This window comes from Labilibaculum euxinicum (assembly GCF_963678175.1).
Classification (GTDB): domain Bacteria; phylum Bacteroidota; class Bacteroidia; order Bacteroidales; family Marinifilaceae; genus Labilibaculum; species Labilibaculum euxinus.
Genome location: NZ_OY782756.1, coordinates 2,018,499 through 2,133,841 on the forward strand (window position 1 = coordinate 2,018,499; position 115,343 = coordinate 2,133,841).

The window sequence follows — 115,343 nt, forward strand, 5'->3', positions numbered from 1 at the left end:
TTGAGGATCTTGTTGCAATGGGATGGAAAGCTCCGGAGATGTACAAAGTAAAAGCGAGAGATAACAAAACAGATATCTATGGAGTGATTTATCGTCCTTTTAATATGGATTCTACAAAAAGGTATCCGATAATAGATGGAACTTATTCTGGTCCGCAAACAATTCGTACTCCTAAATCATTTACTTCGGCCTTGTACAGTATGGATGTGTCATTGGCACAAATCGGTTTTGTGGTGATTACGGTTGATGGATTGGGCTCTGCTTATCGATCCAAAAAATTTCATGATTTCTCTTATAAAAACCTTGGCGATATAGGTGCTCCCGATCATATCAAAGCCATTAGGGAAATGGCGGTTAAATATCCTTATATCGATATCGAAAATGTTGGAATTTATGGTCATTCGGCCGGAGGATACGATGCGGCACATGCCCTGTTAACTCATCCTGATTTTTACAAGGTTGGCGTTTCTTCTGCAGGGAATCACGATCACAGAATTGCCAAAGCATGGTGGCCCGAATTGTACATGGGTTTTCCGGCAGGGAAACATTACGACGAGCAATCCAATTTGTCTTTAGCCAGTCAATTGCAGGGGAAATTAATGTTAGCGCATGGAAACATGGATAACAATGTAAATGCGGCTTCATCCATGCGAATGGCAGATGCTCTAATAAAAGCCAATAAAGATTTTGAATTACTACTGGTACCGGAATGTGATCACAGCAGTCTATACTACAATAAATATTTTATTCGGAAACGTTGGGATTATTTTGTGAAGAATTTGTGGCACAAAAATGTACCGAATTGTTACGAGATAAAAAATAAATAGTAATTATTTAGTTGACACCCATTATTTTAATGAAAAGTAGTGGGTGTTTTATTTGAAATAATAGGTGCTGAATAAGGCTGAACCCAATTTCAATTTGTTGACAATGTGACCGAGAATAGTTGCTTATTTTTTTAATGGTTTTTGCAGTTTGACGGGAAAATGGTGACTTAGCATAAATAAAAAAATACTGTTTTTAACACGAAATGTTAAAAAAAAATTACACATATTTGTTTACAATCTGCAATAAAAATCTTTTATAAATGGAAACAATCATCAAAGTAAATTCTATTTCGCAACTGCATGAGATGTTAAATATGGATGTTCCCAAGAATCCTCTAATTACAATAATCGATGTTTCCGATATAGAGGTAACACAAGAAATGGTTGACATAAAAGTTGTGACAGATTTATACTGTATTGCCTTAAAAGATGTGCATTGTGGTATGGAATATGGAAGAAACAGTTACGATTTTGAAAATGGAGCTTTGATGTTTACTGCACCACTGCAAGCATTTACGGCTACCAAACCAGTTGGAAAAAATGAAAATAAAGGCTGGATGCTTTTTTTTCATCCCAGTTTTCTCAGCAAATCGCATTTGAGTCAGAAAATGAATCAATACTATTTTTTTGAATATCATACTGATGAGGCCTTACATCTATCCACATCAGAAAGAAATACATTAAATGATATTATTTCTAATATCCAAAAAGAGTATACAGAAAATATTGATTGTCATAGCCAAAAGGTGATTATTTCAAATTTAGAATTGTTACTAAATTACTCTCTTCGTTTTTACGAACGTCAATTTAAAACCCGTAATATTGTACACCAAGGTATTGTAGTAAAGTTTGAAAAAATAGTAAATAATTGGATAGGTAAAAATTTACTTGCTGAAAAGGGAATTCCAACAGTGCAGGACATTGCAGAAAAAATAAACCTATCCCCTAATTATCTAAGTGATGTGCTTCGAAAAGAAGCAGGGATTTCTGCCAAAGATTACATCAACAATTTGATGATTAGGAAAGCAAAGGCAATGTTATTAAGTAGCACTAATTCAGTAAGTGAAATAGCCTATTTACTTGGGTTTAATTATCCCCATTATTTTACCCGCTTTTTTAAATCAAAAACAGGTGCAACACCAACAGAATATAGAAGGGTTAACTAGTTGCTATCTGTTTAATCCTTAGTAAGTCCATTTTATTGGGGATTATTAAGAAAGAAAATGGTTTTTAATTTGAGAAGAGAATGGTTTCCCAAAAAGTTAATAAATTGAAATAAGCGGCAACTGCAATATTTTGTGGCTAACTGTCTTGCAATAAATTTGTAAGGACAAGCTAATAACATCTTCAGCTTCTTTTGCCCCAATACGTTTGCCTAAGAGGGCAGAATCTTTTGATTACCCCTGTATTTTTATTGCAACTGAGCTTTCTTACTGAAAAGAAGGTAGTGTAAACTGCGTCCCCTCTATTATAATATAGGCTTGAATAATTCTTTTGCGTGATGTAGTTTAAAAAAGATTTCTTCTTTAATATTATATTCACCTGCAGATTGTCTGGCGGTATCCATTGTATCTACTTAGTTGTTTTGAGGTTTTGATTATAAGCTCATTGTTGAGTTCAAAAATTTGATGTAAATCTGATTGTTCTTAAAAAAAACAAGGCTCATCAGTAAAAAGTGTTAGAGGATCGATATTATGTGTTATTGTTATTGCCGTTTTTTCTACAGATTTACCCTGTTTCATATTTCGTAGTAATCGATCAAATTCGACTAAATATTTATTCGTACCAAAAAGTAAAACCTGCTTAAATGGAACAAATTGAATTTATAAAACTTTGATGTGTAAAAGGGAGATTTGTAAAACTAATTGGTGTTGTGTTTCATAGAATGCATAAAAGAGATTGCATCAGATCTGGAATTTACAAATAATACCATTGGTGCAATTTGTGAAGAAACAATAGCAAATTACAGAGGTTTGGCTTTAAAAGAGATTGAATCTCATTTCCCATTTTCGATAGGAACTTGTATTGAATTTGAAACCAATTCAAATTGTTCAACATCCCTAAATCATACACAGAAGCGTAGAACTTCACAAAGCTCTTATAGAGTATTTGTTTGTTATTTTTCTGGATGAGACAACCAAGAAAACAGAACCAAAAAACCTAAATAAAACTTAAAAAATATTACACATGAGAAAATTTTACCTATTGTACATCATTTTGCTTTGTAACTTAAGTCTGTTAGCACAATCCCCGGAGGTGTCTCAACAGGCCTTAACCTTTGGTTCAAAGCAGATGCCGGTTTTACTTCCAGTAGTTTTAGCAATGCCGAATGGTTGTCAATCTCCAGGCAACCTGGCATTTGATCAGAATCTTATGGTGTTGATTTAGAGTTTGTTGTGTGATTTGTCGGTGCTGTTAATATAATGCTTTTCCTCGACAAAAGTTACATGTTAAAAAGTTGACATTCCTGAGTTTATATTGATTTAAACAAAAACTGGGTTCTTTGGATTGAAGAGAAAACAGGAAAAGTTGAAAACAATACTATTTAATAAATTTTTTATAATTCCACATGATTTACAAATTTACTACACTACTTGGAGGTTTGATGTTTGCGGCGATGAGCTCATTATGCATTGATACTCCACCCGAAATGAATGGGAACGACATTTCTCCAAAGTATTATACCGAAACAAATACTCCGGTAACTGTATTCCCAAACTTTACCATTACCGATGCAGAAGGTGATGATATTAAAGGATTAACTATATCCTTTAGTTCTACCGGGCATCACAGCGATCAGGATAATCTTTTGTTTACCAATCAGAACGGAATAACCGGAAGTTTTGATAAAGGTACAGGAGTACTTACGCTTTCCGGAGATGCTTTGCCTGCCAACTATCAAACTGCAGTGCGCAGCATTACTTATTCAAATGATGCAGCACCTGGTGCCGTAAGTTACGATCAGCGCGAGTTAACTATATCATTTGCTAATTCATACTATTTAGCATCTACTGGTCATTTTTATGAGTTTGTTGGTGCCACGGACGCTTTTAACACAGCTTCGGCCAATGCCAGTGCAAAAACATATTATGGGTTACAAGGGTATTTGGCTACTATAACATCAGCCGACGAAAATACATTTATTAAAGATAAAATACCTTCAAATATAGAATGGTCATGGATTGGTGGTTCTGATAATGAACTTGAAAATACGTGGAAATGGATAACCGGGCCCGAAACCGATACAATCTTTTATGACCAGGCGACTAAAGAAAGTTTTGGATATACAAATTGGTATACAGCAAATAGTGAACCTAATAATGTAAATGATGAGGACTATCTGGCGATAAACAGGAATGGAGCCTGGGGAGACGGAGATCAAACGAACGGCTTTAGTTATATCGTTGAGTATGGTGGTATGAGCGGAGACCCAACCTTCAATATGACAACAACTACCACTTTGGATCTGGTTAAACCTCAGCCACCAGTAATAGATGGTAAAAATGATTCGCCAACATACAATACCGCCGAGTATAGCCCGGTAGTTGCATTTCCTAATTTTACGATTACCGATGCTGAAGGTAGCGATATTAAAGGCTTAACAATCCATTTTAGCTCCGGTTATCGGAGTAATCAGGATACCCTGCTTTTTACAAACACAGGTAAAATATTGGGCTATTTTGATGATACACAAGGAGCATTAGTATTATTAGGCGATGCTTCTCCTTCGGAATACCAGGCAGCCATGCGAAGTATTACCTATGTAAACAATGCACTTTTATTTAGTTTAATAGATGGCAGCCAGCGTCAGTTGACCATTTCTCTGGCCAATGCCGATTATTTTTCGCAAGACGGAAGTTTGGATAACGGACACTTTTATGAGTATGTAAATATATCCGCTACGTGGACTCAGGCCGAGGCTGCTGCCAGCGCTAAAACATATTACGGATTGAAAGGTTACCTCGCTACTGTTACCTCTGAAAATGAGAAAGACTTTATTCTGAGCATATCAGATGGAACTGAGCAAGCTTTGTGGTTAGGAGGTTCAGATGAAGCAATACCGGATACATGGAAATGGGTAACTGGCCCGGAGGATGGTACAATTTTCTATCAAAACGGAGCAGTAGTTAGTGGCAAGTATGAAAACTGGTCTACTGGTCAGCCGGATGACGCAGGGAGTGTAGAGACGAGTTTGCAATTTTTCACTTCAAACGGCACATGGAATGACAGGCAAAATGACTATACGTCTGGATATATCGTCGAGTATGGCGGAATGGATGGCGACCCAACTATCAATATGACGACAACTACAACCCTTAATATTGATTTAGTCCGTCCGGAAGCCCCTGGAGGAATAGTTGACAATTTACGTGTATGGTTTAATGCCAACAGCGGAACTACTAATGGAGGAAGCTCTGTAACCAATGGAAATATTACGAGCTGGGAAGGCCAAAAACCATATGGTGTAAATACAACTATTGTAAATGATGTTGCAGGAGATCCTGAAGTGGTTTCCAACAGGGCAAATTTCAACGCTATTGTATCTTTTGATGGTAATGATGCGATAAAAACCTCCTCTACTGCCCTCTATACAACCTATTTCAATTCAACTACGGATAATAATACCACCTTTTTAGTAAAGAAAACTACGGCAGGAAGTGTTGAGGCCGGGTACGGTTCTGCAACTGGTACCAGGGACAGAGCCGGTTATTTTGAACGGGCTGGTGGTTATCAACGTACTGATTATGGCAAAGACGGAACAATAATATACGGTAATACAACTAGTATCAATAAGTATGTAATTGCGCGGCAAGATGTGCAGCCAGGTGAGCTGTCCCTTTATTTAGATGGTACTTTCGAGACACAGACAAGTACATTCAACTCACTGGCTGGGAGTAATGATGGTTATTTGGGATTCGGAGCAAATCCACAAGACTTTTCAGCCGCATCTACCACAGATATCGCTGAATATATTATTTATGCTGCTGATCTTTCTGATACTGAAGTAAAAGAGGTCGAATCTTATCTGGCGCTTAAATACGGTATTTCAAAAACCGATGATTATCTGGCTTCTGATGGAAGCACCATCTGGAGCGCTACCGATAATACAGGCTATGATAATGATATTTTCGGTATTGGCCGTGATGATGCCAGTGGGTTAAACCAAAAAGTATCAAAATCAGTCAATGATGGTTCAATTCTTACTGTTGCATTAGATGCTGATTTTACTTTGGCCAATAACGATGCAGGCCGAACCACACATGCCAATGACCTGCAGTTTCTGACAGTGGCAAACAACGGAGCCGTTTTGACGCCACAAGTAACAGAATTGGACGCAACTACAGGGTTCAATATCCGTTTGGCACGCGAATGGAAAGTTGATGCCACCAACTTCGCACAAAACATTAGTATGAAGTTTGAAGGTTACGATGAAGATTGGTCGATTATTGCAACTTCGGATGGAGATTTTTCATCTAACGTAACCACAGTTGGAACTTTAAATGCAGATGGTGAATTTACAACCACTGCTGCTCCGGCAGATGGAACGGTATTTACTTTAGCAAAATACCAGGAAGCACCGGGTGGTGTAACCAATGGTATTTCGCTTTGGATAAAGGCGAACAACCAGGTCTTTTCTGATTTGGGCACAACCGATGCTACAAATAACAATACAATAGAACAATGGAACGACCAGAGCCCTTATGGCAACCATTTTACCCAGGTAAATACGAAAAAGCCAACGTTTCTGGAAAATTCGTTGAATTTTAACCCACAGGTATATTTTAATGGCACCAAAGCCATGAATGGCGTGAGTATGACAGGACTTCCTTCAGGTTCTGATGCCCGGTTGATGCGTGTAGTGGCGACTCAAACGGCGGCTTTTACAGGAAATCATGTGCTTTTTGCCCATGGAACCGCAACAGATGGTCAAGCTCATGGAATAGCGGGTTCGTTATCTGATAATAGCCTTTTATATGGTTCATGGGGTGGCGGAAACAGTATACTCAGTAGTAATTCTTGGACGCTGAACAAACCACACATTATTGGTGGAGGTTTTGACGGATCATCGACAACATATCTACAGGCCGACGGGGCAACCTTAACGACAGACGCTGATGGTGCACCTCCAACCTGGAACACGGTGAACAGTCGTATGTGTATTGGAGCTGATATCGCAGATGAAACCGGAGAATTCTGGACAGGAAATATTGCGGAAGTTGTGGTCTACAGTGCCAATGTCTCTGCCAGCGACCAGCAAAAGATAGATTCTTACCTGGCACTTAAATACGGTGTTACGTTGGATCAGACAGATGCAACGGATTATCTGGCTTCAGACGGAACAGCTATTTGGAAAGCAGCAAACAACACAGGCTATACTACCGATATTTTCGGAATTGGGCAAGATAACGCATCTGGCCTGAACCAAAAGGTATCACGGTCAGTAAATAATACAAACGGACCAATACTGGCCACCATACAGAATTTTACTGCTTCAAATACAGACGTAAGCAGAACGGAACTTGGCAATGGCAATTTTATGCTGATGGGGCATAATAATGGAGCAGAAAACTCATTTACCTCAAGTTTCGACGGAGGCACCAATAACCGTTCAGACCGTGTCTGGAAAGTGGATGAGACCGGTACGGTGGGTAATGTATATTTTGCTATACCAAAAACAGCGATAATGTTCCCTTCTGGAATACCTGTTTTGGTAGCATCTAATGATTTAACATTCAACAGCTCTGACGATATCGTCAATTTAGCTGACGATGGAACTTATTATTGGGCTTCGATAAATCCTGATAATGGAGCATATTTAGCTTTTGCATCAACAACACCAGGTTTTACGGTAAGCGAAACAACCTTAACAATTGATGAAAATGCAGGAACAGGCACGTTCACAGTTGTTTTAGATGTTCAGCCATCCAACGATGTGGTTTTTGATGTTGCAAGCGATAAAACGGAAGAAGCCACGGTAGATAAGGCAACACTGACCTTTACATCGGCTAATTGGGACACGCCGCAGACGGTGACAGTTACTGGTGTGGATGACGATATCGATAGAGATGACACGGCAACAATCACTGTTATGGTGAAGGATGCTTCCAGCGATGACCCTTTCGATGCGCTGACTGATCAAACTGCAGGAATCACCCTGACCGATGATGATACAGCTGGTTTTACGGTAAGCAAAATAGCCTTAACAATTGATGAAAATGCAGGAACAGGCAGCTTTACTGTAGTTTTAAATTCAGAACCGACAAGTGACGTTGTTTTTGATGTTACGAGCGATAAAACGGATGAAGCTACGATAGATAAGTCAACACTGACCTTTACATCGGCTAATTGGGACACGTCGCAGACGGTAACAGTTACTGGTGTGGATGACGATATCGACAGAGATGACACGGCAACAATCACTGTTGCGGTGAAGGATGCTTCCAGCGATGACACTTTCGATGCGCTGACCGATCAAACCGTAGGAATCACCCTGACCGATGATGATGTGGCACCAACAGTTTCTACATCCGCGGTTTCTTCTATCACTTCAGGCTCAGTAACTATGGGAGGTGATATGTCAGATAAAGGTAGTGCTGATGTAACCGAAACCGGGGTTGTCTATTCTTCGATAAACGCATCTCCCGAGATAGGAGGAGCAGATGTAACGCAAGATTCAAATGGGGCAGCGACTGGAATTTTTAGTGAAACTATTGGTTCGCTTGCTCCCAATACCACTTACAACTTTCAGGCGTATGCAATTAATAGTGCAGGAACGAGCTATGGTGGGGTTCAAAGTTTTACAACCAAACAAACTCAAACCATTACGTTTAATTCTCTTTCAGATAAAGCGTATGGTAACAGTGACTTTGATCCTTCAGCTACGGCAAGTAGTGGTTTAACGGTCTCTTATAGTAGTTCTAATACATCTGTGGCCACTATTGTGGCCGGAAAGATTCATATTGTTGGAGTTGGTTCATGCACTATTTATGCTGACCAAGCCGGTGACGACACTTATGATGTGGCAGCCCAGGTTTCGCAAGGATTAAACATCACTCAAAAAGCAATAACAGTAACCGCTGATGCAGGTCAGACAAAAGTTTACGGAGGTGCAGATCCAACATTTACTTACACGACATCTTCAGCATTGGAAAGTGGCGATTCTTTCACCGGAGTACTATCAAGAACAAGTGGAGAATCTGTAGGTTCTTATGCCATTACAATCGGAACACTGAGTGCCGGATCGAACTACGATTTAACTTTTGTGAGTAAAGCTTTTAGCATCACTCAAAAAGCAATAACAGTAACAGTTGATGCCGGTCAGACAAAAGTTTACGGAGATGCAGATCCGACATTTACTTACACGACATCTTCAGCATTGGAAAGTGGCGATTCTTTCACCGGAGCACTTTCAAGAGCAACAGGAGAAGATGTAGGAAGTTATGCTATTACAATCGGAACACTGAGTGCCGGATCGAACTACGATTTAACTTTTGTGAGTAAAGCTTTTAGCATCACTCAAAAAGCAATAACAGTAACAGCTAATACGGGTCAGACAAAAGTTTACGGAGATGCAGATCCGACATTTACTTACACGGCATCTTCAGCATTGGAAAGCGGTGACTCATTTAGCGGGGTACTATCAAGAACAAGCGGAGAATCTGTAGGTTCCTACGCCATTTTACAGGGAACATTGAGTGCCGGATCGAACTACGATTTAACTTTTGTGAGTAAAGACTTTAGCATCACTCAAAAAGCAATAACGGTAACAGCAGATGCCGGTCAGACAAAAGTTTACGGAGATGCAGATCCGACATTTACTTACACGACATCTTCAGCATTGGAAAGCGGTGACTCATTTAGCGGGGTACTATCAAGAACAAGCGGAGAATCTGTAGGTTCCTACGCCATTTTACAGGGAACATTGAGTGCCGGATCGAACTACGATTTAACTTTTGTGAGTAAAGACTTTAGTATCACCCAAAAAGCAATAACGGTAACAGTTGATGCCGGTCAGACAAAAGTTTACGGAGGTGCAGATCCAACATTTACTTACACGACATCTTCAGCATTGGAAAGTGGCGATTCTTTCACCGGAGTACTATCAAGAACAAGTGGAGAATCTGTAGGTTCTTATGCCATTACAATCGGAACACTGAGTGCCGGATCGAACTACGATTTAACTTTTGTGAGTAAAGCTTTTAGCATCACTCAAAAAGCAATAACAGTAACAGCTAATACGGGTCAGACAAAAGTTTACGGAGATGCAGATCCGACATTTACTTACACTACGTCAGCAACATTGGAAAGTGGCGATTCTTTCACCGGAGCACTTTCAAGAGCAACAGGAGAAGATGTAGGAAGTTATGCTATTACAATCGGAACACTGAGTGCCGGATCGAACTACGATTTAACTTTCGTGAGTAAAGCTTTTAGCATCACTCAAAAAGAAATAACGGTAACAGTTGATGCCGGTCAGACAAAAGTTTACGGAGGTGCAGATCCGACATTTACTTACACGACATCTTCAGCATTGGAAAGTGGCGATTCTTTCACCGGAGCACTTTCAAGAGCAACAGGAGAAGATGTAGGAAGTTATGCTATTACAATCGGAACACTGAGTGCCGGATCGAACTACGATTTAACTTTTGTGAGTAAAGCTTTTAGCATCACTCAAAAAGCAATAACAGTAACAGCTAATACGGGTCAGACAAAAGTTTACGGAGATGCAGATCCGACATTTACTTACACGGCATCTTCAGCATTGGAAAGCGGTGACTCATTTAGCGGGGTACTATCAAGAACAAGCGGAGAATCTGTAGGTTCCTACGCCATTTTACAGGGAACATTGAGTGCCGGATCGAACTACGATTTAACTTTCGTGAGTAAAGACTTTGCAGTTACACAGAAACAAATAACCATAACAGCAGATGCCGGTCAGACAAAAGTTTACGGAGATGCAGATCCAACATTTACTTACACGGCATCTTCAGCATTGGAAAGCGGTGACTCATTTAGTGGAGTACTATCAAGAACAAGCGGAGAATCTGTAGGTTCCTACGCCATTTTACAGGGAACATTGAGTGCCGGATCGAACTACGATTTAACTTTCGTGAGTAAAGACTTTAGCATCACTCAAAAAGCAATAACGGTAACAGTTGATGCCGGGCAAACGAAAGTTTATGGACAAGCAGATCCGGCATTCACTTACACCACGTCAGCAACATTGGAAAGTGGCGATTCTTTCACCGGAGCACTTTCAAGAGCAACAGGAGAAGATGTAGGAAGTTATGCTATTACAATCGGAACACTGAGTGCCGGATCGAACTACGATTTAACTTTCGTGAGTAAAGCTTTTAGCATCACTCAAAAAGAAATAACGGTAACAGTTGATGCCGGTCAGACAAAAGTTTACGGAGGTGCAGATCCAACATTTACTTACACTACGTCAGCAACATTGGAAAGTGGCGATTCTTTCACCGGAGCACTTTCAAGAGCAACAGGAGAAGATGTAGGAAGTTATGCTATTACAATCGGAACACTGAGTGCCGGATCGAACTACGATTTAACTTTTGTGAGTAAAGCTTTTAGCATCACTCAAAAAGCAATAACGGTAACAGTTGATGCCGGTCAGACAAAAGTTTACGGAGGTGCAGATCCGACATTTACTTACACGACATCTTCAGCATTGGAAAGCGGTGACTCATTTAGTGGAGTACTATCAAGAACAAGCGGAGAATCTGTAGGTTCCTACGCCATTTTACAGGGAACACTGAGTGCCGGATCGAACTACGATTTAACTTTCGTGAGTAAAGACTTTGCAGTTACACAGAAACAAATAACCATAACAGCAGATGCCGGTCAGACAAAAGTTTACGGAGATGCAGATCCAACATTTACTTACACGGCATCTTCAGCATTGGAAAGCGGTGACTCATTTAGTGGAGTACTATCAAGAACAAGCGGAGAATCTGTAGGTTCCTACGCCATTTTACAGGGAACATTGAGTGCCGGATCGAACTACGATTTAACTTTCGTGAGTAAAGACTTTAGCATCACTCAAAAAGCAATAACGGTAACAGTTGATGCCGGGCAAACGAAAGTTTATGGACAAGCAGATCCGGCATTCACTTACACCACGTCAGCAACATTGGAAAGTGGCGATTCTTTCACCGGAGCACTTTCAAGAGCAACAGGAGAAGATGTAGGAAGTTATGCTATTACAATCGGAACACTGAGTGCCGGATCGAACTACGATTTAACTTTCGTGAGTAAAGCTTTTAGCATCACTCAAAAAGAAATAACGGTAACAGTTGATGCCGGTCAGACAAAAGTTTACGGAGGTGCAGATCCGACATTTACTTACACGACATCTTCAGCATTGGAAAGCGGTGACTCATTTAGTGGAGTACTATCAAGAACAAGCGGAGAATCTGTAGGTTCCTACGCCATTTTACAGGGAACACTGAGTGCCGGATCGAACTACGATTTAACTTTCGTGAGTAAAGACTTTAGTATCACGCAAAAATCCTTGACCGTTACAGCCGAAAACAAAACCAAAGAGTACGATGGAGCCGTATTTACTGGTTTTACTGTTACTTACTCTGGATTTATAACAGGCGAAGATGAAACTGATTTATCAGGAACACTTGTTTATAGTGGATCTGCTACAACTGCTACCAATGTTAGAACAGGGTATGTCATCACTCCAGGTGGATTGACTTCATCCAATTATGCCATTACATTTGCTGATGGTTCATTGGACATTACTCTAAAAGTTTTGACCATTACAGCCGAGGACAAAAGCAAAGAGTACGATGGAGCAGTATACAGCGGATTTACTGTTACTTATGCTGGATTTAGAATAGGTGAGGATGAAACTGATTTATCAGGAACACTGACATTCACGGGTACTGCAAGCACAGCGATCAATGTTGGAACAGGGTATGTCATCACTCCGGGTGGATTGACTTCATTCAATTATCACATTATATTTGTAGATGGTTCATTGGATATAACCCCAAAAGCAATAACTGTAACCGCTGATGCAGGTCAGACTAAAGTTTACGGAGATGCAGATCCAACATTTACTTACACGGCATCTTCAGCATTGGAAAGCGGTGACTCATTTAGTGGAGTACTATCAAGAACAAGCGGAGAATCTGTAGGTTCCTACGCCATTTTACAGGGAACACTGAGTGCCGGATCGAACTATGATTTAACTTTTGTGAGTAAAGACTTTAGTATCACCCAAAAAGCAATAACGGTAACCGCTGATGCAGGTCAGACAAAAGTTTACGGAGATGCAGATCCAACATTTACTTACACGACATCTTCAGCATTGGAAAGCGGTGACTCATTTAGCGGAGTACTATCAAGAACAAGTGGAGAATCTGTAGGTTCTTATGCCATTACAATCGGAACACTGAGTGCCGGATCAAACTACGATTTAACTTTCGTGAGTAAAGACTTTGCAGTTACACAGAAACAAATAACTGTAACCGCTGATGCCGGTCAGACAAAAGTTTACGGAGATGCAGATCCGACTTTCACTTACACTACGTCAGCAACATTGGAAAGCGGTGACTCATTTAGCGGGGTACTATCAAGAACAAGCGGAGAATCTGTAGGTTCTTATGCTATTTTGCAGGGAACACTGAGTGCCGGATCGAACTACGATTTAACTTTTGTGAGTAAAGACTTTAGCATCACTCAAAAATCCTTGACCATTACAGCCGAAGACAAAAGTAAAGAGTACGATGGAGCCGTATTTACTGGTTTTACTGTTACTTACGCTGGATTTATAAGTGGAGAAGATGAAACTGATTTATCAGGCACACTGGCATTCACGGGTACTGCAAGCACAGCGATCAATGTTGGAACAGGATATGTCATCACTCCAGGTGGATTGACTTCATCCAATTATGCCATTACATTTGCTGATGGTTCATTGGATATTACCATTGCATCCCAAATCATAATTTTCAATCCTTTGGGAACAAAAGTTTACGGTGATGCACCATTTACAATTTCTGCAACAGGAGGTATTTCTGGCAACCCAGTTGTGTTTATTAGTTCAGATCAAAATGTTGCTGTATGTTCGGGAGTTAATGGCGAAATTGTAAACATTATTGGAGTAGGTACATGTATGATTAACGCGAATCAGGCAGGTAACAGTAATTTCAATCCTGCAATTCAGGTTAGTCAAATATTAACAGTTAATAAATATATTGCCGGAGATACTGACGGAGATGGTGTTATCACTGATCCGGAACTTGCTGGAGACACCGATGGAGATGGTGTGATTACTGATCCGGAAATAGCCGGAGACACTGACGGAGATGGTGTAATTACTGATCCGGAAATAGCCGGAGACACCGATGGAGATGGTATTATCACTGATCCGGAGATAGCAGGAGATACCGATGGAGATGGTGTGATTACTGATCCGGAGATAGCAGGAGATACCGATGGAGATGGTGTAATTACTGATCCGGAAATAGCCGGAGACACTGACGGAGATGGTGTGATTACTGATCCGGAAATAGCCGGAGACACTGACGGCAATGGAACAATTGATGATTCTGAACTTGCCGGAGACACCGATGGAGATGGTGTAATTACTGATCCGGAGATAGCAGGAGATACCGATGGAGATGGTGTTATCACTGATCCGGAAATAGCCGGAGACATTGACGGAGATGGTGTTATCTCTGATCCGGAATTAGCCGGAGACACTGATGGAGACGGTGTGATTACTGATCCGGAAATAGCCGGAGACACCGATGGAGATGGTATTATCACTGATCCGGAGATAGCCGGAGATACCGATGGAGATGGTGTGATTACTGATCCGGAGATAGCCGGAGATACCGATGGAGATGGTGTAATTACTGATCCGGAAATAGCCGGAGACACTGATGGAGACGGTGTGATTACTGATCCGGAAATAGCTGGAGATACCAACGGTGATGGCGTAATTGATGATTCCGAATCAACTGAAATCACTTTAGATCTAGTAAATGATGTTGATAATCCATTGAGTCTTTGTGATGATACTGAGGTTGAACTCGCATATACTGGTTTAATTGGAAATCCAAGTCAATATAGAATCACATTCGAAGAATCAGCGAGTACTGCAGGATTTCATGATATAGATTATACTGATATTTTATCGGATTCAAGAGTGTTTCGATTTTCAGTGCCTGTTGGGGTTTCAGATGGTTTGTATGAAGGGAATCTGCAATTGAGAAATAACTTTGGGGTAGAGTCTGTGATGTATAAATTTCAGTTTATCGTAAATGTATCAGCAGAATATATTATTTCGAAGTATGATGATGTGGTACTGTGCGACAACAGCAGTGAACGATTTGCAGCTTATCAATGGTATAAAGATGGAGTTGCGATTCCGGGTGCTGTTAATCAATTCTATAATGATCCTGATGGTCTGGTTGGTTCGTATTCTTTGGATTTAATAACTATTGACGGACAGCATTTGACAACTTGCTCAAAGGAATTCAATATTCCATTAAATAAATCAATTAGTGTTTATCCTAATCCGATAAGTAGTAATGGTAAATGTACTGTTCGTATGAATGGTTTTGAAGAAGACGAATTACTGGGAAGTCAATTGTCAATATTCAATTCGTTTGGAGCCAAAGTATTTTATACTGAAGATGTGATAAAAGAAAATGTATTACTGCTTCAATTGAAAAATGGAGTTTATGTTGGAAATGTCACTACTGAGACGGGATCTAAGTATTCATTTAAAATTCTTATTCAAAAATAGCAGGTGTATTTTATAATGAGAAAAAAATTACAATCAACAGTATTCGTGAAAACTCAAGAAATCAATCAATGAAAAAATATAAAATACAGGTTCTAATTGGATTTTCCCTCTTTGTTTTTGGATCAGTTAAAGCCCAGAAAGCAGATCAGTTTTTATCACTTGATATGAGTAGTGGACTGCATAGCATGCAGTATTCTCTTCAAAATGGGAAAGCAAAAAGACAGTTTGGATATGGCTTCCATCTGTCTTACAGCTATTTTTTAAATTCACATTGGGGAGTGCAGACAGGTATTGGAATGCAGAAGTGTCGAACTAAGGCAATCTTAAATTATCAGTCGAGTACCAGTGAAATTGATTCTGATGGCGATTCGTATGAGTTTCGTAACAGGTTTGATAATTGGCAGGAAAAACAAGATGTCTTTTTTGTTGACATTCCGTTATCCTTACAGTATCAAAAGATGTTAGGGAAAAAATTTGGGATTTTAGCTGGGTTAGGGGCTCAAATATCTATTCCTGCACAGGCCACTTATGAAACAACAGGAGGTGAAATGGTAACCACTGCCTATTACAGTCAGTGGAATGTAGAGTTATACGATTTACCGCAACATGGTTTAGGTTCGATTACAACTAAATACAAAGGCGACATATCTTTAAATCCATCTTATTCTGCGATTGCAGAATTGGATGGGTTTTATCAAGTATCTGAGAAAATAGATGTGTATGCAGGATGTTATTGTAACTATGGTTTTAATAATTTAATAAGCCCTGAGAAAAAAATAGTTTATCAGCCAGACGGGGTTTATAATGGGATCTTAGCATCAGATCAGGTTTCTAAGGTTAATCTGTTGGCATTTGGACTTAAAGTTGGAGTCCGTTTCCGGATAAATAAGGTAAGGCGCAGAATTAGCAAGAAAACAGGATCAATGAACGAGGTACAAACAGCAGAATATTCTGGTTCGTTGCTCCCGGCAGGTTCGGTAAAAGAAGAATTAGGTATTGAATCAGCAAAAACAGGATCAATGAACGAGGTACAAACAACAGAACATTCCGGTTCGTTACTGCCCGCTGATTCGGTAAAAGAAGAATTAGATATTGAACCAGCAAAATCAGAAATTAAAACCTCAGTTAATAAAGAAGAAACACCAATTGAAAAGGCAAGACAAATATCAGACTCTATGAATCTGGAGTTTAGTTTTAATTCAATAGAACTTATAAAAGAGCAAGATAGTAATTTCCAGATCTTGAGTAATCTCTTGAAAGAAAATCAGGAAATACAGTTGCAAATAATTGGACACACATGTAATATCGCAGATTATGAAACAAATATGATAGTTGGTTTAAAAAGAGCAGAATATGTAAAGTCTAAATTAATTGAGTTGGGTGTTCCTCCTTTTCAAATGGAAATAGAAAGCAGGGGTTTAAATGAGCCCCTTTTTGAAAATACATCCGAAGAAAACAGAGTGAAAAATAGAAGGGTGGAAATAAAGGTTATCTCTAAATAATGAGGTTTTGTTGGATGAGCAGGAGAGAGAGAGGGATTATGCCTCTCTTTTTTGTTTTCGTTATGAGTACCGTTAAGAATCCCAAATGGTTTCTTCTTATCCCTTTTTCAATATCTTAAAATAGGTTCAAAAAAAGAGAGTCTCAAATGAATGAAACTCTCTTTCTAGATTAGAATAATACAATTAACATCTTATGGAGTTATTGATTTTAGTGTAATTTCTCCGAAGAACTCTTGTTCTTTTTTTCAATAGTGCTTCATCATTTGCGATCAATCATTTTTCCCAATCAAGATCATTGCATAAATGCCGCTAATTAATCCTTATGGTAGTTTATTTCAAGTAGATCCCATCTTTTTTCTAATTTTGATAATGAACCTAAAAACTTAGAGTAATCCTTTTCTTCTTTGATTGTCCAGCCAACTTCGGCATATGCAGCCAGTCTTGGAAATATCTGTAAATTCATTTTCTGAACTGTTGGAATCCATTCACTCCACATCTGACATCCCAGTCCTGGAATTTTGGAATCATATTTTGGATCCAGACCTTCGGGGATTGGATCGAATGAATAGGCTTTAGTCAAGGGAATTGTTTCATACTCTTTTGCAACTGGATGATTCAAATGAACATGTTCGAATAATTTCTTCACCACTTTAAAAATTATCTGGTTTTAGAATGACTTTTATTAAAACCTTTGGTTGGAACATTTATTAAAAAAATCAGGAAGGAAGTCACTTCCCTGGGTTCAGGCTGTTATTTTTAATACAGGTTGTAAATAGAAGATGGTTTGTGTGGTTTAGTCCAATTTCCGATCTTTGCTGGGTGAAATGTCAAAAATACTTTTAAAGCTTTTTGAAAAGCTGGAAAGGCTGTTGAATCCAACACTGTTTAGTATTTCGGTAATGTTACCTTTCTTGTTTTTGATCATTTGAACCACTTTTTTAAGCCTGTGGTTTTTTAGGATGTCTTTGGTTGATTGGTAATGGCTTTTAGTTTGCGGTATAAATGCGTGGAACTAAGGTTCATTTTTGAGCTGATCATTTCAACGGATAAATCAGGATTACTAATAAAATAACTAACAATATTTGATAAGATTAGAAGATAATGATGAGATTTAGATTGAAAATAGTTTTTGTATTTGTTCTCTGTGTGGGATTTTTGTCGTGTGCACAGACACACAAGAGAGAGTATGTGAAAGGAAGAAATTCTTTTAATAAGGGTTGGGAGTTTGTTAAAGATGTGAACGTACCGGTTGATGAATTGATGAATCGCAATGACCAGAATGTTTCATGGGAAAAAGTTTCTTTGCCTCATACTGCAAATATAGAACCTCTGGTGATTAACGGCGATCAGTGGCAGGGAACCTGTTTTTACCGCAAATATTTCTCAGTTTCCAAGAATTTATCCGGTAAGCATTTGGGATTGTATTTTGAAGGGGCTATGCAGGTTGCAGAGGTATTTCTGAATGGTAAGCTGCTTTATACCAATTTGGGAGGTTACCTTCCTTTTTATGTGGATATTACAAAAAGTGTTGAGTTTGGAGTTGATAATTGTCTTCTTGTAAAACTGAATAATGAAGACAATCCTGTTGTTCCACCAGGGAAATCATTAAAAGTTCTTGACTTCAATACCTATAGTGGAATTTATCGCAACGTTTGGTTGGATGTAAAAGATCCTTTACACATATCGAACGAAATGGAGGTGAATCACATTGCTGCAGGAGGTGTATTTGTAACTTATAGTAATGTTAGTGAAGAGTCGGCTAAGGTTCATGCTCAGGTGGATATGAAAAACGATTTAGCCACTGAAAAAGAAGTGGAAATTCAATTGGAATTAATTGATGAGACTAAAGCAGTAGTTGGGAGCTCTTCTCAAAAACAAGCACTAAAAGCCAATTCTACAGCAAAAGTAAACACGGATATAGAAGTTAAGCAACCAAAACTTTGGTCGCCTGGTTCTCCGTCTCTTTATACTCTCAGAATTAAAGTATTGTTGAAGGGGGAGGAGTTGGAGATCAGAGATGCAAAAATAGGAATCAGAACATTTAGCATCACTGCACAAGAGGGGTTTACAATAAATGGAAATCCTTTGTATTTGAGAGGAACCAATCGTCATCAGGAATATCCATATGTGGGATATGCTATTTCAGACAATGCCAATTACAGAGATGCCTGGAAAATTAAGATGGCAGGTTTCAATTTTGTCCGCTTGTCGCATTATCCGCAAAGTCAGGCTTTTTTAAATGCCTGCGACGAATTAGGTATATTGGTTATGGATGCCATACCTGGCTGGCAGTTTTTTGGGGATGAGGAGTTTCAGAAAAATGCAATTCAAGATATACGCAAAATGGTTCGGGTTGATCGGAATCATCCTTCCGTTATAATGTGGGAATCTTCCTTGAATGAATCGGCAATGAGTCAGGATTTTATGGAGAAATCACACGAAGCAGTTCATGAAGAATTTCCGGGAACTGATGTTTATACTTGCGGTTGGAAAGATTTTGCTTACGACGTTTTTAATCCTGCACGTCAACACGCTAAGCCTCCATATTACTGGAATAAGTATGAAAAGGACAAACCGTTTTTTATTGCGGAGTATGGTGATTGGGAATACTATGCTCAAAATGCCGGTTTCAATCAAAAAGCCTTTCAGGATTTGTCTGATGAGGAGCGTAACTCCAGACAGTTAAGAGGTTTTGGTCAAAAACGATTGGTGCAGCAAGCCTTGAATTATCAGGAGGCTCATAACAGTAATCTTCAGGGAAAAGCGATAGGTGATGCCAACTGGCTGATGTTCGATTACAACCGTGGCTATGCGCCGGATCTGGAATCTTCTGGAATCATGGACATTTTCCGTCTGCCTAAATTCGCCTATTATTTTTACAAAAGTCAGACAAATATCGGAGAATCAAAATTGAAACAATTTGCCGAACCAATAGTGGCTATTGCCAATTATTACAATGATCCATCCTTTTTAAATGTGAAGGTTTACAGCAATTGCGAGGAGGTAGAGCTGTTGGTAAATGGCAAAAGTGCAGGAAAACAAAAGCCTGATCAGGATAAAAACAGTACTCATTTAGCGCATCCGCCGTTTTCATTTCAGTTAACCTCATTTACACCAGGCGAACTGGTGGCAAAAGGATATGTGAATGGCAAAGTGGTATCCCAAGCAGTTCAGAAAACTCCGGGTGAAGCTGTGGCTTTGAAATTATGGATTGATGAGAGTAGTAAAAAATTAGCAAGCGGGTGCAACGATCTTGTGTTTGCATATGCTGCGGTTGTCGATAAAGAAGGGAACATACTTCCTTTGGCGGAAAACAGTATCCAATTTATGATTTATGGAGGAGCAGAGATTATTGGAGCAAATCCTGTTGATGCCGAGGCCGGAATAGCAACTGTTTTACTGAAGGCAGGAGACGTATCGGGTAATATTAAAGTAACTGCTGTGTCGGATGGTTTACAGGAGGGTTCTATAGAAGTACATGTAGAATAGTAATGTATTAAATATCGCAGAAGGGACAGCATGCAAACCTTCTGCGGTGTTTCTGATAATAGATAGGTGATTCGCATCAATTCGAAAATTTGCGCATAAAAAAAAGAGAGAGGGAGTTTCTTGTTTGTATATAAAAGGTTGATTTGTTGTTTTTTTATAGAGGTGTGGTTGTTTGTGTTCTCTTGAGAGTTCACTTTGAGATCATCTCAAGAGAAATTGTATTATTTGGTGTCTTTTGTATATTTATCGAAAAAAAATTATCATAAAATAAATTGGATTGTTATAAATATCGATCTGCACATAAGTGACATTATAATGTTTTAGATATCCAATGTATTGATAATGTTTTATTCGAAGAGAATACCTTGAAGCTCTGCCCCGGGGAGGATAGAGGAAAAGTTTGAAAAACGGATGGTTTTTCATACCACTTTGAAGAAGTGTAGTTTTGAGTTATGGATGATCATATTAAAAAAAGACATAACAAAACACTGCTTTTGTATCATGTGGTTTTTCCTGTAAAACACATGAATTCAGTTATTATAGATGAAGTTGGAGTTGGATTGAACGAAATCTGTATTGAATTGTCATAACGCCATGAAATACAATTTATAGAAGTTGGTTATGAAGAAAACCACGTTCATTTCTTAATACAAAGTGTGCCCAGTTTGTCTGTGAGTGAAATGTGTATGAAAGTAAAGAGTATCATGGCGAAAGAAATTTTCAGACGTTTTCCGGAAGTGAAGACCAAGCTTTAGGAAGGGAACTTTTGGACAAGTGGCTACTGTGCAAGCACAGTTGGTCAATACAGGAACAAAGATGTTATCAAAAAACATATTGAAAATCAAGGCAAAGAAGTAAAATATCAAAAAGAGTATGAAGCTCAGCTTATTCTTTTTGATTTCTAATACCTCGGGGCTCTCCCGGGGTAGTTTATTCGTAATTCCGAATGAGTGTTATGGTGTTGCGAATAAATTATAACCCCTTCATATACTACTCCATCCCCTCGAATTTAAATAATACCATTGAATTAAATACAAAAGTATCCTAAATGAGAAACATAAAGACCCTCTTGTAACTATAGCTAGGTGTATTTTTATTGAGTTGCCCAAGAGGCTTGTTGTTTTAAACTAAAATCTATCTTATTATGAAATTGAAATTTAGTGTACGCATGAGATGGTTGAATGGAGAATATAGAGTTCTTCTTGCCATTGTGCTGATGAATTTAATTGTGTTGCCCGTTTTTGGGCAAAAAATACCAATATCGGGCGTTGTAAAGTCGAGTTCGGATGGTGATGCTCTGCCGGGTGTAAATGTCATCATAAAGGGGACATATCAAGGGACTATTACTGATATCAATGGCGCCTATAGCTTAGAGGTTGAAGATGGAGAAACATTGGTTTTTTCGTTTATAGGTTTTGAAACGAAAGAGGTTTCTGTCAAAGGACAAAATGTGATTAATGTTTCATTAAAAGATGAATCTCAGCTTATAAATGATGTTGTTGTAATAGGTTATGGAACAACAACCCGTAAAAATATAACCGGTGCCATTTCGTCAATTAGTGCAGATGAAATTGTTAAAACCAATCCTACAACTTTAACTCAGGCTTTACAAGGGCAAGTGGCGGGAGTTATGGTGCAGGCTGTATCAGGGCGTCCAGGATCTGGAAATAGTGTTTCAATTCGAGGTATCACTTCTTTGGGAGGTTCTCAGCCCTTATATGTAATTGATGGTGTACGTATGTCAAAAGGTAGTGATCCAACAGTAGGATTAAATACGGACGATATCGCATCGGTTGATGTTTTGAAAGATGCTTCGGCCACCGCCATTTATGGTACTGATGGTACAGATGGGGTAATTATTATCACTACCAAACGTGGGCATGTTGGAGCTCCAACCATATCTTATGGTTATAAATATTCTTTATCCGAAGTGCCTAAAAAATACGATTTGATGAATTTAAAAGAGTATGCAACTTTTTTGAATGAACGAAGCCAAGATAATACTTGGTCTTTTGATGCCAGACCAGAGTTTGCCAATCCAGAATATTTAGGTGTGGGTACGGATTGGCAGGATGCTTTATTTAGAATGGCTCCTACTCATGACCATACGATTAGTGTAAATGGTGGAGATGAAGTGACACAATATGTGTTGTCTGGATCATATAATAATACGGAAGGTATTGCCTTGGGTTCAAGTTTTGAAAGGATGACTTTCAAGCTTAAATTGGATAACCAAACAACCAAATGGATGAAAATAGGTACAGATGTGTCATTTTCATATGTTAAAGAAAATAAAAGTGAGTCCTCTGGTGGTGTTATTCAGAAAGCTTTAGAGATGAGGCCTAATATCCCTGTACAAAATGCTGATGGGAGCTATGGTGGTTCAACTGAAGACTTGGGTTGGGTACCACCTCAGCCAAACCCATATGCATTAGCGCTTATTAATGACAACAAAGAAAAAAGTAGAGTGTTACGGAATAATTCGTATGCTGAAATTAACTTTATAAAAGGCTTAAAGCTGAGAAATGAATTTGGGGTGAGTTTCACTGATTGGACTGCTGATAAGTTTGAACCAACTTATGAGTTGGGAAATGCAATAAGGGATATAAATTCTTCATTTTATCAATATAGGCAGAGTCAATATTTGTCTGTAAGCAATTACCTTACATATAATCATATGTTTGCAGATCATTATAACTTGACAGCGATGGTTGGTCATGAGGCTCAGCTTTCTAAAGGCGAAGATGTATCTGCTGGGCGTAGTGATTTCCCTTCAAATACTGTAAAAACCATTGGTGCAGGAGATGCAACCACAGCTACCAATAATGGTCGTAAAACGCATAATTCAACAGAATCATACTTTGGACGGGTTGACCTAGGTTTATTTGATAAATATATTTTACAAGGAAATGTTCGTTACGACGGTTCATCAATTTATGCTAAGGAAAATCGATGGATCTTGTCTTATTCAGGATCTGTTGCATGGAACATTAAAAATGAAAACTTTCTGAAAAATGTACATGTGATTAATGCCTTAAAATTACGTGGCGGATATGGTTTAACGAACAGAGCCGGGGGGACTGATTATGCTTATGCATCCGTGCTTTCTGCATGGCCAACAGCTCTATCTGGCGTATCTCAAATTACCACAAAAATTGGAAGCCCTGATTTGACATGGGAGCAAACGAAGTCTTCCAATATAGGGCTTGATGTTACTTTGTTTGATTGGCGATTAAATATTGGATTAGATTTTTATCTTAAACAAACTGATGAACTGGCCTTACAAGTGTCATTGCCTTCATATGCTGATACAGGAATAGGTTATGTCCCAGGTACAATAGATGCGCCATATGGCAATTTGGGATCCATGGAAAACAAAGGTTTTGAGTTTAAAATCGGATCCACTAATATTAAAACCAATAACTTTACCTGGAAGACCAATTTTACCTTTTCTCTTAATAGAAATAAAGTTGTTAAGTTAAATTCAGAAGGTGCTTTTATTAAAGGTGATTTAAGCAGAACTGTTGCCGGAAGGGCAATAGGTGAATTTTATGGCTATGAAGTAGAAGGTGTTTATGCCAGCCCTGTTGACTTTTTAGGTGATGAGGCAAAAGGTATCCTTCCTCATGCAAGGCCGGCTAAAAACGGAGAAATATTACCTTATGGCAAGGCTGGAGGTAGTATTTGGTATGGCGACCTTATGTTTAAGGATCAAAACGGCGATGGCATCATTGATGAAAGTGACCAAACTTACCTTGGATCTCCAATTCCACTATTTCAGATTGGATTTAATAACTCAGTTACCTTTAAGAATTTTGATTTGAATATTTTCTTTAGTGGTAGCTATGGCAATAAAATATATAATAAAATCCGCATTAATACAGAAAATCCACGTGCTAATCTCTCCTACTTTAGTTCAATGAAAGATTATGCCAAACTTGCATTGGTAGACCCGGAAGGATCTGACAGTGATGTGAACAATGTATATGTTATGAATGCTGATACTAAGATTCATGGGGTTAGAAATGACGATACCAATGGAAACACAAGAACTTCAGACAGGTATATTGAAGATGGGTCATTCTTAAAATGTAAAAGTGTTACTTTAGGATATAGATTTTCAGAACACCTGCTTCGTAAAGCGAATATTTCTTCTTTAAGGGTTTATGCGTCTGTAACCAACTTATTTACAATCACTAACTATTCTGGTCTTGACCCGGAAATTGGATCATGGAATCCTAGGAATGCTGGAGTTGATAGCGGTTATTATCCTCAGCCAAGGATATTTACATTTGGTGTAAATTTATCTTTATCAAATAAATAATTAAATAAATTGCTATGAAATTAAAGTCAAAAATAATTTACTTAACTGTTGCTATTGCAGGTCTTTTAGCATCTTGTAGCGATACGTTTTTAGATCGTCCGCCACTATCTAACATCAGTTCAGGTAACTTTTATCAAACCTCTGAAGATTTAAGATTGGCAACAGCTGCTTTATATGCTGGTGCTCAATGGGGGAGTTTGAGTTATTTTTCGTTCCTTCAAATCGGTGAAGTGATGAGTGGAAACATGATACTTGGTTATAATGATGATGCAGTTCAGATAAATAACTTTGCAGTTACTGGGTTGAATAGTGCTGTTATTACTTACTGGAGATCAATGTATGCTGTAATTCAGCATTGTAATATTACGATTAATGCAATTACAGAGAAAGCTCCCAATACCATATCTGCAGAGGAAATAAACGGAGCAATTGCAGAAGCTAAATTTATACGCGGATATGCTTATTTAAATCTTGCTGTTTTGTGGGGGGATGTTCCTATAATTGAGGATCTTAATGATTTGATAAATGACCCTTTGAAGGAGAGGAATATTGCGGATGACGTATATCAGTTTGTAGTAAACGATCTTACTTATGCTGCAAAATATTTGCCGGTAAGCGATGAAAAGGGTAGGGTAACAACCTGGTCAGCACAAGGACTGCTTGCTAAAACTTATTTAACTTGGTCTGGGTTGAATTCTACATCTGGAGGGCAACGAAACGAAGCGCTTCTTGATAGTGCCAAACTGTACGCGGGAAATGTATGTCATGACAGTGGCTTAGAGTTAATGGATAGCTATGAAGACGTATTTAAGTATGAATTTACTGATGACGAAGAAATTTTATTTTCTCTTCAATGGTCTCCTGTAGATCAAGGATGGCTGAATGGAAATATGCTTCAATTATTTTCAAGTGCAGGTTTCTCTATTAACGGAGTTACACCTTGGTTCGGTATTCGACCTACTTATGATATGTATCTGCAGTATTCAGAGGCAGATTCTGTTAGGCGTAAAGCTACTTTTATGTATAAAGGGGATCATTATGCTGAGTTAAATCAAGAAAAGGGAGGTGTAGACTATACAGGTGATGCTGGTTTAAAGAAACATATCGTAGGTAATGAAAAAGATGTTAATGCGCCAACAATGGGTGTATTCTCTTCGGCTGAACATACCCCTTTATTAAGACTGTCAGATGTTTATCTCGTGTATGCAGAAGCTATTTTAGGTAATAACGGCTCAACAAGCGATGCAGAAGCACTGTTATACTTTAATAAAGTACATAAAAGAGCCGGCCTTGAAGCTGTAACTGAGATTAATGATGATGCAATGCTACGAGAAAGAAGGATTGAGTTGGCGGCAGAGAGTCAATATTGGATGGATTTAGTAAGACTTTCTTATTATAATCCTACTAAAGCTATTGGTCTTTTAAATGGAGGTGAAAGAGTGATATTTACACTTAATGATGCTGGGGTAGCAGAACCTCAAGATGCATATGGTATCATTACCCCGGCAAACATAAATACATTTAAACTACCAATCCCTTCAGATGAAATCACTGCAGATCCTAAGTTGTTGGATGAACCGGTACCTTATTTTTAATGAAAAATAAATAGAATAATTATGAAAAAAATAATGTTTAATCGTATTCATTTCGCGATGTTAGTCTGTTTTGTCATTTTAGGAATACAGCTTACGTCTTGTGAAAAAGAAGAGGATAATTCACCTGTTATTACAGGGATACGTAATTACGCTCCTGCCCCCAATGACACGATTCTTGATGTATTGGTTCCCGGACAGTATGTTGTATTGGAAGGTTCAAACCTTCAGAACGCATCGTTGATTACCTTTGATGGTATACCAGCCACGATTGATAATGGTATATTAGCCGGGAATTATGCGGTGGTAAAGGTTCCTGATGTAATTCCTTTTCCTTTGGTGGCAGAGGTAGATGTAAACAAAGTTAGATTTGTTAACACCAATGGAGAAACAAGTTTTGATTTTCCAATACTTGCAGGGCCTCCTGCCATTACTGGCGTTTCAAATGAATTACCAACACCAGGTACTGTTGTTGCCATTAGTGGGACTAATTTGTTTCAAATTGAATCTTTTAGTTTTGGAGGTACAAATATTGCGGATTTTCAAATATCCGAAGACGGAACATTTATTACATTTACTGCTCCGGAATTGACTCAAAGCGGGCCAGTAAAAGTTGTTACAAGATCAGGAGTTGATTCTACAATTTTTGCAGTGAATGATTTTGAAACTGGGATGTTATGTAATTTTGATGATATAAATACTTTCAGTTGGGGTGCAGAAATTAAAAATGATAGTCAAGAGTTCCCTGGTAATCAAGGTAATTTTGCAGTATTAAACAGTGATGTTCTTGCTCCGTGGTCCGGTGACTGGTGGTCCGGTGGTCGTAGTATTAATCTAAATAGTACGCAATTAGTGTCTGTTGAAGATTTGGTCTTACCTGTTGATAATTTTGCCCTTAAGTTTGAGCTTAATGTTCCCGGCGATTGGATTGGAACTCAATTGTATGTTATAAAAGATTATTCTTTTGAAGCCGACCCATCCTACCAGATGCTTTGGGAGCCTTGGTTAGTAGCTAATGGAGCCCAAACTTTCTCAGCAACAACTGCTGGTCAGTGGGTGACAGTAACTTTACCGCTAACAATGTTTAAAGTAAAAGATGACAATGACGTAGAAGGCAAAGGTGACTCTGCTGCCAGTTTAGTCGAATTACTAGGTGATACCGGGAGTGGTCAAATAATTATATACACTGCCAATAAAACTGAAGTGCCAACTGAAACTGGTTTCCGAGGTGCTTTTGATAATATTAGGATTATAAGAATTAAATAACTGTTTAACTGAAACAATAGTTAATCTTATATAGGCCTGTAGGTTTTTACTTCAGATAGTAATTCCTGCAGGCCTAATTTTTTGTATGGTAAAAAATATACAATGGATTGGTTTGTCAGAAAAAATATGAATGCCGATACGGTTAAATCAATTATCCGCAACTCCTTTTTTTAATAATTGCGATAAGGAATGTTTTGGTATCAATTTTAAAGTTCGCACATCAAAAAATGGAATTTTCGGGCTTTTTTTTCTATTTTATTTTTTCGGACAGTTATGCCTTAAAGCAGGAATAAATATGTAGTTAGTTTCAACAAACACTATTTGCTCTGAGGTTGTTGCTAAATAGCAAAATAATGGAAATAATACATTTATACCCCCTTTGTAAAACATGGAGCCCCTTGGGAGTTTGGAGAATACGATATATTTAAATTGTCGTTTATTTGAAACTTACAGGTGTGTAATGTTTTGGATGAAAGAATTTTAAAGTCGTTAGATTATAGTCGCTTATGATAGAAATTGTAAAATATGACAATGTAATGAGAAAGACTAGTACTAAAGTGATGTTGTTAATTGCATTTGCTTTCTTTTTAAACTTCTTCTCCGAAGCGTCGCAATTGTATGTGGACACAAATTATCATCCTTATGATGATAAAATATTGAGAAAAATAACAGCAGCATTAAATTAATAAAAGAGGTAGGCTCAATGTTGTCTGCAAGAGACATTTGGCATGGGATAGTTACGAGCCTGCCGAAGGACAGTTCGATTTTGAATGGTTCAATACCGTTATGGATTTAATTAAATGATGCAAGGATTTCTTTGGAACGAGTTGAAAGTATATTGAAGTAGTATTGATTATGTATTAATTAGAAACAAAAAGAGAATGAAGTTAAATGTTTATTTTAAAGGGTTAGTGATTTTTATTACGATCATGTCTTTTTTTTCATGTAAGAAAGAGGCAGGTGTAGAGCCAGTTTTAAATGTCTCTCAAACTGAGATTAACGTAGAACCCGATGGAGGTGAGGATTTATTTACTATTGAATGTAGTGATGAATGGACAATAAATAATAATGCATCTACCTGGGTACAAGTAAGCGTTACAGCAGGTGATAGTGGTACTACTTCGGTTGGCGTTACAATTGAAGCTAATAATACTGGTAATCATAGGAGTGGTATTTTGACTATAAACTCATCGAATGGTCAAGCAAGGAGAGTGACTGTTGATCAGGCTGCAAATCTATATCCTTCCTACAATACATCACCAATAGCTCCTGATGCAACAGGGATGAGCAGTACTGCTGTAGAATTGGCAGCAAAAATGACCTTGGGAATTAATATTGGTAATACCTTAGAGGCAACTCCCGGGGGCGAAAACGCTTGGGGCAATCCTAACATTACAAAAGAATATGTTGGAGCCATCAAGAATTTAGGGTTTAATGCCGTTCGTCTTCCATGTTCATGGGATCAGTATGCAGATCAAACGACTGCAAAAATAGATCAGGCATGGATGGACCGCGTTAAGGAAGTGGTACAGTACTGTGTTGATAATGATATGTATGTGCTTCTTAACATCCATTGGGATGGAGGTTGGTTAGAAAATAACTGTACTCCTGAGATGAAAGAATCGGTAAATGAGAAACAGAGAGCTTACTGGGAGCAAATAGCAACGGCAATGCGAGACTTTGATGAGCATTTGATGTTTGCCAGTGCCAATGAACCAGCCGTAGATGATGCTGCTAAGATGGAGGTGCTAAGTTCTTATCACCAGACCTTCGTCAATGCTGTTCGGTCTACTGGCGGAAGAAATAGCTATAGAGTGCTTGTAGTTCAAGGACCTAGCACAAATATCGAAAAAAGTAATGATTTAATGGATATGCCCACAGACGAGATAGAGGGACGTATGATGGCTGAGGTTCATTTTTATTCTCCTTCTCAATTCTGTATCTTGAAAGAAGACGTAGATTGGGGGAAAATGGCCTTCTACTGGGGAAATGGGTTTCATTCAACGATTGAGCCTGAACGTAATGCCACCTATGGAGAAGAAGATGCGGTAGATGCATCTATGGCTTTGGCAAAGGCGAAGTTTGTAGATAATGGAGTCCCGGTGATTTTGGGAGAGTATGGTACTTATAGACGTGATAATGAACAATATGTGCCTAAAGATTTAGAGCTCCACAATAACTCCGTGGATTATTGGATGACCTATGTGACAAAAAAGGCTCTTGAAAACGGTTTGATTCCATTTTATTGGGATATTGGTGGAGCCGTGGACAGACAGAACTATACTGTAAAGGACCAACGTACTATTGATGCTATTATAGAAGCGACTAAGTAATTCAACAAATAATTTGTAATCATCCCCCGGCACTTGTGCCGGGGGATGATTACAAATTATTTATGATAAATCAAGAGTGTAAAAAAATACACTTTGTACTGTTTAAGTTGTTTAGGGTTTTTACACTCTTGGAATGATTGAGGGGCTTTAAATCAATAAAACAACCATTATGAAGATTCTCTTTTTTAAAGAAAATAAAAGAATGTATATAAAAAAAATAGTTTTAAGTACAATTATAGCTATGTGTTTTCTTGGATGTAAATCCACTGAAAATCAATCAAACACAAATAAAACGGAAAGGGTTAAGGAAAACTTAGTGGAAAAATTCGCAGGTGTTTCACCGAAGCTTAGCTCTGACAATGCGAATCCTTTATTAGACTTTATGTTTACTGCCGATCCAACAGCGGTTGAGTATGAAGGAAGAATTTATGTCTATGCTACCAATGATCATCAACAGTATGAGAACGTAGGAAAGGACGGAAAAAACACATATCATCTTATTCGTTCACTGGTCATGATGTCTTCTGACGACATGGTCAACTGGACGTATCATGGTCTTATAAATACAGCGGAAATTTCGCCATGGACTCAGAATTCATGGGCGCCTTCAATAACATCTAGAGTAGAATCTGATGGAAAGACACATTTCTATTTGTACTACTCTAATAGTGGTATAGGAACGGCCATGCTTACCTCTACTTCTCCCGTTGGTCCCTGGAGTGACCCATTAGGGAAAAACATAGTTGATAGTTCTGTGCCTGGAGTCAATTGCGAGTCTCCATTTGATCCTGGAGTTGTTATAGATGACCAAGGTATGGGGTGGCTGGCTTTTGGAGGAGGAACACCTAAAACCGAATACATGCCAGGTAATTCTCGTATTGTTAGACTAGGAGAAGATATGATTAGTCTTGCTGGTGACATTGCTGAGATACCTGCGCCTTATTGTTTTGAGGCAAGCGAGCTTAACTTTATAAATAGAACCTGGGTTTATACTTTTAATACAAGCTGGAAACCGCGCACGGAATGGCCTTATAAGAATATTGATAAACCTAGCCAATGCAGTATGTCTTATATGACAAGTAAAACGCCTTTAGATTCGGATAGCTGGAAGTATCGCGATAGCTACTTTAAGAATCCTGGTGATTACCACGTGGGACCTTATACAAATAACCACACGCATCTGTTTCAATTTAAAAGGAAATACTATATAGCTTATCACTCCATGTATTTACAGGATTATTTAGGTACAAAAGGTGGTTTTCGCAACGTAAGTATTGATGAAATACAGGTGGATGAAGAAAACGTACGCATACACATGGGAGAAGCGACTTATAAGGGGCCTTCTCAACTTAATACATTAAATCCATTCGTTATCCAACAAGCAGAAACAACTGCTGCCACTTCTGGACAAGTTCAATTTGAAGCTTTTGGTAATCCAGGTAATATGGTTGTTAAAGGAAACGAGGATAAACAATGTCTCATGGTACGAGGCGCTGATTTTAGTCAACATATTCCTGCAGAATTTGAAGCTAGGGTAAAAGGAAAAGGTAAGATAGATGTCTATGTGAATGATTTAAAAGGAACAGCTGTTGTTTCTCTTATATGTGATAAAGACGAATGGATTACTCTGTCAAAGAATGTAGAAAGAAAAATAAAGAAGGGAGTGGGGAATATCTATTTTGTATTTAGTGGAAAAGATTTTGTGTTTGATGAATGGCAATTTAATGATTAATTCTCGGAGTTATTTTATTGAAGCCAATATATAATTAGATATTCAATCAAAAAAAGCTTTACGATTAAATATTAAGCTGTTGATTATTATTTTGAGTAAAAATGTCTAATTGAAAATGTTCGGTAGGATGAAATACTTTCAATTAGACATTTGGGAAATATATTGCTCATTAAATGAGTCGTAAAAGTTGTTTTTTGCAGAAAGAATAAAGCTAAATAAAATGAGAAAGGTTCTTTGTCGAAATGCTATTCTCTGTGTAATTAATAAGATATACAAAAAATAAAAATGAAAAGATTCATATTCATAGTGATAATTTTTTTTCTTATTACAAATACCAGTGCACAACAATTTCCTTATCAAAATCCTGATTTGAGTTCATATGAACGTGCAAAGGATTTAATATCACGCCTTACGTTGAAGGAAAAAGCAGCACTGATGTTTGATGAGTCGGAGGCAATTCCTCGTTTAGGAATAAAAAAATTCAATTGGTGGAGCGAAGGATTACATGGAATCAGGTATGCTCATAATGTATCTGTTTTTCCTCAGTCTATTGGGATGGCCGCATCCTTTGACGATCAACTCGTTTACCATGTTTTTGATGCTGTTTCTGATGAATTCCGGGCCAAATACCATGAGGCTCGAAGAGAAGGAAAAGAGAACAGTAAATTTCTAAGTTTGTCTGTTTGGACACCCAATATAAATATATTCCGTGATCCACGTTGGGGACGAGGACAGGAAACGTATGGAGAAGACCCATATTTGACCACCCGTATCGGAATTTCTGTGGTCAATGGACTTCAGGGACCTGTTGATTCAAAGTATAAAAAACTATTGGCATGTGCTAAACATTTTGCAGTGCATTCCGGTCCGGAATGGAGCAGGCATTCACTGAACCTTAACAATGTTAATCCACGTGATTTATGGGAAACTTATTTGCCTGCATTTAAAGCGCTGGTGCAACAGGCTGATGTACGGGAAGTAATGTGTGCCTATCAGCGTTTGGATGATGAACCTTGTTGTGGAAGTAATCGATTACTTCAACGAATTTTGCGTAATGACTGGGGATTCAAATATCTTGTTGTTTCCGATTGTGGTGCGATTACTGATTTTTATAGCAGCCATAAGGTTTCATCTGATGAAGAGCATGCAGCTGCCAAAGCAGCCTTATCAGGTACTGATGTAGAATGTGGTTGGGATTATATTTATAATAAATTACCTCAGGCAGTTGATAAAGGATTGCTTGATGAAAAGGATATCGATGAACGTCTGGAACGGGTTTTGGTTGGGCGTTTTGATTTAGGCGAAATGGACGAGGACTCCTTGGTGTCCTGGTCAAAAATTCCTACATCGGTAATTGATTCAAAAGAGCATAAAGAATTGGCTCTTAAAATGGCGCAGGAGTCAATGACACTGCTTCAAAATAAAAATAATATCCTGCCATTGTCTAAATCAGTAAAAAAGATTGCTGTAATAGGACCTAATGCTGATGATGAGGCGATGTTGTTAGGTGATTATAACGGATTCCCATCCAGTATCACTACAATTTTGAAAGGGGTTAAAACAAAACTTTCTGAAGATAAAATATTCTACGATAAAGGTTGCGATATAATTGAAGACATGATTACCCAAAGTCTTATCGAAAACTGCTCTTTTGATGGAAAAGCTGGAATGAAGGCGACCTATTGGAACAACAAAGAGTTTAAGGGAGAAATTGTTACAAGTGAGCAAATTGTGAGTCCCATACAATTAACGACTGCGGGTCAAAATCAATTTAGCAGTGGCGTAAATCTTAAAGGATTTTCCGGAAAATATGAAACGGTTTATCACGCTAGTCAATCGGAAGAAATAGTTTTCAGGTTAGAATTTGGAGGAAAGTGCGAAGTGATTGTAAACAATGAAACCTTATTTTCAAAAGAATTATGGCAATTGGCACCAATCAGGATTCCGTATAAAGTTAAAAACGGGAAAGATTATAAGATAGAAATTAAATATTCTGCCGTTAACGATGGAGTAGAAGCAAGCCTAAAATTAAATGTCGGCAGGGAGATTCCAGTTAATTATGATGCATTGGTTACTAAATTAAAAGGAATAGATGAGGTGATTTTTGTTGGTGGTATTTCACCAAGATTAGAAGGAGAAGAAATGCCGGTCGAATTTAACGGATTCAAAGGTGGCGACCGAACTAATATTGAACTTCCTCAATCGCAGCGCAAATGTTTGCAAGCATTGAAAAAAGCAGGTAAAAAGATAGTATTTGTAAACTGTTCCGGAGCTGCTATAGCATTAACTCCTGAAACTGAAAGCTGCGAAGCTATTCTTCAGGCCTGGTATGGCGGACAATCAGGAGGTCAGGCTGTGGCCGATGTTCTTTTTGGAGATTACAATCCTTCCGGGAAATTGCCTGTAACTTTCTATAAGAATTCAGATAAACTTGGGGATATTGAAGATTATTCCATGAAAGGAAGAACCTATCGGTTTATGGATGATGCTCTTTTTCCTTTTGGATATGGATTAAGTTATACTTCATTCAAAATAGGCAATGCCAAATTAAGTGAAACCGAAATTAAAATTGATGAATCAATCCATTTGACAGTGCCGGTTACAAATACAGGAAAGCGTATTGGTAATGAAGTTGTCCAGGTTTATATTCGAAAAGTAAACGACATCGAAGGACCGTTAAAAACATTACGTGGATACCAACGTGTAGAAATCCCGGCAGGAAAAACCCAACAAGTTACTATTGATTTGAATCCTTCTTCGTTTGAATTTTTCGATTGGAGCCAACGAAAAATGATGGTGAACCCTGGTGAATATGAGGTTTATTATGGCAATAGTTCCGATAGTAAGAATTTGAAAAAAATAAAATTAATTAGAACATTGTAATAATACTCTTTGCAGATTTCTGGGCTTAAGAATTGGATTGTGTTTTATTGAAAAGTAGATAATAGAATTTAAAAATTTTAAATATAAACCGTTTTAAAATAGTATTAATTTATGAAAATCGTTTTTTCTACCATAATTTCCTTATTGTGTAGTTTAATGGTGTTGGCTCAGGAAAAAAAAATGGTAGTAGTAAATACCAGCAAAGAGCCCGTTACACCAGGCAAATTTGAGTCAACATGGGAGTCGCTTCAGCGATACCAAACACCAGAATGGTTTCGCAATGCCAAGTTTGGCATTTGGGCACATTGGGGGCCACAATGTCAGCCCGAGCAAGGTGACTGGTACGGCAGGCTTATGTACGACGAAGGTAGTCCCCAGTACAAATGGCACTTGGAACATTATGGGCATCCTTCTAAGGTAGGCTTCAAAGACGTGATTCATGACTGGAAAGCTGAAAATTGGGATCCAGAAAAGTTGGTGGCCCTTTATAAAAGAGTTGGAGCACAATATTTTTTCGCCATGGCAAACCATCATGATAATCTGGATTTATGGGACAGTAAGTACCAAGAATGGAACTCTGTACGTGTAGGCCCAAAGAGAGACATCATGACCGGATGGGCAGAAGCAGCAAAAAAGTATAACTTGCCCTTTGGGATAAGTGTACATGCGTCCCATGCATGGACATGGTTTGAAACTTCCCAGCGCTCTGACAAGAAAGGACCATTGGCTGGTGTACCTTATGATGGAAACCTAACCAAAGAGGATGGTAAGGGCACTTGGTGGGAAGGGCTTGACCCCCAAAATCTTTATGCACAAAATCATCCCTTTAGCAAAGGAAGTGAAGATGATATTACGTCCTTATGGGGTGGGCAGTGGAATTGGAAAAATGGGGCATCCCTTCCAGATCAAGAATACTGTGATAGATTCTACAACCGTACCATGGATCTCATCAATAAGTATAATCCGGATTTAATTTATTTTGATGACACGGCTCTACCGCTTTGGCCAGTTAGTGATGCTGGTTTAAAGATTGCTGCGCATTATTACAATACTAATATGTCCATCCATGATGGAAAGCTAGAAGCTGTCTTATTTGGAAAGGTACTGACCGATGAACAGAAAAAATGTATGGTGTGGGATGTGGAAAGAGGCGCGCCAGATAAAGCACAAGCAGATGCTTGGCAAACCTGCACATGTATTGGCGATTGGCATTATAACAGGGCTGTTTATGATGAAAACCGATACAAATCGGCAAAAACAGTCATACAAACTTTGATTGACATCGTTAGTAAAAATGGTAATCTACTGTTGAATATTCCAGTTCGCGGAGACGGAACGATTGATGATAAGGAAGTAGCTATTTTAGAAGGCATTGCAGCCTGGATGGATATAAACAAAGAGAGTATTTTTGATACGTGTCCGTGGAGGGTGTTTGGCGAGGGGCCAGTGGCTGATGAAGCTAACCCTATGCAAGGTCCTGGTTTTAACGAAGGCAAAACACAATTGTCGGAAAAAGATATTCGCTTCAATCAAAAAGGGACTATTCTTTACGCCTCAGTTTTAGAGGTTCCTTTAGAAGATATTACCATAAAATCACTAGGTAAAAACAAAGTGAATTTCAAAATAAAAAAGATCGAAATGCTTGGCAGTAATGAAAAACTCAAGTGGAAACAAAAAGCAGGGGTCTTGGTAATTGAAAAACCTAAAGATGTACCAAATGATATGGCGGTAGTATTTAAGATTGAAAGAAAATTTTAACAACTAAGAAAATTCATGAAAAATACAATTATAATGAATACCAAGTTCTTAGGCGGAACAATGTTGGCGACTCTTTTATGGGTTGCCACAATATCATGCGGAAATGCAAATAATGATATAGAACCATTGCTGGATGTTTCTAAAGTATTGATTTCCTTATCAGCAGAAGGGGGAACAGAAAATATAACAATAACAAGTAATGACAACTGGAGTGTTGATGGTTTAACATCATGGTTGGAATTAAACCAAACCAGTGGCAATAGTGGTAACGTAGAAATCCAGTTGACAGCAGAACTAAATGACACAGGTTCAACACGCTCCGCCACATTGAGCATCTCCCTGAAAAATGGAGAGATTCAACAATTGGTTAAAGTATCACAGGTTTCTCAGAGTACGCCCGTAGCACAAGCGGATCCCAATTTTTACATCTTTCTTTGTTTTGGACAATCCAATATGCAAGGCATGGGGGCAATCGAAAGTCAGGATAAGACGGTAGATAGCCGTTTCAAGGTGTTTCAAACACTGGATTGTTCAAACTTGAATAGGGAAAAGTCAACGTGGTATACAGCTGTTCCGCCTACTTGCCAATGTAATTCAGGGCTTTCGCCTGCCGATTATTTTGGAAGAACTATGGTTGAAAATTTGCCAAATAACATCACTGTGGGTATTATAAATGTTGCTGTTGCAGGATGCGACATCAGGCTGTTTGATAAGGATAAATACCAGGACTACGATTCTACATCTACCGATGCCTGGTTTACCTCCATTATAGACGGTTATGATGGAAATCCATATCAGTATTTGGTCAGCCTGGCAAAACTGGCTCAAAAGGACGGTGTGATCAAAGGGATTCTTTTACATCAGGGTGAAACAAACTCGGGGCAGCAAGAATGGCCAACCTACGTACAGAAAATATATAATGATATGTTGACAGACCTATCTTTAGAAGCCAATTCTGTTCCTCTTTTAGCAGGTGAAATGTTCTCTGGCGATAATAATTGCTGTTCAAGTATGAACACCATTATAGGAACGTTACCGGAGACGATTCCAACAGCACACATCATTTCTTCGGATGGATGTACTGGACAGGATGCTGCCCATTTTGACTCAGCGGGTTACAGAATCTTAGGAAAGCGATATGCAGATGAAATGCTTTCTCTATTGGGCTATTAAAGAATAAAATGAGGATGGAGAACGAGGAGTGGTTGGTTTCACTCTTTTGATTGGTGGTTTCCAGTATGAACGATGAATAGTAGACTTAATAAAAAATGAAATGTCTGATAATCAAAGAATATTTATGAAATTATCCGATTCAACCAATGGCCAGACCTATGTCCTAGAGCAAAAAACAGTAGGTTTTAAAAAGTTAAAGCCAAGCTGGAAAACGGTATTAATAGTTTTTTTGCTTTTTATCAATGGCTTGTCAGTTCATGCCCAGCAACAGGAGGGTATTCATAGGAAACAGCTGTTTGATGACAACTGGAAATTCCTTTTAGGCGATACGGTTGCTGTCAGTTCAAAGGATTTCAACGATGAGAGTTGGCGTAAACTCGATTTGCCTCACGATTGGAGCATTGAAGGGAAAGTCAATCCCAAAAATCCGACAAAAGGAGGAGGAGGATATTTTCCGGCAGGAATTGGCTGGTATCGGAAAACCTTTCGGGCACCCGACGCATGGGAAGCTGAAAAAGCAGCTATTTATTTCGAAGGTGTTTACATGAATTCAGAAGTTTTTATCAACGGAAAATCGTTGGGCATTCATCCGTATGGCTACACATCGTTCAGCTACGACCTTACACCATATCTTAATTTCGGAAAGGAAAACGTTATTGCTGTGCGGGTAGATAATTCGCAGCAGGTAAACAGCAGGTGGTACAGTGGCTCTGGAATCTATCGCCATGTGTGGATGAGGGTGAGCAATCCGGTTCATGTGGCTCATTGGGGTATAAACATCACAACACCTGTTGTATCTACAAAAAAGGCAACCGTACAGATAAAGACATTAGTGAAAAATGAAACGACTTCAACACAAAGTATTGTTGCTAAAACTATTCTTTGGAATAAAAGTTCTAAAATAGCAGGAAAAGGTCAGGTGCAAATAGAGCTTCCTGCAAACAGCGAAAAGGAAATTACTCAAACAATAAACGTGTCAAATCCTTTACTTTGGACACCTGAAACCCCCAGTTTATATCAGGCTCAAATTCAGGTAATAAAAGATAAAAAGGTACTTGATGACACAAAAACCAGTTTTGGTATTCGTTCCATAAAATTTACTGCCGAAAAAGGGTTTCAGCTTAACGGCAAAACAGTTAAGATAAACGGAGGTTGTGTGCATCACGATAATGGTTGCTTGGGTTCTGTTGCTTTCGACCGTGCCGAGGAACGCAAAGTGGAGTTGCTCAAAGCTGGTGGATTCAATGCCGTTAGAACGTCGCATAATCCACCTTCCGAAGCATTTCTGGATGCCTGCGACAGATTAGGGTTACTGGTTATGGATGAGTCGTTCGATTGCTGGAAAGTTGGGAAAAACAATAACGATTATTCTAAATATTTCAACCAATGGTGGAAAAGTGATTTATCATCAATGGTATTGCGCGATCGCAACCATCCTTCCATTTTCATGTGGAGCATTGGTAATGAAATACCGGAACGTGGAAAACCTGAAGCTGTGAAAACAGCGATTATGCTTATTGAAGAGCTTAAAAAAATGGATAATACCCGTCCGGTAACTTCGGCTATTGTTGAAAGTGGCAAGGATTGGACAATAATGGACTCGCTAATGGCTGTACACGATGTGGCGGGTTATAATTATCATCTGTATAGTGCGCCGGACGATCATAAAAGAGTGCCTGAAAGAATGATTGTTCACACGGAATCCTATCCAAAAGATGCATTTGTTAATTGGAAATTGGTACAGGAGAACAATTACGTTATCGGTGATTTTGTATGGACGGCGATAGATTATCTTGGTGAAGCCGGTATTGGTAGAACGTATTATTCTGGCGAAACACCTGGTGAAAACTGGGATAACGATATGTTTCCCATTCATGCTGCCTATTGTGGTGATATTGATTTGATGGGATGGAGAAAACCCATTTCGCATTACCGAAGCATGTTGTACAATAATAACGAAAAATTATATATGGCCGTTCGCGAACCTGAACCAGAGCCATTGGAAATCAAAACAACATGGTGGTCGGTGTGGCCAACTTGGGAAAGCTGGACCTGGCCTGGTTTTGAAGGAAAAACTGTTCAGGTTGAGGTATATTCCAAATATCCTAAAGTAAGACTGTATCAGAACAACAAGCTGGTTGGTGAACAGGCAACAACGAAAGATCAAGAATACAAAGCCACATTTTCAGTTACTTATGCATTAGGAGAGCTAAAGGCGGTTGGAGTTGAGAATAATAAAGAGGTTGAAGCTACTACGCTGCAAACTGCCGGCAATGCTGCAAAAATAAAACTTACAGCCGACCGAAAAGAGATATTGGCCAATGGACAGGATTTATCATACATATCTGTAGAAATTACGGACAAGGATGGAATAATCCAACCGAATACCACAAATCGTTTGCATTTCAAAATTGATGGCCCCGGTGTAATTGCAGGAGTTGATAATGCCAACATCAAAGACACCGACTCTTATGTAGATAATACACGAAAAGTATGGAAAGGGAAGGCATTGGTGGTGATAAAAAGCAATCATCATGTAGGTGATATTATATTATCGGTAACATCAGATGGATTGGAGGAAAAAAGTATAATTATTAAATCAACACAAAAAAATTAAAGCATGGGAATATCATTGAAACAACCTCTCTTTTTTTTATTTTTTATTTTAAGTTCGTTTATTATAAATGCTCAGGAAGTAATTTCGCCTAATGGGAACATAAAGATTGTTTTAAATTTGCCCAAAAACAATGCTTCTCATGAATGTTTTTTTAAAACCTTATATAAAGTTGAAAACAGGTTTGTTGAAGTTTTGCCCGATTCTAAATTAGGTATTAATCGTACCGATGAGCAGTTTACAGATAACCTTCTTTTTATTGCAGCATCGAAACCTGTTTCAATACACGATAAGTATAAAATGGTTTGTGGTAAACGATGCCTATGCGAAAATTTTGGTACTGAAAAAACATTCAGTTTCCAAAATTCCAATCATCAACCCTTAAATATTGTTTTTAGGGTTTATAATGATGGTATTGCATTTAGATATGTTTTTCCTAATTATTCTGATTCTGCAAAAAGCATTATTGGTGAAGAAACAACCTATGTTTTGCCCGATAGTACAAGCCGATGGATGCAGCCTTATGAAAGGTCATACGAAAATTTTTATCCGTTGAGTAGAACGGGGGTTGATAAGCAAAGGAAGCAGGAGTGGGGTTATCCTGGATTATTTAAAGTTAATAATCAATCAATTTGGGGGCTGATTTCGGAAGCAGATATCAGCGAAAATAATTGTGCTGCTAAACTATGCAATCTGAAAAATACTAAGGAATATCAAGTTACATACCCTTCTCCTCGTGATAATTTCAAGCAAACAGGGGTGAAAACCATGTTACCTTGGAACTCACAATGGCATACGCTAATAATAGGTCAATTGTCTGATGTAGTAGAATCTACTTTAATTACAGACGTTAGCGAACCGAGCCAATTGAAAGACACAGATTGGATAAAGCCTGGTCCAGTTTCGTGGATATATTGGGCAAACAATCGAGGTTCAAAAGACTACAAAAAAGTAGTTGAATATGTTAACCTTGCTGAGGAAATGAATTGGCCTTATGTGCTGATAGATTGGGAGTGGGATGTAATGGGCAATGGTGGTAATATAATCGATGCTCTGAACTACGCAAAAAGCAAGGGAATAAAACCAATGATATGGTATAATTCAGGTACAATTTGGCTCGACCCAACGCCGAATGACAGGTTGCTGACTGCCGAAAAACGTGCTAAAGAGTTTGCGTGGCTCAATAAAATAGGTGTTTTTGGTATAAAAGTTGACTTCTTTGCCGGAGACCAGCAGGATATGATGAAATATTATATAGACATTTTGAAAGATGCAGCAAAATATCATTTGATGGTGAATTTTCATGGGGCAACAGTTCCCCGAGGCTGGGCTCGTACATATCCAAATTTGATGTCAACTGAAGCTGTATATGGTGCAGAATGGTATAACAATCAACCTGTATTGACTGATAAAGCTGCAGCCCATAATACCACGCTGCCATTTACACGTAATGTAATTGGTTCAATGGATTACACTCCGGTTACTTTTTCAAATTCACAGCATCCGCACATCACATCGTATGCTCACGAGTTGGCTTTGTCTGTTGTATTTGAATCAGGGCTACAGCACTTTGCAGATAGTCCATCAGCGTATGAATCTTTACCAGCAGAACCAAAAGAATTTCTGAAAACCGTACCTGTTGCGTGTGACAATACAAAACTTCTGGATGGTTATCCAGGTGAAAAAGTAATTATTGCCCGTAAGAAAGGAAATCAGTGGTATATCGGTGGGTTAAATGGAAAAGATGAATCCCAGACTTTAATAGTAAAGTTTGATTTTCTGGATAAGGGAAGCTATAATTTCCAGCTTATCAAAGACGGGAAGGATGATAAATCTTTTTCTTCAGAAATAATAAGAGTGAAGAGAGGGGATGCATTGAAAATTGAATGCCTTCCACGAGGAGGGTTTGTTGGTGTGATAAAGTAAAATAATCAAGGAATGTATTATTTGTGATTCAAGTAATATTAATACAAATAAATTAGGAAAAATGATAAAAAAAATTTTCAAAGGAATTGTGTTTTCCTCCCTTTTAATTAGTGCTTCGTTCACATATTCTCAAAGCAATGTAATCCATGTAAAATCCCCTAACGGGAAGATTGACATGGCTTTGGAAAGTGGAGCAAAGCTAACCTGGTCTGTAAAACATGAAAATACAGAAGTTATTGTGCCTTCTACTATATCGTTAACACTTGGTAGCGGAGAGGTTTTAGGCAACAATGCAAAAGTTATTAGCACTAAAAAATCAAAAGTCAACACTACGTTTACAACGCCTATCTATAAAAAGGAATCGGTGGTTGACGAGTATAATCAGGTTATAGTAAATTTTAAGGAGCATTATGGCTTGATTTTAAGAGCCTATGATGATGGTGTGGCCTACCGTTTTTTTACAAATAAGAAAGGCCAAATTATTGTTGAATCGGAAGAAGCTGGTTTTAACTTTAGTAAGGACCATAAAGCCTATGTTCCCTATGTACGTGATCTAAGAGAAAATGACATGTATTCATTCGCCTTTGAATGCGATTATGTTGAGACACCTCTTTCTGGATTTGTAAAAGATTCACTGGCTATTTCTCCGCTGCTTGTTGATCTGGGAAATGGGAAAAAAGCTGCTGTTATAGAGGCTGATTTGGAAGATTACCCTGGTATGTTTTTAACACGAAATAATCAAACGAAGCAAGGTTTGAAAGGAGCTTTTGCTCATTATCCGAAGGAAGAACGAATGGGGGGCTACAATAACATGGACTATATGGTAGCAAAAAGGGAACCTTATATCGCCAAGACAAACGGTACACGAAAATTCCCATGGAGAGCAATCATAATAAGTGAAAGCGATAAAGATCTGTTGAACAATGATATGGTGCAAAAGCTTGCAGCACCTTCTAGAATTAATGATATAAGCTGGATAAAACCAGGTAAAGTAGCATGGGATTGGTGGAATGATTGGAATATATCGAAAGTCGATTTTAAGGCAGGGATCAATACCGAAACCTATAAATATTATATCGATTTTGCTTCTAAAAACAATATTGAGTATGTGGTTCTGGATGAAGGTTGGAGTGAAGAAACCGATATGATGAAGATAGCACCAAGTATGGATGTTGAGGAACTCATTAACTACGGAAAACAAAAAAATGTAGGAATTATTCTTTGGGCTTCATGGTATGCTATCAATCAGGTTTTAGACGATGCTTTTATTAAATATTCAAAAATGGGAGTGAAAGGGTTTAAAATAGATTTCTTAGATCGTGATGACCAAAAAATGGTAAAGTCGGTTTATAACATTGCTAAAAAGGCCGCTTCTTATAAACTTCTTGTTGATTTCCATGGTATGTATAAACCCACTGGCGTTCAGCGAACATATCCGAACATTGTTAATTTTGAGGGGGTAAAAGGCTTGGAGAACGTTAAGTGGACAGCAAATGATGATACCCCATATTATGCCACTTGTATTCCCTTTATCAGAATGCTGGCGGGACCTATGGATTATACGCCAGGAGCCATGCGTAATGCAACAAAAGCAGATTTTCGTCCAAGCAACTCCATGCCGATGAGTAAGGGAACCAGATGTCACCAGTTGGGTATGTATGTTGTTTATGAAGCTCCATTACAAATGATGGCCGATAGTCCTACGGCCTACATGAAAGAACAGGAAAGCACGACTTTTATTACCAAGATCCCTACTACTTTTAATGAAACAGTTGCCCTTGATGGGAAAGTGGGAGAATATGTAGCCATTGCCAGAAGAAAGGGTGATATATGGTATGTAGGCGGTTTAACTAATTGGACATCAAGGGAGATGATAGTAGACCTATCGTTCCTTGATAAAGGAACCTACTCCGCCGAAATTTTTAGAGATGGCATTAATGCGGATAAAGATCCTACAGACTATAAAAGAGAAACAACTGATGTTACAAATACCGATAAGTTAACGGTAAATATGGCCAATGGTGGTGGTTTTGCTATTATAATTAGCCCAAAAAAATAAGTGTATTAAATATTAATTAAAATACGCTTGATCATATAAATTAAATCAAAATATGAGTTCTATACATCAGAAGACAATGTGAATTGGAAATTAGTTGATAAAGGAGAGTTTTCGAACATCAAAAACAACCCTTTGATGCAAATCAAAAATTTTACATTGGCAAATGAGTGTTATGTTAAGTTGTGCATTTTGAAAAATACCCATGGTGATAATGTTGCCGGGTATGCCTAAGTGGATGTGATTACGAAATAATAAATACAGTAGGAATCTTATAAATAGAAGAAGAGAATATTACATCATGATAAAAAGAAAAATTAGCGTTTTACTAGTACTATTTACGCTGTTGTCTCTGAATGGATGGGCGCAAGAGCCTGTTTACCTGGATACAAGTAAAACCATAGAAACTCGAGTAAAGGATGCATTGTCACGAATGACGTTAGAAGAAAAAGTAGAGTTATGTCATGCTCAGTCTAAATTCAGTTCAAAAGGAGTTCCTCGGCTAGGTATTCCAGATGTATGGTCTTCTGATGGCTCACATGGTGTGAGCGATGAAAAATTATGGGATGAATGGAGTAGTGCGCAATGGACAAACGACTCCTGCACCGCTTTTCCGGCATTAACATGTCTTGCGGCAACATTCAATCCCGACATATCATTGCTTTACGGAAAATCTATTGGAGAAGAAGCCCGATACCGTAACAAAACCATGTTGTTAGGGCCAGGAGTCAATATTTATCGTACGCCACTAAATGGTCGGAATTTTGAGTATATGGGCGAAGATCCTTTTTTGGCTTCACGTATGGTGGTGCCATATATTCAAGGTGTACAGTCTAATGGAGTTGCTGCTTGCGTAAAGCATTTTGCATTGAACAATCAGGAAATTTCCCGTGGTGAGATTAATGTAAATGTAAGTGCCCGAGCATTGTACGAGATTTATCTTCCAGCCTTTAAAGCTGCCGTTCAGGAAGGAAATGTGTGGTCAATCATGGGCGCATATAATAAAATATGGGGCGTACATAGCTGTCACAACGATTTATTATTGAATAAAATTCTGAAAAATGATTGGAAGTTTGATGGCGTGGTGGTTAGTGACTGGGGCGGTGTACACAGTACTGATGAGGCTGTGAATAACGGACTTGATATTGAAATGGGTACCTATACCAATGGATTGACAACACAAGGTCATTTCCCTTTTTCAAGCTATTATTTAGCTGATCCATTCTTGAAAGGAATTAAATCAGGGAAATACGAAATATCGAAACTTGATGATAAAGCGAGCCGAATTTTGCGAATGATTTTTCGTACCACTATGAGTCCTAATCGTCCGTTTGGACGTTTTGTGTCACCAGAACACAGCTCCGCAGCCAGAAAAATAGCAGATGAAGGGATTGTTCTTCTTAAAAATAACAAACAGTTTTTACCCATTCCTGAAGGCAAATACACAAAGATTGCTGTGATAGGCGAAAATGCTGCTCGTAGTCTGATTGTTGGAGGAGGTTCTACATCGCTGAAAGCTGCTTATGAAATTTCGCCATTGCAGGGATTAAAAAATAAATACGGTGAAAATCATATTGTTTACAGCATGGGATATGCTTCAGGGCCGTCGCTGTATGGGGCAGAAGAGCCTTCTAAATTAAATTTAGATTCATTGCGAACTGCAGCTGTTGAAGTTGCGAGTCATGCCGATTTGGTGCTTTTTGTTGGCGGATTGAATAAAAATTATTTTCAGGATTGTGAAAGTGGTGACCGTAAATCTCTTAGTTTGCCATTCGGACAAGATAAACTAATTGAAGATATACTAAAAGTCAATAAAAATGTAGGCGTAATTTTACTAAGCGGAAATGCTGTTTTGATGCCTTGGTTAGATAAAACACCTGCTGTTTTGCAAGGGTGGTATCTTGGTTCTGAGGCTGGAAATGCTTTGGCAGATATTATTTCCGGTGATGTAAACCCTTCAGGAAAACTCCCTATCTCATTTCCTAAAAAACTCGAAGATGTTGGGGCACATGCTTTTGACAAACTCTGTTATCCAGGCGATGGTGTCAACGTGTATTACAAAGAGGATATTTTGGTAGGATACCGTTGGTATGATACTAAAAACATTCCTGTTCTTTTCCCATTCGGGCATGGATTGAGTTATACAACATTTCAATACGGAAAACCTACAATTTCTTCAAAATCAATTACAACAGCCGATTCATTAGTTGTAACAATTCCAGTAAAAAACACAGGTAAAGTTGTGGGAAAAGAAGTAGTTCAATTGTATGTTAATGATGAAAAATCGAGTTTGCCTCGTCCGCTTAAAGAATTAAAAGGGTTTGATAAAATTTCTTTACAGCCGGGAGAGGAAAAGACGGTGAGTTTCACTTTAACAAAAGAGGATGTTTCTTATTATGATGACAAAAAAAATGCATGGATTGCAGAACCAGGTAATTTCAAAATTATGATTGGAGCTTCGGCTGCCGATATCAAAGGTACAGCAAGCTTTATTTTGAAATAAGGCATTATAATTGATTTTAAATAAATTTAATATGAAAAAAATAATTTTTCTTTTAGTTTGTATTTTGGGTTTCTTTCACGACTCAAACGCTCAGGGATATAAAAATCCTGTTATTTCTGGTTTTCATCCGGATCCGAGTGTTTGCAGAGTTGGTGATGATTATTATTTGGTAACCAGTAGTTTTGAATATTTTCCGGGAGTGCCGGTCTTTCATAGTAAAGACTTAATTAACTGGACGCAAATCGGACATTGTCTGACCCGTCCTTCCCAACTTAAATTAGAAAAATGCGCACCTTCTGCGGGTATTTATGCACCAACACTCCGTTATCACGAAGGTCGTTTTTATATGGTTACTACAAATGTATCTGGTGGAGGAAATTTTTATGTATATACAGATAATCCTGCAGGAGAATGGTCTGAACCTGTTTTTGTAGAACAGGGTGGTATTGATCCAACTTTATATTTTGAAGACGATAAATGCTATTTCGTGTCCAATGGCAAAGGCATCACCATTTCTGAAATAGATATTAAAACGGGAAAAAAACTTACCGAAGGCAGAATTGTATGGAATGGTACAGGAGGACGCTATCCAGAAGCACCGCATATTTATAAAAAGGATGGATGGTATTATTTACTCATTTCTGAAGGAGGTACCGAATATGGACATAAAGTGACAATTGCGCGCAGTAGATCTATTTATGGAGCTTATGAATCGAATCCTGCTAATCCAATTCTTACGCACATGAATGAAAATGCACAAAGCAACCCAATCCAAGGAACAGGACATGGAGATTTTGTTCAGGCTCATGACGGTTCGTGGTGGATAATATTCTTGGGCTTTCGTCCGCAAAGCTTACTGCACCACGTATTGGGGCGCGAAACCTTTTTAGCTCCGGTAAGATGGGATGCAAATGCTTGGCCTGTGATAAATGGCAACGGTACGGTAAACATAGATATGAATGTGCCTACTTTACCTTTAAAGCCTGAAAAGCAACATAATCTTTCAACCGATTTTGATGAAGCGAAGTTAGGTGTTGATTGGAACTACCTCCGAAACCCATTTATGAATAATTATTCGCTAACAGAAAAGAAAGGGGCATTGCGGTTGAAAGCAAGCCAGGTTTCTTTGGACGATAACGATTCCCCAACTTTTGTGGGACGCAGACAGGAACATATGGATTTTTCAGCTACTACTGTGTTATCATTAAACGATGCAAAGGAAGGCGATGAAGCGGGAATGACAATGTTCTACACGAGCCAGGCTCATTATGACCTCTTTCTAAAAAAATCAGAAAAAGGCAAATATAAATTGGTGGTGCGTTATCACATGGGAGAGTTGAACCACATTGCATACGAAAAAGAAATACCTAGTGATAAAATTTATTTGAAAGTAAAAGGAGACAAGGATTTTTACTCGTTTTATTATTCCCTTGATGGTAAGAAATTTAATTTTTTAGACAAGATAAATGTATGGTATTTGAGCTCTGAAACCAATGGTGGTTTCACGGGGGTATATATTGGATTATATGCCACATCCCAAAATAAAAAGACCAAAGCTTATGCTGATTTTGATACGTTTATATACAAACCTGGAGATTTAGATTAATGTAGGGGTAATGGTGTTTTTCCTATAGCTTAGAATTAAGAAAAACAATTATAAAGTATAAGGTATAATGAATAAAAAAAGAAACAAAATAGTGTTTAAAAAAAAGATTTTGGTTGCTCTAATCATTCTTTTTTGTAATTATTTACAGGCTCAAACCGCAATGGTCAACGTCCAATCGCGTAATCTAACAAGTTTAAGCGGCAAATGGAAAGTTATAATTGATCCAACCGGTATTGGAGATTGGAGACAGGTTTGGCAAGAAAAAAAGCCTCAAAAAAAAACCGATTTTGTTGAGTATTCATTTGAAGGTGGGCCAGAATTAGATGTGCCGGGAGATTTTAACACCCAAATGCCAGAACTCACTTATTTTGAGGGAACAGTTTGGTACAAAAAGCAGTTTAGTCATACAAAGAGAGAAGACAAAAGATTGTTCCTCTATTTTGGAGCTGTCAATTATTTAGCAGACGTGTATTTGAACGGTGAAAAAATTGGTAGTCACGAAGGTGGTTTTACACCCTTTCAGTTTGAGATAACCAATAAAGTTAAAGAGGGCAACAATACTTTAATTGTTAAGGTTAATAACCAGCGCAAAGAAAATGGTTTGCCAGGTGTAGGTTATGATTGGCTTAATTTTGGGGGAATAACCCGCGATGTTGGTTTAATTGAAACAAACAATTATTTTATTGAAGATTATTTTATCCAACTAAAAAAAGGAAGTTTAAACAACGTTTTAGGATGGGTTCAATTAAATGGAGCCAAAACAAACCAAAAAATCACCATTAAAATTCCAGAGTTAAATCTGAACTATAAAACAAAAACAGATGATAAGGGTTTTGCCAATATAGAATTCTCTTCAAAATTTACTCTTTGGTCTCCAGAAAACCCAAAACTTTATAAGGTAGCCATAGAAAGTGAAACGGATGCTGTTGATGATAATATTGGCTTTAGAAGTATTGAAGTTAAAGGGAGTGAAATTTTTCTGAACAAGAAGCCCATATTCTTGAAAGCTGTCAATATTCATGAAGAAAATCCTTTTAAGGGAAGTAGAGCCTTTTCAAAAGAAGATGCAGGAATTCTGCTTAATGCAGCGAAGGAATTGGGTTGTAACCTAGTTCGTTTGGCACACTACCCTCATAGTGAAAACATGATTAAGGAAGCTGAAAAAATGGGACTCATGGTTTGGGATGAGCTTCCTATATACCAACATATTAAATTTTCAGACAGTCTTGTTCCAAAGAAAATGGAAATGATGCTAAAGGAAATGGTGACTAGGGATAAAAATCGTGCAGCTGTGGCGATATGGAGCCTTTCCAATGAAACATATTCATCTACACCAAATAGAAATGATGCACTCATTTCATTAACACAAAAATGCAAAGCGATGGATTCAACGCGTTTAATTAGTCATGTAATTAATACGCAGGGTTATGGTGACAATACCTTTACGGTTCGTGATTCGCTTTATAAGTATTCAGATATTGTTGCGATTAATGAGTATATAGGTTGGTATATACCTTGGCAAGGAAAACCTTCAGACACTAAATGGGAAATCGATTTTCCAAATAAGCCTGTGTTTATATCCGAGTTTGGAGGTGAAGCTTTATATGGGAACAATGATTTGTCCTCCGATGAAGCTTCTAACTGGACCGAGGGGTACCAAGAACAAATATATAAAGATCAAGTTAAAATGTTCAAGACTATTCCCAATTTAGCGGGTGTATGTCCGTGGATTTTATTCGATTATAAATCCTTGAGTAGAATGAACCAGATTTACCAGAACGGTTACAACCGAAAAGGACTGATATCTGAAAACGGAGAGAAGAAAAAGGCTTGGTATATTATGAGCCGATATTACAAAGGAAAATGAAAAAAACACTGCTGTTATTTTTACTTCTATTGAGTTCGACAATTAGTTTTTGTCAAAATTTTTCAAAAGAATGGGTGTCAGATTCTCTTTTTCTTAAACCAGAATCGGCACTTTTTGACTCTTCAGAACGAATTGTTTATATCTCAAATATTAACGGTGAATACCTTGCAAAGGATAGAAATGGGTTTATTTCCAAAATCAAAACAAATGGTGAAATAGATTCCTTAAAATGGGTAGAAGGACTTGATAGTCCACAAGGTTTGGGTTTGTATAAAAACAAATTGTATGTAGCAGATATTAACAGGGTTGTTCAGATTAATACGAATACTGCTAAAATTGAAAAAGTATTTGTGGTTGAAGGTGCAAAATTCTTTAACGATATTGCATCTGATTCAAACGGAGATATTTACACCTCTGACTGTTTTGGGAATAAAATTTATAAAATAGCAAACGGAAAAATTAAGGTATGGCTCGATTCTAATTTTATTTCAAATCCGAATGGTTTGTTGTGCACAAAAGAGGATCTTTTAATGCTGAATATGAAAGACAAAACCGCTTATGCGATAAATAAATTGACTAAGAAGCATCGTTCAATTTTTAGCGGAATTGATAATCTGGATGGTATTGTTAGCGATGGTGCAAACGGATTTTTCGTGTCTGGAGCCTGGCAGGGTCAAATATTTCATATCGATTCAGATGGTAACAAAAAGCTAATAATTGATTTAGGAAAAGAAAAAATCATTACAGCCGATATTGAATATATTAGTAAAGAAGAATTGTTAATAATACCAACTTTGGATAAAACAATAATTGGATATAAATGGACGAAATAATTTTCAATTGGTATGTAATTGAAATATATTTTAAGAACTATAACCACTAGTGTCCCATTAAAATCGGGACGTTATTATTAATTAAACAAATTTGGCTCATTAAACCTAAAACGTTCTTTGTCATTTTGAAATTTAGTTCTCTCAAATAAGTCACGAAGGTGAGTTTTATCTGTTAAAGAAATACTCAGAATCTGCAAAACCTCATATGTACTTCTGTCAAGTTGCATGTCTTTTTGGACGATCGCCACCAAACAGTAAGTGCACATGGCAACGTAGATCTGAATCCGAACAGCATTTTCAGTAGTTCCCCAGAATTTCTTGATTTTCAGATGTTGCTTTAGCCATTTGAAGAAAAGCTCGACTTGCCAGCGGTTCTTGTAAAGTTCAGCAACTTGAAGTGCAGAAATGTGCATTGTATTGGTTAAGAATACAAGCTCACGCTTTTGTTCTTCATCCCAATATCTGACCAATCTAAGATGTTCTGGATAGTATTGCTTGGGATAAAATCCAGTCAATTCAATCGTTACATCTGAAAGCACATTCTTTGGCAATCTTCGTTTCCATTTGATTATCTTATATTGAAGGTTCTTCTTTGCTCTGACAACGAAGAAAGCTCCTATCTGATGAATCTTATACAACATTTTGAAGTGATTATATGCACGGTCAAATATGTAATATGAGCCTGATTCATAAGGAATTTTTTTCATTGCAGTAGAATCGTGCACAGAAGCTTCTGTAATGTGAAAGAAAGCGGGAATCTGTGTCTCTACATCATATAATGTATGCACTTTGATTCCACCTTTTTTCTTGCGAAACTTCGCCCACCAGAATACGGAAAGGCACAAGTCAATTGTCGTTGAATCAAATGCGTAGATATTGCCTTCAAGTTTGAAGATGTCAGAAACTCGTTTTAGTCTGGCTTCATTTACCAGATTGTAAGCATACTCTTCAAAAATGTGATAATCTCTGTCTTGATTGGCTCTGGCCAGAGATGATTTTGAGATATTCTTGCCCATACCCAAATGATAAGATTTGGAATGGTGAGCATCAAGAGCGACAATCAAATCTCTCAGACTTTCACGATTTGATAATTGCCCGAACATCAGAGCAAGCAATTGGTTCCAACAAGTGAAATGTTTCACGTATTTGTCACCTTCATACTTGCGAACGATGTAGTTGAACTTATTCCTATCAAGGAATGATGCTAACTGAGCGAAAACGTATTTATCCTTATGCATTTGCTAATCTCTTTAAGAATAGCAAAAGTGTAAATTGAAATCCGTTTAATCGAAAAAAGCCTGTAACAAACTAAATTTCAAATATTTCAAAGAACATTGTAAGACTTTAATGGGACAGTATTGAACTATAACAACAAATAATTAAATAAAATGGAAAGTGTTTTGAAATTAAAAAGAGTTGGAATATTAATGTTTTTGATGCTTATGGTTTTTGGGAGTTCATTTTCCCAAAGCAAGGTAATTGAACTTTGGAACGGAAAAGTTCCTGGTGCAATTCACAATGATAAGTTCAAACAGATTGTTGATACGACTGCAAGCTGGGTTGATAAGCATTCCATTATCAATCCCTACCTTGATGTATATCTGGCTCCTAAAGAAAAGTCAAATGGCACTGCAGTTGTTATTTGTCCTGGTGGAGCCTATGTGGGGATGGCTGTCAAACATGAAGGGTCACAGGTGGCAAAATGGCTAAATAGTTTAGGCGTGACAGCCTTTGTGCTAAAATACCGTTTGCCTGATGATAGTATTATGAAAAATAAGACCGTTGCCCCCTTGCAGGATGGACAAAGAGCAATTCGTATAGTTCGCAGTCATGCGAAAGAATGGGGCATCAATCCACAAAAAATTGGGATCATGGGATTCTCAGCAGGTGGACATCTGGCATCTACCCTTTCAACTCATTACAATGAGAAAGTGTATGAATCAGATGATTTGACCAGTGCCAGACCCGATTTTTCATTGTTGATTTATCCAGTTATTTCGATGGAGAAAGGCATTACCCATTGGGGATCTCGGGTAAATTTGCTTGGCGATAATCCTACGCCGGAACAGGTGAAGCATTTTTCAAACGAGTTGCAGGTAAATAGCGAAACTCCACCAGCTTTTATGGTTCATTCTTTGGATGATGGTGCCGTGCCTGTACAAAACAGTATAAACTATGCCTTGGCTTTGCAAAAGTTTAAAATTCCTTGCGAACTTCATCTTTACCAAACTGGAGGACAAGGTTACGGTATGGGTAATTCGACAAATACAGAATCAACTTGGACTGAAGCTTGTCGAAAATGGCTTGAAATGAAAGGTTTATTGTTGAGTAAATAATTAGCAAGAGAATCTTCGGGTAGGAAATAATGTATTTTATAAACAAATTGGTTGTTATGAAATTATCTGGAAAATTTACGGAAACGGGTTTGTTGATGTGACCACAGATTTTGATCCTGACAAGTTAGATTACCCATTGGCCGTCACGAATTATCGGTCGATAATATGTTTGTGCCTTATTTGCGTACTCAGGATTGTGGCAATCGGTCAAATGTGTGTTGGAATGATGGTAACTGCCGATAATTTGATGAATTTCAGCGCACTTCATTATACTCCGCTCAATTTGGGAAAAGCAAACCACCCCTACGAATTAACACGCAGGAAAAAAACAATCCTGACTGTTGATATGCAGCATTGCGGATTAGGTGGAGGAAGTTGTTGCCCCGGACCAATGGGAAAATATCAGCTGAAAACAGAAAAAGCAACTTTTAGTTTTTCTATCCGCCCATACCATGGGAACATGGGTAATATGGAAGATATTTCAAAAATAAACTCGGCAATTAAAAAAAAGTGAAAAATATGGATAAACAAAAATGGAATAGAATGAAGGTGCTCTCAATAGTATTCATCCTGTCGATGATGATTACAGGATTAAGGGCACAAACACAGGATGCCAATCGTTTTTTTTCTGATAAGGATTTAATATCTACTGGTATCTACTATTATCCTGAACATTGGAACGAAAACCAATGGGAAAGGGATATTAAGAAGATTTCTGATATGGGCTATGAATTTGTCCATTTGGCAGAGTTTGCGTGGTACAAGTTGGAACCAGAAGAGGGAACGTACAACTTTAAATGGCTTGATAAAGTGGTCAATTTGTGCAAAAAGAATAACTTAAAGGTAATTATGTGTACACCTTCAGCTACAAGTCCTACGTGGATGCGCGTTAATTACCCGGAAACCTTTATTGAAAATAGCGACTATATTCGTGCCGAGAACGGAACACGTGGTTTAAATTCTGTTACAAATGCAAAATACCGTGATTTGGTTGAAAAAGTTGTGACAAAATTGGGGGAACATTATGGTAAAAATAAGAGTGTTATTGGTTGGCAAATAGATAATGAGCCACCTGCTATTGCTGATTATAGTCCTTCGTCGCAAGCTGCCTTTCGGTTGTGGTTAAGAGATAAATACAAAACAGTTGATGCATTAAATCAAGCATGGGGAACCGCTTTTTGGAGTCAATGGTTTGATAGTTTTGAGCAAGTTATTATTCCTAATACCGATCTAGTTGGTTGGTGGGGAAATAACCCTCATGCTCTTTTGGATGTTAAGAGGTTTCTTTCAGATAGTCAAGCTGAGATGCTTGATTTTCAGGCAAAAACTTTGAGGAAGTACATTTCAGAGAGTCAGTATATTACTACAAATTATACCGCTGTTTCTGCAGGAGCCGATCCACGTCGAACTAAACATCTTGACTTTGCTTCATATACGGCCTATCCTAACGGGGGTAGCGACAATTTAGGAGAATTGGGTTATCGTTTGGGGAACGGTAAAGCGATCCTTTTTGCTGCTGAGTATTATAAGTCTGTTGGTGGAGTTTCCGGTGTTATGGAAATTCAACCTGGTCCGGTAAATTGGGGATGGTATAATCCTTTGCTTTTACCAGGTACAGTTCGTATGTGGTTGTATCATACATTTGCAGCAGGAGGTAAAATCGCCTGCTCATACAGGTTTCGTCAAATCAATTATAGTTCAGAGCAATATCATTCAGGTATTATAAAACCTGATGGAGTTACTCCATCTCAGGGAGGAGAAGAATACATGCAATTTATGAAGGATATAAAAATACTTCGTAAAGCATACAAAGCGAACCAAACAATGCCTGAAAACTTGGCGAAAAAGTCAACAGCTATTCTTTGGAATTTGGAAAACTACTGGGCCATTGATCGTCAGAAACTTACTTATCAGTGGAATACATGGGATTACCCTGTCAAGTTTCTGGAAATGGCAAAATCTTTAGGGGCACCTACGGATGTTATTTCTGAAGATACCGATTTCTCAAAATATAAGTTTTTAATTGCGCCTGCCTACGATTTAGTTGATTCGGCATTGGTGAAAAGATGGACAGACTACGTAGTCAATGGAGGCCACTTAGTTTTAACTTGCCGCACTGCCACTCGAAATCGCGACGGACATATTTGGGAAGGAGATTGGGCTGCGCCTTTATCAGATTTAATTGGGGCAAAGGTGGAAGCAACAGATATGTTATCTAACTATGCGAAAAAAGGAGATGTTTTAATGAATTCAACTCATTACAGTTGGGATAATTGGGGCGACTTGCTAAATCCTGATAAAAACACAGAAGTGCTAGCTGCGTATGACAACCATTTTTACAAAGGCAAGGCTGCTGTTGTGAAAAATAAAATAGGTAAAGGTACTGTGACTTACATTGGAGTTGTTACAGATGATTCTAAACTTGAAAAGGATATTCTGCGCAATACTTATGAAGGAATAGGAGCCGCTACCCAAAACTACCCTGAGGGTGTTTATGTGTATTGGCGCGAAGGTTTCAATATTGCAGTAAACTATTCTTCAGATGATTATATAATGGATATTCCGGAATCAGCTAAGATTCTAATTGGTGAAAAGAAATTGAAGCCTGCCGGTGTATTGGTATGGAGTGAGTAGTTGAGATTATAACACTTAATTGAATAACGATTTAACGATGAAACTTAGAATTCTTTTTATATTAATGATAGGAAACGTACTATTCCTTTCTGCTCAAAACAGTAAGCCTGCATATCTGGATGTAACCAGGCCATTAGAAGAACGTGTTGAAAGTGCTCTTTCATTGATGACAGTAGCTGAGAAAGTAGAACTTTGTCATGCTCAGTCAAAATTCAGTTCTAAAGGGGTAGCCAGATTGGGAATACCTGAAGTATGGACTTCCGATGGACCTCATGGAATTCGTGAGGAGGTTTTTTGGGATGAATGGAGTGGAGCCAACTGGACAAATGATTCGTGTACGGCGTTCCCTGCACTAACTTGTTTAGCAGCCTCTTTTAATCCTGAATTAGCTTTGCTTTATGGCAAGTCAATTGGGGAAGAAGCCCGCTATCGTAATAAAACCATGTTGTTAGGACCTGGAGTTAATATTTACCGAACACCACTGAATGGGCGAAACTTTGAATATATGGGCGAAGATCCTTACTTAGCATCGCGCATGGTGGTGCCTTATGTAAAAGGTGTACAGAAAAATGGTGTAGCAGCTTGTGTAAAGCATTTTGCTTTGAATAATCAGGAAGTTTGGCGTGGGCACATCAATGTTAATTTAAGTGACAGGGCTCTGTACGAGATTTATCTACCTGCTTTTAAGGTAGCAGTTCAGGAAGGAAAAGCCTGGTCAATTATGGGTTCTTACAATAAATTCAAAGGAGAGCACTGTTGCCATAACAATCTTTTGCTAAATAAAATACTTAAACACGATTGGAAATTTGATGGTGTTGTCATTAGCGACTGGGGTGGAGTTCATGATACAGAGCAAGCAGTAAACAACGGACTGGATATTGAAATGGGAACCTTTACTAATGGTTTGACTACGGCTGGTCATTTTCCATATTCTGAGTATTATTTGGCTAATCCTTTCCTTAAAGGAATCAAAGATGGAAAATATGATATGGCAGTGTTAAACGATAAAGCACGTCGTATTTTAAGATTGATATTCCGTACAACAATGAGTGCCAACCGTCCATTTGGGCGATTTGTGTCACCAGAACATAGCGAGGCTGCACGGAAAATTGCCCAAGAGGGAATTGTTCTTTTGAAGAACACAAATGATTTCTTTCCAATACCTGCAGGTAAGCTTAAAACGATTGCTGTTATAGGTGAAAATGCTTCAAAAAGTCTGGTTATTGGAGGAGGTTCTTCTTCATTGAAAGTGGCATATGAGGTATCTCCATTGCAAGGATTAAAAGAAAAATATGGCGATGCTCACATTATTTATAGCCTTGGTTATGCTTCAGGACCTTCTTTATACGGCAGGGAAGAATCTTCAAAGTTAGACACTGATTCGCTTTTTGCTGCAGCTGTAGAAGCAGCAAAAAAGGCTGATGTTGTACTTTATATTGGAGGCCTGAATAAAAATCATTTTCAGGATTGTGAAGGTGGTGATAGGAGAGCAATGAACCTTCCTTTCGGACAGGATAAATTGATTGATGCTTTATTAAAAGTGAATAAAAACACAGCAGTAATCCTTCTAAGCGGAAATGCAGTGGCTATGCCTTGGGTTGACAAAGTTCAGGCAATTATGCAAGGATGGTATCTTGGTTCAGAAGCCGGGAATGCACTGGCAGATGTTATTTCAGGAGATGTGAATCCATCAGGTAAATTGCCATTTTCTTTTCCCAAAATATTGAAAGATAATGCTGCTCAGTCGTTTGGGGAAATTTCATACCCTGGTGATAGCATTAATCAATATTACAAAGAAGGTATTTTAGTGGGCTACCGTTGGTTCGATACAAAAAAGATTGAACCTCTTTATCCGTTTGGCTATGGATTGAGTTACACCTCTTTTACTTATTCAAAACCTACAGTGGATAAAAAAGAGATAAATGCTGAAGGAACAGTTAAAGTGTCTTTTACAATAACCAATAGCGGCAGCACTGATGGTGCTGAAATAGCTCAACTTTATGTGGCTAAGCCTCAATCAGAAGTTGAACGAGCAGCAAAGGAACTAAAAGCTTTTGAAAAAGTATATTTAAAGGCAGGAGAGAGCCGTGTTGTAACAATGGATGTTTTAATAAATAATTTGGCCTATTATAGTGAAACAGATAACAATTGGGTAATAGAACCGGGAAGTTATACCCTTTTAGTTGGAAGTTCATCTCGAGATATAAAAGGAGAAGTGAATATTAAGGTTCATTGATCCTCAAGCCCCTGATAGTTTCACTTGGTTATAGGTATATTTTAATATGCCTAAAATCAAGTGAAACTATGAATTTCTACCTACACCTGATATATGATCAGGAGAAAGCTTCAGGTTTTAATACAGTTGAGCTTCCAATTACTTAATTTAAAGGTCAGGTAAATAACAGGCTTGTTATATATTGGAAGCAGATTGCAATCTATTTTGAAGATTACGATGAGTATTTGCTTTTTGTCGGAGCAAATGAGCCCAGTGTAAAAGATGCCACAGAAATGGCAGTTTTTTTTTCCTATTATCAAACATACATCAATGGTGTTTCAAACCGGGAGTTATACCAAATTAACATCAAAAACATGCCTTATAAAATGTTTCTTTTCAGCTATATCTTCGTTAAAAAAGATGCATCGTAACATGGCTGTGCTTTACTTTTTTGCCTCGATACAGCTAAAAATTAATTCATTTTAATTAAAGTCTATTTTGAAATAAAATTGGTATAAGTTCTATAAATCCCAGCGTTGTTGCTTGAGATTCATCTGATATATGTCCGCTGATCAGCCTTCTCTTTTTCAACTTCCCCGTATTATTTCTTGCACCAATAATTGAACGACTCGCTTTTTAAGCCATGTTGGTTTGCAGATGACTTGCGCGTTAGCCCAGATTTCCTCCACTGCTCCCTAAAGTAAGCATCTCTTCTTTCCTGTTCATCTTTTTTGCAGCAAAATTAGATCACTTAATCCTATATGTATAGACGTAGACTGTAGGCGTGGATACCTTTATCCTAATTTTTTTGTTCGAATAGAAAAGTTTCCTGTTTCGAAAAGTTAGTTCATTACAATACCTTTTATAACACATAAAGCACCCTTTATTCATCTTTTTTTATTGACCTTAGCATTCATTAAATAATACATTTAAAACCTTTAATAATAAATGAAGAATAAAAGAAGATATTTAGGTTTATTATGTGCCGGCCTGTTTTTAACCGCATGTTCTGTTCCTCAATACCAGTTGTCAGAAGATGGTATTATCTTAAATTTGAATCAGGAAAATAAGTTAAATCCAAGTAAAGTGTATTTGCAAGTGCTTGGTGATGAATTGATTCATGTGTCTGCAACGCCTGATAAAGACTTTCCAAAGGATTCAAGTTTAATTATTGTGCCCGGTCTTCAAACTGTACCTTTTCAAGTCGACGATCAAGGAGATTCAATAATGTTGAGTACTGCAAAACTTAATGTTATGGTTTCGAAATCAGATGGAGGCATTAAGTTTAAGGACAAAGATAACCACTTAATTCTGGCCGAGAAATCAGGTGGAGGTAGAACATTTTCACCTATCAAAGTTGAAGAGACAAATGGTTATTCTGTTCGACAACTGTTTGATTCTCCTGTTGATGAGAGCTTTTACGGATTGGGACAACATCAGTCGGATGAATTTAATTATAAAGGGAAAAGTGAGGAGCTTTTTCAATATAATACAAAGGTTTCTGTGCCTTTTGTTGTTTCTAATAAAAATTACGGCATTTTATGGGATAGCTATTCGATAAGTCGTTTTGGTGATAGTCGCGATTATAAGCAACTTAACAGGGTTTTTAAGTTGTATAATAAAAGTGGACAGCCTGGTAGCCTCACTGGTGTTTATCAACCGGAAGGTAAAGACTTCAAGCAACTAGTGCGTAATGAAGATTCTCTTGCTTTTGAGAATATAAAAACAATAAAGAATCTACCTGAAAATTTTCCTTTAAAAGGTGCAAACGTGACTTACGAAGGAGAAATTGAAACTTCTCAAGAGGGTACTTATCGTTTTATTTTATACTATGCTGGGTATGTAAAAGTTTATGTTGATAATCAGTTAGTTGTTCCTGAGCGTTGGCGTACAGCTTGGAACCCCAATAGTTATAAGTTTACAGTTAAGTTAGAAGCTGGTAAGAAGGTGCCTTTAAGAGTGGAATGGAAACCTGATGGAGGAAGATCTTATTGTGGATTACGTGTACAAACGCCTCAACCAGAAGAAGAACAAAATAGTCAGGTTTGGTGGAGTGAGATGAATAAAAAGCTCGATTACTATTTTGTATATGGTGATTCGATGGACGAAATTATAAAAGGGTATAGAACGCTTACAGGAAAGTCTCAAATTATGCCCAAATGGGCCATGGGCTATTGGCAAAGTCGTGAACGTTATAAAACTCAGGATGAAATATTAGGTGTTCTTAAAGAATTTAGGACTCGAAAAATACCAATTGATAATATTATTCTGGATTGGAATTACTGGCGCGAAAAAGAATGGGGAAGTCACGAATTTGATGAGAAACGTTTCCCGGATCCGAAAGCAATGGTTGATTCCATACATGCTATGAATGGCAAGATAATGATATCTGTTTGGCCGAAATTCTATGTAACTACTGAGCATTTTAAGGAATTTGACAAAAAGGGGTGGATGTATCAGCAGGCTGTAAAAGACAGTGTTCGGGACTGGGTTGGACCCGGTTATGTGGGGTCGTTCTACGATGCCTATTCTGCAGGGGCCCGTAAGTTGTTCTGGAAGCAAATGTATGACAATCTATATCCGTTAGGTATTGATGCCTGGTGGATGGATGCCAGTGAGCCCAATGTGCTTGATTGTACCGATATGGAATATCGTAAGGCTTTATGTGGACCGACTGCTTTAGGGTCTTCTACCGAATATTTCAATACCTATGCCCTGATGAACGCTGAAGCAATTTATGATGGACAGCGCAGTGTTGCTCCAAATAAGCGTGTGTTTTTGTTAACACGTTCAGGTTTTGCCGGGTTACAGCGTTATTCAACGGCAACATGGAGTGGAGATATAGGAACACGCTGGGAGGATATGAAAGCTCAGATCTCTGCCGGGTTGAATTTCTCCATAAGTGGTGTTCCATATTGGACTATGGATATTGGTGGTTTTTGTGTCGAAGACCGTTATGTTGCAGGTCAAATGGAATACAACAAGAGTGGTAAAGAAAATGCAGATTACAAAGAATGGCGCGAACTGAACGCCCGTTGGTATCAATTTGGTGTATTTGCGCCTCTATACAGATCGCATGGTCAGTTCCCGTTTCGAGAGGTGTGGAACATTGCACCCCAAGGACATCCTGCATACAAATCGATTACATATTACACTAATTTGCGATATAGGTTAATGCCATATATATATACATTGGCAGGTATGACTTATTTTAACGATTATACCATTATGCGCCCTTTGGTGATGGATTTTTCATCTGATAAAAATGTTGAAAATATTGGTGATCAGTTTATGTTTGGTCCTTCCTTTATGGTGTGCCCGGTATACACATATGAGGCGCGTAATCGTGAAGTCTATTTTCCCGAAGGAACAAATTGGTACGATTTCTATACCGGTAAATATATTCAAGGTGGTCAGAAGATAAAAGTAGATGCACCATATGAGCAAATTCCATTGTATATCCGCGAGGGATCTATTATTCCGGTTGGACCTGAAATTCAATATACAGGAGAGAAATCAGCCGAATCAATTACAGTGTATGTTTATCGGGGTCAGAATGGTCAGTTTTCCCTTTATGAGGATGAAGGTGTAAATTATAATTATGAGAAAGATGCTTATTCAAATATTCCATTCATTTATAATGATGCTGATGGAACATTAACAATAGGAGAGAGAATAGGTGAATTTGATGGTATGTTGAAGCAACGTACATTTGTGATTGTTCCGGTTAGTAAAGACAAAACCAAAGGATTTAAATTCGATGCCAAAGGTGAAAAAGTAAGTTATGATGGGCATAAGCAAACAATCAAACTGTAATTGTATTACTAGATTAAAAGTTTAATAATTTTTTCAGGTATCGTATGAGCCATTAAGTATACTCATACGATACCTGTTAATAATATAAGATTTGATTTTAGGGTAAAGAAAGTTTAAGGTATAAGAATTTTAGACTCTTCTCAAAACAAAATATCTAACACTTGAATAAACAAATAGAAGAATGAGATTTAGTCGTTTGTATATTTTTTCGCTTGCATTTTTATTGGTTTTGCCGGTATTTGCAAAAAAGAATAAGGAAACTAATTTGAAAGAAAGAGTTATCAGTGTTGATTTCAACTTTGAAAAAGGAGCTTTGAATACAATGTTCAAAGAATGCATTGGAGCCGGGCGTGCAAATGAAGGGTTACGTGCAGATTGGCAACAACAGTTAGCATACACAAAAAAAATGTGCGACTTTAAGTATATTCGTATGCATGGTCTTTTGAGCGATGATATGGTTGTTTACTTCGAAGACAGCAAAGGAAATCCCCAGTACAGTTATATGTATATTGATGCATTGTATGATTATTTATTATCAATAGGGATGAAGCTTTTTGTAGAATTGGGATTTATGCCTCAAGCATTGGCCAACGGTCAGTAAACTGTTTTTGGGTGGAAAGGAAATATTACTCCTCCCAAAGATTATCAAAGGTGGATTGGGATTGATGATCATTCAGGGTATTAAGAAAGCTTCTTTTTATGCCTATAATTACATGAATAAGCTCGGTGATGCAGAGTTGGTTAATAATGATACTAGATCCTGGGCATCAAAAGATGATGGCGGTGACATTCAATTACTTCTTTGGGATTTCACAAACACACATCCCGGTGATTCTATACATAACCAGAAATATTATATACAGGATTTACCGGCAAAGTCAAAAGGTAAGGTAAAAGTAAACCTGACCAATGTTCCGTCAGGACAGTATACACTGGAGATTTATAAAGTGGGTTATCGAGTGAATGATGCTTATACCTGTTATATAGATATGGGAAGACCCAATCAACTTAACAAACAGCAGGTGGAAGAACTAAAAAGGCAAAATGATGGTTCTCCTGTTTTCACTGAATTGGTTGACATCGATTCGAACGGAGAATTTACCAGGGAGCTAGATATTCGTGAAAATGATGTTTTCATGCTCAACTTGGTAAAGAAATAGAGAATTGCTAAAACTTAGATGTTTCATTTATTGATGAGATATATTTTGAGTATAAATTATGAAGCAAATAAAAAGAAGTTGTAGAGAAGCAACTTCTTTTTATCGTTAATTGGCAATAAATTTAACCATGCTTGATATTAAAATCAGCACGTTTAAAATTGAATCTTAATTATGAGAAGAACATTATCATTAATTATTTGCATAATGATTGTGGTGAGTGTTTGTGCCCAGAAATCATATCCGTTTCAAAATACTAAGCTGGATGATGAAAAACGGATAGATAATATCATTTCATTACTAACTGTAGATGAAATGATTAATTGTTTAAGTGCCGGATTTTCTGTACCAAGATTGGGAATCCGGAATAGTGGCAATAGTGAAGGGCTACATGGATTATCGCAAGGTGGTCCGGGTTTTAATTATGGCCCCAAAATCCTAACAACTCAATTCCATCAAGCAATAGGTTTAGCTCAGATGTGGGATGAACAATTGCTTAAAGAGGTAGCTGCTCAACAGGATTGTGAAGCTCGTTATGTTTATTAAAGTCCTAAGTATTACCGAGCAGGCCTTGTTGTGTGTGGGCCAAATGGCATTATTTTCTATTCAGCCTGGTAATGTGGAAGTAATGGCAGGTGCATCTTCTGCTGACATTCGTTTGACAACAACGTTAAGGCTGAAATGATCAAATGGTATTTAGAGAGCAGTTAGATCAAATATTTGACAGAAGTAATATTTAATGCATTATAAAATAATTATTTAAAGATGAATATAAGAATATCACTTAGCATTTTTGCAGTACTCTTTATTCAATCCATATGTTATGCTCAGGTATCCTTGCCTAAGGTATTTGGCAACCATATGGTTTTACAAAGAGGAATTCAAATCCCGGTTTGGGGAAACGCATCTTCGGGAGCGGAAATAGTTGCAGAACTTGGAACTGAAAGTATAACAACAAAAGCAGATCAGGATGGAAACTGGAAGGTTCGTTTCCCTGTATTTAAAGCAGGTGGTCCTTATGTGCTTAAAATATACGAATCAGGAAAGTTAGAAGAATCAATTGAATTTAAAGATGTTCTTATTGGGGACGTCTGGATTGCATCAGGTCAATCCAACATGGAATGGCAGGTGCAGCAAGCGCAGGATGCCAAAAATGAAATAGCAAAAGCTAATTTTCCTCAGATGCGCTATATTTTTGTTGGGCACGATACAAAGCTAACTCCTCAAAAGGATATTTTATCGGGCACATGGAAGGCATGTGATACCACCAGTGTGAAAGAGTTTTCTGCTGTTGCTTACTATTTTGCGCGTAAAATACACCACGACCAGAATGTTCCCATAGGTATTGTACAAAGTACATGGGGCGGAACACCTGTTGAATCGTGGACAAGCCGTGAAATGTTGCTTTCATCACCAATTACCAAACCCAGTGTACTTGGCAATGATACACTTACTCCTCAACACTTTCTGCAAGACAGCCTGAATATGATCCGTTTTTGGGACATTGTATATCATCCAAAGAACAATACGGATAAAATAGTTTCTGCACAAGTTTATGATGATTCCGGCTGGAACGAAGTTGAAATGCCTAAGTTGATAAAAGATTTTGGTGTTGGTGCTTATGAAGGAATGGCATGGTTTCGTAAAAAGGTTGTGTTGCCCGAATCTTTTATCGGAAAAGATTTAACCCTGAATTTAGGACACCCTGAAATGAATTATTCGCTGTATTTCAATGGCGAAGAAATTTGTAAGACAGTTTGGAATGCTAATCTAACGCATTATTATACCATTCCGGGCAACTTTGTGAAGAGTAGAGAAAATACTATCTCAATAAGAATCGCAATGCTATGGAGTGGCGGAGGATTGAATCCTCCGGCAGAAGATATTTACATTACAAATGGAGATTTAAAAATTTCTTTAGCCGGAAAGTGGTTCTATAAACTCGATCTTGAACCAACAATTCCAACCATTCACAACTATCAATACTATCCTGATATGCTGTTTAATGCTATGATTAACCCGCTTATACCATACGGAATTAAGGGATTCATTTGGTATCAGGGTGAAGCCAATGATTCGGTTGCTTATAATTACAGAAAGATGTTTCCCATGATGATAAAAGACTGGCGGAAACGCTGGGAGATGGGCAATCTTCCGTTCCTATATGCACAGTTGGCAAACTACAAAAAAGAGCAATCTCTTCCTTCCGAAAGCGAATGGGCTGAGTTAAGAGAAGCTCAAACATTAGCGCTTTCAGAACCCAGTTCCGGAATGGCTTGCATCATTGATATTGGAGATGCGAATACGATTCATCCATTGAATAAGCAGGAAGTAGGACGCCGGTTGGCATTAATAGCCAATAACCAGGTATATAAAGAGGATTGCGTTGCATCAGGTCCAATGTATAAAAGTTCTAAAAGAAAAGGGAAGCGTATCCGTATCAGTTTTACAAATACAGCTTCAGGACTTTCAACAAAGGATGGAAAAGAAGTAATTGGATTTGTGATTGCCGGTAACGACAAAAAATTTTATTGGGCAAAAGCTGTTATTGAAGGAAACAAGGTTGTGGTTTATTCAGATAAGGTTGCTGAGCCTGTGGCAGTACGATATGCCTGGGCTGATAATCCTGTATGTAACCTCATAAATTCAGGAGGCTTGCCAGCTGTTCCTTTCAGAACAGACAACTGGAAAGGAATTACTCAAAAGTAAGCAAGTTATAAAGATTGCAAAAATAACAGAGCTTACATACAAACAAAGTATTCAACTATAATGATTAAGAAACTGATTTTTCCTACCATTTTAGCCGTGTGCATATCCTGCCAGATTAAAAATGTACAGATATTGAAAAATAGAGTTTTTGAAACGAGCCATGTGAAGACTTTTCTCACACAAAGATGACTAAGTTGGCGAGTTCCCCCGCAACGCTGCGGGGCAGGCTATGTGGCAAATTGAAGAAAAAATAAACATATGAAACTGTCAGGGCCAGCGCAAATTATTGGACACATAACCTGTTCCGTCAAAACGGGAACCTGTTCCGCTTTAGCGGAAGGAGTATAGCCTTCCGTAAGGCTGCTGAACAGGTACTCCGAACTTGATTCGGGGATTGTGAATTGCGTTGGTTATCAATGTTCTACTAATTTTTAAGCAGATGAAAAAATATATAATCATATTCGTTTGGGTTGCATTGGTAATTTGTTGTTCAACCAAAACCCTTAAAGCCCAATATCAAATTCCTGAGAAATTAGGTTGGTGGTACGAAGCTCGCTTTGGGATGTTTATTCACTTTGGAAGTTACTCTTACCTGGGGCATGGAGAATGGGCTTTCAGTATTGAAAACTGGAAGAAAGCTGATTACCAGGAAAAGGTTTCTTCTCATTTTAACCCGGAAGAATTTGATGCTAATGAAATTGTCCGTTTGGCCAAAGATGCAGGAATGAGATACATCGTTATCACAGCTAAACATCATGAAGGGTTCAGCATGTGGGATACTAAAGTGAAGAGTTTTAAAGATGTTACAGGCAAAAAGATGTACAGTTTGCGCCGCTTTACAACTTTCGGAAAAAGAGATGTGCTAATGGAACTGAAAAAGGCCTGCGAAGCAAATGATATTAAGTTTTGTCTCTATTATTCAATCCTTGATTGGGGGCACTCTTCACAGAAAATCAATCATATAGATGGCAGTACCTTTTCTTCTATGAAATCTGATTCAGCACGTACTGCCTATATCCGTGATATGAAAGCCCAGCTCAAAGAGCTAATCAAAAGATACCATCCTGCTGTACTATGGTTTGATGGCGACTGGACCCGTAGAGCAGATAAGCCTACACCGGAAAAGTGGTGGACAAAAGAAGATGGTATAGATTTGTATAATTACCTAGTAAAACTGGCTCCGGATATGATCATAAATGAGCGTGTAGCGCGAAGTTTTGGATTGGGAGATTTTGAATGCCCGGAACAGGAAGTGCCGGAAACGCCAAGCAACCGCCAGTGGGAGACCTGTCAAACAATGAACAAGAGCTGGGGGTATAATGAGAACGATCATGATTATAAATCAGTTAAGATCTTAATTCAGGAATTGGTAAAAGTAGTTTCCCGCGATGGGAACTATCTGCTTAATATTGGCCCTAAGGGGGATGGAACAGTGCCTGTTCAAACAACAGATACCTTACAAAAAATAGGCGACTGGATGAAAATTTACGGAGAAAGTATTTATGGCACCACACGTAGCCCTTTCAAAACCGAACCGGACTGGGGCTTTTATATCAAGAAGGAAGGTAAACTGTATATTCATGTTTTTAGTTGGCCTAAGACTGGTGAGTTAACGATTCCCACATTGAAAAATGATATTAAAAAAATATATTTGATGGCTGATTCGGAAAATGAACTTAATTATACAGTTAACAACGGAGAGATTAAGATTTCCTTACCTGAAGATGCTCCAAACGAAATTAATTCGGTGGTAGTTATTGACGTTGAGGGACTACCGGAGGCATCTGAATGATTGGGTATGATCTTTGGGACAAATGATTAATATTAAAAACACTAAAAGTAATAAGATGATGAAACATTTTTTTTGTGAGATGAGAAAATATAGGTGGGTTTATGTTCTTGCTGTCATGGCAATAATGAATGCATGTACTGGTAAAGTTACCCGGGTGGTTTGTGTGGGTGATAGCATTACAGAAGGTTTTGGTTTGGCAGTTCAAAGCAAAACAGGATATCCGGTGGTGCTTGACAGTATTCTTGGAACCAATTACAGGGTATTGAATTCGGGCAGAAGTGCTACAACACTCCAGCAAAAAGGGGATTTTCCTTATTGGATTTGTAAAGAGTTTTCTAATGTGTTTGCTTTTGACCCTGATATAATCGTTATCAAGTTGGGAACCAATGATACTAAACCATATAACTGGCAAGCAGATCGGTATGAAAAAGATTACCAGGCTTTAATAGATACTTTTAAAACCATACCAGCAAAGCCACAAATTTATTTATGCTTGCCGGTTCCTGTGTTTAAAACAAAGTGGGGGATCAACGATTCTACTGTTGTTAATGGTGTGATTCCTATTGTTAAAAAAATAGCAAAAGCCAATAATCTGCCAATAATAGATTTGTATCATCAAATGCAGGATCAGGGTGCTAATTTCCCTGATAGTATTCATCCAAATGAGCAGGCAGCTGAAGTTATGGCGGGAATCATAGCTAGAGAAATTGGTAAGTGAATACTATTTACCTACTTTTTTAACTTCGTATATTTTTGATTGATCTCTTTTTTGCTATATCCAACAAAAGAGAAGGAATGTTAGTAGTTCCCTATGTAGTGCTTTTAAGAAAACACAATCTTTTTCAAGTGGTGTTTTCTTAAAAGCACTATGTATGATTGGGTTGCGTTGTTGATACTAGTGTTATGTAAGGAATTTCAGGCAAGCCTGGGCAAAAATAATTAGGGTTGGCTCTCAAAGGGCATGCTTGACATGACACTAGATTAAATTTAGTTGAGAATTGAAAATTAACGTAGTATAATCGCTGTCGGAAACCAAAACTACTTTCCTGATTTAAAGGTCAGCGAAGCAAATAAGTCGGGTTAACTCCATCGTAAAATCACTTACAGGATTGTCAGATCTTGTTTTTTGGATGCAGGTAAAGTAAATGTTACACTGGCGATTATTGTTTGTTATTAGGAATGAAACATGGGGATACTTTTTCCAATTAATGATGCTGCCATAATATATCAATCAAATATCCTGGCTGTGAAATATTTTATATAAATTTAGATTGTTGAGAGTTTAAAAGATAAATTATGAGGATGAGGAGAATAGCAAAACTGTTGAGTATAATATTGGTATGTACAGTTTCATTAAACGTAGTTGGTCAACCTTCATATATTTTTCATCATTTGAATACAAATGACGGGCTTTCCAACAGTAATGTCAGAACAATCTTAAGAGATAGTTACGGATTTTTATGGATCGGAACCGGATATGGGTTAAATCGTTATGATGGTTATGGGTTTAAAGTATATTTAAAAAATAAAGACATAAGTAAGTCATTATCAGACAATGAAATTTTGGACTTGCAAGAAGATGGACTTGGTAATATCTGGATCAAAACGAAGTTTGGTTATATGGTTTATAACAGGAACAAAGATTGTTTCATTACCGATATAAGTGATTTTCTTAAAGATTTTGGCATTGAGGTCGATCGGAACTATTTGGTGCATGTTGATAAAAATGAAGACTTATGGGTGTTAAGTGATCAAAAAGTTTTCTTTTATGATACTCATACAAAGAAACTAAAAGCTTTTGCAATGAAAGTTCGGGTGGATGAAGTAATTACTTCAGATTTTAGCGATGACGGGGAGAGTTTGTATGGTAATTTTAATAAAGGAGTTATTTGGCAGATAAATAAACGTACAGGCAATCAGGAGGTAGTGAAAGTTAATAACGTTTTTGGATCTGGAGATAGTGATTATTTTAATAAGATATTTGTTGATGATCACCGGGGTATTTGGCTTTTTTCTCGAAAAAATGGTCAATTGCTATATCGAAAAAGTGGACAATCTGATTGGAATATTTTGAAATTGCCTTCATCAGTGGAGACAAGAAGTAATGGTGTATTAAAATTAATGAATGATGACAATGGACGTATCTGGATAGGTACTGATCATAAAGGTGTATTTATATATGATCAAGTCAATAATCAGTTGACCAATTTGCTTTCTGATGATAAAACAAGCTCTTCTATTGCATCCAATAATGTTGCATGTTTATATAAAGATAAAAGCGGCATTATTTGGTTAGGACATAATAAAAAAGGTATCTCCTTTTATCATGATAGTTTTCGTAAGTTTTACAATGTTGAATATGCCGAATGTGAGGATGTTAGTGTGGTTTTGGAAGATGGAAAGGGAAATGTTTGGTTAGGTACCGATGGAAAGGGTTTGTATGTGTCCCGAAATGTATCTGAAAATACTATTGAAAAATTACCAATTGAGAATAGTTCGATCATCTCATTATTGGAAGATAAGAGTGGTCGAATTTGGGTCGGAACCTATTTGAATGGCTTGTATTGTATCGAAGGTGCTAAAATTAAGCATTATACCAAGGCTAATAGTAAGTTGGTTTCTGATGATATTTGGTGTTTAAAAGAAGATAGGTATGGGTCTATATGGATTGCTTCTCTTAACGGTGGAATCCAATGTTTGAAATTAGATAATGATAGTTTTGATTCCCTATTCTTGGTTTCGGAAGAGATTAAATATCCATTAGATATGTTCTATGATGGAGGTGATAAGTTTTATGTTGGTACCGTAAATGGACTTTATATTATAGACATTACTGATGGAGATCAAGAGTTGCACCAACAAAATAAAAGAGGAACGCAGCAACTAAAAGAAATCGTTATTAATAATGTTTATATCGATCGGTTAGGTAATATTTGGTTAGGCAATTCTCAAGGATTGACCATATGGGATATGAAAAACGATTCTTTGCATTACCTTAATAAAGAAAGCGGGTTGTGCGATAATATCATTAGAGGTATTGTCGAGGATGATCAAAATAAAATATGGGTAACTACAAGTAATGGTCTATCAGTTCTTTCTACAGAGCGGGATTTGTACGGTGAATTAAAAATTTCGAACAAGAACTATTCTACAAAGGATGGAATTAGTACGAACTATTTTAATAATCATGCAATTTGTAAGTTATCTAATGGTGATATTTTATTGGGAGAAACACAAGGTTACACCATTATTAATCCCAATAAACTGGCAGAAACTTATTTACCCAATACCAAAGTTTTTTTAACAGGGTTAAGTGTAGGTAATAATAATATAATGGTAGATTCATTATATAGTGGTCGTAAAATTTTAAACAAGTCTATTGAGCTAACAGATACTGTAACCTTTAGCTATAAGGATATGCTTCTTTCATTTCATTTTACTACCGGAGATCTGATAAATGCTGATAAAGTAAAATATGAGTATAAATTAGAAGGATTTAGTGATCAATGGATTGAAACACAGGAGAATAGAATTGTTTTTTCTTCGTTAAATCCAGGTGGGTATAAACTATTTATAAAAGCCTGTAATAGTAATGGAGTTTGGAGTAATCAAGTCACCACTTTGAATATTAATGTAACACCTCCTTTCTATTTGTCATGGATTGGGAAAACATTGTCTATCATTATTCTTTTAACTCTTATTTCATATATTTTTTATCGAACCCGTAAAAGGAACAATCTTAAGTTCGAATATAAACAGATGCTGATGAAGCAAGAACAAGAAAAGATATTAAATGATATGAAATTAAGGTTTTTTACAAATGTTAGCCATGATTTACGAACGCCTCTTACCCTTATCACTACTCCATTACAAACCATATTAAAGGAAGAATTAGACGCTGGTTTACGTAAAAAACTGCAAGTAATTTATAAAAATGCGGAACAATTATTCTCACTAATAAACTCCTTATTGGATTTTCGAAAGTTAGATGTGGGAGGAGAAGTGTTAAATTTGCAATTGGGAGACTTTGTTAATTTTGTTAAAGATGTTTGTCTTTCATTTAATTCGCATGCGGTTGATCGAAATATACAATTTTCTTTCTCTAATGAAATCGAAAATCTAACAATGCAGTTCGATCAGGTTAAAGTTCATAAAATGGTATTAAACCTGCTTTCTAATGCATTTAAATATACATCAAATGGAGGAAATATTAATGTACATGTTTGCACGGAAGATAGTGACGTTTGTGTTAGTGTTTCAGATTCAGGACAGGGTATTAACAATGAAGATAAGAAGCACATTTTTGAACGCTTTTATCAGGCATCACAGAAACAAGAGAAAACAGGAAGTGGAATAGGTTTGCATATTGTAAGTGAATATGTTCGTTTACATGATGGTATTATTACTATTTCTGATAACCAACCACAGGGTAGTGTTTTTACAATTAAACTTCCAATTCAGAAAATAGATTATGATAATGAATTAAACATACTTGAAGACATTAGCGATGAAGCTATAGATAAGATGGAAATTCAACAATCCCCAATCAAACCCGTATTATTATTTGTAGATGATAACAAAGACCTTTGTGAATTTATGGCTGAAAGTTTACAAGTTGAATACATTGTATTGATTGCTTATAACGGTGCTGAGGCCTTGGAGAAATTAGAGAACAATGATATTAAAATTGTGGTTAGTGATGTAATGATGCCTGTTATGAATGGTACTGAATTGTGTAATCGAATTAAAACAAATATTCAATGGTCGCATATTCCAGTGATTTTATTAACTGCCAGAACTACAGAAGAATGCAAGATTGAAGGATTTGAACTTGGCGCTGATGATTATATAACTAAACCATTCAATTTTGATATACTTAAATTACGGATAAGTAAGTGGCTTGAATGGACAGTGAAGAGTCATGTTTCATTTAGTCAAAAAGTTGATGTATCACCGAGTGAAATTACGATTACCTCACTTGATGAACAACTAATAGAGAAAGCTATTAAAGTAGTTGAAGAGCATATTAATGATACAGAATTTTCTGTGGAGGCTCTTGGTTCCGATATTGGATTAAGCAGAAGTCACTTATATAAAAAATTAATGTCAATAACCGGTAAAGGCCCGGCTGAATTTATTCGTACTATACGTCTAAAAAGAGGTCGTCAATTACTAGAGAAGAGTCAGCTTCAAATATCAGAAATTGCATATGAAGTAGGTTTTAATTCACCCAAAAGATTTGCTATTAACTTTAAAAGTGAGTTTGGAGTAACGCCTTCGGAGTATCAACGCAGCTACAAGGAAAAGGAATAATACATTAGCAGTTTGTTGGACTTTCACAACCGACAAAAAATTATTGAAGTGTTCAAATAACTACTAAATATTATTTTTGCTTTTAAATGTAATTGCTATGTTTAAAGGAAAGACTATCATAGGGGTCACTGAAAAGTTTAGGAGAGATAAAGATTGTTTAGCTTATTCATTAATGGTTATTACCTCACTTTGGCTCATTTAGGCTTCCTTTTAGGTTTGTTTTCCAAACGATGTTTTGAAACGTTTTTGTCAAATTTCTGGCAAAATTCATCTGCCAGGTAGAAAATTTCTATAATTTTAGCTTCTGTTAATTGTATGGATTTTATTTATAATTAATTGTTTGTCAGACTTTTAAATTGAAAAAATACATGCTTTTATTCAAATAATTTCTCGCTTATTTTACTTCTACTATTCTTAAAATCAAGACATTATAAATCGAACTCAGGTTATTAAGTATATTAATTCTTGTGATGCAACTTATTTAAGGAGAGGTAAGGATGTCGTTGTAGCAAATAATGGAGATTCTCCATTTTTCAGTTGAGTAGTTTTTCTTGCAAAAAATAAAATAGAAGTAGTTTGTCTCATTTTTACTGGTTTTTGAATGTTTTAAAACGATTTGTCAAAACTAGCAAACGAGTGATTTTTGAGCGGAGCAAAACAGTGAATAGCAGTGCATTAGTACCTGTTCGAGGTGTAGCAAAATCAAACTTTAAAATCTACACCGAATTCTACTCCTTTTTATTGCTGTTTAAGGTGTTTAATTGCTTTGGTACTAAATGAAGAAAGCCTTGTAAACGTTAAGTTTACAAGGCTTTTCCTTCTATTGCATTTCTGCATGGCGGAGAGAGAGGGATTCGAACCCCCGGTACGTTGCCGCACAATAGTTTTCAAGACTACCGCATTCGACCACTCTGCCATCTCTCCAATAATAATTGAGCGGGAAACGAGACTCAAACTCGCGACCCTCAGCTTGGAAGGCTGATGCTCTATCAACTGAGCTATTCCCGCATTGATGATTTCATAAGGATTGAGCTTTCTCAATCGAAATCAAAGTGGGGAGAGCAGGATTCGAACCTACGAAGACGAAGTCAGCGGAGTTACAGTCCGCCCCAGTTGGCCACTTTGGTATCTCCCCAAATAATAATTTCAAAAAAAATGAGCGGGAAACGAGACTCAAACTCGCGACCCTCAGCTTGGAAGGCTGATGCTCTATCAACTGAGCTATTCCCGCATGCAAGAAACACGTTTGTTTCTTGGTTAAAAAATTTAAAGTGGGGAGAGCAGGATTCGAACCTACGAAGACGAAGTCAGCGGAGTTACAGTCCGCCCCAGTTGGCCACTTTGGTATCTCCCCAAATGCAATGTATGTAAAGAACTTTGTTTCTTGATTGCGGATGCAAATATAGGAGCTTTACTACAAAATACAAGGGGTGCCTGTGTTTTTTTTTCAAAAAAAACGAAATATTTATGTAAGTGTTTGATTTCCTATGAAATATTTTTTCAATATAATTCGTCTGGAAATTTGAGACGCTGTTTTTTTATGAAACAGGGCTGCTTTTATTGCGATCTGAAAATTGAATGGAACTGATTTCGCTTCTGTCGATTTTTTGACGGAGATCAGATGGGGGGATTTCACAGTATCTATTTTTAGGCCGTTTAAAGAGTAAAGAATTGTGAACAGAGCTGATCGTTGATTTATACCTGTAAGTCTTTTCCTGCGCTTTCTATTGTTGTAAATAGTAATTTTTATCAGTTTGTATTTTATAAAAAGAGCAAAAAAAAACGGAGGCTATTGTTTAGCCTCCGTTTTTATATTTTGAGTTTGTTTTACTTTATCATCGACTTAGCTCTTGTAATGTATTTTTCAACATCACGGGCTTCTGCTGATTTAGAAAAGTCTTGTTCAATAGTTTCGTAAGCAGTTAGTGCTTTATTGTACTCACCTAACATTTCGTAAGCAAGTCCTGCTTTTTGCAAATAGATAGGTGTTGTGAAATCATTCGTATTAAAAGAACTGGCATCCATATAACTTGAAGCTGCTTTTTTAGTATCTCCTAATTCCATATAAGCATCACCAATAGCAGCTTTGGCAAGAGCGCTAAGCAAGAAATCATCAGAACTGAATTTTTCTAAATAATCAACTGCATTTTGGAATTCACCAATTCTTAAATAAGAAATACCAGCATAATATTCTGAAATATTTCCTGCCGGAGTTGAGCTAAACTCATCAATTATATCCAAAAATCCAGGATAATTTTCATCTCCGTTCAATGCAAGATTAAATGAATCCTTCTCGAAATATCTTTGAGCCTGAAATAACTGATTCTGAGCACGCTCATTAAGAGGAGCTTTGTAGTATTTTTGATAAGCAAAAACTCCTACAGCCAAAAGAATTATTACAAAAGCAATAGTGGACAGTTTTTTCTGATTTTTCTCAATATATTGTTCGGTTTTGCTTAACGCTTCTTCTAAATTTTCAAAATTATCCTCAGATACCTGATTGTTTTTATTTTTTGACATGCTCAAATATTATTAGTTTTATTTTTTCTAACGCAAATGTAATTTTTTTTACGAAATATCAGACATTTTTTCTGTAAAAAATGAAGATAGGAATTTAGAATATTATAGAATTAAATAAGTAAATCCAAATTGATTTAATTTAGTAATTTTGCAACAGTCATCTAATCTATTCATACATGCATCTGGAAAAATTATCCCTCTTAAATTATAAAAATATACTTGATTTGGAATTGAATTTTTCACCAAAAATCAATTGTTTTATTGGGAATAATGGAATGGGAAAAACCAATTTGCTGGATGCGGTGTATTATTTAAGTTTCTGTAAGTCATACTTTTCTGTGAGTGATCAGCAAAACATCAATCATAATGAACAGTTTATGGTGCTGGAAGGAACTTACAGACGCAAAGAATTAAATGAGCTTGTGTATTGTGGTGTAAAACGCGGACAGAAGAAGAATTTTAAAAGGAATAAAAAGGAATATAAGAAACTTTCCGAACACATTGGTTTATTGCCTATTGTAATGGTTTCTCCGGCAGATGCCAGTTTGATTACGGATGGGAGTGAGGAGCGACGCAGGTATATGGACAGTGTAATTTCACAATATGATCGTAAATACCTGGAAGATTTAATTCGTTACAATCGTGTTTTGCAGCAAAGAAATAAATTGCTGAAGGATTTTGCATCTGGAAGCAGATTCGATGAAGATACTCTAAGTATTTGGGACGAACAGATGATTTCGCTGGGAACTTCTATTTATGAAAAGAGAAAGGATTTTTTGAATAAGTTAATGCCTGTTTTTCAGGAGTACTATCAGATGATTTCTTTAGGGAATGAAACAGTAAATTTGGATTATAAATCACTTTTACATGATAACTCATTACGTGATCTGCTGATAAATGCCCGTTGGAAAGATCAGGTAACTCAGTATACCACAGTGGGAATTCATAAGGACGATTTGGAATTAACTCTGGGTGGATATCCTATTAAAAAGATGGGCTCTCAGGGGCAGCAAAAGACTTATTTGATTGCTTTAAAACTCGCGCAATTTGATTTTATCAAGCAAATTGCCGGATTTAATCCGATTCTTTTGCTCGATGATATTTTCGATAAACTGGATTCGCAACGAGTAGAGCAAATTGTAAAATTGGTTTCTGAAGATCGTTTTGGTCAGATTTTTATATCCGACACCAATCGTGATCATTTGAACGAAATACTTTTGGGAATGGAGCAGGAGTACCAACTGTTTGTTATTGATAAAGGAGCCATTGTAAGCTAAATAAAATGAGAAGAAGCCAAACACAAAAAATAGATGAATTAATTCGGCAGGTACTAAAGGAAAGCAATCTGGACGGGCGCTTGAAAGAGTATGAGTTGGTTAATTCGTGGGAGAAAGTGATTGGTAAAACGGTTGCCAATGCTACTACTGATATTTACATTCGTAATCGAAAGCTATTTGTAAAAGTGCGCTCATCGGTTATAAGGAATGAATTACTAATGATTCGTGAAGGCCTAATGCGAGCTTTAAACAGAGAAGTGCAGGCTAACATTATCGATGAGATTATTGTTCGGTAAAAGAAAAGACGCACTAAGATGATACTTAATGCGCCCTGTATTTTTAAAATTTACAGATTAAAATATCTCAGTTCCTGAGAAATGAAAAGCTCCTTCAATACAAGCATTTTCATCACTGTCCGATCCGTGAACGGCATTACGTGACATCGATTCTGCAAATTCTTTACGAATTGTTCCTTCTTCAGCTTCAGCAGGATTGGTTGCACCGATTAATTTTCTGAAATCAGCAACAGCGTTATCTTTTTCAAGAATTGCAGCTACAATAGTTCCCGAGCTCATAAAATCGGTAAGATCCTCATAAAATGGTCTCTCCTTATGAACCTCATAAAATTTCTTAGCTTGATCTTTAGTTATTTTGGTGTATTTCATGGCAGCAATTCGGAATCCTGCTTCATTAATTTTGGCCAGAATAGCTCCGATATGTCCGTTTGCAACAGCATCCGGTTTTATCATGGTAAAGGTTCTATCGCTTCTCATATATGTGTATAGTTAAATGTTTCGAATACAAAAATAATGATTCTGAGCACTTGTGCAACTGTTCATTTAACAAAACAGGTAATTGAGAATTAATTCTTCAAAGTATTCCTCACGCTCGGAAAATGATTCGTAAATCTATCCTGCTTCCATATCTAAAATCTAATGATCTATTGTATCTTTACCAGCTTATAATAATTATTACAAGAGAAATAGAATGAATAATTTGCAAAATAGAATTGATGCTGAGCTGATTAAGGAAGCGGAAATATTGCTTAATGAGTGCGCAAAAATTTCAATTATACCGCATTCGGGTCCCGATGGTGATGCTATTGGATCTTCGTTGGCCTTGCATCAGTATCTGATAAAGAAAGGAAAGCAGGCACAAATAATCAGCCCAAGTGCTTATCCCGTTTTCTTAAAATGGTTGCCTGGAAATTCTGATGTTTGGATTTATACCAATGGGAAGAAAAAGGCTGAGGAATATATTAATTCATCTGACCTTATTTTTATTGTAGACCATAATTCATTTAAGCGCTCAGGCGATTTGGAAGGAGTGCTGGAGAAGGCAACTGTAAAAAAAATCATGATTGATCATCATCCTGAGCCTGAACAAATTGTTGATTTGATGTTTTCGGATACTCAAATGTGTTCTACCTGCGAAATGATGTACGAATTTATTGAGGCTTTAGGCGATGAAGACTTGATTGATGAATCCATTTCAGAATGTATTTATACCGGAATTATTACCGATACAGGAGGTTTAAGTTACAATTCCTCTCAGCCAAGAACTTATCAGGTGGTGGGGAGTTTACTCGCAAAAGGAATTGATAAAAGTAAAATTCATTCAAATATCTACGATAATTTTTCTCCGGACAGGATGAAGTTATTAGGACATTGTTTGGATCAGGGATTAGAAGTTTTGTCCGAATTCAATACAGCCATTATTATATTAACAAAGGAAGATTTAGTTCGTTTTAACTATAGGGATGGCGATACAGAAGGATTTGTGAATTATCCTTTATCCATTCAGGGGATGCTTGTTTCTGTAATTTTTATTGAAAAAGATGATGTCGTTAAGATATCTTTCCGATCGAAAGGTGATGTTCCTATAAACAGGGTTGCCAGAGATTATTTTAATGGGGGCGGGCATATAAATGCTGCCGGCGGCAGAACCGAGAAGTCATTAAAGGAAGCAATTGATCAATTCAAACAGGTTTTGCCTGAATTCTATAAGAGCTTGTAAAGAAACCGATTTGATTTTTAGTTGTAAGAAGTCTTAAAATTTACAGCGCAGATTCATTATCTGCGCTGTTTTTTTTATTTTTCTCTGTGGATCAAAAAGATCGCAGGTCTTTTGTGTAAATCCGGCAGATTGTTTTTCCATGCCTGTACCGACATGGTTTTGATGTATTCCGATTCGAGTGTGATATCGGCGGCAATACAAAGTTTAGTGGCCGGACTGCAATTCTGAAGTAAATCTTCAAGCATTTTCATGTTTCGGAAAGGAGTTTCAATGAACATTTGTGTTTGACCTTCACTTAGCGAACGGTGATCCAAATGTTTAATTTTCTTACTTCTCTCGTTGCTCGGAATAGGTAAATATCCATTAAAGGCAAAGTTTTGTCCGTTAAAACCAGATGCCATTAAAGAAAGTAATATGGAGGAAGGTCCAACCAATGGAACTACCTGTATGTTTTTAGTATGGGCAATTTTCACTACATCGGCTCCAGGATCAGCAACACCAGGACATCCGGCTTCCGAAATAATCCCCATGTCGTGATCGGCAATAGCGTCCAAATAAGTTGAGATGTCTTTTGGAGAGGTGTGTTTGTTTAATTCATAAAAGGTGAGGTCGTCGATATTGATATCCTGATTCGCTTTTTTAAGATAACGACGTGTTGTCCGTATGTTTTCTACAATAAAGTGTTTAATATCCGGAATCAGTTGTTGAATGTTATTTGGTATTACCTGATCGATTTCTGTATCTCCCAAAGTAGTTGGGATTAAAAAAAGTTTGCCTTTCATAAATGATATATTTTCGGCAAATGTACGAAATAAGTCTGTTACTCTTTAAAGGGTCGCTTGTCAAATGTTGGTTTGTTATCTGTATTCATTCTGAATAGTTTTGAAGTTATCTTGATTTATTACATCTTTGCAGGTAATTGATAATATTTATAACAATATGACACAAATTGCAGGTAAAATAATATTAAATCGAAACTTCATTCTGGTTCTTGCTGTTGTTTTAGGATTGTTGATTGGCGATTGGGCCAGTCTGTTAAAAGAGTATACTTTCTACATTTTAGCAATCGTAATGACCTTTTCAACCACTGGAATTTCTACAAAAGCCATGTTTCCTTTAAAGCAGATGATACTCCCAATGCTGATGGGATCGTTTTTGAATTATGTGGTATTTGGGGCTGTAATCATTGCATTGTCGTATTGGTTGATGCCAACACCTGAACTTTTTCTGGGGTTTGTGGTGATTGCTTCTACACCGCCTGGTGTTGCTGTTATTCCTTTCTCACATATATTGGATGGTGATTTAAAGTATGCTATAGTCGGAACTTTGGGAGCTTTTATTTCGTCCTTGTTTTTTGCACCGCTAATTGTTGGTTTGTTTTCAGATATTGGTGGTGGGATTAACCCGCTCGATTTATTCATTACTATGGTTCAACTTGTTTTAGTTCCCCTGCTGATTTCAAGATTGCTGCTTTGGCAACCCATTAAACCAACAGTAGAAAAGGTGAGAGGTAAAATTGTTGATTGGGGATTTGCTCTGATTATTTTTACTGCTGTTGGCTTAAATAGACAAGTATTTTTTTCTAATTTTGATATACTCTTACTGGTGTCTCTGGTCCTTTTTCTTGGGATTTTTGGTTTGGGATGGATTTTTGAACTGTTTAGTCGTAAACTTGGAGTTAAAGCTCCGGTTGCGATGACTCAGAATCTTTTAGTTACGATTAAAAGTTCAGGTTTTGCAGTTGTTACAGCTTTAACATTATTTGGAGAAGAAGCAGCAATTCCTTCAGCAGTAATGGCCGTTTTTGTACTGGCATATTTACTCTATCTGTCTATTCGAAAAGAGTTAAGGGATTCAAGTAAGTAATCTTGATCAATCAGGTAAGGGAATTCGAATTAGAAATACAATATGGTGAAATTAACTTTTTTAGGAACAGGAACTTCTCAAGGGGTTCCCATTATTGCATGCAAATGTCCGGTTTGTTTGTCGAAAAATTACAAGGATAAACGATTACGTTCTTCTGTGTTGATAAATGTTGATGGTCAGAATTTGGTGATTGACAGCGGACCCGATTTTAGATATCAGATGCTGCGTGCAAAAGTTGAGAATATTTCTGCAATCATCTTCACACATGAACACAAAGATCATACCGCTGGTTTAGACGATATTCGTGCATTTAATTGGGTGAATAAAAAAGCCGTTTCCATTTACGCTGAAAAGCGGGTGCAGGAATCTTTAAAAAAAGAATTTTCTTACGTTTTTGCTGAATTTAAATACCCGGGAATTCCTCAAATGAACCTGATTGATGTGACTGGCGAAACTTTTCATATTAATGGCACAAGCATACAACCGATTCGGGTGAAACATTTGAAATTGCCTGTTTATGGTTTTCGAATTGGGGATTTGGCTTACATTACTGATGCGAACTATATTTCTCCGGAAGAAAAAAAGAAATTAAAAGGTTTAAAAGTTTTGGTTCTGAATGCTCTTCGAAAAGAAACTCACATTTCGCACTATACTCTTTCGGAGGCATTGGATATTGTGAAAGAATTGAAGCCCGAAAAGGCCTATTTTACTCATATAAGTCATCAGATGGGATTTCACGACGAGGTGGAAGCGGAATTGCCCGATAATGTTTTTTTGGCTTACGACGAGTTGGAGATAGAGGTAGGATAATTAGTTGAAAGAATTCTATTTCTCCGCTTTAGTCATGAAAATCATACTTATTCCGCCCAGAATAAAGAAGATTGTTCCAGCAAGTAGTAAGGCTGATGAAAGGTTGAAATGGTCGGTGTACCATCCCAAAAAAGGACCAATAATGGCAAAACAAATTCGAATGATAAAATTCCTGACAGAGAGCACCGTTGCTCTCATTTCCGATTCAGTAATTTGATTGATGTAATTTTTTAAAACAGGAGTTGCAATTCCACGCACAAAATAGAAAAAGAAAAGGATACCAACCCCAATCAATGAATTGAACCAGCCAGTTAGTATAAAGCCTCCCGAGATTCCAATAACGATAAAAATAGAAGTTCCTGTTTTCCCAAGATATTCCTCAACTTTATGTGCTGAAAGGGCTGTAATTCCTACGGTTAGGTTCAAAAGAGTCCAGATTACTCCAATGGTGCTTACTTCCATGTTTAAATCCCGAAGATAGGGTTGAATAAACCAGGCAAGTGTGAGTGTTGCACATCCAATAACAGATGAAAAAACAATATTCCAGCGTAATTTGTTATTGTCCCAAAGCGAGAATTTTACAATGCCAAGAATATGATTGAATCCAACTTTTAATTTTATTGAATTCTGATTTGGATCGACTAATAGGATGGAGGCAGGAATAGCAATGAATGCGATGAATGATTGAAAAATGAAGGGCGTTCTCAGGCTGATTAAAGCCAAACTGCCACCGGCAATACCAGCAAGAGCTTCCGCAAAATTCCCAACCGACATCACTCTGCTTTCCTGTTTTAGATATTCTTTTTCCTTATTCATTTTAAGCAGACTATCGTAAAGCATGGCAGAATCGGAACCGGATATAAAGCTGCTGCCAACACCCAATATTAATTCTGCAATTAAAAATCCATTAAATCCTGAGCTAAAAGAGTAGACTACAAAGCCCAAACAACCAAGGATAGAACCTAAAATCAGAGACTTTTTTCTGCCCCAAACATCAGCAATATATCCCGATGGAATTTCCAGAGCCACAACCGCTACTGAATAAATTCCCTTGAGAGTTAGCACATCCTGCATACTCAAACCATTCTCCTGATAAAAGAGAACAATAATGGGCATGGTGAGCATGAACCATTTGGCAATTTTAATCAAATACAGTTTTGGGATATTTCCGGAAATAGATCTTGTCATTACTTTAATTTGAGATGCAAAGATACTTGCACATTCGAAATAGAAAAGCCTTTGTTCTTAATTATTTGATCTTCATGATATTGTTTTTTAAGGAAAACGGAATGGCTTTGATGCTCATATAGAGCAGTATATCTATTAGTGAAGCCAGCGGAACTTGTATTTTTTTGCATTCAATCAGGCTGTTTGTAAAACTGAATTAAATGGTGATGATGACGAAAATATTTTGTGTAAATTAGAAGGTGAGTAGTTGGTTGTGTGAGCTGTAGTATAATAAGGAGAGATGATATCAAATCTAAAACACTTGAAACTATGGGAATGACATTAATCGAGAAGATCTTGGCAAATCACTCCAAAGAGAACTTTGTGAAGCCCGGCGATATTATTGATGTTGAGATTGACATTCGTGCAGCCCGGGATTTTGGAGGAGCAAATGTGGTTAAAAATATTCAGAAGCATAACTTGAAGATTGCCGATCCCCAAAAAACCTATTTTACTTTTGATTGTAATCCTACAGGGTCAGATCAGAAATATGCAGTAAATCAGCAAATATGTCGGTTGTTTGCGCGGGATAATGGCGTGAAAGTATTTGATATCAATACAGGTATTGGAACGCATACCTTAATTGAACAAGGTCTCGCTTATTCGGGAATTACTGCTGTAACTACAGATTCTCATGCCAATATTTTGGGAGCTGTAGGTGCATTCGGGCAAGGAATGGGCGATAAAGACATAGCCGCTGCAATTCATAAGGGAAAAGTTTGGTTCAAAGTTCCTAAATCAGTTAAAATAAATTTAAATGGAAAGCGGCCGGAGCGAATTTATGCCAAGGATATTGTCTTGGAATTGTTGAGCCGGTTTGGAGCAAATTCTTTGCTTGGATATTCTGTGGAGATTTACGGCGGGGAAGTAGATCACATGACTCTTGATGAAAGAATCACAATCTCATCAATGGCTACAGAAATGGGATGTATCATCATTTTGTTTACTCCCAATGATGCCATTATGGAATACAGTCAATTTCGAAATGGACGGAAGTTTGATGTAGTGAAAGCTGACCTTGATGCCGAATACGATCAGGTGTTTGAAATAGATTTGGAAGAGTTTGTTCCCCGGGTTTCCTTGCCGGGAGAACCTCACAACACTGTTCCGGTTAGCAAAGTCAGAGGAGTGAAAATAGACTCGGCCTTTATTGGAAGCTGTACCAATGGACGAATGGAAGATTTTCGGATTGTGGCGGATATCCTAAAAGGGAAAAAAGTAGCTCCTGGTGTCGTTTTTAAGATCGTTCCCGCTACCGATGAAATTTGGAATGAATGTTTAAAAGAAGGCTTGATTAATATTTTTAAAGAAGCCGGAGCCATGGTTTCCAATGCTGGTTGCGCAGGTTGTGCTGCCGGTCAGGTAGGACAGAATGGTGAAGGAGAGGTAACCATTAGCACCGGGAACAGAAATTTTCCGGGCAAGCAGGGAAAAGGAAAGGTGTATTTGGCATCACCAGCTACAGTAGTTGCTTCTGCAATTGCCGGTTGCATTGTTCCGCACGATGAAATACCAGAGCATCCCGTAACATTTGGTCCCCGAAAAGAAATAGAAGTGGGTACAATGCTTCATTCAAGTTCTGAGGTGTTGATTAGACCTAAGAGAATTGAAGGGCGTGCTTGGTACATTCCCATGGATAATATCGATACAGATATGATTTATCACAATCGATATCTTTCTATTACTGATATGGATGAAATGGGACAGTATACTTTCGATAATCTGGAAGGATACGAAGATTTTGCGCAAAAAGCCAAGTCGGGCGATATTGTGATTGCACACAAAAACTTTGGAAGTGGCAGTTCCCGGCAACAGGCAGTTGATTGTTTCAAAGCATTGGGAATACAAGGCATTCTTGCAGAATCTTACGGAGCAATTTACGAGAGGAATGCCATTAATGCAGCTTTTCCAATTATGACTTGCGGAGATATTTCAAAACTAAGCCTAGCTGATGGTGATACAATTCGTTTGGATTTAGAGACGGGCAAAATCACCAATACAACTAAAAATATCTCGGTGCAGGGAGAACGTTTCTCTGAAGTTCAACTGGAAATTTACCAAAATGGAGGACTGTTTTAGATAGTTAACCACGAAGTATTTTTAGTGCCATTTGTGGTTAAGGATACTTTTAAAGATTTAACCACAAAGGTAAACGAAGGATAACACGAAGTGAAAATTAGGAGACTCTTTGTGCTACTTTGTGCAGTACTTTGAGTTTACTTAGCGGTTAAGATTAGTTATTGGTTAAAAAATACGTTAGCACTATGCAAAACCTAACTTTCGTTGAAAAGATATTTCGGGCAAAATGTGGAAGTATTGTTTTCAAAACTCCCGATATTGTTCTGACTCATGACAATACGGCCAGTATCAAAAATACATTTGAAAAAATGGGTGGTGATCAAGTGAAAGATCCTGATCAACTTTTGGTTGTGCTGGATCACAATGCGCCACCAACTAATGCCAAGTTGGCTACCGATTATCAAAGGGTTCGGGAATTGGTTCAGAAACAGGGAATCAAAAAATTTTACGATGCAGGCTCGGGTATTTGTCATCAGATTATGTCATATCATGCCAAACCTGGAATGATAATCGTAGGCAGTGATAGTCATACATGCACTGCCGGTGCATTTAATGCCTTGGCTGCAGGTATAGACCGCACTGAAGCTGCCGGATTGTGGAAAAGGGGAGAAACATGGTTTCGTGTGCCCGAATCCATTAAAATCATTCTAAATGGAAAGTTGCCGGAAGGTGTTTTTGCCAAAGATCTTTCTTTGTGGATTATCGGAATGATAGGTTCGGCGGGAGCCAACTATATGTCTATTGAATATCATGGGGAGGGAGTGAAAAGTCTTTCTATTTCTGATCGCATGACATTGGCAAATCTGGCTTCCGAAATGGGAGCTAAGAATGCTGTTTTTCCTCCCGATAAAGTGTTGGAAGATTTTTATGAACAAAAGGTAAAAGGCATTTGGGGCGATGAAGGTGCCCAATATTTTAAAGAATACGAAATTAATTTAAGCGACTTAGTTCCACTGGTTGCTGCGCCGCATCATGTGGATAATGTAAAAACCATAGCCGAAGTAAAAGGTGTGAAGGTAAATCAGGGATTAATAGGAACCTGTACGAACGGGAGATTGGAAGATTTGCGGATTGCAGCCAGAATATTGGATGGCAAGCAAATTGTTCCTGGTTTTCAGTTGTTGGTGGCTCCCGCTTCCAAAAAAATATATTTGGATGCGATTAAAGAGGGAATTATCACCAAATTGATGAAAGCCGGAGCTACTATTTTGGGTTCTTCCTGCGGACCGTGTTTGGGAACCGGACAAGGAATTCCTGCCGATGGTTTTACTGTGATTTCAACAGCTAACCGGAATTTTTTGGGAAGAATGGGTAATAAAAATGCTCAGATATATCTTGCTTCTCCCGCTGCAGTAGCCTGTTCAGCTCTCACTGGTGAAATAACAGATCCAAGAATAAATATTTCCCGGCAAATCGAATTTCCATTTCAAAAACAGCAGAGTCGAACAATCCTAATTCAGGAAACAGATCAGCGAAAATCAAATGGTGTTTGGGATTACTCCGATGTTGATCATTTAAATACCGACCAAATGTTTGCAGGAAACTTAACCTACGAGGTTTTGAGTTCCGATCCGGATGGAATTCGGCCACATTTGTTCAAAGGATTCGATGATTCTTTTGCCGATGGAGTAGAGGAAGGTGACATTTTGATTGCGGGGGAAAATTTTGGTTGCGGCAGTTCAAGAGAGCATCCAGCAGTTGGGTTGGCTCATGCCGGAGTGCGTGCTGTAATCGTAAAATCGGTAAACCGGATATTTTATCGGTCGGCAATTAATCAGGGTTTATTGCTCATTGTGAACCGCGAAATTGTAGAATCGTACCGTAAAAATGATGTGCTTTTGCTTGATTTTCAGGAAGGAGTCGTTCAGATTGGTGACAAACACTTCGAAATACCCGTATTGCCTGACAAATTGCAGCAAATAATAAAATGCAAAGGCCTCGTAAACTGGATAAGAACTGTGATATAAGCTCTTACTGACGTGCAGGTGATTTTTACTGAAAAAAAACGCAAAAATACTTGTTTAGGAATGTAATAAATACCTATATTTGCATCGCCTTTTAAAGGAATGGTCCAGTAGCTCAGTTGGATTAGAGCAATAGCCTTCTAAGCTATAGGTCCCAGGTTCGAGCCCTGGCTGGATCACTCATTTTTTAAAGGCAAAAAAGAAAAAAAAGAAAACAAGGACGGTCCAGTAGCTCAGTTGGATTAGAGCAATAGCCTTCTAAGCTATAGGTCCCAGGTTCGAGCCCTGGCTGGATCACAAAGACGATACGAAAGTATCGTCTTTTTTGTTGCAAACCCCCGCCATATCTACTATCTTTAGGTGTTGTATCAAATTTCTGATACGCAAAAAAACGTTTCTTTTATCACATTTGCAGTACCCGTGTAGTACCGGGTGCAATACCCAAATATTCGCCAAGCTTGTTGATAAAAAAATGAAGAACGGTAAAAATGATAGGGCAGGACTAAAGACAAAGAGTATATTGGTAGAGTTTTAGTCTGGATTTGTGTACAAATACCATAGTTAGAACCTAATTTAAAATATTTTAACTTCTGATTGTTAGTATTCCGCAAGACTCTATTTGGGTGATATATCTTTATTTGTCTCCCTTATAAATACTCATCGATTATAGAATTAATCAAACTGCACTCTATCACTATTAAGCGAACAACTTATTTATAACTGCTTATGAAACTCTTTACATAAATTATTCGTTTGGAAAAATTAATAACACTGCAGCTCCGATCTCTTCATTATTTGTTGCTATAATTTCTCCGTTATGGGCATCCATAATAAGTTTCACTGTAGCCAAATCAAGACCATTTTGATCATCATGATACTGGGAGTTAGTAGCAAATAATTTAAATCTATTTTTTAGTGTCTGTGGGTTAAAGCCTTCACCTTGATCAATAAAAGAACAGGTTGTTTTTTTTATATCAGAATCTATGTTCACACGAACAAGCCCGCCATTGGGTGAATATTTGATTGCATTGTCAAGAATGCTTTCAAAGCAAAATTCAACTAGTTCTTGAGCACCATTTATGTGCGCATTATCAATCTTGCCATCAAAAACTACATTCGCCTTTTTTGCTTTAATTTGTTCCGAAAGATTAAGCTTGGTTGATTCAATTAAATCGCTTAATCTAATTTCACTTTTTTGAAGGGTCTGTTTTTTAGTGCGTAACTCGGTAATTTTCAAACTTACTTTAGCAAAGCGATGAAGCCGATTGGCAGAAATCTCAAGATAATGTAACATTTCTGTAACATTAGAATCGACCAATTCATTTTTCAATATGCCAATGAAACCAATTATGCCATTTAAAGGTGTGTTAATTTGATGGCTAATTATGGACAGAAAATCTGATTTTGCTTTATCCAACACCTCTAATTCCTGATTGACCTCTTCAAGTTCACTATTTGCTTTCTGGAGCTCTTTGGTGCGCTCTGTTACTTTTTCTTCAAGCCATTGGTTTACTTTTTTAAGTTGGTCTTTACTCCTTTTCAGATCGATATGAGTTTTCACTCTCACCAATACTTCTTTTGAATTAAAAGGTTTGATGATATAATCCTGTCCTCCAGCTTCAAAGCCATTAACCACATTTTCAGATTCGTTAAGTGCAGTCAGGAATACGACTGGAATTTCCTTCATGTTTTCGTTTTCACGCATGGCTTTACAGGTCTCGAAACCATTCATTACGGGCATATTTACATCTAAAAGGACCAGATTAAAATCTTGTATCTTATTTAAAAGATTTAAGGCTTGCTGACCGTCATAAGCAAATCCAACAGAATATCCCTCATCGCGCAGGATGCTGCCAATTATCTGAATATTTTTAGGATTATCGTCAACTGCGAGTATCTTAATTTTATTATTGCTAATTGTTTCCATATGCTTTTAGGTTATATTTTGTTCATTTTAAGTTGTTCTATTACTTTCGGGAATTTTACCAGAGTCTTCAACAATCTGTCGATCTCGAAATTATCTGCCAAACTGCAAACTTCGCTTGCATAATCTTTAAGATATTCAATCTTATTTTCTTCAGCTAGTTTAATTAATTCTTTACCGAATTCTTCAATTTGGTCAATCATTTGCGATTGGATAGCATTCTGATAAATAGGAACAAACTTATTTTCAAGAACTGCTATGAGTTCAGGTAGCTGATTTAATTGTTCCTGAGTCAGTGCAAAGTCAATTTGTTTGGAATCAGCTGCAGCTACTTCGTCTTTAACCTGATATGTGAGATACTTCTTCATCTTATCAAACAAGTCAGAAGCATCCAACGGTTTCATTAAAAACTCATTAAATATCTTTACATTTCTATTTCCAGTTATTATACTTTTTGCAGAAGCTGAGATTGCAATAACCGGAATGGATTTGGTACTTTTTGTTTGCTTCAGTATTTCTGTGGCCTTATAACCATTCATTACCGGCATACGTAAATCCATCAGAATTAAATCGGGCAGATTTTTTGTTGCTGACTGCACAGCTTCTTCGCCATTTTCGGCTTCAAAGACATCAAGCTGTGAATGTTCTAACATATCCTTAATCAGTTCACGATTTAATTCATTGTCATCAACAAGCAGAATTTTTGCTTTATTGAATTTTATTATTGTTAAATCTATCAAACTCTCCTCGGGTTCGATCTCAGTCTCAGAAACAGGTATGTTTGGAATAATAACCTTTATATTACTCCCTTTGCCTGCTTCACTTTCAAGATGAATAGTACCACCCATTTTTTCAATCAATTTTTTAGTGATGGGTAAGCCTAAACCAGTTCCACCATATTTTGCACTTTGTCCTTTTTGTTGGGTGAAAGGCTCAAAAATCAATTTCTGTTGATCAATCGGGATGCCTATTCCAGTATCCTCAACATGTAAAATCAGGTCATAACTATCTTTCAATTTTATATTTCGATGCGCATCAACTGTTAAGATAACATGTCCATTATCAGTAAATTTGAGAGCATTTCCTATAAGATTGAACAAAATTTGGCGCAATCGCACTTCATCAAGGAGAAGTAATTTGGGAATTGTACTTTCATATTCGATAAAGAGATCAATCTTTTTTTCATTCACCTTGGGGTCAAATAAATTTTTAATTTCCTTGGTTAGACTATAAAGATTGACTGGTACAGGTATGATGTCAATTTTACCCGCTTCAATTTTCGAAAGATCCAGAATGTCATTGATAATTTTCAATAGATTTTTCCCACTGCTGCGGATCGACTCTACCTGTGAACGTTGTTTTTTCTCTTTCACGGTTTTAGATAAAAGTTCCGAAAATCCAATCACGGCATTCATAGGTGTACGAATCTCGTGACTCATATTTGCCAGAAATTCACTCTTAGCCTGGTTGGCAGAGTTAGCAGCATCTCTTGCTTTGATTAGATCTTCTTCTGAAAGTTTTTTATCGGTAATATCAAATCGAACAGATACATACTGATATGGCTTCCCCTGCTTGTCAAGAAAAGGTACTATTGTTGAATCTACCCAATAAAAACTTCCGTTTTTTGCTTTATTTCTAACTTCCCCTCGCCAGACTTTACCCTTTGAAATTGTATGCCACAAGTCAATAAAAAAGTCACTTGAATGACAACCCGAATTTATAATTCGATGGGTATTCCCAATGAGTTCTTCCCGGCTGTATTTTGATTTTTTACAGAAAATATCATTTACATAATTTATAACGCCCTTATTGTCAGTAATAGAAACAAGGCTTGATTCATCAAGGGCAAATTTGTAATCTGTGATATCTTTAAGACTTTGTTGCAGTTTCTGCTGTGAAATAGTTAGTTCACGGGTTCTTTCAAAGACCATTTCTTCAAGATGCTCACGATGTTTGATGATTTCTTCCTCAGCATTTTTCATTTCTGTGATATCATGAAATCCTGTTATCAATACCTGTTCATTCTCGAGGGTCATTAATTTAAGTGATACTGAACCCCAGAATAATTCCTGATCTGCTTTCTTTAAAACAAGTTCATAATTATCCACAACTCCATCCTTCATTAGTATCTTGAATAATTTTTTTTGATCCTGGGAATTCGAATAAAAATCGGGTGATTTCTGTCCAATCGCATCCGATAAAGAAATTTTAAAGAGTTTACCAAGGCTTTCATTTGCCATTATTATAATCTCTTCAGAAACTTTAGTTATAACCATTGGAATAGGTGACGACTCGATGATTGAACGAAGTTGTTTTTCACTTTCTTTCAATTCCTTTTCGACCAGTTTACGTTCAGTAATATCTTTAAATACAACAACTGCCCCTATCAAATTTCCTGTGTCGTTTTTTATTGGCGTACATGTGTATTCAACAGGGAAACTAGTATCATCCGCCCGCCAAAACACTTCATTATCCACATGGCTGGCTACTCCTGTACGAAAAACATTATAGATCAGACAGTCTTCACGAGGGTATTGAGAGCCGTCCTGACGGGTATGATGGTGGTCAGCATGGCCTTCTTTACCAATAAGTTCTTCAATAGGTTTTCCTATCATGGCAGCCGCGGCCGGGTTTACAAAGGTCATTATACCTTCCAAATCTAATCCATAAATTCCTTCTCCAATAGAATTCAGAATTAATTGATTGTGCACATTTAATCTATTGATTTCTTCTTCAGCTATCTTGCGAGATGTGATGTCGGTATGCGAACCAGCCATACGATAAGGTTTGCCGGTTTCGTTACGCAAGGCTTTCCCCCGGGCAAGAATCCACCTGTAGCTGTCATCCTTATGTTTCATCCTAAACTCCATTTCGTATTCAGGAATCTCATTATTAAAGTATGCTTGAACGACAGCTAAAGCTGGTTTATGATCTTCAGGATGAAGTAAAGCTTCCCAAGTGCTGAAGCTGTTTTCCAATTCCTTATCATTATAACCAAGCATACTTTTCCACCGGGGTGAGAAATACACCTCATTGGAAATAATATCCCAATCCCATATGCCATCATTGGAGCCTTCAACTGCTATAGTATATTGTTCCTGGCTTAAAAGCAGTTGTTTTTCAGTCTTCTTTCGTTCCGAAATATCTTCAACAGTACCTTCAAAAAATACTTTCCCATTTATACCTTTAACGATTCGTGCATTTTCCCGAATTGGAATAACTCGCGCATCTTTAGTTGTCCAACTTTCCTCCAAACCTTTTACATAACCGTCTTTTTCAATCATTTCGACAAACTGCTTACGGCTAATCGTAGATTCTTTACTGTACCCTTCTGTTGCCAGATTTCTATTTTGTAATTCAGCCAATGATTCAAATTCCAACATCTGCAAGAGGGCTTTATTGGCATTTATGATATCCCCCTCAGGAGTTGACTGGTAAATCCCAAGTGGTGAATTTTCGAATATACTTCGGTATTGTTCACGACTTAAATTTAATTGCTCCTCAGCAAGTTTACGTTCTGTGATATCACTTATTGTGCCTATTAACCGGATAGGATTGTTATTGCTGTTAAATTCCAATTTACCCAAACCATGCACCCAACGTTCTTCCTTATTGCAGTTTCTGATTATTTTATATTCCTTATTAAAAGGTAACCTCTGAGCTATTGTCTCATTTTGAAAATAATTCAGCACCAATTCTCTGTAATCAGGATGAAGAATAGCACTCCATCCCTCAGTTGTGAGTGTGTAATTTTCATCGATCCCAAATATAGTATTGAGTATTTCGGAACTCTTCCACGTACCCGTTTTTATATTCAGCGAATAGGTTCCCAGATGTGCAATTTCTTGTGATTCTTTCAGTAAACGCTCACTTTCTTTTAGTTCAGAGGTTAATCTTTCTGCGATTTGTTGTGCCTTAAGCTTTGTGCTAAGCATTGATTTGGAGAGCAGCAATAGTAAAATACTAATAATTAAACCTCCAATAAATACCATCCATGAAGCTATATAATCAACAATAAAATTTTCTTTCTGTTGTATATATTCCAATGTCCATTGGTGACCATTAAAATTTATCGGAACTTTTAAGTTGAAACGTATCCTATCTGATTTCTTTTGCTCTTCAGTACTGCGAGACTCAAACAACAAGGATTGAGAAGTACAATTAACACCATCAAAAATATGCAGGTAAAATGTTTTTTTGTTATCGATATGCTTCCATTTATTCAGAATACCTGACATTAGGTCATTCATCCGATACGGGCTATATACCCAACCTTTAATTGCAGCTCTGCGTGCTTCAACAGTATTTAGTTTAACTCCTTTTTGATATACAGGCACATACATTAAATTACCTGCTTGTACGTCTTTTTTTGTTTCCTGAACCAAAAGGACTTTTCCCGAAAGGGCAGCTATATCTAAATCACGGGCACGTTCCATTGCTTCCCTTCTCACGGGCTCGGTTGTCATATCATAACCAAAGGCACGTAAGTTACGTTCTGAAAAAGGTTCAAGAAAAATAATTGCAGTAGATGTATCACCCGAGCTTTCCGGCCAGACCTTATAGTCAGGAAATCCCTCATTTCTGATTTGTAAAATATGATTTTCCAACTGATCCTTAGGTACAAGCAAGGAAAATCCTGTGCCTAATATTCCTGGCAAATTCAGGTCTACTTTTGACTGTTTTATGAAATTACCCCATGTCTCACGCTTTACGGTATCTGATACGCTAAAAAATGCAGCCCCGCTGCGAAGCAGTTGTGCATGAGCATGCAATCGTAAATCTATTTTACTGCTGATTTCCCTACATTCGAACCTAAATTCAGCTTCATCCTTTTTATCATTTAGAAACTTTACAAAAATTGAAGCAAATAGTGTGAAAATTAATGTTAATATAAATAACAAGTTTGCTTTCCAATCATTAACATTCTTCATTCTATTCGGTGTATTAATTTAAAACTATCTTCAATTCAATAAGCATTATTTAATATATAAAGGTCCATATCAGGAAGAATCTCTTAAATAATTATAATTAAACAGACTCCTGATATACTTTATAATTTAAAGCTGTTTTTATTGATCATTAATATACGTTTTATTAACAAAAAAGTTATTGTTCCAGGCTTAGCTTTTTTTCGGAGCCTGTTTTTAGTTCAAGAAAATAGCTGTAACAATTCGCAAAAAAAATCATTCCACCAGAGAAAATAAGCCTTATTGATAATGACACCAGACCGTAAGATCCTTATAACACGGCTAATAAACGGTTGGACAAATAAATGAGTAGTTTTCATTGCGAAACAAGGTTTGTGTGATCTTAAAACGAGGGTACTATAAATCATACCAGACTTTAATCTACTTAGTTAAGACGGATATAGGAGACGGCTAGGCGGATAAAAAAGCCAATCAATATTTTTAGTGGCTCAGGTCTCAATTACAAATATAAATTGCCAGATAATTACACATCCTCATTTTCCTCAGATTGCATCAGGTAGGCTTGTAAGGTGTTGAATATTTCCAATTGCTCTTCATTCGTTTTTTCAAACAAAACATACAGCATTTGTACCAGATAGCCCTTTGAGAAAATCTATTTACAGTGTCTTGTCTTTGTACTTCCCTGTTATTTTTAAAATAGAAGTCACAATCGTACAATGTGTGTTCGTTATCGTACGTTTTGTTTTAAAATTAAACTAGTCTTCTTGTGTTGATTGTGTGACTGATACGTTTTTCGGCATCATATGTGATAAGGCAAATCCGATATGTGTTAAAATAGAGTTTTATGCCATTTTGCCGGGGGCTTTAACTTAAGCCCAATGTAGTAGTTCAGAACAATTGTAAAAATCTATTTGTAACCATTCAGTTTTTATTGTAGTCTAATTAACCACGGAACAAACCAAGTAAATAAACTAATTATGAGAGAAAGAATATTGATAATCATATTAATGATATGCAGTATTTCCAGTTATGCACAAGCTGATATGGGAGTGGAAATTAAGAATGGATCGTTAACTGGTATTATTATAGATGTTAAGACCAAGTTGCCGTTACCATATGTAAATGTGGTGATAAGAGATGCCAATAATAAAATAATTACCGGAGGTATAACAGATGACAAAGGAACGTTCGTTATTAAGAAAATTACCGAAGGGAAAAACACAATTGAGATTCAATACATGGGCTACAAGTCATATGTTAGAAAGTTGGATTTCTCATCTAAAATATCAGCGCATAAATTGGGAACTGTTGAGCTTGAAGAGGATACTGAACTTCTTGGAGAAGTAACGGTAAGAGCAGAGTTGTCCAGCGTAACTCAGAAAGTGGATAGAAAAGTTATAAACGTTGGTAAAGATTTAACTGCTGCAGGAGCCACAGCTTCGGAGGTTTTAAACAATGTGCAATCGGTTAGTGTTGATAGTCAAACGGGAACAGTGAGCTTAAGAGGAAACGAGAATGTGAGAATATTGGTGGATGGAAAGCCTACTAATATTAGTGCAGCTCAATTGCTGCAGCAGATACCTTCTACCTCAATTAAAAGTATTGAGTTGATTACCAATCCTTCAGCAAAATACAACCCTGAAGGGATGAGTGGGATTATAAATATTGTATTGAATAAGAACGCAAATATTGGCTTTAACGGCAATGTAAATTTGGGGGTAACACGAGGAGTAAACACACGTGCTAATGGTTCTCTGGATTTAAATTACAAAACAGGAGCCGTTAATTTCTTTTTAAACTTTGGTGCAAATGGAGGGAAAAGAAATAATTATGGTGAAGTTTTAAGACATTCAGAAAATGGAGATGGTGAAATTATTTTAGCTGATGACATTCTTCAAAAATTTGAATTTAACAGCGAAAATAACTCTCAATTATTAAAAGTAGGAGCCGATATCTATTTGAATAAAAAGAATACACTTTCATTTTATACCACACAAAATTTTAGCGATGGTGTATTTGATGGAACAACAAAGATTTTTAGAGGAACAGATTTGGATTATCATAGTTTGATGAAATCTGAAACAGATAATTCTACAGGTACTTATAATCTTAACTACAAAATGGACTTTGAAAAAGAAGGACACAATCTGGAATTCGAAGCAACTTATAGTGAGAGCGACTCGCCCGAAGATGCTACTTATAAAGAATTGCTTAATCCGATTGATTTGACCTCGAATTACATGGATGGGATTGAAAATGATTACACCAATACGCTTCTTAACGTGGATTACACAAATCCATTGACGGAAAATACAAAGCTGGAATTAGGTGTGGAGTTGAGATTAAATGATACTGAGAATTCAAGAGTAACAAATCAACATGATTTTACTAATAATGAAATAGGCAATTCTGCATTTACATATGACAGAAGTATCTATTCGGGATATGTGAATTTAAATCACAAAATAGATAAGTTCACGATGCAAATGGGTGCGAGACTTGAGCAGTATGAAGTAGATGGAGAGTTTGCTAAAGGAGATGAAAGGGCTAAGTATACTGATAGTCGTTTTACTGTGTATCCTTCTGTATTTTTCACTTTCAATCCGAGTGAAAAAAACCAATTGCAGTTAAGTTATAGCCGCAGGGTTGACAGGCCATCTATCGGGCAAGTGAATCCGATTAGAGAGTGGAGTACACCTTTAATTAGTTCATTTGGAAATCCAGAATTAGATCCTCAGTTCACCAATTCGTTCGAATTCAATTATACTAAAGGATTAAAGAATGGCTCTGCCACAATTGGAGCTTTCTACCGCAGAGTAAATGGTAATATCTCGAGAGTATTAAACAAAGATCCTTTGGATATTGAAAAGGTGGAAATGTCTTATTACAATACGGACAGCAACAATCGTTATGGAATAGAATTGTCAGCAAATTATCAATTCTTTAAATGGTGGTCGATGAATGCAAGTTCCGATTTGTATGTTCAGAAAGAAACCGGTGTTTCGAATGGTGAGAATCTTGAGATTACCAACAGTTCCTTTAATGCCCGGGTGTCCAATAGCTTTACGGCTACTAAAAAATTGAAATTTCAGTTGTTCGCAATGTACCGCGGAGGTGGCAAAGATTTACAATTTAAAGTGGATCCAATGTGGATGATCAATACAGGAGCAAGTTATACGGTGCTGAAAGGAAAAGGAACGCTAACCTTTAGAGTAAACGATATTTTTGAAGGAATGAAGTTTAAGTTTGATTCAAAAGTACCTTACAACCAGGAAGGTGAATTTCATTGGGAGAGTAGGACAGCATATCTTGGCTTTTCGTACCGATTTGGCAACGGTAAAAACAAAGCCAAAAGAAGAAAGCAAAGAGATAGTCAGGAAACACAAGGTGGTGGTGGATTTATTTAAACCCTTAAATCAATAATACACATTTACTTAAGTTGAAAATCTCCCATTCTATTTTGGATAGGGAGATTTTTTTTGCTCCGATAAATTTAAATTATAGTAAGACTTCCTACCTTCGGGCAGTAGCACGAACAAAGAATATTCTATGAATTTACCATCAGTTAATTTAATCTACTTTTCTCCAACAGGAACAAGTAGAAAAGTAGTTAAAGCCATTGGGCAGGGATTGGAAGCAAAACAAATAAGCGAGTTTGACATTACACAAACCGATTTTGAGTTTAAGAATTTTGGTAATGAATTGACCATTATTGGTGTGCCTGTTTACAAAGGACGTTTGCCAGTTGATGTAATTTCACGATTGAAAAAATTTAAAGCTAAAAACACACCTGTGGTTTTAGTCGCGGTTTATGGAAACAGAGATTTCGATGATGCTCTGCTTGAGTTAAAAGATGTAAGTACAGAATTAGGTTTTTCACCTGTAGCCGCCACTGCTTTTATCGGAGAGCATTCTTATTCAACAGAAAGTAAACCCATAGCAGAAAATCGTCCTGATGAGGCAGATCTTCTAAAAGCAAAACAATTTGCGGGAGAGATTTTGGCGAAATTGGAGAAGAACGAAGGTGCAGAATTAGCTGTTTCTGGTAATTATCCGTACAAAGAATTGCCAAATGCACCGGTAATGTCACCAAGAACCATTGACGTGAAATGTACCTTGTGCGGTGTTTGTGCCGATGTTTGTCCGGTTGATGTTATTGAGGTAAACAAAACAGTAATTACAAATGCAGAGGCTTGTATTTGGTGTTGTGCATGTGTTAAAGCCTGCCCGGAGGATGCCCGGATTTTTGATACACCGCTTATCAATCAGATAACAAATAATCTCTTCGAAAACTGTTCGGAACGCAAAGAACCCGTGTTTTTTATCTAAAAAAACTCTGAAAAGAATAGATAAGGATAGCAGATTTGCTGTCCTTTTTTTATTTGTTTGTCCCTCTGGATTAGAATTTTTACCTCTAAAATTTTATTTCGATTACAAATCTGTAGTTGTCCCGGGTTGTTTTCCCTTTTAAGTTACGGATTGCAGAACGATTGCTGATTTTATTACTATATCAGAAGATGAAACAATATAGTTTGCGTAACAAATAGTATTGTCAGATGAATAAACTATACTATTTGCTGAAATCCTTATCATTTCAGATGAAAATCCAATACAATCAGATGACAGCTGATCTATTCATTTCATAATCTGAAGTAATCATTTATTCATCTGATGATGTGATTTAATAAAATGAATTCATAATATTTCAGCAGAGAAATCTAATTAGTAAGCGTTAGCAAATAATTATTAGGCTGGATGTATGAAAATGGAATAAGATCAGACTTTTTTTGTATTGTAAGTATTCATTTAACTCTGAGAGCTGTTGTTTTTCTTGTTGTTATAATACTCAGCATTGCGTTTGCAGTGGTGTTCACTTTGGTAAGCCTTTACGATCCCGGGCTTATCCCGAAAAACAAATTTACCATAGCGTCGGATTTCATCAACCACTTGTTTAAGCAGAGTGAAGGCCTTGTTTCGGATTAGCAGCATCTCGTCGGGAATGTACATTTTGCTGTCTTTTACGGCCAGTAAATTACTTATTCGTTCATATTCTTCGGTGGCCTTGTCGCACAGGCTTAAATCGAAGTTGATGGCCTGCAGTGCTTCAACATTGCTTTTTCCCAGTCGGGACAATAGAGCCAAATCGAAAATAATACTGGCCAGCGAATTGCCTTTTTTTATATCTCTGATTTTTTTCAGCAGATCTTTATCATTTCTAAAAGCAAACTGCATGTTGTCAATCAGGTGTTTGCGCAGTTTTAGCAGGGCGGGAGTTTCGGCTTTAAAGTTGGTCATTGCCTGTTTCTTTTCACCTGACAGTTCCACCCAGTTTAGCTGTGCACGGCTCAAAGCCTTGGTGCGGGTATGCAGTTTATCAATTAAACCGACCGGCATATTTACGGCAGAAAGTTTCGACAGATCTTCTGTTGCACGTGTGTGCAGGCGTTCGGCTTCATAGATGTAAATTTCGAATGGCATGTCGCAATGCTTTATGTTTTCATTTGCTATGGCATTGATTTCATCCAGTAGAATTTCTAAATCTGATTGATCTGACATGGTATAATAGAATATGAGGTTTTACATCTAAAAAAAAACAGCTTGAATTTAGCAATAATTTTGAGATTCCTCCAATGTTTATCTGAAAATTATGTTGCTTTAAATAACACAGTTGTTCCTGATCCGGCTGAGTTTAGAATTTTTAATTCTATTTTGCAGAAAATATGGATTGAGAATCTTTAATTCACTATCAGCCAATTGTAAATTTACAGCAATAGCCTATTCTTTATAAGCACAAAGTACTATGCAAATAATTATTTAAGCAAAAAAAAAGATCGTTTGTATAACGATCTTTTCTGCTATTGATGTTTTAATACGATTAAAAATCTTTGAGTATTCGGTTTCTGTGTAATTCTTTTATACTCTCATTATAATCAATTTGTGCAATTCTATTCAATTCCTTTAATATTTCATTATTCTCATCAAGAACCCAATCAATGTATTTTTCATCGTTATCAAACAAAACTCTGACTTTTTTTATCGAATTGGAATTGCTATTGATTATAGTTTCTAATTCTGAATTTACTATTGGGATATTTATTAATACTCTAACATCCTTCTGAGCGATTTTATAATTATGAATGTACTTGCTCTCGATCCAAGCATTATCTGCATAATAGTATAGTTTATGTCTTCTGATATCTTCAACCTTGTTATTGTCTAGTTTCAATAGAACATCAGATATATGCTGATAGGGAAGATCGGAGCCGATTTTATTTTTCAACTGTGAATTTGAAATTTCAAACTCAATTTGTAACGAACATACAGAATTACTATTGATTGCTGACCATGGTTCAGGATTTAAAAAATATTGATGATTCCATTTCTCCTTAGTGATGAGCATTGTACTATTTAAAGGATGAATATGATTCTGGTGGCCACCAATTCCATCAATTGAAATACTTATTTTTTTTGTTGTTAGAACATTATTATTTAGAGTTATTTCTTCGGAATATGAATTTTTACAAAATGAAAATAATAAAAACAGAGTTAGTACTCTTAACAATAAAGTTGAGTAGCAGGTCATAAATCTAGTTTATTTTAAATTAAGCCTACAAAAGTATAATTTATTTGGAATTATTCTAATAATTTAAAATACTGAAACAGCATCTGGTCAATATTAATCAGATACAATCGATTTCGAAGTTTTTTTTTTGTGAAAAAAATGCCAGTTCAACTTCTATACCTGTAGATTAGGAACAGGTTCAGTCAATTATTAGAGTCCACTGATAAATTTTTAGCCGTAAAAAAAGAATTTATTATATTTATTGTTCTGTAAGATGAAGAGTATCTGTTTACAATCAAACCTTGTTTATTTTACTTTAAACCTTAAAAATATGAACGCATGAAAAAATTAGTCGCAGAATTTATAGGAACCCTATGGTTGGTTCTGGGTGGATGTGGAAGTGCTGTTTTGGCGGCCGCATATCCCGAATTGGGAATTGGATTTGTTGGTGTGGCAATTGCTTTTGGATTAACTGTGCTTACCATGGTTTATGCAATTGGGCATATTTCAGGTTGTCACCTGAATCCGGCAGTATCTATTGGTCTTTGGGCTGGCGGACGTTTTGAACTGAAAGATCTGGGGCCTTATATTGTGGCTCAGGTATTGGGAGGAATTGCAGGTGCAGGAATCTTGTATTTGATTGCAAGTGGTAAAGCTGGTTTTGATATGGGAGGTTTTGCTGCGAACGGATATGGCGAGCACTCGCCCGGCGGATACGGCATGTTGGCAGCTTTGGTGAGCGAAGTGGTAATGACTTTTATGTTTTTACTGATTATTTTAGGAGCAACACACTCAAAAGCACCAGTTGGTTTTGCCGGATTGGCAATTGGTCTGGGGTTGACTCTGATTCATTTAATCAGCATACCGGTAACAAATACATCAGTGAATCCGGCGCGAAGTACAAGTCAGGCACTTTTTGTTGGCGATTGGGCTTTGGATCAATTGTGGTTGTTCTGGCTGGCGCCGATTGCAGGTGCAATTTTGGCCGGGTTGGTATACAAGTACATGTCTCCCGAGAAAGATTAATTTTATAAAATAATATTAAACAGCATGTTCCGGTTGTTTTTATCTTCCGGGAGCATGCTGTTTATTTGTGTTCTCTATATTTTCATGAATGATTTGATGAAACGAGCCATGAGAAGACTTTTCTCACAGACGAGGATGACTAGGTTGGCGAGTTCTCCCGAAACAAGTTCGGGACAGGCTATGTGGTAATAAAAAACAAATTTAGACACATGAAACGTCCATGACGAGGATGTTTTGACACACAGGGGGGTGATTATTCCAGCATGGTAATCCCGAAAGCTTTCGGGACTATCTGACAAAACCTTAAAATTATAAACAGATGAAAAAACTTCTATTCACAGTTTTACTCTTTGTTGTTGGAGGAGTTGGTTTTGCACAAACATTTCCTGAGCAATTAACGGATGCCGCCTTGCAGCTAACCCAGCAAAGAGTTATTTACGATCCCAGCTATTTTTCAATTCCTTATCCAAATGGAGATATTCCTTCGGATAGAGGCGTTTGCACTGATGTTGTGATTCGTGCTTACCGAAAATTGGGAATCGATTTGCAGAAAGAGGTTCATGAGGATATGAAAGCCAATTTTAGTTTGTATCCGGCTATTTGGGGGTTGAAACATACCGATACCAATATCGATCACCGAAGAGTACCCAACCTGATGAAATTTTTTGAGCGTAACGGACAGGAGAAACCATTAAGTCAAAGTTCCATTGATTATTCTCCCGGCGATATTGTTTGCTGGAATTTAGGCGGTGCAATTACACACATTGGTATCGTAATTAATAAAAAATCCAGAGATGGCAAACGCTTCCTAATAGTGCACAACATTGGCGCTGGTCAGATAATTGAGGATTGTTTATTTGAATTTCCCATTATTGGGCATTACACTTACTCCGATACAAACTAATTGCCTGTTGTTTTCCTTGTTTAGTCTTAGAAGTGGAGATTACAAGCTTCTTTTTTATTCTGTATACTCATTTTCCTGCATAGAATACTTCTGAAATCCTCTGATACCGGTTTTTTTGTATTTCAAATGTTAAAATAAGTGAACGTTCATTCATTTTGTGAATTATTTATTTTATATTTGTTCTCACTAGTGTCCCATTAAAATCGGGACGTTATTATTAATTAAACAAATTTGGCTCATTAAACCTAAAACGTTCTTTGTCATTTTGAAATTTAGTTCTCTCAAATAAGTCACGAAGGTGAGTTTTATCTGTTAAAGAAATACTCAGAATCTGCAAAACCTCATATGTACTTCTGTCAAGTTGCATGTCTTTTTGGACGATCGCCACCAAACAGTAAGTGCACATGGCAACGTAGATCTGAATCCGAACAGCATTTTCAGTAGTTCCCCAGAATTTCTTGATTTTCAGATGTTGCTTTAGCCATTTGAAGAAAAGCTCGACTTGCCAGCGGTTCTTGTAAAGTTCAGCAACTTGAAGTGCAGAAATGTGCATTGTATTGGTTAAGAATACAAGCTCACGCTTTTGTTCTTCATCCCAATATCTGACCAATCTAAGATGTTCTGGATAGTATTGCTTGGGATAAAATCCAGTCAATTCAATCGTTACATCTGAAAGCACATTCTTTGGCAATCTTCGTTTCCATTTGATTATCTTATATTGAAGGTTCTTCTTTGCTCTGACAACGAAGAAAGCTCCTATCTGATGAATCTTATACAACATTTTGAAGTGATTATATGCACGGTCAAATATGTAATATGAGCCTGATTCATAAGGAATTTTTTTCATTGCAGTAGAATCGTGCACAGAAGCTTCTGTAATGTGAAAGAAAGCGGGAATCTGTGTCTCTACATCATATAATGTATGCACTTTGATTCCACCTTTTTTCTTGCGAAACTTCGCCCACCAGAATACGGAAAGGCACAAGTCAATTGTCGTTGAATCAAATGCGTAGATATTGCCTTCAAGTTTGAAGATGTCAGAAACTCGTTTTAGTCTGGCTTCATTTACCAGATTGTAAGCATACTCTTCAAAAATGTGATAATCTCTGTCTTGATTGGCTCTGGCCAGAGATGATTTTGAGATATTCTTGCCCATACCCAAATGATAAGATTTGGAATGGTGAGCATCAAGAGCGACAATCAAATCTCTCAGACTTTCACGATTTGATAATTGCCCGAACATCAGAGCAAGCAATTGGTTCCAACAAGTGAAATGTTTCACGTATTTGTCACCTTCATACTTGCGAACGATGTAGTTGAACTTATTCCTATCAAGGAATGATGCTAACTGAGCGAAAACGTATTTATCCTTATGCATTTGCTAATCTCTTTAAGAATAGCAAAAGTGTAAATTGAAATCCGTTTAATCGAAAAAAGCCTGTAACAAACTAAATTTCAAATATTTCAAAGAACATTGTAAGACTTTAATGGGACAGTATTGATTTGTTCTATCAAAATCAAAAAAGACTATTAAATCAGAATTTCCAATATGGCAATCAGAGAAAAAAGTAAGGAGAAACGGAATGCTTTGTTAAAAGCTACCTTGAATTTGGTGAACAATAACGGCTTTCATGATGCTCCAATGTCTAAAATAGCCAAGATGGCCAATGTGTCACCGGCAACTATTTATATTTATTTCGAAAACAAACAGGATCTGATCAATCAGCTTTATCTGGAACTGAAAGTATCATATACTAAGCAGGCATTCAAAGATTATTCTGAAAATATGCCCGTAAAAAAAGCCTTTGAATTTATCTGGTACAATATTGCTGACTATAAGTTGAAACAGGTTGAGGAAGCATGGTTTTTATCGCAGTGCGATAACACAATGATGATTGATGAGGACAGCAGGCAGGAAGGTTTAAAACATTTACAGCCATTACTGGATTTATGGGAAAAGGGGCAGAAGGAAGGTATTATTAAAGATGTTTCGCCATACATTCTTTATGCTTATGCCATAAACCCATTGGCCTTTTTAATGAATATGCAAAAACGCGGCCTTTACCAGATAAATCAAGAAAGTTTGGAACAGGCATTTCAGTCGGCCTGGGATAGCATTCGAATATAATACAGTTATGGGAAAGACAGCAATTATATTGGGAGCAAGCGGATTAACAGGGAAGCTTCTGTTGAACCGGCTTTTGGAAGATGAAGCCTATACGAGAGTGAAGATTTTTACTCGCCGAGGTTTAGATTTAGTTCATCCCAAGTTAAAAGAGTTTATTGGAGATCTGCTTAGTTTAGAAGAATTTAAGAAGGATTTCACAGGCGATGAAGTATTTTGCTGCATTGGAACTACTGCCAAGAAAACGAAGGATAAAATCATTTACAGGAAGATTGATTTTGGTATTCCTGCATCAGCGGCAAGTTTGGCTAAGGCAAATGGAATTAAAAGTTTCCTTGTAATTTCAGCTTTGGGAGCAAATGCAGAGAGCAATATCTTCTACAACAAAACAAAAGGAGAAATGGAGCAGGCAGTTTTAAGTCTGGAGATTGCAAATACCTATATTTTAAGACCTTCTCTGATTAATGGGAAAAGAGATGAAGATCGATTGGGTGAAAAAATTGGATCGATTATCATGAAAGTGCTAAGTCCGTTTTTATTGGGGAAATGGAAAAAATACCGGGTGATTGAGGCAGAGACAATTGCAAATGCATTACATGCTTTGGCTCAGGCAAAACCAGATTATAAGATAATTGAATCAGACAAAATACAAGAGATTGGCGCTTATCTGTAGAGTTCATAGGTAAGGCTTTTTTTATCCTCGAAAGAGAATGAACATTCATTAATATAAAAAACAAAATAAGATGCAAACAATACAATTAAAAAGCAGACCGGTAGGCGTACCAAAATTATCCGATTTTAAATTTGTGACTGAAGAACAGCCACAAATTGCAGAAGGAGAGATACTTTTAAAAGCAACACATATTTCTGTTGATCCCTACTTAAGAGGAAGAATGATGGAAGGTAAATCGTATGTCGAGCCATTCGAGTTGAATAAAGCAATTAGCTCGGGTATGATTGCTGAAGTCGTTGAATCAAAATTGGCAGGTTTCAGCAAAGGTGATTTTGTATCGGGCATGCTGGAATGGAAAGAGGTTCAGATATCTAAAGGCGAAGGCTTGTTAAAGGTGGATGCAAAGAAGGCTCCATTGTCTTCTTACTTGGGCGTGTTGGGAATGACAGGTTTAACTGCTTATTTCGGATTGTTGGAAATTGGCAGGCCTAAAGCAGGAGAGACTGTTGTAGTTTCGGGAGCTGCAGGTGCTGTGGGGAGCATTGTGGGACAAATTGCAAAACTGAAAGGCTGTCGCGTGATAGGGATTGCCGGCAGCGACGAGAAAGTGGAACAACTGGTTTCGGAATCTGGTTTCGATGCTGCAATTAATTACAATACTGCCGGAAGTATGACTCAGGCAATCGCAGAAGCTTGTCCTAACGGAGTAGATGTTTATTTCGATAATGTAGGCGGAGAAATTTCAGATGGCGTGATGATGAATTTGAATCGTTTTGCACGAATTATTGTTTGCGGAGCAATTTCGATGTATAATGCGACCAGCGTACCAATGGGACCTAGAGTTCAGCCCATACTGATTAAGAATTCGGTACTGATGCAAGGATTTGTAGTATCCAATTATCTGGAGAAATGGGGCGAAGCAATTTCTCAATTGGCAAAATGGCTGCAGGAAGGAAAATTAAAATCTACTGAAACAATTGTTGAAGGATTTGAAAATACGCCGCAGGCTTTTCTTGATCTTTTCGAAGGAAAGAATAAGGGAAAAATGATTGTGAAAATATAATTTTAAGAAAAATAAACAGGTTTAAATTTAATAGATATGACGATAACAACAGGAGCTTTGAAAATATTATTTGTGCTGACTTCTCATTCTCAAATGGGAAATACAGGTCACAAAACCGGATTTTGGGTGGAAGAATTTGCCAATCCTTATTATACCTTAGTCGATCAGGGTGTTGATATAACAATTGCCACACCAAAGGGAGGCGTGGCACCAATCGATCCAACTTCTAGCTTGCCTCAAAATGCGACTGAGGATACCAAGCGTTTTAATCAGGATGAAGCAGTTCAGAAAAAGATTAATGAAACCATTGCTTTGGTAGATATCAATTTTGAAGATTACGATGCGGTATTCTATCCTGGCGGACATGGTCCTCTTTGGGATTTGGCGGAAGATGCAACTTCTGCAAAGTTAATTCAGGATTTTAATGCGACTAAGAAACCAATTGCCTTTGTTTGCCATGCACCGGCAGCCTTGCGGCATGTGAAAAATGCACAAGGTGAATTCCTGGTGAAAGGCAAAAAAGTGACTGGATTTACCAATGAAGAAGAGGAAGCTGTGCAGTTGACTAAGGTTGTTCCTTTTTTGGTAGAAGACATGTTGAAGGAAAATGGAGGTATTTACAGCAAAGGTGATAATTGGGCTGCTTATGCCGTTCAGGATGGTAATTTAATTACCGGTCAGAATCCGGCATCATCAGCACTTGTAGCTGAAATGCTGTTAAAGATGCTTGAAAAGAAGTAAACTGATTTTTTTATCGGTTTTAAATAAATCAAGAGCCATTGAGTGAATTCATTTCATTTGGTGGCTCTTTCTCTTCAAAATAGATTCTTCTGACTACCTTTGCACCATAAACAATAACATCAAACAATTTAAAACCATGGACCAGGACAATTTTGATTCCATCAAGAAAATTAAAAAAGAAAATAAGCAAGCCTACAATCCGTGGTCAAGAAAGGATGATGATGAATTAATCAATCTGTTTTTTGATGGTGTTCCTGTTGGTGAAATGGCTATTAAATTGAAACGCACCAAAGGAGCTATCCGAGCCCGAATCCGAAAAATGGAACTGATACATATTAAGAAAAAGGCTTCTCCTTCATCCGATTCTTCGAAGAAATAGAAGCAAAATAAAATAATAAATCCCCCTTGAGTTGTTGTACTCTCGGGGGATTTTGTTTTGTATACATTTGAGTTTACTTGTAGCCTAAATATTTATTTGGAGTGATATATTCCAAACATTTTTCCAAAACAGGATCGCCACCGTTTTTATATTCTTCAGCTTTATATGGAATAAACACATCAGGCATAATAATGCCATTTTTTTGATTACTGTATTCGTCTATTTCTACAGTAGAAATAACAAGTAACGAATTATTAAAGGGAGAAGTTGTAATCTCTCCATATTTAAGAGCATTATGAGCCAATGGTTCTCCTACTAATGTGGCAAATTTATTGTACTGCATGATATTGGCAAAGGTTGATGCCATCGAAGCGGTATATTCACTTACCAACACATAATAATTCATTTTTCCAGCATACTTTGATTTATCCAGAGGACAAGATTTTATAATATCCGCTTCGGGCATGTTGCAAACTTTTCCAATTGAGTCTTCAGAAAAGCCATAATCAAGTGTTGCTTTTGAGACCATAACTCGTGATCCATTTTGGTAGTCTATACTGTCTTTCTCGGTAAAAAGCGATATTAATTCATCAAAACGATCTCCATTTCCTCCTGGGTTATTTCTGACATCAATAATGATATTAGTATAGCCTTTGAATTGAACTTTCTTTATGAATTTTGCCAGCTGTTTAATCATGAACTTGTTGTTGTCGAAGTTCTTAATGCCAAAATAGCCGGTTTTGTAATCGTTATAGATTGTTTTCGGATAGTATTCTTCTTTAAAATGATACTTGCTCAAAGGAACTCCGGGTATCTTAATTTTGTGTTTTTGGCCTTTTCTCAGGTATTGAATTTTGTAGTTTGGTGCAAAACAAAAATGATTCTGAGCTTGAGTAAAAGGAGTATCGAGAAAACGATGATGATAGGTGTATTTCACTATCTCTTTTGCAGATCTATCATTGATAGAAATAATCTGATCTCCTTTTTGTAATTCGGGAGAGATTGATTCGTCTATTATAAGAGTATCATTAAAACAGAGCATTTTAAATGGCCAAACTCTAATGTGTTTGCCCTTGAGTTTGTACTCTGGATATCTCCTTAGTTGAGGCAATATTAGAAAATGAGAATCTCCATCAGTGATTTTATCAAAAGCTTTTCGATACTGGAAGATATATTCTGTCTCGGGAATAGAATCAGTCGGAAAAGTTTTGGAAACTATACCTATTAAGGAATCAAATTTAGCTTCAGATATTGAATTAAATGGGTTGGGATGGTATCTTTTTATCAACTCTTTTGTGTGTAGAAGACTATCTTTTGTGATGATCATCTTATCATTTTTTAAATAAGTTGAGTAATCAGTACTTTCGGTAATCTTGATAGATTGGCAACTAGCTATGCTTATTGCAACCAGTATGATAAAATATAATTTGTTCATTTATTCTGATTAGAATTTGTATGGATTTGTCTGATTTTGGGGATCAGGGATTCGAAAATGGCTCATCAAATGAAGAGCCATCTCTTGAAATTATAGATTTGAAATAACTTAGCTAAGTTATGTATTTTTATAGCTTACAAGTGAATCTTGATTTTAAAACCAGGATAGGGATTCTTGAAAAAATCGTTAAAATAGATTTGTGGAACAATACTTATATTTTCGGTTACTTTCTTTTCTATACCCAAGCGAAAAGAGTCTTTTTCAAATAAATCTCCATTTTGTTTAGCTAAATATCCTAAGTTTAACCCGTACCAGTCTCCTTTATTCGGATTTTTAGAGAAATTACGTTGATACCCCAAATCTACCCAATGATTAATGTTTTCTTTACCTGATGAGAAATCGTACATCCATTCGTAGCCTAGAGAAAAAGCCTGTTTGGCTAAGTTCTTGTTTCCTAGTTGTACTGTCATACGGGCATAGAAACTACCATTCCAGTTGCCTTTAATATTTTCAAGAGAAGTGCCTGCACTCAGAATAATTTGGTCGTTTGCTGTTGCCATAGTCGTATTTTGGTGAAGCAGTTCTGCTGAATAGTTTTTGTTTATTTTTACCCAAGCAACAAATGGAGAAGCTTTAAGGTACCAATCATTTTTCTTTTTTAATTGTTGGTCTGTATTTTTTAGAATTTGCGAGAAGTCATATTTTGTAAGTTCATCTAATTGCTTTATCGTGTTAAAGTAAATGGCAACTTTCGAGTTTAATTCTACCTTGTTATTGCCTTTTATTACCAAAGCAATAGCCGTATCTGTAGGAAAAGTAATACTTCTGGTTGATGCGATCTCTTCTATTGTGATTGTGTTTTGGATATCCTTATCATACTCCTTTATTGTAGAACATTTAATAAGAATTGATTTGTTAGGTTCTAGTTCTGTAATGTTTAAAACAGCCCAGCGTGTAAGGAAATCATTTAAAAGATTTTTTATTTCAAGATTCCCTGCCAAATCATGTTTGCCATCATAAGTGCTTCTGCCCTCAATAGTGGTTCCATTGGGCATTTGTATGCAAATGGTATCTGAATGAAATTTAGTTTCATTGCCAGCAATGGCTTTTACCGAAAAGAGAAAAAGAAGTCCGCTAAGTAGTATTATTTTATTTGTCATGTGTTTTCTTTTAATAAGTGAATGAACCGAGTTCATGATTATTTCATCGTGAGGTCTTTAAACAATGGCGCCGATGTTTCAGACTCACGTGAGCTATTTTTAAATGTGATTTTAAATCTCTTATTTGGATTATTAGTTGTGCTTTTAACTTTTGATTTGTTTATAGATAAAGTCAGTAAAGCAGCTTGATTAATATCAATCGACAGTCCTTGAGATTTATTTTTACTTTCAATATTTTCCAATTGTTGGGTATACCAGTTATTTGTTTCGTCTAAATTGTTAGTCAGGGTGTTAATGCTGTCGTTTAACGAATTGTTGGCCAATTTTTGCTCTCTTAATTGTTGTTTTAACGCTTCGTTTTCGGATGCAATTCTTTCCAATTTTGATGCTAAATTTGTTAGGGCTGTTTTCGCTTGTTCCGATTCAACGGTTTTGATTTGTGTTTTGTAAATGATCTTTGTCTCAACTTCTTTTTGTGGTACTTGATATTTTTGAGCTTTGGTCTGATTTAATTCAATTCTTAATTGATTTTGGCTCATTTGTAAACATTGGTTTACTCGGTAAGAATGGCCCCAAGCTCCTAATAAAAGTAAGATAATTGCAATAGAAGCAACTCGAAACCAGGTAATAATAAACACCTTGTTTTTTTTAGGTGTTTGCATAGAATTCCACACAGTTGTCTTATCGAAACCAACGATATTTTCTTCATTATCCCAAGATTCGAATGCATTCTTTATTTGTTTTTCAACGGATTGCTTCATATCTCACCTCTGTTTTTGTAATCATTTCCTTTAATAATTTCCTAGCCTTACTCAATTGTGATTTTGATGTTCCAACGGCAATGTTAAGCTTTTGTGCAATCTCTTCATGTTTATAGCCTTCAATTGCATACAGGCTGAAAACAGTTCGGTAACCATCAGGCAGGTTCAATACCATCTGTATTAAATCGTCTTCCAGTAATTTTTCATCACTTGTTAGTTCTGATTCTTCTATATCTTCAATCAATTCTAAAGTGTCCGAAAACCGGATGTTCTTTCTTATCTCCATGAGAGATTGATTGATCACGATCTTTTTCATCCAAGCTTTTAGTAGATGCTCTTCTTGAATGTCGGTCTTTCCAATGCTATTAAAAATGCTTAAAAAACTCTGGGAAAGTACGTCTTGACATAAGTCTCGATTGTTTAGATACCGATAGCAAATACGATACAAGTAATCTGCATACTGCTTGAATAGCTGTTCCTGAGCTTTTGGTTTTTTATTTTTAAGAGCTTTTATTAATTTTTTCACAAGTCGAGATCACAATTGTTTCCTACAAACTTAAGAATGCAGATTCATTTCAAAAGGTTGCCTGAGAAAAATAATTTTTAATTTGAGAAAGGATAGTTGCATTAAAACTATTTGAAGAAAACCTTTGTTACTAAGATCAAGTCTAACGAATCATATAAATTATGGGATGGTTTAGAATGTTAAAAATATAGATTGCTGCAACCTAGATTTGTTTTAGTATCAGTAAAGTAAAAACGAATAGTTAATGTTTAATTTCATTGATAATCAGCTATTTTGCGATAGTTGCTGTTAATCCAAACTATTAGACTATCTTTGCCGTTCAATTTTAAGTACATTTATGACATTTGACAAATTAGAGATTATAGATCCCATTCTTAAAGCGATTGGGGAAAAAGGTTATACACATCCCACTCCAATTCAGGAAAAATCAATACCCATTTTACTTCGCAAAAGAGATTTATTAGGTTGTGCACAAACAGGAACGGGTAAAACTGCAGCATTTGCAATTCCAATTTTACAGCATATTTACAATGATGCAACACCGGAAAAAGGTCGTCGCAAAATTAAGGCTTTGGTGGTAACTCCAACCCGCGAATTGGCTATTCAGATTAAGGACAGCTTTTCAGAGTATGGAAAGTATACCGGAATTTTGAATACAGTTATTTTTGGGGGAGTGAAACAAGGCGCACAAACACAGGCTTTAAACCGAGGTGTTGATGTGTTGGTTGCCACTCCGGGTCGATTGCTGGATTTAATACAGCAAGGGTATATTTCATTAAGAGACATTAAGTATTTTGTTTTGGATGAGGCAGATCAGATGCTCGACATGGGGTTTATTCATGACATTCGTCGAATTATTGATCTATTGCCTAAAAGAAGACAATCCTTGTTTTTTTCTGCAACCATGCCGGCAAGCATCGTAAGTTTGGCAGGTAAAATTTTAGGTAATCCTGATAGAGTAACAGTAAAGCCGGAACAGACTACCGCCGAAAAAGTTGGGCAATCGCTTTACTACGTGAGTAAAAAAGCAAAACCAAAATTGCTGATTTTTCTTTTGAAAACTGAAGAAACCGATTCTACCCTGGTGTTTTCGAGAACAAAACATGGTGCCGATAAGGTAGTTAAAGGCTTGCAAAAGGCAGGCATTCCTGCCGAAGCAATTCATGGGAATAAATCTCAAAATGCCCGACAGCTTGCTTTAAGTAATTTTAAAAATGGAAGTACAAAGGTACTTGTTGCAACAGATATTGCTGCCAGAGGTATCGATGTGTCGGAATTGTCTTTGGTTGTAAATTACGATTTACCAAATATTCCTGAAACCTACGTTCATCGCATCGGACGAACAGGTCGTGCAAGTGCGAGTGGCAATGCAATTTCATTTTGCGATACGGAGGAAAAACCTTACTTAAAGGACATTCAGAAGTTGATAAGGCAAGATATTCAGGTGGTTAAAGAGCATCCTTTTCTTCCGGGTGGAGTAGAGGATAATGCCGTAGAGGAAGTGAAGTCAGATAGAAGAAGGCAACAGCCCAGGTCATCTAAATCTTCAAAACCATCAAATTCATCCAGATCGTCCGGTTCAAGATCATCGAATTCTTCAAAGTCTTCAAAGTCTTCAGGTGCTTCCAGAACGCCAAATTCTTCGAAACCATCATATTCAGGAAATAAAGAATGGAGACGTGGCAATTCAGCCTCCAAGAAACGGGCTGAGTAAGAAACCGGAACAGAAGTTAATTCTAAAATATATGCAAAGCCGAAGAGGAAATCCTTTTCGGCTTTTTTAATTCGGTTATTGTTGAAAAACAGTATTGATTATGATCGTTTGTAAACTTTGATAAATCATTTCTTATCCTTAATATTATGCTGACTTAATTAATCCGCACAATTTACAAAATGAGAAAAAAATTCTACCTCCTTATTTCGCTGTCAATCTTGATATTTGCGACGTTTTCCTGTAAAGACAAAAAGAGTGTAAAACAAAAAGTTGATCCTGGTTTTGGACAATATATTTCGGCTTTTACTTCCGGAGTTGTTTCTGCAGGGTCGGTGATTCAAATAAGACTGGTAAATGATTACGATCAAAAGGTTGAATCTGGTCAGGAACTGGAAGAGGGAATTGTTAGCATTGCTCCTTCGGTAAAGGGAAAAGCATATTGGAAAGATCCTCGTTGTATTGAATTCCGACCAGAAACCGGAATGGAATCGGGAAAAGAATACAAAGTGAATGTGAAACTATCGAAATTGATGGAGGTTCCTGCGAAATATGCCGAGCTAAAATTCAATTTCCAAACCATAAAACAAAGTTTTGCCTTTACAGGAGAAGGTTTGCAATCTTACGATAAAACAGATATGCTTTATCAGAAATACAAAGGGTACATCACAACAGCTGATGTAATTGTTGATGATGAGATTGAATCAGTTTTGGTTGCCACAATTAATTCTCAGAAAAAAAATATTGAGTGGATGCATTCTGCTGATGGAAAACAGCATCATTTTGTTGTGGATAGCTTGAAAAGAGAAGAGGACAAAGGAGAATTGAATTTAGTGTGGAACGGGGCATCCATTGGAGTGGATGAAAAAGGGGAGAAAGAAATTGAGATTCCTGCATTAAATGTTTTTAAAGTGATGAGTGCAAAGGTGATTCAGCAACCAGAGCAATATGTGTCGGTTCGTTTTTCTGATCCACTGAAAAAGAATCAAAATCTGGATGGTTTAATTCGTATTGACGGAGTATCTTCTTTGAAATTTATTGTAGAAGGAAATGAAGTCAGGGCTTATCCCGGCTATCGGTTATCTGGAATCAAAACAGTAAGTTTTGAAGAAGGAATTCGAAATGCAATGGAATACGCTTTGATGAAAAGCACTAAGATGGAACTCACTTTTGAAGACATTAAACCAGCAGTCCGATTAATCGGAAAAGGAGTTATTTCTCCTTCATCGCAAGGATTGATTTTGCCATTCGAGGCTGTTAGTTTGAATGCTGTTGATGTGAGAGTTGTAGAAATATTCGAGAACAATGTACATCAGTTTTTGCAGGATAACCGAATGGGCGAATCGGGTAATATTCGAAGAGTAGCTCGTTTAATTTTGCAAAAACGAATCGATTTAGGAACCAATCGTGCTGTTGATCTGCGCAAATGGAATGCATACACCTTGGATATTTCGAATTACATTGATGTGAAACCGGGATCGATTTACCGAATTGAATTGCGCTTTAGAAAAGAGTATTCATTGTATGCCTGCGGAGCAGAACAGGAAAGCGGGGATCAGTTAAATAGTCTGGATGATATAGTTGCTGAGCAACAGTTAGAGGAAGAAATGCAGGATTGGGATCGGCCGGGATGGTATGAGTCTTACTATTATCCTGCCGGATACACATGGAGAGAAGAAGAGAACCCTTGTCATGTATCCTATTATAACGGAGAACGGTTTGTTAGCCGGAATTTATTTGCTTCCGATTTGGGGATTATTGCAAAAGGGGGAACGGATAAATCGATCACTTTTGCTGTTTCCAATCTGATTACAGCAGAGCCGGAAGCTAATGTTGAACTGGAAGTGTACAACTACCAAAAACAGCTGATGGCCCGAAGTAAAACCGATAAAGATGGTTTGGCTAAAGTGCAGTTGGACAGGCAGCCTTTCCTTTTGGTTGCAAAAAAAGGAACTCAGCGCGGGTATTTGCGTTTAGACGACGGATCCTCGCTTTCGCTTAGTAATTTTGATGTTGGCGGACAAGTAGTTCAAAAGGGGATAAAAGGATATTTATATGGAGAACGTGGCGTTTGGCATCCGGGAGATAATTTATACCTGACTTTTGTTTTAGAGGATTCTGATGATGTGTTACCTGATAATCATCCGGTTGTTTTTGAGTTAATAAATCCTCAGGGACAAACTGTTACTCACAAAATAAGTACAGGAGGAGCTAATGGGTTTTATTCTTTCACCTGCGCAACGGATGCTGATGCGCCGACAGGAACCTGGTCTGCCAGAATACAAGTAGGAGGTGCAACTTTTACCAAAACGGTTAAAATAGAAACGGTTAAACCAAACAGGTTAAAAATAAAGCTCGAATTTGAATCTGAAGTTTTAAAATCTGCGGCAGCGAATCAAAAAGCCAATCTGGAAGTGAAATGGCTGCATGGAGCCATTGCCCGCGATTTAAAATCAAATATCAGCCTGCGGTTGACTCCAGCTAAAACCTCATTCGATAAATATCCCCGCTATATTTTTGATGATCCGTCGAAAGAATTTTATGCCGACGAACAAGTCATTTTTGATGGAAAAGTAGATCAGAATGGAAAAGCTGTTGTGGATTTGGATTTAAAAGGAAACA

General features: G+C 37.1%; 69 protein-coding genes, 7 tRNA genes and 2 pseudogenes (2 of these 78 cut by a window edge). 56 read left to right on the forward strand and 22 right to left on the reverse strand.

From position 1 onward, the window contains the following. The 4 genes from ACY0M5_RS08320 to ACY0M5_RS08335 form a co-directional block, all read left to right on the forward strand. On the forward strand, nucleotides 1-827 hold the 3' portion of the coding sequence (locus tag ACY0M5_RS08320) for a S9 family peptidase (protein WP_461631436.1). It extends 1,444 nt beyond the left edge of the window; 827 of the gene's 2,271 nt are visible here — the last part of the coding sequence; its start codon lies beyond the left edge, outside the window; it ends in the stop codon at nucleotides 825-827. A 260-nt stretch (nucleotides 828-1,087) separates the two neighbouring features. Next, nucleotides 1,088-1,993 carry a helix-turn-helix domain-containing protein gene (locus ACY0M5_RS08325; RefSeq protein WP_124992016.1) on the forward strand — a complete coding sequence of 302 codons (906 nt, stop codon included), beginning with the start codon at nucleotides 1,088-1,090 and terminating at the stop codon, nucleotides 1,991-1,993. 1,403 nt (nucleotides 1,994-3,396) lie between these two features. Further along, the gene (locus tag ACY0M5_RS08330; RefSeq protein ID WP_461631437.1) at nucleotides 3,397-15,615 is read left to right on the forward strand and encodes an MBG domain-containing protein; all 12,219 of its coding nucleotides are present in this window, start codon (nucleotides 3,397-3,399) and stop codon (nucleotides 15,613-15,615) included. A 68-nt stretch (nucleotides 15,616-15,683) separates the two neighbouring features. Then, entirely contained in the window at nucleotides 15,684-17,117 is a 1,434-nt protein-coding gene (locus tag ACY0M5_RS08335) for an OmpA family protein (protein ID WP_461631438.1), read from the forward strand. Between the two features lie 313 nt (nucleotides 17,118-17,430). Here ACY0M5_RS08335 and ACY0M5_RS08340 read toward each other — a convergent pair whose 3' ends face one another. Both ACY0M5_RS08340 and ACY0M5_RS08345 read right to left on the reverse strand, forming a co-directional pair. Next, nucleotides 17,431-17,763, reverse strand: a complete 333-nt coding sequence (locus ACY0M5_RS08340) for a family 20 glycosylhydrolase (RefSeq protein ID WP_306598757.1) — start codon at nucleotides 17,761-17,763, stop codon at nucleotides 17,431-17,433. A 147-nt stretch (nucleotides 17,764-17,910) separates the two neighbouring features. After that, complete coding sequence (locus tag ACY0M5_RS08345) at nucleotides 17,911-18,042, reverse strand: AraC family transcriptional regulator (protein ID WP_231610765.1); 132 nt, start codon at nucleotides 18,040-18,042, stop codon at nucleotides 17,911-17,913. Nucleotides 18,043-18,218: 176 nt separating this feature from the next. Between ACY0M5_RS08345 and ACY0M5_RS08350 the strand changes: the two genes are divergently transcribed. The 19 genes and pseudogenes from ACY0M5_RS08350 to ACY0M5_RS08440 all read left to right on the forward strand — a co-directional run bounded on the left by ACY0M5_RS08350 (nucleotide 18,219) and on the right by ACY0M5_RS08440 (nucleotide 51,072). Beyond that, nucleotides 18,219-20,606, forward strand: a complete 2,388-nt coding sequence (locus tag ACY0M5_RS08350; RefSeq protein WP_461631439.1) for a glycoside hydrolase family 2 protein — start codon at nucleotides 18,219-18,221, stop codon at nucleotides 20,604-20,606. Nucleotides 20,607-21,205: 599 nt separating this feature from the next. After that, nucleotides 21,206-21,511 (forward strand): annotated as a pseudogene (gene tnpA / locus ACY0M5_RS08355) (IS200/IS605 family transposase). 239 nt (nucleotides 21,512-21,750) lie between these two features. Beyond that, nucleotides 21,751-24,930 (forward strand): SusC/RagA family TonB-linked outer membrane protein, encoded by a 3,180-nt coding sequence (locus tag ACY0M5_RS08360; protein ID WP_461631440.1) that lies wholly within the window; start codon nucleotides 21,751-21,753, stop codon nucleotides 24,928-24,930. Between the two features lie 14 nt (nucleotides 24,931-24,944). Continuing rightward, the gene (locus ACY0M5_RS08365) at nucleotides 24,945-26,525 is read left to right on the forward strand and encodes a RagB/SusD family nutrient uptake outer membrane protein (RefSeq protein ID WP_461631441.1); all 1,581 of its coding nucleotides are present in this window, start codon (nucleotides 24,945-24,947) and stop codon (nucleotides 26,523-26,525) included. 21 nt (nucleotides 26,526-26,546) lie between these two features. Further along, the gene (locus ACY0M5_RS08370; RefSeq protein WP_461631442.1) at nucleotides 26,547-27,788 is read left to right on the forward strand and encodes a glycan-binding surface protein; all 1,242 of its coding nucleotides are present in this window, start codon (nucleotides 26,547-26,549) and stop codon (nucleotides 27,786-27,788) included. Between the two features lie 536 nt (nucleotides 27,789-28,324). Next, nucleotides 28,325-28,474 (forward strand): hypothetical protein, encoded by a 150-nt coding sequence (locus ACY0M5_RS08375; protein ID WP_154675798.1) that lies wholly within the window; start codon nucleotides 28,325-28,327, stop codon nucleotides 28,472-28,474. Further along, on the forward strand, nucleotides 28,470-28,592 hold the full coding sequence (locus tag ACY0M5_RS08380; protein ID WP_461631695.1) for a beta-galactosidase: 123 nt from the start codon (nucleotides 28,470-28,472) through the stop codon (nucleotides 28,590-28,592). Before ACY0M5_RS08375 ends, ACY0M5_RS08380 begins: the two co-directional genes overlap by 5 nt. A gap of 125 nt (nucleotides 28,593-28,717) precedes the next feature. Next, entirely contained in the window at nucleotides 28,718-30,121 is a 1,404-nt protein-coding gene (locus tag ACY0M5_RS08385) for a cellulase family glycosylhydrolase (protein ID WP_461631443.1), read from the forward strand. A 169-nt stretch (nucleotides 30,122-30,290) separates the two neighbouring features. Next, nucleotides 30,291-31,853: a glycoside hydrolase family 43 protein gene (locus ACY0M5_RS08390; RefSeq protein ID WP_461631444.1), complete on the forward strand. Its 1,563-nt coding sequence runs from the start codon at nucleotides 30,291-30,293 to the stop codon at nucleotides 31,851-31,853. Nucleotides 31,854-32,138: 285 nt separating this feature from the next. Beyond that, entirely contained in the window at nucleotides 32,139-34,736 is a 2,598-nt protein-coding gene (xyl3A, locus tag ACY0M5_RS08395) for a xylan 1,4-beta-xylosidase (protein WP_461631445.1), read from the forward strand. A gap of 111 nt (nucleotides 34,737-34,847) precedes the next feature. Then, the gene (locus ACY0M5_RS08400) at nucleotides 34,848-36,494 is read left to right on the forward strand and encodes an alpha-L-fucosidase (protein ID WP_461631446.1); all 1,647 of its coding nucleotides are present in this window, start codon (nucleotides 34,848-34,850) and stop codon (nucleotides 36,492-36,494) included. 15 nt (nucleotides 36,495-36,509) lie between these two features. Beyond that, on the forward strand, nucleotides 36,510-37,667 hold the full coding sequence (locus tag ACY0M5_RS08405; protein WP_461631447.1) for a sialate O-acetylesterase: 1,158 nt from the start codon (nucleotides 36,510-36,512) through the stop codon (nucleotides 37,665-37,667). 100 nt (nucleotides 37,668-37,767) lie between these two features. Beyond that, nucleotides 37,768-40,284, forward strand: a complete 2,517-nt coding sequence (locus ACY0M5_RS08410) for a glycoside hydrolase family 2 TIM barrel-domain containing protein (protein WP_461631448.1) — start codon at nucleotides 37,768-37,770, stop codon at nucleotides 40,282-40,284. Nucleotides 40,285-40,287: 3 nt separating this feature from the next. Beyond that, entirely contained in the window at nucleotides 40,288-42,207 is a 1,920-nt protein-coding gene (locus ACY0M5_RS08415) for a glycoside hydrolase family 97 protein (RefSeq protein WP_461631449.1), read from the forward strand. Nucleotides 42,208-42,268: 61 nt separating this feature from the next. After that, the gene (locus tag ACY0M5_RS08420) at nucleotides 42,269-44,266 is read left to right on the forward strand and encodes a glycoside hydrolase family 97 protein (RefSeq protein ID WP_461631450.1); all 1,998 of its coding nucleotides are present in this window, start codon (nucleotides 42,269-42,271) and stop codon (nucleotides 44,264-44,266) included. Nucleotides 44,267-44,564: 298 nt separating this feature from the next. Further along, entirely contained in the window at nucleotides 44,565-46,766 is a 2,202-nt protein-coding gene (locus tag ACY0M5_RS08425) for a glycoside hydrolase family 3 C-terminal domain-containing protein (protein ID WP_461631451.1), read from the forward strand. A gap of 31 nt (nucleotides 46,767-46,797) precedes the next feature. Next, the gene (locus ACY0M5_RS08430; protein WP_461631452.1) at nucleotides 46,798-48,372 is read left to right on the forward strand and encodes a glycoside hydrolase family 43 protein; all 1,575 of its coding nucleotides are present in this window, start codon (nucleotides 46,798-46,800) and stop codon (nucleotides 48,370-48,372) included. 67 nt (nucleotides 48,373-48,439) lie between these two features. Beyond that, nucleotides 48,440-50,239, forward strand: a complete 1,800-nt coding sequence (locus ACY0M5_RS08435) for a glycoside hydrolase family 2 protein (protein WP_461631453.1) — start codon at nucleotides 48,440-48,442, stop codon at nucleotides 50,237-50,239. Continuing rightward, nucleotides 50,236-51,072, forward strand: a complete 837-nt coding sequence (locus ACY0M5_RS08440; RefSeq protein ID WP_461631454.1) for an SMP-30/gluconolactonase/LRE family protein — start codon at nucleotides 50,236-50,238, stop codon at nucleotides 51,070-51,072. The genes ACY0M5_RS08435 and ACY0M5_RS08440 overlap by 4 nt, the downstream gene beginning before the upstream one ends. A gap of 77 nt (nucleotides 51,073-51,149) precedes the next feature. Here the strand turns inward: ACY0M5_RS08440 and ACY0M5_RS08445 are convergent, their stop codons facing one another. Further along, entirely contained in the window at nucleotides 51,150-52,310 is a 1,161-nt protein-coding gene (locus ACY0M5_RS08445; RefSeq protein ID WP_461629731.1) for an IS4 family transposase, read from the reverse strand. A 150-nt stretch (nucleotides 52,311-52,460) separates the two neighbouring features. On the opposite strand from ACY0M5_RS08445, the gene ACY0M5_RS08450 reads away from it, so the two are divergent. From ACY0M5_RS08450 to ACY0M5_RS08470, 5 genes are all read left to right on the forward strand, one after another. Next, the gene (locus ACY0M5_RS08450) at nucleotides 52,461-53,408 is read left to right on the forward strand and encodes an alpha/beta hydrolase (RefSeq protein ID WP_461631455.1); all 948 of its coding nucleotides are present in this window, start codon (nucleotides 52,461-52,463) and stop codon (nucleotides 53,406-53,408) included. Between the two features lie 135 nt (nucleotides 53,409-53,543). Then, nucleotides 53,544-53,651 (forward strand): beta-galactosidase small subunit-related protein, encoded by a 108-nt coding sequence (locus ACY0M5_RS08455; RefSeq protein WP_160463423.1) that lies wholly within the window; start codon nucleotides 53,544-53,546, stop codon nucleotides 53,649-53,651. Next, nucleotides 53,632-53,922, forward strand: a complete 291-nt coding sequence (locus ACY0M5_RS08460; protein ID WP_461631456.1) for a beta-galactosidase small subunit-related protein — start codon at nucleotides 53,632-53,634, stop codon at nucleotides 53,920-53,922. Before ACY0M5_RS08455 ends, ACY0M5_RS08460 begins: the two co-directional genes overlap by 20 nt. Nucleotides 53,923-53,927: 5 nt before the next feature. Continuing rightward, nucleotides 53,928-56,042: a beta-galactosidase gene (locus ACY0M5_RS08465; RefSeq protein ID WP_461631457.1), complete on the forward strand. Its 2,115-nt coding sequence runs from the start codon at nucleotides 53,928-53,930 to the stop codon at nucleotides 56,040-56,042. Between the two features lie 37 nt (nucleotides 56,043-56,079). Further along, nucleotides 56,080-58,278, forward strand: a complete 2,199-nt coding sequence (locus tag ACY0M5_RS08470) for a glycoside hydrolase family 3 protein (protein WP_461631458.1) — start codon at nucleotides 56,080-56,082, stop codon at nucleotides 58,276-58,278. Between the two features lie 580 nt (nucleotides 58,279-58,858). Here the strand turns inward: ACY0M5_RS08470 and ACY0M5_RS08475 are convergent. Next, nucleotides 58,859-58,939 (reverse strand): annotated as a pseudogene (locus ACY0M5_RS08475) (hypothetical protein); the annotation flags it as partial. A 266-nt stretch (nucleotides 58,940-59,205) separates the two neighbouring features. On the opposite strand from ACY0M5_RS08475, the gene ACY0M5_RS08480 reads away from it, so the two are divergent. The 8 genes from ACY0M5_RS08480 to ACY0M5_RS08515 all read left to right on the forward strand — a co-directional run bounded on the left by ACY0M5_RS08480 (nucleotide 59,206) and on the right by ACY0M5_RS08515 (nucleotide 73,044). After that, nucleotides 59,206-62,073, forward strand: coding sequence for a TIM-barrel domain-containing protein (locus tag ACY0M5_RS08480; protein ID WP_461631459.1), 2,868 nt, complete (start codon nucleotides 59,206-59,208; stop codon nucleotides 62,071-62,073). A 181-nt stretch (nucleotides 62,074-62,254) separates the two neighbouring features. Further along, nucleotides 62,255-62,674 (forward strand): GH39 family glycosyl hydrolase, encoded by a 420-nt coding sequence (locus ACY0M5_RS08485; protein ID WP_461631460.1) that lies wholly within the window; start codon nucleotides 62,255-62,257, stop codon nucleotides 62,672-62,674. 7 nt (nucleotides 62,675-62,681) lie between these two features. Next, nucleotides 62,682-63,233: a hypothetical protein gene (locus ACY0M5_RS08490; protein ID WP_461631461.1), complete on the forward strand. Its 552-nt coding sequence runs from the start codon at nucleotides 62,682-62,684 to the stop codon at nucleotides 63,231-63,233. Nucleotides 63,234-63,404: 171 nt separating this feature from the next. After that, the gene (locus ACY0M5_RS08495) at nucleotides 63,405-63,776 is read left to right on the forward strand and encodes a hypothetical protein (RefSeq protein ID WP_461631462.1); all 372 of its coding nucleotides are present in this window, start codon (nucleotides 63,405-63,407) and stop codon (nucleotides 63,774-63,776) included. A gap of 219 nt (nucleotides 63,777-63,995) precedes the next feature. After that, nucleotides 63,996-65,939, forward strand: coding sequence for a sialate O-acetylesterase (locus ACY0M5_RS08500; protein WP_461631463.1), 1,944 nt, complete (start codon nucleotides 63,996-63,998; stop codon nucleotides 65,937-65,939). A 439-nt stretch (nucleotides 65,940-66,378) separates the two neighbouring features. Beyond that, a complete protein-coding gene (locus ACY0M5_RS08505; protein WP_461631464.1) occupies nucleotides 66,379-67,731 on the forward strand; it encodes an alpha-L-fucosidase in 1,353 nt (450 codons plus the stop codon). Between the two features lie 55 nt (nucleotides 67,732-67,786). After that, complete coding sequence (locus ACY0M5_RS08510) at nucleotides 67,787-68,449, forward strand: DUF459 domain-containing protein (protein ID WP_461631465.1); 663 nt, start codon at nucleotides 67,787-67,789, stop codon at nucleotides 68,447-68,449. 578 nt (nucleotides 68,450-69,027) lie between these two features. Continuing rightward, on the forward strand, nucleotides 69,028-73,044 hold the full coding sequence (locus ACY0M5_RS08515; protein ID WP_461631466.1) for a hybrid sensor histidine kinase/response regulator: 4,017 nt from the start codon (nucleotides 69,028-69,030) through the stop codon (nucleotides 73,042-73,044). An 836-nt stretch (nucleotides 73,045-73,880) separates the two neighbouring features. On the opposite strand, the gene ACY0M5_RS08520 is transcribed toward ACY0M5_RS08515, so the two are convergent. The 6 genes from ACY0M5_RS08520 to ACY0M5_RS08545 all read right to left on the reverse strand — a co-directional run bounded on the left by ACY0M5_RS08520 (nucleotide 73,881) and on the right by ACY0M5_RS08545 (nucleotide 75,564). Then, nucleotides 73,881-73,968: transfer RNA gene (locus tag ACY0M5_RS08520), tRNA-Ser, on the reverse strand. A gap of 11 nt (nucleotides 73,969-73,979) precedes the next feature. Beyond that, a tRNA-Gly gene (locus ACY0M5_RS08525) sits at nucleotides 73,980-74,052 on the reverse strand. Between the two features lie 45 nt (nucleotides 74,053-74,097). Then, nucleotides 74,098-74,179, reverse strand: a tRNA-Tyr gene (locus ACY0M5_RS08530). Between the two features lie 23 nt (nucleotides 74,180-74,202). After that, a tRNA-Gly gene (locus tag ACY0M5_RS08535) sits at nucleotides 74,203-74,275 on the reverse strand. Nucleotides 74,276-74,316: 41 nt separating this feature from the next. Then, nucleotides 74,317-74,398 (reverse strand) — tRNA-Tyr (locus ACY0M5_RS08540). 473 nt (nucleotides 74,399-74,871) lie between these two features. Further along, entirely contained in the window at nucleotides 74,872-75,564 is a 693-nt protein-coding gene (locus ACY0M5_RS08545) for a tetratricopeptide repeat protein (protein WP_124991766.1), read from the reverse strand. Between the two features lie 176 nt (nucleotides 75,565-75,740). Between ACY0M5_RS08545 and recF the strand changes: the two genes are divergently transcribed. Next, the gene (gene recF, locus ACY0M5_RS08550) at nucleotides 75,741-76,841 is read left to right on the forward strand and encodes a DNA replication/repair protein RecF (protein ID WP_461631467.1); all 1,101 of its coding nucleotides are present in this window, start codon (nucleotides 75,741-75,743) and stop codon (nucleotides 76,839-76,841) included. Between the two features lie 5 nt (nucleotides 76,842-76,846). Further along, the gene (locus tag ACY0M5_RS08555) at nucleotides 76,847-77,137 is read left to right on the forward strand and encodes a DciA family protein (protein ID WP_101259901.1); all 291 of its coding nucleotides are present in this window, start codon (nucleotides 76,847-76,849) and stop codon (nucleotides 77,135-77,137) included. Nucleotides 77,138-77,194: 57 nt separating this feature from the next. Here the strand turns inward: ACY0M5_RS08555 and ACY0M5_RS08560 are convergent, their stop codons facing one another. Next, on the reverse strand, nucleotides 77,195-77,614 hold the full coding sequence (locus ACY0M5_RS08560) for a nucleoside-diphosphate kinase (RefSeq protein WP_461631468.1): 420 nt from the start codon (nucleotides 77,612-77,614) through the stop codon (nucleotides 77,195-77,197). A gap of 214 nt (nucleotides 77,615-77,828) precedes the next feature. Here ACY0M5_RS08560 and ACY0M5_RS08565 point away from each other — a divergent pair, with 214 nt between their 5' ends. Then, the gene (locus tag ACY0M5_RS08565) at nucleotides 77,829-78,857 is read left to right on the forward strand and encodes a DHH family phosphoesterase (RefSeq protein WP_461631469.1); all 1,029 of its coding nucleotides are present in this window, start codon (nucleotides 77,829-77,831) and stop codon (nucleotides 78,855-78,857) included. A gap of 74 nt (nucleotides 78,858-78,931) precedes the next feature. Here the strand turns inward: ACY0M5_RS08565 and ACY0M5_RS08570 are convergent, their stop codons facing one another. Then, nucleotides 78,932-79,639 carry an SAM-dependent methyltransferase gene (locus ACY0M5_RS08570; RefSeq protein WP_461631470.1) on the reverse strand — a complete coding sequence of 236 codons (708 nt, stop codon included), beginning with the start codon at nucleotides 79,637-79,639 and terminating at the stop codon, nucleotides 78,932-78,934. A 157-nt stretch (nucleotides 79,640-79,796) separates the two neighbouring features. Here ACY0M5_RS08570 and ACY0M5_RS08575 point away from each other — a divergent pair, with 157 nt between their 5' ends. Next, complete coding sequence (locus ACY0M5_RS08575) at nucleotides 79,797-80,723, forward strand: bile acid:sodium symporter family protein (protein WP_461631471.1); 927 nt, start codon at nucleotides 79,797-79,799, stop codon at nucleotides 80,721-80,723. A gap of 42 nt (nucleotides 80,724-80,765) precedes the next feature. Further along, nucleotides 80,766-81,533, forward strand: coding sequence for an MBL fold metallo-hydrolase (locus ACY0M5_RS08580; RefSeq protein ID WP_461631472.1), 768 nt, complete (start codon nucleotides 80,766-80,768; stop codon nucleotides 81,531-81,533). A gap of 15 nt (nucleotides 81,534-81,548) precedes the next feature. Here ACY0M5_RS08580 and ACY0M5_RS08585 read toward each other — a convergent pair whose 3' ends face one another. Beyond that, a complete protein-coding gene (locus ACY0M5_RS08585; RefSeq protein ID WP_461631473.1) occupies nucleotides 81,549-82,721 on the reverse strand; it encodes an MFS transporter in 1,173 nt (390 codons plus the stop codon). A gap of 309 nt (nucleotides 82,722-83,030) precedes the next feature. Between ACY0M5_RS08585 and ACY0M5_RS08590 the strand changes: the two genes are divergently transcribed. The 4 genes from ACY0M5_RS08590 to ACY0M5_RS08605 all read left to right on the forward strand — a co-directional run bounded on the left by ACY0M5_RS08590 (nucleotide 83,031) and on the right by ACY0M5_RS08605 (nucleotide 87,100). After that, on the forward strand, nucleotides 83,031-84,839 hold the full coding sequence (locus ACY0M5_RS08590) for an aconitase/3-isopropylmalate dehydratase large subunit family protein (RefSeq protein WP_461631474.1): 1,809 nt from the start codon (nucleotides 83,031-83,033) through the stop codon (nucleotides 84,837-84,839). 185 nt (nucleotides 84,840-85,024) lie between these two features. Continuing rightward, nucleotides 85,025-86,806: an aconitase/3-isopropylmalate dehydratase large subunit family protein gene (locus ACY0M5_RS08595; protein WP_461631475.1), complete on the forward strand. Its 1,782-nt coding sequence runs from the start codon at nucleotides 85,025-85,027 to the stop codon at nucleotides 86,804-86,806. A 101-nt stretch (nucleotides 86,807-86,907) separates the two neighbouring features. Further along, nucleotides 86,908-86,982 (forward strand) — tRNA-Arg (locus ACY0M5_RS08600). Nucleotides 86,983-87,025: 43 nt separating this feature from the next. Next, nucleotides 87,026-87,100, forward strand: a tRNA-Arg gene (locus ACY0M5_RS08605). Between the two features lie 448 nt (nucleotides 87,101-87,548). On the opposite strand, the gene ACY0M5_RS08610 is transcribed toward ACY0M5_RS08605, so the two are convergent. Further along, on the reverse strand, nucleotides 87,549-88,730 hold the full coding sequence (locus ACY0M5_RS08610; RefSeq protein ID WP_461631476.1) for a hybrid sensor histidine kinase/response regulator: 1,182 nt from the start codon (nucleotides 88,728-88,730) through the stop codon (nucleotides 87,549-87,551). A gap of 11 nt (nucleotides 88,731-88,741) precedes the next feature. After that, nucleotides 88,742-93,658, reverse strand: coding sequence for a PAS domain S-box protein (locus tag ACY0M5_RS08615; protein ID WP_461631477.1), 4,917 nt, complete (start codon nucleotides 93,656-93,658; stop codon nucleotides 88,742-88,744). Between the two features lie 974 nt (nucleotides 93,659-94,632). Here ACY0M5_RS08615 and ACY0M5_RS08620 point away from each other — a divergent pair. After that, on the forward strand, nucleotides 94,633-97,062 hold the full coding sequence (locus ACY0M5_RS08620; protein ID WP_461631478.1) for a TonB-dependent receptor: 2,430 nt from the start codon (nucleotides 94,633-94,635) through the stop codon (nucleotides 97,060-97,062). 142 nt (nucleotides 97,063-97,204) lie between these two features. Beyond that, on the forward strand, nucleotides 97,205-97,984 hold the full coding sequence (locus ACY0M5_RS08625; RefSeq protein WP_461631479.1) for an EFR1 family ferrodoxin: 780 nt from the start codon (nucleotides 97,205-97,207) through the stop codon (nucleotides 97,982-97,984). Nucleotides 97,985-98,461: 477 nt separating this feature from the next. Here the strand turns inward: ACY0M5_RS08625 and ACY0M5_RS08630 are convergent, their stop codons facing one another. Both ACY0M5_RS08630 and ACY0M5_RS08635 read right to left on the reverse strand, forming a co-directional pair. Beyond that, nucleotides 98,462-99,211 carry a hypothetical protein gene (locus tag ACY0M5_RS08630; protein WP_461631480.1) on the reverse strand — a complete coding sequence of 250 codons (750 nt, stop codon included), beginning with the start codon at nucleotides 99,209-99,211 and terminating at the stop codon, nucleotides 98,462-98,464. 319 nt (nucleotides 99,212-99,530) lie between these two features. Further along, on the reverse strand, nucleotides 99,531-100,238 hold the full coding sequence (locus ACY0M5_RS08635; protein ID WP_461631481.1) for a hypothetical protein: 708 nt from the start codon (nucleotides 100,236-100,238) through the stop codon (nucleotides 99,531-99,533). 318 nt (nucleotides 100,239-100,556) lie between these two features. On the opposite strand from ACY0M5_RS08635, the gene aqpZ reads away from it, so the two are divergent. Beyond that, on the forward strand, nucleotides 100,557-101,243 hold the full coding sequence (gene aqpZ / locus ACY0M5_RS08640; protein WP_461631482.1) for an aquaporin Z: 687 nt from the start codon (nucleotides 100,557-100,559) through the stop codon (nucleotides 101,241-101,243). Between the two features lie 319 nt (nucleotides 101,244-101,562). Beyond that, nucleotides 101,563-102,147, forward strand: a complete 585-nt coding sequence (locus ACY0M5_RS08645) for a DUF1287 domain-containing protein (protein ID WP_461631483.1) — start codon at nucleotides 101,563-101,565, stop codon at nucleotides 102,145-102,147. Nucleotides 102,148-102,364: 217 nt separating this feature from the next. Here ACY0M5_RS08645 and ACY0M5_RS08650 read toward each other — a convergent pair whose 3' ends face one another. Beyond that, on the reverse strand, nucleotides 102,365-103,525 hold the full coding sequence (locus ACY0M5_RS08650; protein ID WP_461629731.1) for an IS4 family transposase: 1,161 nt from the start codon (nucleotides 103,523-103,525) through the stop codon (nucleotides 102,365-102,367). Between the two features lie 171 nt (nucleotides 103,526-103,696). Here ACY0M5_RS08650 and ACY0M5_RS08655 point away from each other — a divergent pair, with 171 nt between their 5' ends. The 5 genes from ACY0M5_RS08655 (at nucleotide 103,697) to ACY0M5_RS08675 (ending at nucleotide 107,128) form a co-directional block, all read left to right on the forward strand. After that, nucleotides 103,697-104,275: a TetR/AcrR family transcriptional regulator gene (locus ACY0M5_RS08655; protein ID WP_124991781.1), complete on the forward strand. Its 579-nt coding sequence runs from the start codon at nucleotides 103,697-103,699 to the stop codon at nucleotides 104,273-104,275. Between the two features lie 7 nt (nucleotides 104,276-104,282). Continuing rightward, nucleotides 104,283-104,945 (forward strand): NAD(P)H-binding protein, encoded by a 663-nt coding sequence (locus ACY0M5_RS08660; protein ID WP_461631484.1) that lies wholly within the window; start codon nucleotides 104,283-104,285, stop codon nucleotides 104,943-104,945. Nucleotides 104,946-105,015: 70 nt separating this feature from the next. Continuing rightward, on the forward strand, nucleotides 105,016-106,008 hold the full coding sequence (locus ACY0M5_RS08665; protein WP_461631485.1) for an NADP-dependent oxidoreductase: 993 nt from the start codon (nucleotides 105,016-105,018) through the stop codon (nucleotides 106,006-106,008). 36 nt (nucleotides 106,009-106,044) lie between these two features. Continuing rightward, entirely contained in the window at nucleotides 106,045-106,749 is a 705-nt protein-coding gene (locus tag ACY0M5_RS08670) for a type 1 glutamine amidotransferase domain-containing protein (RefSeq protein WP_461631486.1), read from the forward strand. 136 nt (nucleotides 106,750-106,885) lie between these two features. Further along, entirely contained in the window at nucleotides 106,886-107,128 is a 243-nt protein-coding gene (locus ACY0M5_RS08675; RefSeq protein ID WP_461631487.1) for a hypothetical protein, read from the forward strand. 73 nt (nucleotides 107,129-107,201) lie between these two features. Here ACY0M5_RS08675 and ACY0M5_RS08680 read toward each other — a convergent pair whose 3' ends face one another. The 4 genes from ACY0M5_RS08680 to ACY0M5_RS08695 form a co-directional block, all read right to left on the reverse strand. Continuing rightward, a complete protein-coding gene (locus ACY0M5_RS08680; protein ID WP_461631488.1) occupies nucleotides 107,202-108,563 on the reverse strand; it encodes a S41 family peptidase in 1,362 nt (453 codons plus the stop codon). A 134-nt stretch (nucleotides 108,564-108,697) separates the two neighbouring features. After that, the gene (locus tag ACY0M5_RS08685) at nucleotides 108,698-109,723 is read right to left on the reverse strand and encodes a hypothetical protein (protein WP_461631489.1); all 1,026 of its coding nucleotides are present in this window, start codon (nucleotides 109,721-109,723) and stop codon (nucleotides 108,698-108,700) included. Between the two features lie 38 nt (nucleotides 109,724-109,761). Beyond that, nucleotides 109,762-110,484 (reverse strand): hypothetical protein, encoded by a 723-nt coding sequence (locus ACY0M5_RS08690; protein ID WP_461631490.1) that lies wholly within the window; start codon nucleotides 110,482-110,484, stop codon nucleotides 109,762-109,764. Beyond that, entirely contained in the window at nucleotides 110,468-111,010 is a 543-nt protein-coding gene (locus ACY0M5_RS08695; protein WP_461631491.1) for an RNA polymerase sigma factor, read from the reverse strand. The genes ACY0M5_RS08690 and ACY0M5_RS08695 overlap by 17 nt, the downstream gene beginning before the upstream one ends. 337 nt (nucleotides 111,011-111,347) lie before the next feature. On the opposite strand from ACY0M5_RS08695, the gene ACY0M5_RS08700 reads away from it, so the two are divergent. Both ACY0M5_RS08700 and ACY0M5_RS08705 read left to right on the forward strand, forming a co-directional pair. After that, nucleotides 111,348-112,724 (forward strand): DEAD/DEAH box helicase, encoded by a 1,377-nt coding sequence (locus tag ACY0M5_RS08700; RefSeq protein ID WP_461631492.1) that lies wholly within the window; start codon nucleotides 111,348-111,350, stop codon nucleotides 112,722-112,724. Nucleotides 112,725-112,903: 179 nt separating this feature from the next. Further along, on the forward strand, nucleotides 112,904-115,343 hold the beginning of the coding sequence (locus tag ACY0M5_RS08705; protein WP_461631493.1) for an alpha-2-macroglobulin family protein. 3,125 nt of this gene lie beyond the right edge of the window; 2,440 of the gene's 5,565 nt are visible here — the first part of the coding sequence; it begins with the start codon at nucleotides 112,904-112,906; its stop codon lies beyond the right edge, outside the window.

Excerpts from the sequence above, each read along its gene's own strand:
- ACY0M5_RS08325 (WP_124992016.1), top strand. The coding sequence starts at position 1,088 with ATGGAAACAATCATCAAAGTAAATTCTATTTCGCAACTGCATGAGATG.
- ACY0M5_RS08330 (WP_461631437.1), top strand. The coding sequence starts at position 3,397 with ATGATTTACAAATTTACTACACTACTTGGAGGTTTGATGTTTGCGGCG.
- ACY0M5_RS08335 (WP_461631438.1), top strand. The coding sequence starts at position 15,684 with ATGAAAAAATATAAAATACAGGTTCTAATTGGATTTTCCCTCTTTGTT.
- ACY0M5_RS08345 (WP_231610765.1), bottom strand. The coding sequence starts at position 18,042 with ATGATCAAAAACAAGAAAGGTAACATTACCGAAATACTAAACAGTGTT.
- ACY0M5_RS08350 (WP_461631439.1), top strand. The coding sequence starts at position 18,219 with ATGATGAGATTTAGATTGAAAATAGTTTTTGTATTTGTTCTCTGTGTG.
- ACY0M5_RS08360 (WP_461631440.1), top strand. The coding sequence starts at position 21,751 with ATGAAATTGAAATTTAGTGTACGCATGAGATGGTTGAATGGAGAATAT.
- ACY0M5_RS08365 (WP_461631441.1), top strand. The coding sequence starts at position 24,945 with ATGAAATTAAAGTCAAAAATAATTTACTTAACTGTTGCTATTGCAGGT.
- ACY0M5_RS08370 (WP_461631442.1), top strand. The coding sequence starts at position 26,547 with ATGAAAAAAATAATGTTTAATCGTATTCATTTCGCGATGTTAGTCTGT.
- ACY0M5_RS08375 (WP_154675798.1), top strand. The coding sequence starts at position 28,325 with ATGAGAAAGACTAGTACTAAAGTGATGTTGTTAATTGCATTTGCTTTC.
- ACY0M5_RS08385 (WP_461631443.1), top strand. The coding sequence starts at position 28,718 with ATGTCTTTTTTTTCATGTAAGAAAGAGGCAGGTGTAGAGCCAGTTTTA.
- ACY0M5_RS08390 (WP_461631444.1), top strand. The coding sequence starts at position 30,291 with ATGAAGATTCTCTTTTTTAAAGAAAATAAAAGAATGTATATAAAAAAA.
- xyl3A (WP_461631445.1), top strand. The coding sequence starts at position 32,139 with ATGAAAAGATTCATATTCATAGTGATAATTTTTTTTCTTATTACAAAT.
- ACY0M5_RS08400 (WP_461631446.1), top strand. The coding sequence starts at position 34,848 with ATGAAAATCGTTTTTTCTACCATAATTTCCTTATTGTGTAGTTTAATG.
- ACY0M5_RS08405 (WP_461631447.1), top strand. The coding sequence starts at position 36,510 with ATGAAAAATACAATTATAATGAATACCAAGTTCTTAGGCGGAACAATG.
- ACY0M5_RS08410 (WP_461631448.1), top strand. The coding sequence starts at position 37,768 with ATGTCTGATAATCAAAGAATATTTATGAAATTATCCGATTCAACCAAT.
- ACY0M5_RS08415 (WP_461631449.1), top strand. The coding sequence starts at position 40,288 with ATGGGAATATCATTGAAACAACCTCTCTTTTTTTTATTTTTTATTTTA.
- ACY0M5_RS08420 (WP_461631450.1), top strand. The coding sequence starts at position 42,269 with ATGATAAAAAAAATTTTCAAAGGAATTGTGTTTTCCTCCCTTTTAATT.
- ACY0M5_RS08425 (WP_461631451.1), top strand. The coding sequence starts at position 44,565 with ATGATAAAAAGAAAAATTAGCGTTTTACTAGTACTATTTACGCTGTTG.
- ACY0M5_RS08430 (WP_461631452.1), top strand. The coding sequence starts at position 46,798 with ATGAAAAAAATAATTTTTCTTTTAGTTTGTATTTTGGGTTTCTTTCAC.
- ACY0M5_RS08435 (WP_461631453.1), top strand. The coding sequence starts at position 48,440 with ATGAATAAAAAAAGAAACAAAATAGTGTTTAAAAAAAAGATTTTGGTT.
- ACY0M5_RS08440 (WP_461631454.1), top strand. The coding sequence starts at position 50,236 with ATGAAAAAAACACTGCTGTTATTTTTACTTCTATTGAGTTCGACAATT.
- ACY0M5_RS08445 (WP_461629731.1), bottom strand. The coding sequence starts at position 52,310 with ATGCATAAGGATAAATACGTTTTCGCTCAGTTAGCATCATTCCTTGAT.
- ACY0M5_RS08450 (WP_461631455.1), top strand. The coding sequence starts at position 52,461 with ATGGAAAGTGTTTTGAAATTAAAAAGAGTTGGAATATTAATGTTTTTG.
- ACY0M5_RS08460 (WP_461631456.1), top strand. The coding sequence starts at position 53,632 with ATGATGGTAACTGCCGATAATTTGATGAATTTCAGCGCACTTCATTAT.
- ACY0M5_RS08465 (WP_461631457.1), top strand. The coding sequence starts at position 53,928 with ATGGATAAACAAAAATGGAATAGAATGAAGGTGCTCTCAATAGTATTC.
- ACY0M5_RS08470 (WP_461631458.1), top strand. The coding sequence starts at position 56,080 with ATGAAACTTAGAATTCTTTTTATATTAATGATAGGAAACGTACTATTC.
- ACY0M5_RS08480 (WP_461631459.1), top strand. The coding sequence starts at position 59,206 with ATGAAGAATAAAAGAAGATATTTAGGTTTATTATGTGCCGGCCTGTTT.
- ACY0M5_RS08485 (WP_461631460.1), top strand. The coding sequence starts at position 62,255 with ATGAGATTTAGTCGTTTGTATATTTTTTCGCTTGCATTTTTATTGGTT.
- ACY0M5_RS08495 (WP_461631462.1), top strand. The coding sequence starts at position 63,405 with ATGAGAAGAACATTATCATTAATTATTTGCATAATGATTGTGGTGAGT.
- ACY0M5_RS08500 (WP_461631463.1), top strand. The coding sequence starts at position 63,996 with ATGAATATAAGAATATCACTTAGCATTTTTGCAGTACTCTTTATTCAA.
- ACY0M5_RS08505 (WP_461631464.1), top strand. The coding sequence starts at position 66,379 with ATGAAAAAATATATAATCATATTCGTTTGGGTTGCATTGGTAATTTGT.
- ACY0M5_RS08510 (WP_461631465.1), top strand. The coding sequence starts at position 67,787 with ATGATGAAACATTTTTTTTGTGAGATGAGAAAATATAGGTGGGTTTAT.
- ACY0M5_RS08515 (WP_461631466.1), top strand. The coding sequence starts at position 69,028 with ATGAGGATGAGGAGAATAGCAAAACTGTTGAGTATAATATTGGTATGT.
- ACY0M5_RS08545 (WP_124991766.1), bottom strand. The coding sequence starts at position 75,564 with ATGTCAAAAAATAAAAACAATCAGGTATCTGAGGATAATTTTGAAAAT.
- recF (WP_461631467.1), top strand. The coding sequence starts at position 75,741 with ATGCATCTGGAAAAATTATCCCTCTTAAATTATAAAAATATACTTGAT.
- ACY0M5_RS08555 (WP_101259901.1), top strand. The coding sequence starts at position 76,847 with ATGAGAAGAAGCCAAACACAAAAAATAGATGAATTAATTCGGCAGGTA.
- ACY0M5_RS08560 (WP_461631468.1), bottom strand. The coding sequence starts at position 77,614 with ATGAGAAGCGATAGAACCTTTACCATGATAAAACCGGATGCTGTTGCA.
- ACY0M5_RS08565 (WP_461631469.1), top strand. The coding sequence starts at position 77,829 with ATGAATAATTTGCAAAATAGAATTGATGCTGAGCTGATTAAGGAAGCG.
- ACY0M5_RS08570 (WP_461631470.1), bottom strand. The coding sequence starts at position 79,639 with ATGAAAGGCAAACTTTTTTTAATCCCAACTACTTTGGGAGATACAGAA.
- ACY0M5_RS08575 (WP_461631471.1), top strand. The coding sequence starts at position 79,797 with ATGACACAAATTGCAGGTAAAATAATATTAAATCGAAACTTCATTCTG.
- ACY0M5_RS08580 (WP_461631472.1), top strand. The coding sequence starts at position 80,766 with ATGGTGAAATTAACTTTTTTAGGAACAGGAACTTCTCAAGGGGTTCCC.
- ACY0M5_RS08585 (WP_461631473.1), bottom strand. The coding sequence starts at position 82,721 with ATGACAAGATCTATTTCCGGAAATATCCCAAAACTGTATTTGATTAAA.
- ACY0M5_RS08590 (WP_461631474.1), top strand. The coding sequence starts at position 83,031 with ATGGGAATGACATTAATCGAGAAGATCTTGGCAAATCACTCCAAAGAG.
- ACY0M5_RS08595 (WP_461631475.1), top strand. The coding sequence starts at position 85,025 with ATGCAAAACCTAACTTTCGTTGAAAAGATATTTCGGGCAAAATGTGGA.
- ACY0M5_RS08610 (WP_461631476.1), bottom strand. The coding sequence starts at position 88,730 with ATGGAAACAATTAGCAATAATAAAATTAAGATACTCGCAGTTGACGAT.
- ACY0M5_RS08615 (WP_461631477.1), bottom strand. The coding sequence starts at position 93,658 with ATGAAGAATGTTAATGATTGGAAAGCAAACTTGTTATTTATATTAACA.
- ACY0M5_RS08620 (WP_461631478.1), top strand. The coding sequence starts at position 94,633 with ATGAGAGAAAGAATATTGATAATCATATTAATGATATGCAGTATTTCC.
- ACY0M5_RS08625 (WP_461631479.1), top strand. The coding sequence starts at position 97,205 with ATGAATTTACCATCAGTTAATTTAATCTACTTTTCTCCAACAGGAACA.
- ACY0M5_RS08630 (WP_461631480.1), bottom strand. The coding sequence starts at position 99,211 with ATGTCAGATCAATCAGATTTAGAAATTCTACTGGATGAAATCAATGCC.
- ACY0M5_RS08635 (WP_461631481.1), bottom strand. The coding sequence starts at position 100,238 with ATGACCTGCTACTCAACTTTATTGTTAAGAGTACTAACTCTGTTTTTA.
- aqpZ (WP_461631482.1), top strand. The coding sequence starts at position 100,557 with ATGAAAAAATTAGTCGCAGAATTTATAGGAACCCTATGGTTGGTTCTG.
- ACY0M5_RS08645 (WP_461631483.1), top strand. The coding sequence starts at position 101,563 with ATGAAAAAACTTCTATTCACAGTTTTACTCTTTGTTGTTGGAGGAGTT.
- ACY0M5_RS08650 (WP_461629731.1), bottom strand. The coding sequence starts at position 103,525 with ATGCATAAGGATAAATACGTTTTCGCTCAGTTAGCATCATTCCTTGAT.
- ACY0M5_RS08655 (WP_124991781.1), top strand. The coding sequence starts at position 103,697 with ATGGCAATCAGAGAAAAAAGTAAGGAGAAACGGAATGCTTTGTTAAAA.
- ACY0M5_RS08660 (WP_461631484.1), top strand. The coding sequence starts at position 104,283 with ATGGGAAAGACAGCAATTATATTGGGAGCAAGCGGATTAACAGGGAAG.
- ACY0M5_RS08665 (WP_461631485.1), top strand. The coding sequence starts at position 105,016 with ATGCAAACAATACAATTAAAAAGCAGACCGGTAGGCGTACCAAAATTA.
- ACY0M5_RS08670 (WP_461631486.1), top strand. The coding sequence starts at position 106,045 with ATGACGATAACAACAGGAGCTTTGAAAATATTATTTGTGCTGACTTCT.
- ACY0M5_RS08675 (WP_461631487.1), top strand. The coding sequence starts at position 106,886 with ATGGACCAGGACAATTTTGATTCCATCAAGAAAATTAAAAAAGAAAAT.
- ACY0M5_RS08680 (WP_461631488.1), bottom strand. The coding sequence starts at position 108,563 with ATGAACAAATTATATTTTATCATACTGGTTGCAATAAGCATAGCTAGT.
- ACY0M5_RS08685 (WP_461631489.1), bottom strand. The coding sequence starts at position 109,723 with ATGACAAATAAAATAATACTACTTAGCGGACTTCTTTTTCTCTTTTCG.
- ACY0M5_RS08690 (WP_461631490.1), bottom strand. The coding sequence starts at position 110,484 with ATGAAGCAATCCGTTGAAAAACAAATAAAGAATGCATTCGAATCTTGG.
- ACY0M5_RS08700 (WP_461631492.1), top strand. The coding sequence starts at position 111,348 with ATGACATTTGACAAATTAGAGATTATAGATCCCATTCTTAAAGCGATT.